Annotated in this window: 76 protein-coding genes; 40 read left to right on the top strand and 36 right to left on the bottom strand. The window is 71.9% G+C overall.

Annotated elements, in window-relative coordinates:
• The coding region (locus AB0M46_RS22915; RefSeq protein WP_363338981.1) for a ParB N-terminal domain-containing protein at positions 1-670 on the bottom strand (670 nt) is incomplete at its 3' end.
• Between the two features lie 250 nt (positions 671-920).
• Between AB0M46_RS22915 and AB0M46_RS22910 the strand changes: the two genes are divergently transcribed.
• The 7 genes from AB0M46_RS22910 to AB0M46_RS22880 all read left to right on the top strand — a co-directional run bounded on the left by AB0M46_RS22910 (position 921) and on the right by AB0M46_RS22880 (position 6,916).
• Positions 921-1,940 (top strand): ParB/RepB/Spo0J family partition protein, encoded by a 1,020-nt coding sequence (locus AB0M46_RS22910; RefSeq protein WP_363338980.1) that lies wholly within the window; start codon positions 921-923, stop codon positions 1,938-1,940.
• Between the two features lie 114 nt (positions 1,941-2,054).
• The gene (locus AB0M46_RS22905; protein WP_363338979.1) at positions 2,055-3,518 is read left to right on the top strand and encodes an amino acid adenylation domain-containing protein; all 1,464 of its coding nucleotides are present in this window, start codon (positions 2,055-2,057) and stop codon (positions 3,516-3,518) included.
• Positions 3,519-3,629: 111 nt separating this feature from the next.
• On the top strand, positions 3,630-5,027 hold the full coding sequence (locus tag AB0M46_RS22900) for a condensation domain-containing protein (RefSeq protein WP_363338978.1): 1,398 nt from the start codon (positions 3,630-3,632) through the stop codon (positions 5,025-5,027).
• Entirely contained in the window at positions 5,024-5,416 is a 393-nt protein-coding gene (locus tag AB0M46_RS22895) for a hypothetical protein (RefSeq protein ID WP_363338977.1), read from the top strand. Before AB0M46_RS22900 ends, AB0M46_RS22895 begins: the two co-directional genes overlap by 4 nt.
• A 15-nt stretch (positions 5,417-5,431) precedes the next feature.
• The gene (locus tag AB0M46_RS22890; protein WP_363338976.1) at positions 5,432-5,560 is read left to right on the top strand and encodes a hypothetical protein; all 129 of its coding nucleotides are present in this window, start codon (positions 5,432-5,434) and stop codon (positions 5,558-5,560) included.
• Positions 5,557-6,498: a transglutaminase domain-containing protein gene (locus AB0M46_RS22885; RefSeq protein ID WP_363338975.1), complete on the top strand. Its 942-nt coding sequence runs from the start codon at positions 5,557-5,559 to the stop codon at positions 6,496-6,498. Before AB0M46_RS22890 ends, AB0M46_RS22885 begins: the two co-directional genes overlap by 4 nt.
• A 133-nt stretch (positions 6,499-6,631) precedes the next feature.
• Positions 6,632-6,916 (top strand): acyl carrier protein, encoded by a 285-nt coding sequence (locus AB0M46_RS22880; protein WP_363338974.1) that lies wholly within the window; start codon positions 6,632-6,634, stop codon positions 6,914-6,916.
• A 19-nt stretch (positions 6,917-6,935) separates the two neighbouring features.
• Here AB0M46_RS22880 and AB0M46_RS22875 read toward each other — a convergent pair whose 3' ends face one another.
• Entirely contained in the window at positions 6,936-7,208 is a 273-nt protein-coding gene (locus AB0M46_RS22875; RefSeq protein ID WP_363338973.1) for a phosphopantetheine-binding protein, read from the bottom strand.
• A gap of 73 nt (positions 7,209-7,281) precedes the next feature.
• On the opposite strand from AB0M46_RS22875, the gene AB0M46_RS22870 reads away from it, so the two are divergent.
• On the top strand, positions 7,282-8,727 hold the full coding sequence (locus AB0M46_RS22870) for a long-chain fatty acid--CoA ligase (protein ID WP_363338972.1): 1,446 nt from the start codon (positions 7,282-7,284) through the stop codon (positions 8,725-8,727).
• A 5-nt stretch (positions 8,728-8,732) separates the two neighbouring features.
• Positions 8,733-9,473, top strand: a complete 741-nt coding sequence (locus tag AB0M46_RS22865; RefSeq protein WP_363338971.1) for an SDR family oxidoreductase — start codon at positions 8,733-8,735, stop codon at positions 9,471-9,473.
• Between the two features lie 49 nt (positions 9,474-9,522).
• Here AB0M46_RS22865 and AB0M46_RS22860 read toward each other — a convergent pair whose 3' ends face one another.
• The 4 genes from AB0M46_RS22860 to AB0M46_RS22845 are packed head-to-tail and all read right to left on the bottom strand — an operon-like array spanning position 9,523 to position 13,733.
• Entirely contained in the window at positions 9,523-10,506 is a 984-nt protein-coding gene (locus AB0M46_RS22860) for a transglutaminase domain-containing protein (RefSeq protein WP_363338970.1), read from the bottom strand.
• Entirely contained in the window at positions 10,496-10,756 is a 261-nt protein-coding gene (locus AB0M46_RS22855) for a phosphopantetheine-binding protein (protein WP_363338969.1), read from the bottom strand. The genes AB0M46_RS22860 and AB0M46_RS22855 overlap by 11 nt, the downstream gene beginning before the upstream one ends.
• Positions 10,753-12,795 (bottom strand): 2-oxo acid dehydrogenase subunit E2, encoded by a 2,043-nt coding sequence (locus AB0M46_RS22850; protein WP_363338968.1) that lies wholly within the window; start codon positions 12,793-12,795, stop codon positions 10,753-10,755. Before AB0M46_RS22850 ends, AB0M46_RS22855 begins: the two co-directional genes overlap by 4 nt.
• A complete protein-coding gene (locus AB0M46_RS22845; RefSeq protein ID WP_363338967.1) occupies positions 12,792-13,733 on the bottom strand; it encodes a thiamine pyrophosphate-dependent dehydrogenase E1 component subunit alpha in 942 nt (313 codons plus the stop codon). Before AB0M46_RS22845 ends, AB0M46_RS22850 begins: the two co-directional genes overlap by 4 nt.
• Positions 13,734-14,049: 316 nt before the next feature.
• Between AB0M46_RS22845 and AB0M46_RS22840 the strand changes: the two genes are divergently transcribed.
• Together AB0M46_RS22840 and AB0M46_RS22835 are read left to right on the top strand one after the other, a co-directional pair.
• On the top strand, positions 14,050-14,565 hold the full coding sequence (locus AB0M46_RS22840; protein WP_363338966.1) for an NUDIX domain-containing protein: 516 nt from the start codon (positions 14,050-14,052) through the stop codon (positions 14,563-14,565).
• Positions 14,566-14,656: 91 nt separating this feature from the next.
• Positions 14,657-15,994 carry a hypothetical protein gene (locus tag AB0M46_RS22835; RefSeq protein ID WP_363338965.1) on the top strand — a complete coding sequence of 446 codons (1,338 nt, stop codon included), beginning with the start codon at positions 14,657-14,659 and terminating at the stop codon, positions 15,992-15,994.
• A 66-nt stretch (positions 15,995-16,060) separates the two neighbouring features.
• Here the strand turns inward: AB0M46_RS22835 and AB0M46_RS22830 are convergent, their stop codons facing one another.
• The 3 genes from AB0M46_RS22830 to AB0M46_RS22820 all read right to left on the bottom strand — a co-directional run bounded on the left by AB0M46_RS22830 (position 16,061) and on the right by AB0M46_RS22820 (position 18,904).
• Positions 16,061-17,140, bottom strand: coding sequence for an NDP-sugar synthase (locus AB0M46_RS22830; protein WP_363338964.1), 1,080 nt, complete (start codon positions 17,138-17,140; stop codon positions 16,061-16,063).
• 56 nt (positions 17,141-17,196) lie between these two features.
• Positions 17,197-18,393 (bottom strand): NAD-dependent epimerase/dehydratase family protein, encoded by a 1,197-nt coding sequence (locus tag AB0M46_RS22825; RefSeq protein WP_363338963.1) that lies wholly within the window; start codon positions 18,391-18,393, stop codon positions 17,197-17,199.
• Between the two features lie 172 nt (positions 18,394-18,565).
• On the bottom strand, positions 18,566-18,904 hold the full coding sequence (locus AB0M46_RS22820; RefSeq protein ID WP_363338962.1) for a metalloregulator ArsR/SmtB family transcription factor: 339 nt from the start codon (positions 18,902-18,904) through the stop codon (positions 18,566-18,568).
• A gap of 44 nt (positions 18,905-18,948) precedes the next feature.
• On the opposite strand from AB0M46_RS22820, the gene AB0M46_RS22815 reads away from it, so the two are divergent.
• The gene (locus AB0M46_RS22815) at positions 18,949-20,379 is read left to right on the top strand and encodes a serine hydrolase domain-containing protein (protein WP_363338961.1); all 1,431 of its coding nucleotides are present in this window, start codon (positions 18,949-18,951) and stop codon (positions 20,377-20,379) included.
• A 33-nt stretch (positions 20,380-20,412) separates the two neighbouring features.
• Here the strand turns inward: AB0M46_RS22815 and AB0M46_RS22810 are convergent, their stop codons facing one another.
• Genes AB0M46_RS22810 through AB0M46_RS22800 form a run of 3 tightly spaced genes read right to left on the bottom strand, consistent with a single transcriptional unit; the run spans position 20,413 to position 23,370 of the window.
• Positions 20,413-21,657 carry a cytochrome P450 gene (locus AB0M46_RS22810; protein WP_363338960.1) on the bottom strand — a complete coding sequence of 415 codons (1,245 nt, stop codon included), beginning with the start codon at positions 21,655-21,657 and terminating at the stop codon, positions 20,413-20,415.
• On the bottom strand, positions 21,654-23,066 hold the full coding sequence (locus AB0M46_RS22805) for a class I adenylate-forming enzyme family protein (RefSeq protein WP_363338959.1): 1,413 nt from the start codon (positions 23,064-23,066) through the stop codon (positions 21,654-21,656). The genes AB0M46_RS22810 and AB0M46_RS22805 overlap by 4 nt, the downstream gene beginning before the upstream one ends.
• 46 nt (positions 23,067-23,112) lie before the next feature.
• A complete protein-coding gene (locus AB0M46_RS22800) occupies positions 23,113-23,370 on the bottom strand; it encodes an acyl carrier protein (protein ID WP_363338958.1) in 258 nt (85 codons plus the stop codon).
• A 221-nt stretch (positions 23,371-23,591) separates the two neighbouring features.
• Here AB0M46_RS22800 and AB0M46_RS22795 point away from each other — a divergent pair, with 221 nt between their 5' ends.
• The 9 genes from AB0M46_RS22795 (at position 23,592) to AB0M46_RS22755 (ending at position 34,063) form a co-directional block, all read left to right on the top strand.
• The gene (locus AB0M46_RS22795) at positions 23,592-24,350 is read left to right on the top strand and encodes an alpha/beta hydrolase (protein ID WP_363338957.1); all 759 of its coding nucleotides are present in this window, start codon (positions 23,592-23,594) and stop codon (positions 24,348-24,350) included.
• Positions 24,347-25,015: an alpha/beta hydrolase gene (locus AB0M46_RS22790; RefSeq protein WP_363338956.1), complete on the top strand. Its 669-nt coding sequence runs from the start codon at positions 24,347-24,349 to the stop codon at positions 25,013-25,015. The genes AB0M46_RS22795 and AB0M46_RS22790 overlap by 4 nt, the downstream gene beginning before the upstream one ends.
• Positions 25,016-25,018: 3 nt before the next feature.
• Positions 25,019-26,155: an acyl-CoA dehydrogenase family protein gene (locus AB0M46_RS22785; RefSeq protein WP_363338955.1), complete on the top strand. Its 1,137-nt coding sequence runs from the start codon at positions 25,019-25,021 to the stop codon at positions 26,153-26,155.
• A complete protein-coding gene (locus AB0M46_RS22780) occupies positions 26,155-26,424 on the top strand; it encodes an acyl carrier protein (protein ID WP_363338954.1) in 270 nt (89 codons plus the stop codon). Before AB0M46_RS22785 ends, AB0M46_RS22780 begins: the two co-directional genes overlap by 1 nt.
• Positions 26,421-27,932 carry an amino acid adenylation domain-containing protein gene (locus AB0M46_RS22775; RefSeq protein ID WP_363338953.1) on the top strand — a complete coding sequence of 504 codons (1,512 nt, stop codon included), beginning with the start codon at positions 26,421-26,423 and terminating at the stop codon, positions 27,930-27,932. The genes AB0M46_RS22780 and AB0M46_RS22775 overlap by 4 nt, the downstream gene beginning before the upstream one ends.
• Entirely contained in the window at positions 27,922-29,313 is a 1,392-nt protein-coding gene (locus tag AB0M46_RS22770; protein WP_363338952.1) for an AMP-binding protein, read from the top strand. Before AB0M46_RS22775 ends, AB0M46_RS22770 begins: the two co-directional genes overlap by 11 nt.
• Positions 29,314-29,363: 50 nt before the next feature.
• Positions 29,364-31,220 carry an ABC transporter ATP-binding protein gene (locus tag AB0M46_RS22765; RefSeq protein WP_363338951.1) on the top strand — a complete coding sequence of 619 codons (1,857 nt, stop codon included), beginning with the start codon at positions 29,364-29,366 and terminating at the stop codon, positions 31,218-31,220.
• Positions 31,217-33,016: an ABC transporter ATP-binding protein gene (locus AB0M46_RS22760; RefSeq protein WP_363338950.1), complete on the top strand. Its 1,800-nt coding sequence runs from the start codon at positions 31,217-31,219 to the stop codon at positions 33,014-33,016. Before AB0M46_RS22765 ends, AB0M46_RS22760 begins: the two co-directional genes overlap by 4 nt.
• A gap of 117 nt (positions 33,017-33,133) precedes the next feature.
• Positions 33,134-34,063, top strand: a complete 930-nt coding sequence (locus tag AB0M46_RS22755; RefSeq protein ID WP_363338949.1) for a hypothetical protein — start codon at positions 33,134-33,136, stop codon at positions 34,061-34,063.
• Between the two features lie 58 nt (positions 34,064-34,121).
• Here the strand turns inward: AB0M46_RS22755 and AB0M46_RS22750 are convergent, their stop codons facing one another.
• The 10 genes from AB0M46_RS22750 to AB0M46_RS22705 all read right to left on the bottom strand — a co-directional run bounded on the left by AB0M46_RS22750 (position 34,122) and on the right by AB0M46_RS22705 (position 43,654).
• A complete protein-coding gene (locus tag AB0M46_RS22750; protein WP_363338948.1) occupies positions 34,122-34,826 on the bottom strand; it encodes an HAD-IA family hydrolase in 705 nt (234 codons plus the stop codon).
• Positions 34,823-35,530, bottom strand: a complete 708-nt coding sequence (locus AB0M46_RS22745) for a hypothetical protein (RefSeq protein WP_363338947.1) — start codon at positions 35,528-35,530, stop codon at positions 34,823-34,825. Before AB0M46_RS22745 ends, AB0M46_RS22750 begins: the two co-directional genes overlap by 4 nt.
• Positions 35,531-35,539: 9 nt before the next feature.
• Positions 35,540-36,655: a radical SAM protein gene (locus tag AB0M46_RS22740; RefSeq protein WP_363338946.1), complete on the bottom strand. Its 1,116-nt coding sequence runs from the start codon at positions 36,653-36,655 to the stop codon at positions 35,540-35,542.
• Positions 36,648-37,877 (bottom strand): glycosyltransferase, encoded by a 1,230-nt coding sequence (locus AB0M46_RS22735; protein ID WP_363338945.1) that lies wholly within the window; start codon positions 37,875-37,877, stop codon positions 36,648-36,650. Before AB0M46_RS22735 ends, AB0M46_RS22740 begins: the two co-directional genes overlap by 8 nt.
• Entirely contained in the window at positions 37,874-38,242 is a 369-nt protein-coding gene (locus AB0M46_RS22730; protein WP_363338944.1) for an AraC family ligand binding domain-containing protein, read from the bottom strand. The genes AB0M46_RS22735 and AB0M46_RS22730 overlap by 4 nt, the downstream gene beginning before the upstream one ends.
• A 4-nt stretch (positions 38,243-38,246) precedes the next feature.
• Positions 38,247-38,990, bottom strand: a complete 744-nt coding sequence (locus AB0M46_RS22725) for an SDR family oxidoreductase (protein WP_363338943.1) — start codon at positions 38,988-38,990, stop codon at positions 38,247-38,249.
• Positions 38,987-40,627 carry a thiamine pyrophosphate-binding protein gene (locus AB0M46_RS22720; RefSeq protein WP_363338942.1) on the bottom strand — a complete coding sequence of 547 codons (1,641 nt, stop codon included), beginning with the start codon at positions 40,625-40,627 and terminating at the stop codon, positions 38,987-38,989. Before AB0M46_RS22720 ends, AB0M46_RS22725 begins: the two co-directional genes overlap by 4 nt.
• A gap of 62 nt (positions 40,628-40,689) precedes the next feature.
• On the bottom strand, positions 40,690-41,712 hold the full coding sequence (locus tag AB0M46_RS22715; RefSeq protein WP_363338941.1) for a glycosyltransferase family A protein: 1,023 nt from the start codon (positions 41,710-41,712) through the stop codon (positions 40,690-40,692).
• Positions 41,709-42,767, bottom strand: coding sequence for a histidinol-phosphate transaminase (locus AB0M46_RS22710; RefSeq protein WP_363338940.1), 1,059 nt, complete (start codon positions 42,765-42,767; stop codon positions 41,709-41,711). Before AB0M46_RS22710 ends, AB0M46_RS22715 begins: the two co-directional genes overlap by 4 nt.
• A 101-nt stretch (positions 42,768-42,868) precedes the next feature.
• The gene (locus tag AB0M46_RS22705; protein WP_363338939.1) at positions 42,869-43,654 is read right to left on the bottom strand and encodes a PIG-L family deacetylase; all 786 of its coding nucleotides are present in this window, start codon (positions 43,652-43,654) and stop codon (positions 42,869-42,871) included.
• A 423-nt stretch (positions 43,655-44,077) separates the two neighbouring features.
• Between AB0M46_RS22705 and AB0M46_RS22700 the strand changes: the two genes are divergently transcribed.
• Positions 44,078-44,500 (top strand): ArsR family transcriptional regulator, encoded by a 423-nt coding sequence (locus AB0M46_RS22700; RefSeq protein WP_363338938.1) that lies wholly within the window; start codon positions 44,078-44,080, stop codon positions 44,498-44,500.
• 260 nt (positions 44,501-44,760) lie between these two features.
• Here AB0M46_RS22700 and AB0M46_RS22695 read toward each other — a convergent pair whose 3' ends face one another.
• Positions 44,761-46,032: a D-alanyl-D-alanine carboxypeptidase gene (locus AB0M46_RS22695; protein WP_363338937.1), complete on the bottom strand. Its 1,272-nt coding sequence runs from the start codon at positions 46,030-46,032 to the stop codon at positions 44,761-44,763.
• Positions 46,033-46,511: 479 nt separating this feature from the next.
• On the opposite strand from AB0M46_RS22695, the gene AB0M46_RS22690 reads away from it, so the two are divergent.
• From AB0M46_RS22690 to AB0M46_RS22680, 3 genes are all read left to right on the top strand, one after another.
• Positions 46,512-47,465, top strand: coding sequence for an ABC transporter ATP-binding protein (locus AB0M46_RS22690; protein ID WP_363338936.1), 954 nt, complete (start codon positions 46,512-46,514; stop codon positions 47,463-47,465).
• On the top strand, positions 47,462-48,829 hold the full coding sequence (locus AB0M46_RS22685) for an ABC transporter permease (RefSeq protein ID WP_363338935.1): 1,368 nt from the start codon (positions 47,462-47,464) through the stop codon (positions 48,827-48,829). Before AB0M46_RS22690 ends, AB0M46_RS22685 begins: the two co-directional genes overlap by 4 nt.
• 79 nt (positions 48,830-48,908) lie before the next feature.
• On the top strand, positions 48,909-51,596 hold the full coding sequence (locus AB0M46_RS22680) for an alkaline phosphatase family protein (RefSeq protein ID WP_363338934.1): 2,688 nt from the start codon (positions 48,909-48,911) through the stop codon (positions 51,594-51,596).
• 147 nt (positions 51,597-51,743) lie between these two features.
• Here the strand turns inward: AB0M46_RS22680 and AB0M46_RS22675 are convergent, their stop codons facing one another.
• Positions 51,744-53,186: an MFS transporter gene (locus tag AB0M46_RS22675; protein ID WP_363338933.1), complete on the bottom strand. Its 1,443-nt coding sequence runs from the start codon at positions 53,184-53,186 to the stop codon at positions 51,744-51,746.
• A 116-nt stretch (positions 53,187-53,302) separates the two neighbouring features.
• Here AB0M46_RS22675 and AB0M46_RS22670 point away from each other — a divergent pair, with 116 nt between their 5' ends.
• Positions 53,303-54,232, top strand: coding sequence for a helix-turn-helix transcriptional regulator (locus tag AB0M46_RS22670; RefSeq protein WP_363338932.1), 930 nt, complete (start codon positions 53,303-53,305; stop codon positions 54,230-54,232).
• Between the two features lie 24 nt (positions 54,233-54,256).
• Here the strand turns inward: AB0M46_RS22670 and AB0M46_RS22665 are convergent, their stop codons facing one another.
• The gene (locus AB0M46_RS22665; RefSeq protein ID WP_363338931.1) at positions 54,257-55,036 is read right to left on the bottom strand and encodes an NAD(P)H-dependent oxidoreductase; all 780 of its coding nucleotides are present in this window, start codon (positions 55,034-55,036) and stop codon (positions 54,257-54,259) included.
• 143 nt (positions 55,037-55,179) lie between these two features.
• Here AB0M46_RS22665 and AB0M46_RS22660 point away from each other — a divergent pair, with 143 nt between their 5' ends.
• Positions 55,180-56,028 (top strand): helix-turn-helix transcriptional regulator, encoded by an 849-nt coding sequence (locus AB0M46_RS22660; RefSeq protein WP_363338930.1) that lies wholly within the window; start codon positions 55,180-55,182, stop codon positions 56,026-56,028.
• Positions 56,029-56,046: 18 nt separating this feature from the next.
• On the opposite strand, the gene AB0M46_RS22655 is transcribed toward AB0M46_RS22660, so the two are convergent.
• The 4 genes from AB0M46_RS22655 to AB0M46_RS22640 all read right to left on the bottom strand — a co-directional run bounded on the left by AB0M46_RS22655 (position 56,047) and on the right by AB0M46_RS22640 (position 61,364).
• Positions 56,047-57,057, bottom strand: a complete 1,011-nt coding sequence (locus tag AB0M46_RS22655; RefSeq protein ID WP_363338929.1) for a hypothetical protein — start codon at positions 57,055-57,057, stop codon at positions 56,047-56,049.
• Between the two features lie 76 nt (positions 57,058-57,133).
• On the bottom strand, positions 57,134-59,857 hold the full coding sequence (gene mgtA / locus AB0M46_RS22650) for a magnesium-translocating P-type ATPase (protein WP_363338928.1): 2,724 nt from the start codon (positions 59,855-59,857) through the stop codon (positions 57,134-57,136).
• Complete coding sequence (locus tag AB0M46_RS22645) at positions 59,841-60,194, bottom strand: metalloregulator ArsR/SmtB family transcription factor (RefSeq protein ID WP_363338927.1); 354 nt, start codon at positions 60,192-60,194, stop codon at positions 59,841-59,843. The genes mgtA and AB0M46_RS22645 overlap by 17 nt, the downstream gene beginning before the upstream one ends.
• 162 nt (positions 60,195-60,356) lie before the next feature.
• Positions 60,357-61,364 carry an undecaprenyl-diphosphate phosphatase gene (locus tag AB0M46_RS22640; protein WP_363338926.1) on the bottom strand — a complete coding sequence of 336 codons (1,008 nt, stop codon included), beginning with the start codon at positions 61,362-61,364 and terminating at the stop codon, positions 60,357-60,359.
• Between AB0M46_RS22640 and AB0M46_RS22635 the strand changes: the two genes are divergently transcribed.
• Complete coding sequence (locus AB0M46_RS22635) at positions 61,326-62,930, top strand: LCP family protein (RefSeq protein ID WP_363338925.1); 1,605 nt, start codon at positions 61,326-61,328, stop codon at positions 62,928-62,930. The genes AB0M46_RS22640 and AB0M46_RS22635 overlap by 39 nt on opposite strands.
• Before the next feature lie 139 nt (positions 62,931-63,069).
• On the opposite strand, the gene AB0M46_RS22630 is transcribed toward AB0M46_RS22635, so the two are convergent.
• Genes AB0M46_RS22630 through AB0M46_RS22620 form a run of 3 tightly spaced genes read right to left on the bottom strand, consistent with a single transcriptional unit; the run spans position 63,070 to position 65,842 of the window.
• Positions 63,070-64,074, bottom strand: a complete 1,005-nt coding sequence (locus AB0M46_RS22630; protein ID WP_363338924.1) for a transporter substrate-binding domain-containing protein — start codon at positions 64,072-64,074, stop codon at positions 63,070-63,072.
• A gap of 20 nt (positions 64,075-64,094) precedes the next feature.
• Positions 64,095-64,856: an amino acid ABC transporter ATP-binding protein gene (locus tag AB0M46_RS22625; RefSeq protein WP_363338923.1), complete on the bottom strand. Its 762-nt coding sequence runs from the start codon at positions 64,854-64,856 to the stop codon at positions 64,095-64,097.
• Positions 64,856-65,842 carry an amino acid ABC transporter permease gene (locus AB0M46_RS22620; RefSeq protein ID WP_363338922.1) on the bottom strand — a complete coding sequence of 329 codons (987 nt, stop codon included), beginning with the start codon at positions 65,840-65,842 and terminating at the stop codon, positions 64,856-64,858. Before AB0M46_RS22620 ends, AB0M46_RS22625 begins: the two co-directional genes overlap by 1 nt.
• Before the next feature lie 140 nt (positions 65,843-65,982).
• Between AB0M46_RS22620 and AB0M46_RS22615 the strand changes: the two genes are divergently transcribed.
• Entirely contained in the window at positions 65,983-66,654 is a 672-nt protein-coding gene (locus AB0M46_RS22615; protein ID WP_363338921.1) for a GNAT family N-acetyltransferase, read from the top strand.
• Between the two features lie 21 nt (positions 66,655-66,675).
• Here the strand turns inward: AB0M46_RS22615 and AB0M46_RS22610 are convergent, their stop codons facing one another.
• A complete protein-coding gene (locus AB0M46_RS22610) occupies positions 66,676-68,601 on the bottom strand; it encodes a HAMP domain-containing protein (RefSeq protein WP_363338920.1) in 1,926 nt (641 codons plus the stop codon).
• Positions 68,602-68,701: 100 nt separating this feature from the next.
• A complete protein-coding gene (locus tag AB0M46_RS22605) occupies positions 68,702-69,058 on the bottom strand; it encodes a hypothetical protein (protein ID WP_363338919.1) in 357 nt (118 codons plus the stop codon).
• Positions 69,059-69,143: 85 nt separating this feature from the next.
• On the opposite strand from AB0M46_RS22605, the gene AB0M46_RS22600 reads away from it, so the two are divergent.
• The 3 genes from AB0M46_RS22600 (at position 69,144) to AB0M46_RS22590 (ending at position 70,903) form a co-directional block, all read left to right on the top strand.
• Positions 69,144-69,710 carry an ATP-binding protein gene (locus tag AB0M46_RS22600; RefSeq protein ID WP_363338918.1) on the top strand — a complete coding sequence of 189 codons (567 nt, stop codon included), beginning with the start codon at positions 69,144-69,146 and terminating at the stop codon, positions 69,708-69,710.
• A 135-nt stretch (positions 69,711-69,845) separates the two neighbouring features.
• Complete coding sequence (locus tag AB0M46_RS22595; RefSeq protein ID WP_363338917.1) at positions 69,846-70,064, top strand: hypothetical protein; 219 nt, start codon at positions 69,846-69,848, stop codon at positions 70,062-70,064.
• Positions 70,065-70,102: 38 nt separating this feature from the next.
• Entirely contained in the window at positions 70,103-70,903 is an 801-nt protein-coding gene (locus tag AB0M46_RS22590; protein ID WP_363338916.1) for an XRE family transcriptional regulator, read from the top strand.
• A 650-nt stretch (positions 70,904-71,553) separates the two neighbouring features.
• Here the strand turns inward: AB0M46_RS22590 and aceB are convergent.
• Both aceB and aceA read right to left on the bottom strand, forming a co-directional pair.
• Positions 71,554-73,128, bottom strand: a complete 1,575-nt coding sequence (gene aceB / locus AB0M46_RS22585) for a malate synthase A (protein ID WP_363338915.1) — start codon at positions 73,126-73,128, stop codon at positions 71,554-71,556.
• Entirely contained in the window at positions 73,128-74,396 is a 1,269-nt protein-coding gene (gene aceA, locus AB0M46_RS22580) for an isocitrate lyase (protein ID WP_363338914.1), read from the bottom strand. The genes aceB and aceA overlap by 1 nt, the downstream gene beginning before the upstream one ends.
• Positions 74,397-74,553: 157 nt before the next feature.
• Here aceA and AB0M46_RS22575 point away from each other — a divergent pair, with 157 nt between their 5' ends.
• The 8 genes from AB0M46_RS22575 to AB0M46_RS22540 all read left to right on the top strand — a co-directional run.
• Entirely contained in the window at positions 74,554-75,933 is a 1,380-nt protein-coding gene (locus AB0M46_RS22575; protein ID WP_363338913.1) for a short-chain fatty acyl-CoA regulator family protein, read from the top strand.
• A 120-nt stretch (positions 75,934-76,053) separates the two neighbouring features.
• Positions 76,054-77,706 carry a methyl-accepting chemotaxis protein gene (locus tag AB0M46_RS22570; protein ID WP_363338912.1) on the top strand — a complete coding sequence of 551 codons (1,653 nt, stop codon included), beginning with the start codon at positions 76,054-76,056 and terminating at the stop codon, positions 77,704-77,706.
• 54 nt (positions 77,707-77,760) lie between these two features.
• A complete protein-coding gene (locus tag AB0M46_RS22565) occupies positions 77,761-78,234 on the top strand; it encodes a chemotaxis protein CheX (RefSeq protein WP_363338911.1) in 474 nt (157 codons plus the stop codon).
• Positions 78,235-78,409: 175 nt separating this feature from the next.
• Positions 78,410-79,432, top strand: a complete 1,023-nt coding sequence (locus tag AB0M46_RS22560; RefSeq protein ID WP_363338910.1) for a chemotaxis protein CheB — start codon at positions 78,410-78,412, stop codon at positions 79,430-79,432.
• The gene (locus AB0M46_RS22555; protein WP_363338909.1) at positions 79,429-80,169 is read left to right on the top strand and encodes an STAS domain-containing protein; all 741 of its coding nucleotides are present in this window, start codon (positions 79,429-79,431) and stop codon (positions 80,167-80,169) included. Before AB0M46_RS22560 ends, AB0M46_RS22555 begins: the two co-directional genes overlap by 4 nt.
• 9 nt (positions 80,170-80,178) lie before the next feature.
• Positions 80,179-81,993, top strand: a complete 1,815-nt coding sequence (locus tag AB0M46_RS22550) for a CheR family methyltransferase (RefSeq protein ID WP_363338908.1) — start codon at positions 80,179-80,181, stop codon at positions 81,991-81,993.
• 46 nt (positions 81,994-82,039) lie between these two features.
• The gene (locus AB0M46_RS22545; protein ID WP_363338906.1) at positions 82,040-83,170 is read left to right on the top strand and encodes a SigB/SigF/SigG family RNA polymerase sigma factor; all 1,131 of its coding nucleotides are present in this window, start codon (positions 82,040-82,042) and stop codon (positions 83,168-83,170) included.
• Between the two features lie 31 nt (positions 83,171-83,201).
• A partial coding sequence (locus AB0M46_RS22540; protein WP_363338904.1) for a glycosyltransferase family 9 protein occupies positions 83,202-83,845 on the top strand: 644 nt, incomplete at its 3' end.

Genomic DNA, 83,845 nt, shown 5'->3' with positions numbered 1-83,845 from the left:
CGGGCGGCGCCGCCGCGCTCGCCGGCCCGGCCGGCGCCTCGAGGCGCCGGCGGACCTCGCGCACGGTGCTCGGCGAGACGCCGGCGACGCGGGCGATCTCGCGCAGGGAGCCGGCGGGATCGGCCTCGATCGCGGCCAGCACCCGGCGGCGGCCGGCGACCGGGTCCACGGCCCGGACGCGCCCGTCGCGGCCCAGCCGGGCGGCCGGTGGCGTGCCGTCCTCAGCGGCGGCGGCCCTCAGCCGCTTGACGGTCTTGGCCGCCAGGCCGCTCGCCGCCGCGATCGCCCGGTCCGACCAGTGCGGATGGTCGGCCGCGATGCGTACCGCGGCGGCCTCCCGGTCGGCGTAGGCCAGCGGCAGGCCGTGCGTGACGTTGGCGCGGACCGCCTCGACGAATGCGTCCTCGGCGGTGCCGTCGAAGAAGCACACGTCGATGTGCTCGTGCCCGCGCAGGACGGCCGCCCGCAGCCGGTGATGCCCGTCGATGATCTGCATGGTCTGGCGGTGCACCAGCACCGGCGGCAGCACCTGCTCAGACTCGGCCAGCAGCCGCACGTGCTCGTCCGCCTCGCCGAGCAGCCTCGGCGAGCAACCCGGCATCAGCTCGGTCACGGGCATCCGCGCGTGCGCCGTCAACTCGGCGGGGCGGGTCCGGTCGGCACTCGTCATGTGGCTCCTCGCGACGGTCAAGCCCGCCCGCGGCGCCCCGCGGGCGAGGACTGGAGGTGGTCGGCAACCGGGAACCGGTCGGCTTGCGGCCCGGATCAATTGCAACCACGCGACCAATGATGCGCAACCTTTGCAAGGAAAAGTTCACCGCTTGCAGTTGATCGAAAGATCTACATACGCTCAAGGGGCTGCCCCGCCCATCTGGTGGGTGGGCCGCATGCGAACGCATCACACGGGGGGATCCATCAGCATGCGCGAAAACGAAACAGCACTAGATCCATTTCCCGTCGCCGATGCCGTGGACGGCATCGAGCGCTTACCCGTCGTCGACCTCGATGACGGCGACTCGCCCCGCGTCAACGGGATCGACGAACGCCACGCCGAGCTCCTCGCCGCCAGCGGCGCCGCATTGCCTCCGATCGTCGTCGACCGCCGCACCAGGCGCATCGTCGACGGCCATCACCGGCTCCGGGCGGCCGTCCTGCGCGGCCAGGACCACATCGACGCCCGCCTCATCGACGCACCGCCGGACCTGCTCTTCATGCTCGCGGTGCGGGCGAACATCACCCACGGTTTGCCGTTGTCCTACGCCGACCGGCGGGCCGCCGCCGTCCGCATCGTCCGCTCCCATCCCCATTGGTCCGACCGGGCCATCGCCCAGGCGTCCGGGCTGTCGGCCCGCACCATCGCCACCCTGCGCGACCCGGCGCAGCCCCGCGGCCAGCGCATCGGGCTCGACGGCCGCCGCCGCGACGGCGACGTGGCCGAACGCCGTGTACGCGCCGCCGAGGCGCTGCAGGTCAACCCGGCCGCCACGCTGCACGAGGTCGCCGCGACCGTCGGCCTCTCGCCGGCGACCGTCCACGACGTGCGACGCCGGCTCGAACAGCGCATCGACGTGGTCCCGGACGGCCTGCGCGCCGCGGAGCGCCCCAAGCCCGCGACGCCGCTGCGTGAGCCGGCCGACTGGGCGTCTCGGCGGACCGTCCCGGCCACCGCCGGCGCCGAGCGTCAGGCGCTGCTCGACGGGCTCAAACGCGACCCGACGTTGCGGTACACCGAGTCCGGCCGCGCCTTGCTGCGCCTGTTCATCGCCGCCACCGCCGCGCCGGCCCGCTGCGGTGACTTCGCCGCCGAGTTCGCGGCCAAACTGCGCGACGAGGCGCCCGTCGAGTGCCGGGAGGCGGTGGCGCGGCTGGCCTGGGCGCAGGCGCACGACTGGCTGATGCTCGCCGAGCACCTCGAGCGTCGCGCGGCGACCAGTGCGTGACCGCATCCGGCGTGTTCGACTGCGGACATCCGCGGTTGACAAGGCCGGATGCGCACCGCCGTCGTTCCGGCTCGCCCCTCGAGCCCCATGAGCCCCACAGCCAGGAGGCACGACGTGACCCTCATCGACCTCTTCCGCGCCGGCCTCGATGCCGGACCGGACCGCACGGCGTTGATCGCCGGCAACGTGCGGCTCACCTTCGCGCAGCTCGACGAGCAGGCCCGGACGCTGGCCCAACGCCTTCGCCAACACCCCGCTGGCCCGCCACAGCGCGTCGGCGTGCTGGCCGGCCCGTCCCCCACCGCCTTCGTCGGCCTGCTCGCCGCGATGTACGCCGGCGCCGCCGCGGTGCCGCTCAACCCCGCGTTCCCGGCCCGGCGCACGGCGGCGATGATCGAGGCGGCCGGAGTCCGGGTGGTCATCGCCGACGACCGGCACGCCGCGCTCGCCGGGGGCTGTGACGTGGAGCCCCCGGCGCAGCCGCGAGGGGCCGGCGCGATCGATGCTCCGACTCCACTGGCGCCGGAGGCGGAGGCCTACGTCATGTTCACCTCGGGCTCGACCGGCCGCCCGAAGGGCGTGCCGATCAGCCACGCGAATGCGCGGCACTTCTTCGCATGGGCGACCGCCCGCTACCCGATGTCCCCGGACGATGTCGTCGCGCAGACGTTCGATCCGACGTTCGACCTGTTCCTCTTCGCGATGTTCACCGCCTGGCCGGCCGGCGCCGCCGTCTGCTGTGTGCCGCCCCAGCGGCTCGGCCGCCTCCCGGCGCTGATCGATCGGCACCGGATCTCGGTCTGGTTCTCGGTGCCGAGCACCATCCGCGTGCTGCACCGGCTCGGGCTGCTGGGCGAGGGCAGCCTGGCCGGCATCGGCACCAGCCTGTTCTGCGGCGAGGCCCTGACCGACGAGGCGGCGCGGTTGTGGCGGCGGGCCGCGCCGAACGGCCCGCTGGACAACCTGTACGGGCCGACGGAACTGACGATCGCGTGCACGGTGCACCGATACGGTTCGCAGGCGGCGGCGACGCCCAACGGCGTCGTCCCGATCGGCGTGCCGTTCCCCGGGCTGCGCCACCTCCTGCTGCCGGGAACGGGGGACGAGGGCGAGCTCTGCGTCACCGGCCCGCAGATGTTCCGCGGGTACCTCGATTCCGCCGACGACGAGGGCCGGTTCGCGTCGGCCGAGGGGCGGCGGTGGTACCGCACCGGCGACCTGGTCCGCCGGATGCCCGACGGAACCCTGGCCTACCTCGGCCGATTGGACAGCACCATCAAGGTTCGCGGGTATCGCGTGGAACTGCTGGAGATCGAGCACGCGCTACGGGCGCTACCCGAGGTCGAGGACTGCGCCGTGGTCGCCGTCGAGCGCGACGGCGACACCACCCTGGCCGCGGAGTACGTCGGCCTGCCGGCCCCCGCCGCCGTGCTGATGCGGGCCTTGGCCGAGACGCTGCCGGACTACATGGTCCCGCAGCGGCTGGAGCACGTCGACGCCCTGCCGCTGAACGCCAACGGCAAGATCGACCGTGGTGCCGTCCGCGCCCGGGCAGCGCTGGAACCGAGCCGGTCCTGAGCGCGGGGCCGCTTTCTTGCGCCGCATCGGCCCAGTGCCTAGCGTACGCACGTCGACGTCGATCGCTACGCAACACGTTGATTCCGGACGGGGGCTGAGACGTTGGCGGACATGACAACGATCCATTGCCGGCAGGACCCGGCGCGGCGCGCTCCCCTGATGTGGGCGCAGCTCGCGGAGTGGCGGGCCATTCACGCCTGTGCACCGGGAGACCCGCGCTTCACCCTGTCCCGCGTCTGGCCGGTCGGCCGTCCACGCACGATCGAGTCCACAATGGACATCATACGCCGTCTCGTGTGCCGTCACGAAAGCCTCCGCACGCGCTATGTCGCCGATGCCGGGCCGCAGCCGGACCAGGTCGTGGCCGCCGAGGTCGAGGTACCGCTCGCCATCGAGCGCTTCCTGGACCCTCCCACCCGGGAGGCCATCGACGCCGCGGTGCGCCTCGTCCACGAGTCGCCGTTCGACATCTCGCGGGACGTGCCGCTGAGGCTGCGGTTCCTGGTCCACGACGACGCCGTCGTCCACGTCGTCGTCGCAGCCAGCCACATCGCCGTCGACGACTGGAGCTTCGAGGTGCTGCGCCGCGAGTTCTACGCGCTGCTCGACGGCACCGTCGACCTTCCCGAGCCGCTGCAGCCGGCCGACCGGGTCGCATTCGAACGCTCGCCCCGCGGGCGGTCGGTCCATGAGCGCACCCTCGACTACTGGAGCGGGTCGCTCGGCGTGGCCGACGAGGCGCTGTTGCGTCCGCAGCCGGGGCTCGCTGCCCACACCGTGGACTGCGTCGCGATCGACTCCGTGGCGCTGGCCCGCGCCGCCTACGCGATCGCCCAGCGGGAGAACGTCACGCCGTCGATCGTGGTGCTCGCCGCGACCTCCCTGCTGCTCGGCGTGGCCACGGACAGTCGCCATTGCTTCATGCGCATGATCTACGCCACCCGCCATCGCCGCGGCACCGACACGTTGGTGGCGGCGTTCAACCAGGAGGCGCCCTACTTCGTGCCGTTGACGGCGACCACGTTCGCCGGCTTCGTGCACGCGGCCGGCACCGCCGCGCTCAGCGGCTTCCTGCGCAGCGAGTGCGACTGCGACGAACTGGGTCACCGGGTCGAGGAAACGTTGCGGGTCCGCGGCATCCCGCCCGGCGGGTACTGCTTCTACAACGACGTCCGGTTCATGCCCGGACGCGCGGACGACGCCACGCTCGCGGCGCCGGCCGGCCCGGCCCGTGCGGCGCTCGCCGAGACCGTGACCCACATCCTGCCGTCCTACGTGCTGGCGGACGCGATGTTCTTCCTCGGCGTCCTGCAACTGGGCAAGGTTGCGACGCTCACCCTGAGCAAGGACCGCCGATTCCTTCCGCAGGTGAGCGCGAAGCGGTTCCTGCTGGCCGTCGAGGCCCTGCTGGTGCGCGCCTGCGAGGCGGACCTGCCGCTCACCGACGTCGCCGCCCTCCTCGTCGACGTCCGAAGCGCGACCGCCGTCGGCGGGGAGTTCGAGCGGTGAGCCCCGTGCTGTACTGCCTCGCAACCGACGACGAGACCGCGGCGGTGTACGAGTCGTGGCGCGGGCTGGCCCAGCTCGACGTCGAGCTCGTCGTGGACCGGCGGCCGCCGACGGAACCGGTGCCGGCACTCGCGGCCCGGGTGGCGGCGACCGTCGACGGGCGCGACCACGTGCTGCTCGCGTCGGGCGCCGCCGCCGAACTCCTGGTCCGGACCCTGCCTGAGGTGCGGACCGTGCCCCGGTTCCGCCGGGTGTTCCTGCTGGATGCGGCGGTTCCGCACGAGGCACCGCCCGACGGCACGCATTGGCCGATCAGCGCGATCTGCGCGACCGGCGGCACGCCGGCGACGCCGTCCGCGGTGGCCGGCTGGCGGCGCTACGCCGACTAGTCCTTCAGCCTGCAGGTGTTCGACGACGGCCCCGACTTCCTCCGCAGCCGCCGCGCCGAGATCATCGAGAGCATCCATCACGACCTCGGTATCCGGCAGGACCAGGCGCTGCGCCCGGACGACGCGACGGTGTTGTTCCGGTGAGCGCGACGAGGAACGGGTCTGCGGCGGCGGCGAGCGACACGGTCGAGCAGATCGTCGATCGGCTGCGACGCATCCCCCTGCAGGCCCGGCGGTTCTGGGTGTCATCCGACCGGGCGCACGCCGCGTACCGCATCGACGGCGAACTGCTGTCGTCCGCGATCGGCGCCGGCCTGCCGCACGTGCCCGGCCCCGACGGCCCGCTGTTCGACGCCGACGACCTGACGAACCTGTCGCTGCGCCTGCGGCTGCGCTCCCCCATGCGCGCGGCGATGCGGTACTGGGACCGCATCCTGAACCGGCCGGCCGGGGATCGGCGCGAGTTCCTGGTCGACTACCTCGCCAGGTGCCCGCTGCCGGGCCACGGCGGCGACTGCGAGATGACGTGCGGCACCCCGGACGGCGTGGTGGCGGTGCCGTGGAGCGCGGCCGAGTTCGACCGGCCCCTGGTGACGACGGCCGTGACGCTGCACAACGACTGGCCCGACCTCCCGCCGGGACTGGTCGAGCTGATCGGCGAGCTGGCCGATGTCGAGTTCTACCGGCTGCCCCGCCTGATGAAGGCGGACATCGGCTTCATGCTCGAGCAGCGGATCGGCGACTGCCTGGGCTTCGCCCGGTTCCTCACCGATCGGGGCAACCGCCGCGGCCTGCGCATGCGGTGCGTCTTCGGCCTGATCGTGTCGCCGCCGTACTCGGCGCAGCATTTCTGGGCCGAGGTGGACGTAGCCGGCCGGTGGGTTCCGGTCGATCCGGGGCTGCTGCGCGGTCTGGCCGTGTGGGGCGTGCTCGATCCCGGTTGGCCGGAGCACCGCTCGCCCGGGGCGATCCTCGCGGGCCTTTCGGACCGCAACGGCATCGTGGTTTCCGACCACGGCGTGCCGGTGCCGCCGCAGGTGGTGGCGTTCCGCACGCGCGTGACAGCGGCTACGGCAGAGTAGGAGAGGAGAGCCAGGTGCTCCGATATCGGCTGTTCATAGAGGGCGCCGCGCGGCCCGCGGACGACGCCCCGCACGGCGTGCAGCGGCTTGCCGAAGTGCGGTCGGCCGGCGCGCGACCCGAGGGTGGTCGGCCGTGACCCGGCCCGCGGCGGCAAGCTGGCCCGCGGAGTTCGAAGAGATGATCCGGCGGCAGTGCCGCCTCCTGGAGCCGGGCGAGCCGATCGACCCCGACACGTCGCTCGCGCTGCTCGGCATCGACTCCGTGCAGATCTTGATGCTCATCGTCGAAATCGAGGAGACGTTTCTGGTGGAGATACCGGAGACGATGCTGACCGGTGAGTACTTCGCCACGCCGCGTTCGATCTGGTCGGTCCTGGAGTCCCTGGGCGTCGAAGCAGAGGATGGCGAGGCGGCCTGAGCCGAGGCCCGCCGGCGGCTCAGCCGGCGGGGTTCGCTTCCACGAGCGTGGGGTCGATCGAGCAGAGCAGCTCCCAGACGGCCCGCAGCGTGGCAAACGAATCCGGGGTCAGCCGCTCGAGCGGAATCTCCACCCCGAACTCGTCCTCGATCAGCGCGATCAATTCGGCCGATCCGAGGGAATCGACGCCGAGTTGCACCAATGACACGTCAGGGTCGATATTGGCTGTAGCCGATTCCAAACGGCCGTGCATCCGAAGCACCGACTCGAACTGCGCGGACCAAATCGCCATGCTTCACGCTCCGCTTTCTTCGACTGGGCCCGTTCGGCGCCGTCACCTGGCCAACGCGGCGAAGCGTAACACGATGAACGGCGCCGCGACGACGCCGCGTATGTGCATTGACCGACGCCCGGGAGGGCGTGAGAAATTAGCAGAGATGGACCAAAGTATGAATGCGGTGACGGGCGCCGACATGGCGGTACCGCTCCGGAAAACGCTGCGCGAATACGCCGACAGGCCGGCCTTCGTGTACGCCGGCCAACAGCACACCTATCGCGAACTGCTGTCCATGGCGGACGAGTGGACGGCCTACCTCGACGCCGAGTCGGTGGGTGCCGGAGCCGTCACGATGCTGGAGGGCGTCAGCTCGCCGCACACCTGCGCCGCGCTGCTCGCGCTGATCGAGCGCCAGGCGATCATCGTGCCGAGAACCCCGTCGAGCGTCGCGGCCGACGCCGAGCTCACCATCGCCGAGGTCGAGGTCGTCCTCGGCGCGGCCGGATCGGGGCGGCGGACGTGCCGCCGCACCGGCCAGTCCGCGCGCAACGAGCTGTACGCGCGGCTGCGCGCCGCGGGCAGCCCCGGCCTGGTCCTGTTCAGCTCGGGCACGACCGGACGGAGCAAGGCGAGCGTGCTGGACTTCGCGAAGCTGCTCGCACGACACCGCCCGGGCGCCGCGGAGGGTCGCCGGGTGCTGCAGTTCCCGCACTTCGACCACATCGGCGGGATCAACACGCTGTTGCGCACCCTGGCCGGCGGCGGGACCGTGGTGACCGTCCCGGAGCGGACCCCGGACACCGTGTTCGGCGCGATCGCCGCGCACGGCGTGCAGGTGCTGCCGACGACCCCCACGTTCTTGAAGATGGCGCTGCTGACCGGCGCGGACCGCCGGTATCCCACCGACACGTTGGAACTGATCACCTACGGTGCCGAGCCGATGCCGCAGCACACGCTGGAACTGCTCCGCGCCGCGCTTCCGGCGGTGCGCCTCAAACAGATCTACGGACTGTCGGAACTGGGCATTCTGCCCACGAAGTCGCGCGCCGACGGCAGCCGATGGATGAAGCTCGGTACCGCGGGATTCGCGCACCGAATTGTCGACGGGATTCTCTGGATAAAGTCCGACACGGCGATGCTCGGGTACCTCAACGCGTCCGCGGAATTCGACGACGAGGGGTACTTCAACACGCAGGACATGGTGGAGATCGACGGGGAGTACATCCGCATCCTCGGCCGTCGTTCGGAAATCATCAACGTCGGCGGCGAGAAGGTGTACCCGTCCGAGGTGGAGAACGTCGTCCTGGAGGTGCCGAACGTCTGTGACGTGACGGTCACCGGTCACCCGAGTCCGATCCTCGGCATGGTCGTGAAGGCGACGGTCCGGCTGGAGCGCGACGAGGACGAGCACAGCGTGCGACTGCGCGTCCGGGAGCACTGCCGCAACCGGCTGGCGGCGTTCAAGGTGCCCGCGCTGATGCACGTGTCCCACGAACCGATGCACACGGCACGGTTCAAGAAGGCCAGGGGGTAACACCGGTGACGGGTCCGGGTGACGGCAAGGTGGCAGTGGTCAGCGGCGGCAGCCGGAGCCTGGGGCGTGCCGTGGTCGAGCGACTGCTGCGCGACGACTGGTGCGTCGCCACGTTCAGCCGCTCCAGCAACGAGTTCATCGAGTCGATCCGCGACCTGCCGCGCGTGTCCTGGCGGGCGCTGGAACTCGCCGACACGGAAGGGGCCGGTGAGTTCGTCGGCGGGGTCGTGCGCCACTTCGGACGGGTGGACGCCCTGGTGAACAACGCCGCAGTCGGACACGAGGGACCGCTGCTCACCGTGCCGGTGCCGGACATCTCCCGGGTGATCGGGGTGAACCTCGTCGGCCCGATCGCCCTGGCCCGGGCGTGCGCGAGGGCCATGCTGCGCAACGGCCCGGCCGGCGGCTCGATCGTCAACGTCTCGTCCATCAACGCGGTCCGCGGGTTCGCCGGGGTGTCCGTCTACGCCGCGGCCAAGGCCGGACTCGACGGGTTCACCCGCAGCGCGGCCCGGGAGCTCGGCCCGCGCAACATCAGGGTCAACTCGGTTGCGCCCGGGTACTTTGACAGCGACATGACCGCCGGTATGAGCGAGCAGGCCCGCGCGAAGGTGCACCGGCGCACGCCGCTCGGACGGTTGGCCACCGCCGCCGAGGTGGCCGAATCCGTGTGCTTCATGCTCTCGCCGGCGGCATCCTTCGTCACCGGCCAGGTCATCGTGGTCGACGGCGGCAGCACCGTGTGAGCCACGTCCACGTCGCGTTGCCGTCGTCCGGCGTACCGGCTCGGCGGCGTCACTGCCCGACGAGCCGGTGCGTCTGCCCGCTGGGCCCGCAGGACGGATCCGGGACGACTTCGGCCCGGTAGCTGGCTTCCACGACCTTGCCGTTGTGCCTGACCGACACGTCCCACCACTCCACGGCGCGCCGCCACAACGCCGCTCCCGGCGACCGGTAGGGCGCCCACTGCGCAGGGTCCAACGCCCGCCACTCGACCATCGCCTTCATCAACAGCGGTTCGATCGGCACCCAGACGTCGTCGACCAGCACCTCGGGCCAGTAGTGCTTCAGCGCGAACGGGGGCGCGAGCATGAGCCCGAACGACTGCCGGATCGGCACACCGCGCTCGGCGCCACATTTGACCAACAGCTTCGTGGCGGCCTCGCAGTCGCCCAGGCCGGTGCGGCGGACGAATGCGATGTCGTCCAGGACGTGGCCGAGCTTCCAGGGCAGGCGGACGAACGTCACGCCGCAGAGCTCGTCGATGATCTCACGGGCCGACTCCGGCAGGTCCGGCCACTCGGTGGGGCACTCGACCCGCACATGGGCGATCGGCCGCTCCGACGCCGACCGCTCGACGCGCACCTGTTGCCGGCCGCCGGGAAGTACCAGGGAGTACTCGCAGTCGCCGGGGTGACCCGGGTCCGGACACGCCGCCCGGAATTCGACCAGGTACCCGGCCGGCGCCGGCGCCTGCACACGCTTGAGCGTCGCCGGCCAGAACCGGCGCAGGCTCATGGTCGCCGCACCCCGGCCGAGGAAGAGCTCGACGTTGATCAGATCGGTGCGCTCGAACAGCTCTGTCCCCTCCTGTTCTTCGCACAGACCACGGGCCCGCACCCGATCCAGGAACCGGACACCGACCGGATACAGCCGAGACGCCTCCTCAACGGTCACGTCGAAGCTTCGTGCGTCGTTGGGGACGGACGTCAACCGGGTCAGCAGTTCCTCGACGATGTGTTCGTCGGCCGCGCCCGGCTTGGCACGCTCATCCGTCATGTCGAATCAGCCGCGACACGACGGACCACAGCGAGTCGGCGCTGTAGAACGCCGCGGTGGTCACGTCCTCCTCCGGAAAGGTGAAGTCGAACGCGTTCTCCAGACTGGCCATGAGCGCGATCATCCCCATCGAATCGAGACCGAGGCTGCCCAGCGGTGTGTGGCTGGTGAAGGCCCCGGGATCGGTGACGTCAGGCAGGTGGAACAGGACGACGTCCTCGAATGCCTTCGGCGGCTCGACAGTGCTCAACTGCTTCCCTTCTCTGCGGCCGACACCGACTCCAGGTCATCGCGCAGCACCGTGAGGAATCGAGCTGCCTGGCGTCCGTTGACGACCCGATGGTCGTAGGTCAGGCCGAGGTAGAAGAACTCATGGGTTTCGACCTGCTGGTCTGCGGTCAACCGGAGCTCCTGCTGCGTCGCGCCGAGCGACAGCGCGCAGATCTGGCCCGGGTAGACGATGGGTTGAGCCGTGACCACACCCAGGTCCGTGTGCAGGGACAGCGTGAGTGCCGCCGCCCCGAGGTCGGATTCGAGCATGGTCCCCCGCGCGGCGCGAACGCGCAGGCGCATGAGTTCGGTCGCGATCTCGTGCACGGACCGGTTCTCGGCCGCGCGGATCACCGGTACGTACAGGCCGTGGCCGACATCGACGGTCACCCCGATGTCGGCGTGGTCGAAGCGCTCAAGCGTGAGGTTCTCCTCGTACAGCGTCGCGAACAGGTCGGGAAAGGCCTCCCGCCGGCCGGCCACCGTCTTGACCACGACCTCCGGCAGGCCGATCGACGCCTGAGCGCTTTCGCTGATGGTGTTCAGATAGTGCCGTACCGCCGTCGCCGAAACCTTGACGAGGACGAATGCGGCGGGAATGGTCGCGTGGGAACGGGAAACCGCACGGGCGACCGCGCGCTGATGCGCCGACAGCTGGATCCGTCCGCCGGGGGCGTCCGCACCGACCGCCGGGGACGCTTGCTCGCCTCCAGCCGGTCGTTCCCGGCGGGCCGCGGCAGCGGGCGACGGACCGGCATCGCCGACGGCCGCGGCGGCGGTCGTTGTCACGCGGCCGACGACATCTCCCGGATGCAGCACCGAACCGGGCGGCAACAGCCACGAGAGCCGGCCGGACTCCTCGACCACCAGGTCGGTGACCGCCTTCGAGGTTTCGATCGTCGCGACGCTGTCGCCGGCGCTCACCTCACTGCCGTCGGGGACCAGCCACTCCAGCAGCACGTAGCTGTCGTCGTTGGCGTTGAGCGTGGGCACGACCAGCTCGCCCATGGATGGGGCCTCCGTCAGGCTCGCGTAGATGGTGGCGTCCTGGATCAGCAGCGCACGCTCCAGGTGCATCGCGGCCGGAATGACCTCGCATGGCGGCTGGAGCAACCGGATCGGCGCTCGCAGCCGGCCCCACAACCGCTCGTACGCCAGCCGTGCGAGATCGCTGCCCCAGCCTCCGCCGGCGACCGAGTCCTCCGCCACGATCACCTCCGGCGCCTGGGCGAGCATGGGCAGCACCGGGTCGAGGTCAAGGGGGAACAGCCGGAGGGGAACCAGGAGCTCGCTCACGATCCCCTTGTCGTGCAGCGCATCGCGCATGGCCTTCAGCGTTCGCGGCACCAGGCCACCCGGCGCGATGACCAGCCGTTGCGGCGCGCCGGCACCGCCGGGACGCACGCGCATCCAGTTGCCGGCCGGGTCCACCGGCGACACCCGGAAGACGTCGTCGACCCGCTCCTGCCGCAGGACCGGGCGGGTGTACAGGATCTTGTCCTCGAAGAAGACGGCGGGCTCACCCGCCGAGAACACCTCCTCGTACGCCGCTCGCGGATCGTGCAGTTGCGACAGCTCGTACAGGCGCAGATGCGGTACGCCGAGCAGGTGCTTCTGCAGGCTCTGGCTGTGCGTCGGGCCGTATCCCCGGTTGCCGCCGACGGGGCAGCGCACGACCACCCGCATCGGGTTGCGCCGCCCGTACATCGAGACGGACTTGCTGATGAAGTTGACGATCGGGTCGACGCACAGGGTGAGGAAGTCGCCGAACATCACCTCGACGATGACCTGGTCACCACAGAGCGCGAGCCCGCCCGCCACCCCGACGATGCCACCCTCGCTGATGGGCGTGCTCAGGACCCGGTCCGGGTAGCGCGTGGACAGCCCCCGGGTCACGCCGAACGCCCCGCCGGACGGATCGGCGATGTCCTCGCCGAGCAGCACGAGCCGCCGGTGGGCCGCGAACATGTCGTGCAGCGTCGCGTTGAGGGCCTCGGCCATGCGCGCTTGGGAGCTCATCGGGCTGCCCGCGCACCGACGAGCGGCCGGGACAGGACGTCACGGGTCACGTCCGCGACGATCCGCCGGGCCGACGCGTCGAGCCGTTGAAACCGCTCGGGATCCCGGCGTGCGTGCTGCTCGTACCAGTCCCGCTCCCGCAGCAGCGCCACGGCGGCCGGATCGCGCGCGTCGTCGCCCTTGCTGTGCGGTCCAAGCCGGATCGTGTCGAACTCCACGACAACGGGGCCACCGCCGTCACGGGTCCGGCGGATCGGGGCCTCCAACTGCGCCCGGATCGCCTGGACGTCGCAGCCCTCGACGTACTCGTACCGCACCCCGAACGCGGCGGCTCGCCCCCGGATGCTGCCGGCCATCGCGCTGCGGGTCGGCGTCGTCTGCGCGATGTGGTTGTTCTCCACGACCACCACCAGCGGCGCCTGCCACAGCTGCGCCATGTTCAACGCCTCGTAGACCACGCCCTGCCCCCAGGTTCCGTCGCCGATGTACGCGACGGCGAGCACGGGCCGGCCGGTGGACTTCATGTGCAGCGCCACGCCGAGCGCCGCCGGCACACTCTCCCCCTGCACCCCGGTGGAGCAGAAGCCGGGCCGAAAGATGTGCTGGCTGCCGCCCCGCCCGGCGCACACTGCGCCCTCCCGCCCGGTGATCTCGGCCAGCAGTCCCGCGGCGTCATCGAACTGCGCGAGATAGTGGCCGTGCCCGCGGTGGTTGCTGAAGACGAAGGCGGGCGCGATCAGCGACATGAGGGCGACCGGAATGTACTCCTGACCGAGACAGGTATGGGTCGTGCCGGAGATCTCCCCGCGCGTGAACAAGGCGAGCAGGTTGAGCTCAAAGTGCCGTATCAGCAGCATCCGGGCGAGATCCGCGTCGGAGACGCCGCCCCACTGCGTGCTCGTTGCGGAGGTCGTAACCCCGACCGAAGAGCCGTTCACACACCTTCCTTTCCCGAATACCCGCAGGACCGCCGGCCGACGGCGCCGGTGGCCGGCACGGCGGCCAAGGGGCGTCGGGGGTCGCCATCATCTCGGGACCGCGCCGCGCGGCTGCGGGCAGCGGATGCGGGTCGGTGCGACGGCTCGATCAGACCACCAGCGTCCGGCCGTCGCAAGCTGCCGTGTACGTCGATCGCATTGCCCGCCGCCGTTGCCGCCTTCAACCGCGGAAAAGCCGCAGTCGTACACCCCGGGCCTCCACGATGCTTACAATCTCGTCCATGGGGATCGCTGTTGCGCGTGGAATGGTCGTCCGGTGATTCCTGAGTTCGTCGCCCGGCTGCGGCAGTCGATCGGGCCCGACGAGTTGCTGTGGCTGCCCGGCGTCAACGCGGTCGTCTTCGATGACGCCGGTCGCGTGCTGCTGCAGCAGAAGTCCGCGGACCGCGAGTGGTCGATCCTGAGCGGGATCCTCGACCCGGGCGAGAACCCCGCCGACGGGCTGTGCCGCGAGATCTGGGAGGAGACCGGCGTCGTCGCGACCGTCGACCGGCTGGTCAGCATCACCGTCTCTCCCGTTCGGGCCCATCGCAACGGCGACCGGGCCCAGTATCTGGAGCTGACGTTCCGGTGCACCGCGGTGGACGGGGTGGCCCGGGTGAACGACGACGAATCCGACGCGGTCGCCTGGTTCGCCGTGGACGACCTGCCCACGATGGAATCGCTCGCCCACAAGAAGATCGCCCTGGCCGCCGGGAACGACCCGGTGCCCTGGTTCGAGCCGTCAGCGTGGATGCCCGTCCTGGCCGACGACCGGGCGGCGCATCGCTGACCCGCCGAACCGCGTGCGGCCACATTGACAGTCGGCGCTGCCGTCGGCACGCTGCGATCTGGCCGGCGGATCCCACCAGGGAGGTTGTGGCATGGGCGAGCATCGCCTAGCGGTACTCATCTTCACCAACGAGGGCTTCCGCCAGGTCGACGGCGGCGTGGCGCGGGTCGTTCAGGACATCCTGGACCTGCGCGCCGAAGCGGCACCGATCGCGCACGCGAAGGGTGCGAGGGTCCGATGGCACGTCGCCGAGCGCGCCTCGAGCGCCGGCTACGAGGGTGACCGCTGGGCGAACTCCGGCTACGACTCCGACCGCTGGGCGCACGCCGAACAGCGCTGGCTGCGCGACGGCGACGTGCGGTACCACCGGATGGCCGACCCCCGGGCACATCTGTGGGAGATGGACCACTTTGAGCACTGCGTCGCCCTGGGCGCCGCCGGCGGGCAGGTCATGCTGAGCGTGGCGGAGGAGGCCGACTCCGTCCTGGTGATCTCCGGCATGAGCATGTTCGCCATGGCGGCCCGGTTCGTGGTGCGCGCCGCCGACCAGTTCCAGATTCCGGCGACGTATGTCCACCTGACCCACAACCCGGTCCTCAACGCCGGCGGCGACGCCGAGCTCCCGGAGACGTATGCCGACTCCGTGCTGGGCCACCTGGCCCGCCACGACGAGCGGGTGACGATCGGCTGGGAATCGGAGTGGATGCGCGATCAGTACCAGCAGGTCTACGGCATCCCCGACCACAAGACCCTGTTCGCGTACAACGGCATCCCCCTCGATGCGCCGAAGTTCGACCGCATCGATCCGGCCGAGGTCGAGGCGATCCTGCGGTCGCTGGGGGTGCCGCTGGACCGCGATCTCGTGATCAGCTGGGGGCGCGGCATCCGGGAGAAGGGCTTCGAGCTGTTCCTCGACGCCGCGAAGGAGGTCCCGGAGGTGTTTCCGGTCGTGCTGAACCGGCGGTCCTATCCCGCGCTGCAGGAGCACCACCGGTCGCTGGGCTCGCCGGGACTGCTGCTGTCCGGCCAGGACGACCGGGTGCTCGCCGCGTTCTGCCAGTGGCCGCGCACCCTCGCGGCCGCGTTCCTCTCCGAGCGCGAGTCGGCGTCCACCACCGGCAACGAGGCGACCCTGATGAACGGGGGCGCCGGGCTGGTCGTGGTCGGCGTACCGGCCGGGGTCTATCCGGAGCTGATCGACGACGGCGTGGACGGGGTCATGGCCGACGAGCGCACGGCTGGCGCGGTCGCCGAGGCGCTGCGTTCGGTCGTCGCGATGCGGCCCGCCGAGCGGGTCCGGATGAGCGCCGCCGCGCTGGAGCGCACCCGCCGCACGCGCGACTACCGGACCAACTGGCTGCGGTCGTTCACCGAGATGGTCGACCGCCACTTCACCGTGATCGGCCGGCCCGCCGAGCCGCGAGCCTAGCGCGGCCGCGTCGTCCGGATCATCGGCGGTTCGCCGGCCCGGTGAGACACCACGGGGCCGCGCCGCTCAGTCGAGGCACTCCGCGAAGCGGACAGCGCCGTCGCCGAGCACCGCGTCCTGCCAGACCCGCAAGCCGTGGCGCAGCTCGTTACCCGCCCCGAGGGACGCGTTGTCGCCGACCACCACACCATCGAGTACGCAGTCCGCGCCGATGACCGCGTCGACGCCGACGATGCTGTGGCGAACGTGCGTGCCGGCACCGATACGGGCGCCGGCGCGCACGATGCTCCCGAAGACCGACGCGCCCGGTTCGACACGGGCGTGCTCGCCGATCACGGTGCCACCACCCAGTTCCGCACCGTGGGTGACCGCACCGGGCATCAGCCTGAAGTTCCCCGCAGCACCGCCGACCGGCGAGCGCATCACGCCGAGCACCACGTCGGCCGACGCGCGGACCAGCGACTCGGGCCGCCCCAGATCCGCCCAGTACCCGCCGCAGGCGTACCCGTGCAGATGCGCGCCGTCGGCCAGCAGCCGCGGAAACACCTCGCGCTCGGTCGAGACCGGACGGTCGCGGGGAATGCCGTCGATGACATCGCGCCGGAACAGGTAGACGGCGCCGTTGACGAACTTTCCGGCGTGGTCCTCCTCGGCCGGCTTCTCCACGAAACCCCGCACCCGGCCGCTGTCGTCGACGGTCACGCTGCCGAACTGTCTCGGGTCGGGCACCTCGATCAGCGGCAACGACACGTCGGCCCGGGCCGCGGTGTGCGCCTCGGCAAAACCGCGCAGATCCAACGCGGTCAAGATGTCGCCGTTGACGACCAGTACCGACTCGCCGGCGCCGGTCAGCGCCTGGGCCGCGTGCCGCACCGCGCCGGCAGTCCCGAGCGGCTCCGGCTCGAACCGGTGCTCCACCCGGATCCCGCTGCGGTCACCCAGATACGCACCGAAAACCTCCGCCCGGTACGACGTGGCGAGCACGACGTGTTCAATACCCGCCGCCTGCACCTGCGCGAGCTGATGCGCCAGAATCGGCACCCCGCCCACCGGCAGCAGCGGCTTGGGGGTCCGCAGCGTCAACGGCCGCAGCCGGGTACCCGCCCCGCCGACCAGGATGATCGCTTCGGCGACGCGATGTCCCATGCCGGCCGCCCGAACCGGTGGATGGAGACCGTGCGGAGCGTCGCGGCCCGGAAGGCTCACAGCGGCTCGCCGGCGCATTGCGCTCGCCCGTCGAGCTGGATGAGGTCGGGGTTGGCGCTGGCCCGGAATCGTTGGGCGATGCCGACCGCCTCCTGCCAGATTCCGTCGCGAAGCAGCGTCGGGGCGAATCCCAGGGCGGCGAAGCTGTCGTTGGCGACGGCGAGGGAGTTGCGGGCGTCCTCGACCCTGGGGTTGTCCACAAAGGAAACCTCCGCTCCCGTCTGCGTGGCGACCATGGTCGCGACGTCCACGACACGCAGGCATTCGGCCACCTGGTTCCGGATCCGGGCCCGCTGCCCGGGCGCCGGCGGGTTCTCCAGGGCGAGATTGACGCAGTGCACGGCATCCGGGAGGTGGATGAACGCGCGCGTCTGCTCGCCGGTGCCGTACACGGTCAGGGAGTGCCCCATCGCGGCCTGCACGAGGAAGCGGTTGACCACGGTACCGAAGATCGAATCGTAGTCGAACCGGTTGATCAGCACGTCGCTCAGGCTGGTCAGCCGGGTCTGGCTTCCCCAGACCACGCCTTGGTGCAGGTCGGTGATGCGCATGCGGTCGTGCCGGGCGTAGAACTCGAACAGTTGCGCGTCAAGGCATTTGCTCAGGTGGTAGACGGAAACCGGCTCGAAAGGATGCAGGATCTCCACCTCCCGGTCCGGGTGCGCGGACGCCGGCACCCTGACGGTCAGGTACCCCTCCGGCATGGTCCAGTCCTTTGAGGAGTAGCCGTACACACCGACCGAACCGATGTGCACGATGTGCACCGGCAGTCCTGACTGGCTGATCGCCGACAACAGGTTCTGGGTGGCCATCACGTTGTTGCGCACGCTGTAGTTGCGGTGCGCGGGCGTCAGCATGGAGTACGGCGCGGAGCGTTGCTCGGCGAGGTGCACGACCGCGTCCGGTCGATACTCCTCGAGCAGGCCGACCAGGCCGTCGAAGCCGATGGATGCGTCCAGGTCGACGAAATCGATCGACCGGCCCGACAACGCGCGCCACGCCGCCAGCCGGGCGTCGGGGCCGTGGATCGGAGTCAGGGAGGAGGTGCCCAGATCGGCATCGATTTTCCGCCGGCTGAGGTTGTCCGCAATGATGACACGACGTCCTCGATCTGACTGATCCAGGGCGACAGGCCAGCCGCAGAAGCCGTCCCCGCCGAGAATCAAGACTGTCTGAGGCTCTGTACGAGGCATGCGCGATTCCTTTGGACTTGGAGAGTGCAACACAGGGACGCCGCGGCACGCAGCGCCGCCAACGGGCCCAGCCAGTCCTTGCCGAGCAGTTCGAGACCTGGGGTTCAGGGACGGGGGTGTGCGACCGCTCCCCCGGTGTTACCGAACGCCGTTGACGTGTGTGGTCAGATCGCTAGCCGGCCTCGGCCGCGGAACGCTCGGCGAAGGCCAGCATCTCGCTCACCATCCGGCGCAGGTGCGGGTCGGGCAGCGAGTAGACGACGCGGCCGTCCGCCTTGTACGACGTGATGAGCCGGGCCAGGCGCAGCCGGGACAGCTGCTGGCTCACGATGGCCGCCTCGAGACCGACGTGCGCGGTGAGCTCGTTGCGTTCCGCGTCTCCCTGCGCCAGTGCGTGCAGCAGCGTGAGCCGCGTATGATCCGTCAGCAGGCGAAGCGTCTCGGCCGCCGCCGCGACATGTTCCGCCGCCGGTCGGCGAGCACCGGTCGAGCGGTTGTCTTGGACATCCACGATCCGAACGTAGCATGAGAATCCGCGCCTGTTGATTGGTCACGATGACGCCAAACCCTTTGCCAGCAAGCTCACCCGCGCAGCAGGGCGTCGCCGCAGCCGGCCTGCAGTCCTTTTTGGACACCGTCGGGAAAGCGCCCGGCATCGAACTGCACGGCCTGGTCGTGCTGCGCCACGGCCACGTCATCGTCGACGCGGCCTGGCATCCGTATCGCCGGGATCGGGTACATCAGCTCTATTCGCTCAGCAAGAGCTTCACCGGCGCCGCCGCCGGACTCGCCGTCGCCGAGGGGCTGCTCGACCTCGACGCCCCGGTCGTCTCGTACTGCCCGGAGTTCGCCGCCGACGTCGCCGACGGCGGCAGCCGGTCGATCCTGGTGCGGCACCTCGCCTCGATGACCACCGGGCATACCGGCGACACCTGGACCCGGGCGGTCGTCACCGATCCCGCCGAACCGGTCCGCGGCTTCCTGCTGCAGCCGCCGCAGCGGCCGCCGGGGTCGGCGTTCAGCTACCAGCAGGCCGCGTCGTACGTGCTCGCGGCGCTGGTCCAGCGGGCCACCGGCGGCCCGCTCACCGACTATCTGCGGCCCCGGCTGTTCGACCCGCTCGGCATCGAGGACGCCCGCTGGGAGCGGTACGCCGGCCGCGACCTCGGCTTCAGCGGGCTCTATCTGACCACCGGCGCGGTGGCCCGCCTCGGCCAGCTCCACCTGCGACGCGGACGGTGGGGTGAGCGCACGCTGCTGCCGCCGGAGTGGGTGGACGAGGCGGCGCGGACACAGGCCAGGACGTCGGGCAACGGTCCGGACTGGCAGCGCGGCTACGGCTTCCAGTTCTGGCAGTCGCGGTTCGGCTACCGCGGCGACGGCACCTACGGCCAGTTCTGTCTCGTGCTGCCCGAGCAGGACGCCGTCGTGGCGATCACCGCGGGCGCCACCGACATGCAGGGCTTGCTGGACGCGGTCTGGGCGCATCTGCTGCCCGCCTTCGCGCCGCGGTCGCTTGACGCCGGCGCCGACGACGCCCTCGGCGCACGCCTGGCCACGCTGGAGCTTCCGCTCCCCCCGACCGCCGGCGCCCCCTGCCCGGCGCCCGAGTCGTGGGCGGACGCCACGTTCACCGCGGCCGGGCGGGTCTGTCAACCACAGCCGTCGCTGCGGCGGGTCACGGTCACGGCGCAGGGCGACGGCTGGCGGGTCACGCTTGCCGAGCCGTCGTCACGCCTGGATCTCACGCTCGGCGGAGGCGGCTGGACCACGATCGAGGCCGACGCGGCGAGCCGGACACCTCCGTGCGCGGTGAGCGGAGGCTGGACCGGCCCGGAGACGCTCGCCTTCGACGTCGTGTTCCTGGAGACTCCGCATCGGCTGGCCGTCACGTGCTCGCTGCGCAACCGCACCTTCCAGGCGCACTGGCACACGCCGCCCCTGGGCACCGGTCTGCTCCGCGACCTGCGGGCCCCCGACACCTGAAGGCCCTCCGATCCCGTTGCCGGTCGCTGCGCGTCAGCCCTTCAGGTGCACCGGAAACTCGGTGTAGCCGCGGATCTTCCGGTTGATCAGCCGCACCGGCTCGCCGGCCGGGGCGATGCCCGGATAGCGCCCGTAGATCCGGGGAAAGGCGGACTGGCCGACGGTCCGGGCCAGGTATTGTCCGACGCACGCGTGGAAGCCGTTCCCGAAGGAGGCGACCCGTCGCGTCCGGGGGCGGTGGATGTCGAAGACATCCGGCTCGGCGAAGTGCACCGGATCGCGGTTGGCCGCGCCCACCACGGCGGTGACCTCCATCTCCGCAGGCAGCGCCAAACCGTTGATGGTCGCGTTCGGGCCGGTGATCCGGCCGACCGTCTGGATCGGTGTGTCGAACCGCAGCACCTCCTCCACGAGGTCGTCGGTGAGCCCGGGGTCGTCGATGAACGCGCGCGCCTGTTCGGGGAAGCGGAACAGCGCGTCGAGCCCGTTGGTGAGCAGACTCAACGTCGGCTGAACCCCCGCGACCAGCAGCAGGATCAGCATCTGCAGCAACTCGTCCTCGGCGAGCGCGTCGCCGTCCTCCCGCGGCCCCACCAGTGTCGAGATGACATCGTCCTGCGGCTCGCGCCGCCGTTCGGCGATCAGCTCCGTGAGGTACGGCGTCAGCTCGTTGGCGGCCCGGTCGGCGGTCTCGAAGTCGGCGAGGGTGGTGTTCAGGTTGATCAGTGCCGTCATGCCGATCGCCGGGCCGATCAGCCAGCGCCACTTGCTCCGGGGCGCGCCGATGAACGAGGCGATGACGGCCATGGCCAGCGCCCGGGCCAGCTTGTGGAAGTCGTAGCCGCCGCCGTCACTGCGATATGGCTCGATGTCGTTGAGGTGCTCGTCCACCAGCGCATCCACCTGCAGCCGGAACAGCTTGACGCGGGCCGGGCTGAAGACACCGCTGACCTGGCGCCGGAGCCGGGTGTGGTCGGGCGGATTCCGAAAGATCATGGAGCTGCCGAAGGTGCGCAGCGCGCTGTGCTCGCGCCAGTTCGGCATGTACTTGTCGCGCAGGTCGAAGTCGTCGGCCGGGAAGGCCGGGTCCCGCAGGACCTGCAGGCAGTCGTCGTACCGGGTGAGCACGATGCTGCCGTACTCGCTGAAGTGCATCGGGCTGAGCCGGCGCAGCTCGTGGTACCGCGGGTACGGGTCGAGGATGCCCACGGGCTCGCCCAGCTCACGGAGAATTCGGGCCGCCTCCCGATGGGCGTTGTCGGTGGACGAGTAGGTCATGAAGGCTCCCCCGCGTGCGATGACTCGGTTTCCCGGAACGTCCGGTACAGCTCGCCCCGGCGCACCTTGCCCATCTTGGTGCGCGGAATCGCGGCGACGGAAAGGACGTGGTCGGGCGGATAGGCGCAATCTGGTGTACGCAGTTCCGCGGTCAGCCGCGCAATCTGCCGGTCGACCGGATCGCCAACGACAAACAGCGCGATCTCGTCCCACATTCCCGGGCTCGGAATACCGACCACGGCCAATTCGCCGGCATTCGGGACCAGCCCGTGATAATGGTCCTCAATGGCCTGCGGGGCCCGGCGTCCGCTCTGCAGGAATAGCAGTTCCTTGGAGCGGCCGACCAGGTGGATCTCGCCGCTCGCGTGCACGAAACCCCGGTCGCCGGTGTCCACCCAGCCATCGTCGAGGAAGGTCCGCTCCGGCACCCGCGCCGGCGGGAAGTAGGACATCGCGGGCAGGTCGCTACGGCGGATCTGGATATCGCCCTCGGCGCCGTCCGGCACCGGTCCGCCCAGCTCGTCCACGATCCGGACCTCGGTGCCCGGCAAGGGCCGGCCGATCGAGTTGGGCGTGCGCGGGTCGAACACCTTCAACGTCAGTGCGGAGCCGGACTCGGTCAACCCGTACAGGCAGGCCAGCCGGGCCGCCGGGAATGTGTCGACCGTCGTCTGCGCGATCCGGGTCGGGACAGAGCCGCCGACCGTCTTGATCGTGCGCACCTGCCGGGCCCACTCCACTGGGACGACGTCGCGGTGCTGTAGCAGCGCGGTCAGCGAGTGCGGGGTCAGGTGCAGCTCCACGGCGCCCCGCCGCGCCGACTCCGCGATCAGCCCTTCGGGCGTTGGCGCCCACACGCTGGTCACGGCGCGGGCGAGGTGGTGCAGGAAGACGCCGTGCACGCCGGCCGACGCCGACCAGGGCACCCCTCCCTGCCCCACCACCGCCGGCCGGGCGCCGCGACGCGGGAGGGGCAGCGCGTCGGCCCACTGCCGGTGCGTCGACAGCACGGGTTTCCACGATCCGGTCGTGCCGGAGGTGAACACGACGTCGAGCACGTCGTCGTCCGCAAACTCGGACCGCTCCAGCGGGCCCCCGTCGACAAGCCCGCCGTCCCGGCCGACGACCAGCTCCGGGCCGAGGGCGGCGGCGGGCTCGAAGTCCCTCTCGGGCACCAGGACCGGGACCGCGCCGGCCCAGACGGCTCCCAGGTAGAGGCGCGCGAACTCGCCGAGCGAGAGGTCTGCGCACTCGACGACGATCAGGGCGTTGCGGCGCACTCCCTGTTCGCGCAGCCCGCCGGCCGCGGCCTGGGCGGCGGCGCGCAGGCCGGCGGCGGTGATCGGGGGCTGCCCGGGCTCGCAGATCAGGGCCAGGTCAGCAAACCGCTCGGCAATCTGGTCGAGCACCGCCGGAATGGTCGACGGTCGCGCAGGCATCGCCATGTCGACCAGCTCAGCCGGCGGCCGGGGCGGCCGAGCGCGCGTCGAAACACCGGTCGGCGATATCCGTCACGGTCTCCGCCTCGAAGAACCAGATGATGGGCGGCACGAAACCGTCGCGCTCGACGATCACGTTGACCAGCACCGCGGCGGTCAGGGAGTCGCCGCCGGCGTCGACGAAGTTGTCGGTCGGCTCGACCGGTTCCTCGAGCACCTCACTCACCAGCGCCCTGAAGCCTTCCCGGTAGGCGGCACGCCCGTCGTCGGTCATGCGGATTTCCTTCCCCCATGGCTGCCTGTGGCGCAGCGAAAACGCCGATTTGGGCGGACCGTATCGGCACTTCTTGCCGAGTGTCAATGTCGCAAGTGGACAGTGCCCAAACACCGTTGACACCTCGCGCCGCAGCTCGTTACCGTCGCCCCGCACTGGCCGCATCGGATAGGACTTGCATGGATGCTCGCGCGTATTTCCTCGAACACCAAGGAGAGCGCATGTTTGTGAGCGTCGCCGTGCCGGAAGAAGACAATGGTGGCGCCGTCATCGTCTGCCCGTCGTTGATGACCGATGCGCTCGCCGGTTATCGCGCCGAGGTACTGCTCGCCCGATCGCTCGCCGCAAAGGGGCACGCGGCCATTCGGATGCACTACCGCGGCACCGGGCACAGCGACGGCGACGGCGCCGTCACGTTCGACAGCATGGTGGACGACGCGATCCGCGCGGCGGACGAGGTCGCGCGGCACGGCCGGCCCGTGGCCTTCGTCGGCTCGCGGCTCGGAGCGTTGGTCGCGGCCGCCGCGGCGGGCCGCCGTGGGGCGAGGGCCCTGGCGATGTGGGAGCCGGCGACCGAGGCGGAGCTCTACTTCCGCGAGTCGGTCCGCGGTCGGCTGATGCGGGAGACCGTGCAGCGCAACCGGACCAAGGTCACCGCGCGCGGCCTGTTCGCCGAGCTGGCCGGCGGCGCGACCATCGACGTGCTCGGCTATCCGCTGACCCCGCAGCTGTACGAGAGCTTCGCCGGCCGCACCCTTGCCGCCCTGCTGGACGCCACCAGGTGCCCCGCGTTGGCGGTGCACTTCGGCCGGTCGCAGGCGCATCAGGAGGCCCTGGCCAACCTCGCGGCGAGCCACGGCCTCGAGGTCGACGCCGTACCGGCGGCCATCGACTGGTGGCTGCTGGACAACGGCCGCCTGCCGCCGGAGGCGCTGATCGAGCACACGTCGGGCTGGCTGGCCGAGCAGGTGGGGCGATGACCGCCCGCGAGCTGCCGATGTTCCTGGACGCCGGTACCCACCAGACCTTCGCCGTGGTGACCGAACCGGAGTCGCCGGCGGGAACCGGGGTGGTCCTGCTGGCCGGTGCCGGGATCGCCGCGGTCGGCAATGCCCGGCTGTGGGTCGGCCTGTCCCGCGAGCTGGGTGCCCGCGGCCATTGGGTGGTGCGCCTCGACCACCGCGGCGCGGGCGAAAGCACCGGCGAGGTGGGCGATCTCGACCTGACCGAGCCGTTCACCGCCGACGCTCTGGCCGCCGCCGGCTGGCTCGCCGGGCGGACGCCCGACGGCATCGCGCTGGTCGGCGAGTGCTTCGGCGCCCGCACCGCGCTCGACTGCGTCGGCGCACTCGGCCGCCCGCGCGGGATGGTGCTGCTGTTTCCGCCGGTGGCGATGGGCGCGCGCGACGAGGCCGGTCGACGGGATCTGCGGGACAAGCTCGACCGGGCGATATCCGCCGGCGTCCCGCTGGCGGCGGTCTACGGCGCGGACGACGTGGACCGGCCCGAGTTCGAGGAGCTCGTCAAGGGCCGGGTCCCGGTCGCGGTGGAGCCCGGGAAGCTGCACGGGATCGCCAGCATCGAGGCGCGCGACGGCGTTCGCCGGCACATCATGAGCGCCCTGCACCGATTCGGCCTGGGGTAGCGGATGGACTTCGGATGGAGTGCCGAGCAGCGCGAGCTGCGCGACGTGGTTGACCGCTTCGCCGGGCGCGAGCTGGGCGGCGTCCCCGGCGATGCGGCCGAGTTCCCGGCGAAGCTGTGGAAGCGCTGCGCCGCCGCCGGCATTCAGGGCCTTGCGCTGCCCGAGCCGTACGGCGGCAGCGCGGCCGATGCGCGCACCACCGCGCTGGCCATGGAGACGCTCGGCCGGCATTGCCGCGACTACGGCCTGCTCTTCTCGCTCGGCGCACAGATGTGGGCGGTCCAGCACCCGATCGCCCGGTTCGGCACCGAGGAGCAGAAGCGGCGGTACCTCCCGTCGCTGTGCGACGGATCGCTCGTCGGTGCCCACGCGATGACCGAGCCCGGTTCCGGGTCCGACGCGTTCGGCCTGACCAGCACCGCCGGGCGCACCGAAGACGGTTGGGTGCTGGACGGCACCAAGTCCTTCGTGACCAACGCACCGGTGGCATCGCTGTTCCTCGTCTTCGCCACCACCGACCGCGCGCGCGGCGCCACCGCGATCTCTGCGTTCCTGGTGCCCCGCAACACACCGGGGCTGACCGTCGGGCGACCGGTGGCGAAGATGGGCCTCGCCACCTCGCCGATGGCCGACGTGGCCCTGTCCGGGTGCCGGGTCGGCAACGACGCGATGCTCGGCCGTCCGGGGCACGGCCTTGCCATCTTCCTGTCCGCCATGGCATGGGAGCGGACACTGATCCTCGCGCCGGCCCTCGGCACCATGCAGCGACAGCTCGACCAATGCGTGGACTTCGCCCGGCAGCGGCGGCAGTTCGGCCGGCCGATCGCGTCGTTCCAGGCGGTCTCGCACCGCATCGTGGAGATGCGGCAACGCCTCGAATCGGCCCGGCTCGCCCTGTACCGGGCGGCGTGGGCGCTGGACACCGGCGACCGGTCGACCGCCGACGGCGCGCTGGCCAAGCTGGCCGTCAGCGAGGCCTTCGTGGCGTCGAGCCTGGACGCGATCCAGGTGCACGGCGGCGCCGGCTACCTGGTCGACGTGGGCCTGGAGCGGACCTTGCGGGACGCGGTGGCCGGCCGGATCTACTCCGGCACTTCCGAACTGCTCATGAACATGATCGCCAACAAGATGGGCTTGTGATGCCGCAACTCGACTCGGCCGACGTCATGGCGACCATTCGCGACCACCTGCTGCAGACGGGCCACTGGGCCGACCCGCCCGCCGATCTCGCGCCCGACTATCCCCTGCTCGACTCCGGGGTGCTCGACTCCCTGGGGCTGATGCGGCTGGTCGCCCACATCGAGGAGCGGTTCCCGATCCGCATCGACGACGTGGACATCCTGCCGGAGAACTTCGAGGACCTGGCGTCGATCGTCCGGCTGGTGCACGAGAAGGCGCTGGTCGAGTGAGCGGGTACCTGCTGCACCACTACGTCGAGGCGGCGACGCGGCGGCATCCCGCGTCGGTCGCGGTCTTGGCGGGCGGGGCCTCCTGGACCTACGAGCAGCTCAACGCGCGCGCCAACCAGATCGCCCACGGGCTCCGCGACCGTGGCGTGCGCCGCGGCGATCGGGTGGGCGTCCTCGCGGCCAAGTCGCCGGAGACGATCGCCGCGCTGCACGGCGTGCTCAAGTCGGGCGCGGCCTACGTCGCGCTCGACGCGAACGCGCCGGCCGAGCGGCTCCGACGGATCGCCGCCGACGCGGGCCTGGCGGCGGTGCTCACCGACAGCCTTGGCGCAACCGGGCTCGGCGTCCCCGAGATGTCCGTCGACCGCGGCTTGTCGGGCTTTCCCACCGACGACCCGGGCATCGCGCTCATCGACAGCGACCTCGCCTACGTCCTCTACACGTCCGGCTCGACCGGCGCTCCCAAGGGCGTGATGCTGACCCACCGCAACGCCACCGCGTTCGTGCAGTGGGCGGCCGGCGAGTTCGGCCTCACCGCGCGGGACCGGCTTTCCAGCCACGCGCCGCTGCACTTCGATCTGTCGATCCTCGACATCTTCGGCTCGGCGTGCGCCGCGGCGTCGGTGGTCGTGATCCCCGCGAAGGCGGCGGCCTTCCCGGTACGCCTGGCCGACCTGATCGACCGGCACGGCATCACCGTGTGGTACTCGGTTCCGTCGGTGCTCGCCGGCATCGCCACTCGCGCTGCGCTGCGGCCCGGCGCGCTGCCCACGCTGCGCACCGTGCTCTTCGCCGGCGAGGTGTTTCCGGTCGGCCAGCTTCGGACGCTGATGGCGCTGCTGCCGCACGCCCGCTTCGCCAACCTCTACGGACCCACGGAGACCAACGTCTGCACCTGGCACGAGGTCGCCGAGCCGCCGGCGGACGGCTGCCGCCGGATCCCGATCGGCCGGGCCATCGACAACACCGAGGTGTGGGCGGTCGGCGCGGACGGCCGCCGGGCCGGCCCCGGCGAGACCGGCGAGCTGTATGTGCGCGGCGCGACCGTGATGCGCGGCTACTGGAACGATCCCGGGCTCACCGCCGAGCGGCTGGTGCGGCAGGGCACGGGCCTCATGCCGGACGAGGTCGCGTACCGCACCGGCGACCTGGTGGAGGTGGCCGCCGACGGCGGGTTCACGTTCGTCGGCCGCCGCGACAACCAGATCAAGCGGCGTGGCTACCGCATCGAGCTGGGCGACATCGAGGCCGCGCTCGCCGCAGTGCCGTCGGTGGCCGAGAGCGCGGTGGTGGCGGTGCCGGACGCCACCGGCGGGGTCGAGATCGAGGCGTACGCCGTGTTGGACGCCGGCGGCGAACCGGCCGGCCTGCTGCCCGCGCTGCGCGAGATGCTCCCGGCCTACATGCTCCCGGACCGCCTCCGGACCGTCGATCACCTGCCGCGGACGTCGACCGGCAAGGTCGACCGGCAGGCGCTCGCGCCGCGCGGCACCGGCAGTGCTCGCTGAGGCGCTGGCCGGGCCGGCTTGCCTGGTCATGGCGGCCGCGGGCCGCGCCTGGTCGATGCCGGAGCTGGCCGACCGGGCCGCGGGGATCGCGCGGGCGCTGCGGCCCCGGCTCGGCGACGGGCCGCGCCGGCTCTGGCTCGCCACGACCGCAGCGGACGAGCTGCTCGCCACGGTGCTCGCCGTCGCCGGCACGCACTCCTGCGTCCTGGTCGACCCGGACCTCACGCCATACGAGTACGACACGCTCGCCGCGGCCGCCCCGCCGGCGGCCGTGCTCGCCGGTCCTGCCCGCAGCCCGGTGCAGACCTGGGCGCAGCGACGCGCCGGATCGGCCCCCGGTGGCGTCGTCCCGGCGCCCGGTCTCGGGCTCTTCACCTCCGGCACCACCGGCCGGCCCACCCTGGTCGAGCTGACGGTCGAGCAGGTCGTCGCGGCGGCACGTGGCGTGGCGGGCCGGCTGCGGCTCGGCCCCGGCGACACCGGGCTCGCCCTGAACGAGCTCAACCACACGCTCGGCTTCGTCACGACGCTCCTGGCGCCCCTGCTGGCCGGCGGTCGCACGGTCGTCCGCGGCCTGCACGAGCCGGGCCCGCTCGGCGTGGTGACCGCGACGTACCGGCCGACCTGGTGCGCCTCGTCGCCGACGTTGTTCCGCCGACTCCTGCGCCTGGCGGACACGGGCGGGCTCGCCATGCCCGGAATCCGGCTGCTGCGGGCCAGCTCGGCGCCGCTCACCCCGGTCCTGCAGCAGCGGCTCGGCGAGCGGTTCGGTGCGCCGGTGCTCAACGCGTACGCGATGACCGAGGCGCCCGGTGAGATCGCCTCCCAGCCATTGCCGCCGGCGGCGAGCCGGCCCGGCACCGTGGGCTGGCCGACGCTGTGCGAGGTGTCCGTGCGCGACGCCGCCGGGCGGGAGCTGACCGGCGCCACCGGCGAGATCTGGGTGCGCGGACCGACCGTCGCGCACGACGCCCGTGGGCCGGACGGCTGGCTGCGCACCGGCGACCTCGGCATCCGCGACGCCGGCGGCGAGCTGAACCTGATCGGCCGCAGCGACGATGTCATCAACTACGGCGGCAAGAAGTTCGCGCCGCAGGAGGTCGAGGCAGTCGCCGAGCTGCACCCGGCCGTCGTGGAGGCCGTCGCCTTCCCGGTGCACGACGACTCGCTCGGTGAGAAGGTCGGCTTGGCCGTTGTGCTCGGCGCCGACGTCAGCCGGCGCGAGCTGCGGGCGCACCTGCTCGGTCACCTCTCCCCCGGCAAGATCCCGCAGATGATCCGCAGCGTCCCGGCGATCCCGGCCAATCGGCGCGGGAAGGTCCTGCGCCGGCGCATGGCACAGCTGCTCGCGGCCCTTCCCGACACCCGTGAGCTGCCCTGATCGGGGCCGCTCGCCTTGCCGCATCCGTTGCTGCGCAATACATTCCAGCCGTGAAGACCTTCCGCTCGGCGGTTGCCGACCGGCTCCTGCTCCTGCGTAGCCTCCGCGATGCGGGCATGCCGCTGATGCTCGGCGCCGGGCTCATCGTCATCATCCAGGCCCTGCTGCCGCCGGCGACGGCGGTAGCGATGGCCGCGCTGGTGGGCCGCTTCACCGGGCAGTCCACATTGCACGGGTTCGCTGCCGGTGCCGCGCTCCCGCTCGCGTTCTTCGGCGCCGTACTGCTGGCCGGGCACATGCTCGACACGTTCGTGATGCCGCTGCTCCTCCTCATGAAGGCACGGATCGACGGCGCTCACCGGGCGCGGGTGGCGCAGTGCGTGCTCGCGACACCGGCCATCGCCCCGGTCGAGGACAGCCGCGTGCAGGACCTGATCCGGCTGGCCGCGGCCGACCCCGCCACCTGGACCGAGCGGACGCCCGGCGACGGGGCGCTGGCCCAGTTCATCCTGCTCACCCGTTACTTGTCGGTGCTGGTGAGCGCCGCCGTCCTGGCGGCGTACGCGCTCTGGATCGTGCCGGTCCTGCTCGTGCCGTCGCTGCTGGGTCGCGGGATGCGGCGCCGGCAGTGGCTGCGGCTCAGCCGGCTCTGGGCGGACGGGGTCACCGACGGGCGGCGCGCCGAATACTGGCGGGAGCTCGCCACCACCCTGGCCGGCGCCAAAGAGGCACGCGTCTTCGGCTTCACCGACGTCGCGGTCGGCCGGATGGAGCACCACGTCGAGGCCCGCTTCACGCCGATCTGGCGGCTCACGCTGACCTTGCTGCGCACCCAGTGGATCAGCTTCCTGCTGGTCGCGGTGCCGCTGGCCGTCGTCTACTCCGCGACCGTGCTCGGCGTGGTCGGCGACGGGCGCAGCCTCGCGCTCGCGACCGCGGTCCTCGCCGCGGGCTGGTCGGTCTTCTCCATGATCGGCGGCATGCAGGACGCCTTCGACATCGAAGGCGTCCGGCCCGTGCTGCACGCCCACCGCGACCTGCGTGCCGCACTCGCCCCACACCGCGAGCACGGCTCGCGCGCACTCCCCGCGGATGGGGCGTCGCCGCCGGTCGTGGAGTTCCACGGGGTCTCGTTCCGCTACCCGGGTGGCCCGCGGCCGGTGCTGCAGGACCTCGACCTTCGGATCGTTCCGGGCGAGCTGCTGGCCATCGTGGGGCTCAACGGCGCCGGCAAGACCACGCTCACCAAGCTGCTCGCCGGCCTCTACGAGCCCACCGCCGGCCGCATCACGGTCAACGGCGCCGACCTGCGCGAGCTCGACCCGGCCGCCTGGCGCCGCCACCTGTCGGTCGTCTTCCAGGACTTCGTGAAGTACGAGCTGTCCGTGACCGACAACGTCTACTTAGGACGGAGCGGGCCGCCGCATGACCCCGCTGCGCTGGCCCGGGCCGCCGACGAGTCGGGCCTCACCGACCTGGTGGAGCGCCTCCCGGCGGCGTGGGACACGTACCTCGCGCGCTCGCGCGAGGGCGGCGTCGACCTCTCCGGCGGCCAGTGGCAGCAGGTGGCGCTGGCCCGCGCCCTGTACGCCACGCACGCCGGCGCTTCGCTGCTCGTCCTCGACGAACCCACCGCGCACCTCGACGTGCGCACCGAGTTCGAGGTCTTCGGCCGGCTCGCCGGCCGGGCCGGCGACAACACCGTCGTGCTCATCTCGCACCGGCTGTCGACCGTGCGGCAGGCCGACCGGATCGTGGTGCTCGACGGCGGCCGGGTGGCCGAGTCCGGCTCGCACGACGAGCTGATGAGCCTCGGCGGCCTGTACGCCGACATGTTCGCCCTGCAGGCCGAGCGCTTCGCGAACGGGTACGACGACCGCATCGACAACGAGGTGGTGCCACGATGAGGCGCTATGTGACGCTCTGGATCAGCCTGATGCGGCTGAGCTGGCGCCGGCACCCGGCCCTGACCGGGCTGGCCCTCGGCTCCCTGCTGCTCGACCTCGCCACCTTCGCGGCGGTCGGCCTCACCCTGCGGGCGGCCGTCGACAGCGCCTCGTCCGGCGCGGCCACGGCCGCGGTCGCCGGAGCGGCCGGGCTGGCCGTGTGCTACGGGATCACCACCCTGCTCGGGATCGTGACGCACAACGTGCGCGCGCAGGTGGCCGAGCGGGTCAGCCTGCTCGAGCTCGACCCCGAGTTCGTGCGCCTGGTCAACCGGATCGAGACGATCGAGCATCTGGAGCGCACCGACTTCCTCGACCGGATCACCGTGCTACGCAACGGCTCCGGCGGCATCGTCGACTCGGCCTGGGGCGCGGTCGAGACCGTGCTCGGCGTCTGCCGGCTGATGGTGACGCTGCTGCTGCTCGGCACGGTCGATCCGTGGCTGCTGATGCTGCTCGTCTTCGCGGTGGCCCCGCTCTGGTTCGACCAGCGCTCGAGCGGGCCGACGAGCCGGGCCGAGACCGCCGCGGCCGAGTCGGTGCGGCTGCAACGCCACCTGTTCACGCTGGCCACGACCGCCTCCGCGGGCAAGGAGATCCGCATCGCCGGCGCCGGGGCGGAGCTGATCCGCCGGCAGCGCGCGGCGTGGGACGACGCTGCACGGGTGCGGTTCCGGGCGCAGTGCGTGGCCGCGGCATGGCGGGCCTGCGGCTGGATCGTCTACACCGCAGGATTCGTGGCCGGCCTGCTGCTGGTGGTGCGGCGCACCGCGGCCGGGCAGGGGACGCCGGGCGACATCGCGCTGGCCATCACCGTCGCCGCCAGCCTGCGCATCGCCGTCCAGCAGACGCTGAACCGCGCCACCGGTGTCGTCGCGTACCGCCGTCTGCTCGACCCGTACCTGTGGCTGCGCGACTATGCCGCCGAGCACACGCCCGCCGGCGAGGGAGCGCCGGCGCCGGACCGGCTCGCGGACGGGATCGTGCTCGACCGGCTGACCTTCACCTATCCGGGCACCGATCGGCCGGCGTTGCGGGACGTCAGCGTCCGGATTCCGGCCGGCACGTTGGTGGCCGTCGTCGGCGAGTACGGCTCCGGCAAGAGCACCCTGGTGAAGCTGCTGTGCAAGTTCTACCAACCGGACTCGGGGGCGATCCGGGTCGACGGCGTCGATCTGCGGCACATCGGGACGGCGAGCTGGCGGCGACGGATCAGCGCGGCCTTCCAGGACTTCGGACGCTACGAGACAACGCTGCGGGACGTGGTGGGCCTCGGCGACCCGCACCGGCTGGACGACACCGAAGCGATCGGCCGGGCCGTCACCGACGCCGACCTGGACGCCGTGGTGGCCGGGTTGCCGGACGGCCTCGACACGCCGGTGGGCGAACAGTTCGGCGGCGTCAATCTCTCCGAGGGACAGTGGCAGAAGACCGCGCTGGCCCGCGCCTGCCTGCGCGACGGGCCGGTGCTGTTCGTCCTCGACGAGCCGACGGCCTCCCTGGACGCACCCAGCGAACACGCGATCTTCCAGCGCTACATGACCCGCGCACGGCAGCTGGCGGCGAGCACCGGCGCGGTTACGGTGATCGTCTCGCATCGATTCTCGACGGTGTCCGGCGCGGACATGATCATGGTGTTGCGCGACGGCGCACTGGTGGAGTGGGGTTCGCACGATTCGCTGCTCGGCGCCGACGGCCTGTACGCCAACCTGTACGGCATCCAGGCGACGGCGTACGACGCGAGCCCCCGCGGCTGACGGGACACGCCGGGCCACAGCGCGCGTCATCGCGTACGTTCGGGACGCTTCAACAGCGGATAGCAGCACTTGAACACCCCGGCGGGCGGCAGCCGCGGGCGAGGAACGGGGAAACGCATGGCGGTAACCGACGATCCCGCGCCGGACCAGTGGCGCATCGGGGTGGAGCGGACCCGCGCGGTCCCCGCGCAGCTGAAGAGCTTCAACCAGACCGACGCCGATGCCGCCCGGACACACGGCATGACGGCCGCGTGCCTCGACCGCCTCACGGACCTGGGGCTGGACCACCACCGCGAGGGCCGCGAACGGCTCTTCGACGACCGCGATCTCGCCAACATCGCCCTGCTGCTCGGCCTGCCCACGCCGCTGCGGCGGACCATGAGCTCGTGGTCGCAGACGCTGCTGCACAAGGCCGAGGGCACAACCACCCGCCGGTCCGTGCAGCTGCTGGCCAAGTGCCCGGAGCCCGGGCATGCCGGGGCCTGCGAATACGAGCTGAATCCGGCGATCGGCCGGTGCAGCGTGCCGGGCTCGTTGCACGAGCGGCAGGCCGGCCGGTACACGTTCCAGATCGAGACGCCGAATGCGGATCACTTCCTGGGCCCGGAGCACGGCGAGTTCGTTGCGCGCATGTCCGCCATGGAGTTCCATTTCATTCCGCCCGCGCTCACGCACGACCTCGACTTCGCCACCGCGACCGGGCTGGCCGACTGCCGGCTGGGCGCCCTGCTGGCCCGGCAGGTCGCCACCGCACTCGGCTTCGAGGTCCGCCCCCGCAACGGCTACTTCCTCGCCGGGCCGTACATGCTCTGGCACAACTGGATCGAGATCCTGGACGGAGACTGGTTCGCCGTCGACCCGTTCTGGCTCACCACCCTGGCCCGCTGGCAGGTGCCAGGCATCGAGGCGTGGCCGACGGTGCGCTCCCCGCAGCCGCTGCTCTGGCAGCCGGCCGACGAGCAGGACGGCCGTGACTTCTACTACCTGCTCAGCCACAACGGCGCGCCGATGCGGCCGGCGATGATGTCGGCGCCGTGCCGGAGCTGACCGCTGGAACACAACGCCGGCAGCTCCGGCGGCGCCAGGCCCTGACGCCGCGACACGGTCATCGCAGGTCACCATCGGGACGCTGCGGCCGGTCGGCGAGCAGCGACGTGAGGACGACACCGTCCAGGCCGGTACGCACCTCGTCGGCGAGGCTGAAATCGAGGCCGGCGGTGAGTGGCCCGGGCACCGCGAGGCAGCGCAGGCCGGCCGCGCGGGCGGCCCGGACGCCGTGCGGGCTGTCCTCGATCGCCAGGCACCGGTTCGCGGTCAGGCGCAGGCGGCGCAGCGCGTCGCGGTATCCGTCCGGCGCCGGTTTCCGGCGGGCGACGTCCTCGCGACACAGCACGAGGTCGAACTGGCCGGCCACATCGAGCCGGCGCAGATGCGCAAGCACCCAGGCCCGGCTCGAGGAGCTGACGACCGCAGTGGCGATGCCCATCCGGCGCGCGTCGGCCAGCAGCTCGCGCACTCCCGGGCGTGCCTCTAGCAGGCCGGCCCGTTCCAGGTTGCGCGCGCTGATCCGCGCGGCCGCCGCCTCCGGCGCGAAGCCCGGAGCGCCGCCGGCGGCCGCCACCGCGGCCGCGACCCGCGCCGCGAGCGGGCTGGGCGGATCGAGAAAGCTGAGCTTGCGGTAGGCGGCGAGGTCGGCCACGATGCCGAGGCCGCGCAGCTCCACGCACCAGGCTTCCCAGAGGCTCGTCTCGGTGTCGACCAGCACGCCGTCGAAGTCGAACAACAGCGCGTCGGGTCGTCCGGGGGTCACCAGCGTGGCCCTCGCCAACCGCCTTGGGCGACCACCGCGGCGCTCAACGCCACCAGCGGCGCGAGATCGTCGCCGAGGAAGGGCCGCAGCAGGCCGGTCTGCTGGAGAAACGGCCGCCCGAGCAGCGTCCCGAAGAGCAGGTCGGCCAGGAAGAAGACGGTGACCTCGCGGATCGGCCGGAGCCGGAGTGTCTCCTCGGCCTCGACCGGCACGCCGGGGAAGTCGTGCCGGATCCCGACGACCCCTTCCGCGGTGGCGATCAGGACCCGAACCTCGGTCCGGATGGTGGCCGGGAGAGCGGCGAGCACGGCCCGCACGGTGTTGCCGGACATCAGCACGTCGTCCAGCACGCACACCCGTGCCTCGCGGTGCAGGCCGGCGCCGTCGGCGCCGGAGATGGCCACGCCCTGCGTGCGTCCGTCGGCGCCGTGTTGCCGCGCGGTGCGCATGCGCAGCACGCGCCCGCCGGCCGGCGCCCGCGCCCACAGCCGGTCGGGCCGCGTGCCCACCAGCACGTGGACATCCGCCGCGGTGCCGGCCGCCCGCGCCCACATCTGTTCCAGGGCCGGGAAACCGATGTAGTGCAGGTGGGCCGGGACGGTCGCCGCGAGCCGGCCGGCCTCATCCGCCACGAGCGCCTCGAGCGCGGCCTCGTCCGCGCACGACCCGAGCAGTGGGAGGTCGTTGACCAGGTGCAGTTCCACCGGGGCGGCTCAGCGGGGGCCCGGTGCCGGAGACAGGTTGAGCCGGTAGCGTTCCAACGCCGGCTCGAAGACGTCCTCGAAGTCGACGTTGCGGTGCTGATAGCAGGCGAAGCAGCCGTGGAAGTCGGGTCGGTCGGCCCGGTCCGGTGCGGCGTGCCAGCGGCGCAGTTCCTGCCAGCGCGGGCCGTTCCAGATCTCGCCGAGGTCGTCGGCGGCCAGGTCTCCCATGCTGTAGTGCTGCATGATCGGCCCGATCAGGTGGTCGCAGTAGCCGACGCTCCCGTCGTATCCGACCGTGAGGTACGACCAGGGGTGGATGCAGGCGGGCGCGTTCTTGCGCACGCCCACGCACCGGCCCAGGCTGGTGCCGGCGAACAGCTCGACGCCCAGTTCGTCGGCCACCGTCCGGGTCGCCTCCACAGCGGCGTCCACCCGATCGGCCAGGCCGTCGAGACCGGCCGGATCGCCGGGCCGCACCGTCACCTCGTTGAGCACGATCTGCCGGACACCGACATCCGCGGCGTAGCGCACCAGGTCCGGCAGATGGTCCAGGGTCGAACGCTGCATCGTGGTGATCATCCGCAGCGAGTCGGCCGGCGCGTTCACTTCGGCGAACCGGGCCACCATCAGGCGCAGGTTCTCGGTGATCAGGGAGAGCCGAGCGCCGCTGCGCACCTCGTCGAGCACCGCCTGGTCGGCCGCGTCCAGCGAGACATCCACCAGGGCGCCGACCTCGACCAGCAGGTCGAGCGTGGCCGGCCGGCGCAGTGACATGTTGGTGACCACCCGGCAGCGCGCCTGGTACGAGGCGATCCGGCAGATGATCTCGTCGATGTCGGTCACCAGCAGGCTCTCGCCCCAGCCCCGGATGTCGACGACCTCCGCGGTCGGGAACAGCGCGGCGGCGACCTGGTCCAGGATTCCCCGGTCCATCTCGCGCTCGCGGTAGCCGATCTGCCGGGACCGGCACATCGGGCAGCGCAGATTGCAGCCCTGCGTCAGCTCCACCATCACGAACCGGGGCCGGCTGCGCAGGGTGAGCGCTTGCGCCCGGCTCTCGGCGAGGTTGAGGCGGCCGTTCTCCTCCTTCAGGCGGCGATAGTCCACCGTGGTGTCGTCAGGCATCTCGCTGTCCCTCCGTCGCAGTGCGGTAAACCTCCAGGTGCCGATCGATCGGCCGATCGGGCTGGAAGGCGTGCATCCAGGCGGCGCCCTCGTGTCCCATCCGCTGGCACAGCTTCCGGTCGGCGAGGCTGCGCATCGCGGCAGCGAGCTGCGGCACGGAGCCGGGCTCGACCATCAGGCCGGTGCGTCCGTCGATGACAGAGTCCGGCAGCGCGCCGATCCGGGAGGCGATCACCGGCAGGCCCGCCGCGTACGCCTCCAGCACCACGAAGCCGAAGGTCTCGACCCAGGTGGACGGGCAGAGCAGCGCGTCGGCCCGGCGATACAGCTCGTGCCGCTGCGCGCCCTCGGCGGGCCCGTGGAAGGTGACCCGGGGGTCGGCGGCGGCGAAGTCGGCCACCGTCGGCGTGAGGACGCCGTCGCCGGCGATGTCCAGCAACACGTCCAGCTCGGGCATCCCGCGCAGGGCCGCGATCAGCTGCTGTACGCCTTTGTAATTGTCGAGCCGGCCGACGAACAGCAGTCGTACCGGTCCGGCCCGCTCCTCGGCGGCGCGGCGAGCCGCGGCCTCGCGCGGATCGCCCCATTCCAGCGGGATGAAGTGCGGCACGATCGTCGACGGCACGCCGTGGAAGTAGTCGTCCCCCAGGTAGGCGTCGAGCGCGAACCGCGACGGCGCCACCACGTGCCGCACGCCGGTCGACAGCCGCCGATGCCACCACTTGAATCCGCTCACCGGCCACGGGCGCCGGCTGTGGATCTTGTCGGCCGTGTCGGCGCGCTGATAGGCGTTGAAGTTCCACAGCGAGAACAGCTCGTGCACGGTCTGCACCACCGGCACCCGGTGCCGGCGCAGCACGCCCAGCACGGTTGGGGTGAGTCGGCGCAGCATCTGCACGTGGCAGAGGTCCGGCTGGAACTGCCGGACGACCGCCTCCACCCGGCGGGTGACGAACGGGTTCTGGATGGCCAGGGTCTGGTTCACCAGATAGCGCGGGCCGTCCGGCACGGTCTTCGGCAGCGCCGGCGGCCGCACCCGGAAGACCTCTACGCCGTCGATCCGCTCCTGCGCGTCGGTCTCGCCCTGGCACAGCACGGCCACGGTCCGGCCCTCGTCGGCCAGCGCCTTGGCCAGGTGCCGGGTGTGCGTCTGCGTGCCGCCGACCGTCCCGTCCACGTAGTTGCCGTTGACGAGGAGGATCCGCTGCGGTTCGGCGTTCACCGGGCGGTCTCGGCGCCGTCGGCGGCGAACGCGAAGGCCGGCTCGAGGATCTCCCGATCGGTGTCCAGCAGCTCCTGCGGCCAGTGCCAGTGCCCGAGCTCCAGCTCCCCGTCGAGGCAGCGGAACGCGTGCGGGCAGCCGGGCGCCATGATGAACAGGTCGCCCGGGCCGATCGTCTGGTGGTGTCCGGCGATCGTGATGTACCCGTGCCCCCGGCGGATCAGGGTCAGCTGGCCCATGGTGCCGTGCCGGACCAGCGGGTGCGGGCTGTCGGCGGTCAGCACCTGACTGCCCTCGCCGAGCCGGTCGAACATGTCGAGCAGGGCGGGCAGCACCGCGTCGTCGATACGTACGTACTGGAACATCGGGTCACTCCATCGTCAGGGTTCCACAGACGTTGACGGCCTGACCGTTCACCGCACGGCCGGCAGCGGTGCCGAGCCAGAGCACCACGTCGGCGACCTCGGCCGCCGTGAGCAGCCGGCCGAGCCCGGTGCGCCCGGCCATGCCCTGCTGGTACGCACCGGGGTCCAGACCGTGCCGGCGGGACAGCTCGCTGCGGCCCTCCCGGGCGGATCCGGTGTCCACGGCGCCCGGGCAGACGCAGTTGGCGTGGATGCCCGCGCCGGCGCACTCGGCCGCCAGGCTTTGCGTGTAGGCGATCAGCCCCGCCTTGGCCGCGCTGTAGGTCGGCAGGTACGCGACCCCGGTCCGCCCCGCGGTGGACGCGACGTTGACGATCGCGCCGCCGCCGGCTGCCCGCATCCCCGGGAGGACCGCGGCGCACAGCAGCATCGGCGCGGTCAGGTTGAGCGTCACGTCCCGGCCGACCCGCTCCGCGTCGAGATCGGCGGCGGCGACCGGCCTTGCCCCGCCGGCGTTGTTCACCAGCAGGGCCGCGGCCCGGCCACGCTCGTCGAGGCGGCGCCGCACCGCCGCCGCGGCCAGGGCGGCGTCGTCCGGATCGGACAGATCGTGCCGTACGAACTCGGCCCCGGCCGGCTCGGTCAGCCCGACCACGAGGCACTCGTAGCCGGCCTCGCGCAGCCGGTGCAGCACGGCGGCGCCGATGCCGCTGGAGGCGCCGGTGAGCACGGCGATCGGCGCCGTCACGCCGGCACGTCCTCGATCCAGGCCCGCATGCTCGCCGGGACCTCGTCGGCCCGGCAGCGCACCTCGACACCGACGGTGCCCGCAAGGGCGAGCGCCTCGCGGAACACCGGCTCCACCTGGTCGGGCCGTTCCACCAGGAGGTGCCGAACGCCCAGCGCACCCATCCAGCGGCCGAAGTCGATTTCCGGGATGTCGGTGGCGAGCGTGTCCCCGTTGAAGTCCTGCTGCTGGCCGAGCCGTACCCGCGCGTGCGAGGCGTTGTTGAAGACCACGGTCAGCAGGTTGAGCCCGTGCTCGGCGGCGACCGACAGCTCGGCGCCGTGCATGAGCATCGAGCCGTCGCCGGTGATGCAGACCGTGCGGCCGGCCGGGCGGGCGAACGCCATGCCGACGGCGGCGCCGATCGCCCAGCCCATCGCGCCGATGCCGCAATTGAGCTGCAGGCCGCCGGCGAGCGGCGCGCGGTGCAGCGAGATGGTGTCCAGCCAGTGGTTCCCGGCGTCCGGCACCACGACGGTGTCGTCGGGCAGCAGCGCGGACAGCCGGGCGACCGCGCCGGACATCGACGCTGCCCCGTCGAACTCCGCGCCCAGCGCCGCGGACGCGCGCCGGCCGCGGTCCTGGAACCTGGCGACGAGTTCCGCAGCCGGTCCGGCGACCCGCTCGCCGCGTTCCCGGCGCGCGGCGTCGGCCAGCGCCGGCGCGACCCGGGTCAGGTCGCCGTGCAGCGCGATGTCGGGCGTCGCGCGCAGCCCCAGCTGGTCGGCGTCGACGTCGGCGCGGATCAGGGTCGCCCCGGCGAGCAGCGGCTGCAGCGGCGTCGCGTAGAACGCGGAAAGGCTGGCGCCGAGCACCGCGACGACGTCCGGCCGGTACTCCTGGACGGCGGCCACGATGTCTGAGCGCTGGCCGGGCCCGAGGTGTCCGAGCAGCAGCGGGTGCGTCGCCGGCAGGCAGGAAACGGCCTTCGTGGTCGTCACCACCGCAGCGCCCGTGGCCTCGGCCAGCCGCCCCACGTCGGCGCCCACCCCGGCCCGGGAGGCGCCCCAGCCGGCAAGCACCAGCGGCCGCTCGGCCCGGCCGAGCGCGGCCGCCGCGTCAGCGAACGGCCCGTCCAGGACGGCGGCGGTGACGACGGGTCCGGGCGCGGGCGCGGGTGCGCCGTCCGTGGCCGCGGGCACCGGGATGTCCTGCTGCTGCAGGTCGATCGGGATGCTGAGGTGGACCGGACCGGGGCGGCCGGACAGTGCCAGGCCGATCGCGGCATCGATCAGGAAGGCCGCGTTCGCCGGATCGATGATCTCGATGGACTTCTTGGTGATCGGCGAGAACAGCGCGGCCGGCGATACCGCCCGGTCCAGGATGTACGACTCGAGGAACGCGCCACGGCCGTACGTGGCGGTGGGGGCCTGGCCGGTGATCACCAGCAGCGGCACCGAGTCCCGGTAGGCGCAGGCCACGCCGGTGACGCAGTTGGTCATGCCGGGACCGATCGTGGCCAGCACGACGCCGAGCTTGCCGGACAGCCGGCTGTACCCGTCCGCCATGAAACCTGCACCCGACTCGTGCCGCGCGAGCACGATCTGCGGCGCCTTCGTGAAGGTCTGCCACACCGGCATGACGAAGTATCCGGGCACCCGAAGGCGAACTTCACGCCCATGGCACACAGCCGCTGATGGAGGTACTCGCTGAGCATCATCTACGCCACCTCAGTTCCGCAGGACAGTTCCTCGCGAATGCCGGTGAACCGGCCGTACAGGGTGATCTGTCGGTAGGCCTCGCGCGCCTCAGCGACAAGGTCGCGCAGGGCGAGCAGCGGGTACCGGGGGCGTCGGGCCGCGGACCAGCGCGACTCGAGGCGGCGCGCGTGGCGCAGCAGGCCGGCGACGTCCACGTCGGACGGGAACCACAGCTCTCCGGTCGTGGTCGCGGCGACGCCCACGGGCATGGTGTCCTCGATCGCCGGGTGCAGGCGCACGAAGCTGACCGCGGACCGGCCCAGCTCGACCGACTGCCGCAGCACCGCCGCGGGCGACAGCACCTTCAGGTGGTACGCCTTGACGTCGGCCAGCGCGAACTCGACCCCCGCACCGGCCGCCCGCACCGCGAACTCGACGTCCTCGTAGCCGTAGCGCGGAAACTCCGCGTCGAAGCCGCCGATCCGCTCGAAGGCCTCGCGGGAGATGGCGAATCCGCACGAGACGAAGTGCCGGAAGCCGAGCGGGCCGAGCCGCCGCTGACGCCGGAAGGCCCGGAAGTACGCCGCGACGTCCAGCAGGTGGGTGCCGAGCGAGCGCGGGGCGCCGGGCGGGAACACCACGTCGGCCATCACGATCGTGCCCGGCCGCATCCGGGAGGCGTTCAGCAGTGCCGCCACCGCGCCCGGGGTGAACTCCACGTCGGAGTCGGCGAACAGCAGCGTCCGGCCCCGGGCCAGCGCCGCGCCCACGTTGCGGCTGAGCCCGCGGTTGGCGACCGGGAGGCCGGCGTACCGCACCGGGAACGGCAGCCCGGCGGCCTCCAGCCAGCGCTGGTTGGAGCGGGTGGGGTTGTCGACCACCACCACCTCGACCCGCCCGGCGGCCAGGTCCTGCGCCGCGATCGAGGCGAGCAACCGGCCGAGCTGGCGCCGCCGGGCGCGCACCGGCACCACGATGGACGCCTCGGGCGGTCGGGTGCCGCCGTGGTCGCCGAAGGTGCGGGCCTCCGTGATCGCGGTCACGAGCGGTTGCCCATATGTCGAGGTACCGCACCCGCGCTGTCCGGCCGCCGGCCCGTCCGGGCCGCCAGCTCACCGAGGGCGTCGGCGACGCGGCGCATGTCGTCCGGCCGGCCGGCCGCGATCCGGACGTGCTGCGGGAAGCCGAGCGCGGTGCCGCCGCGGATCCGGATGCGCCGGCGGGCCAGGGCGTCCGTCACCAGCTCGGCCGGCAGCGGGGTGTGCACCAGGGCGAAGTTGGCGGCGGTCGGCCCGGCGCTGGCCCACTGCGTGCCGTCGAGCGCGGATCGGAAGTCGTCCAGCACCGATCGGGTGGCGACGCGCACCCGGTCGGCGAAGACCCCGTCGCGCAGGCTCGCCTCGGCGGCCGCGAGGGCGACCCGGTTGACGTTGAAGACCAGCACGTTCTTCAGCCGACGCAGATGCTCGGCCAGCGCCGGGGTGGTGATCGCGTAGCCGCACCGCAGACCGGCCAGGCCGTGTAGCTTGGAGAACGTCCGGAGCACCACCAGCGGCGCGCCGTCGCGGACATGCGGCACCGCGGAACGGGTCTGCGCCGAGGTGGCGAACTCGATGTAGGCCTCGTCCAGCACCAGGGAGGCGCCGGCCGCGGCCACGGCGTGCACGATCGCGTCCACGTCCGGCGGTCGCAGGGCGGTGCCGGTCGGGTTGTGCGGGTTGCAGAGGTAGACGACCGCGCCCGGCCGCACCGAGGCAATGACCGCGTCGACGTCGATGCGGCCATCGCGCAGCGCAACGGTGCACAGCGGCGCGTTGGCGGCTGCGACGGCGTGCGCGTGACCGGCGTACGTGTTGGCGGTGACCACACCACCGCAGTCCGGATCCACCAGCGACAGCGCCGAGAGCAGCAGCAGTTCGTCGATGCCGTTGCCGAGCACCACCTGCCCGGCGGCCACCCCGTGCGCGGCGGCGATCGCGCCGGCCAGGGCCTCGCCGCGTGGATCCGGATACCGGTCCAGGTCGGCGACCGCGGCCTCGGCGGCGTGGCGCGCAGCCGGGCTGCATCCGAAGCTGCTTTCGCTGAGGCTCAGCCGCACCCAGCCCGGCTCGTCGCGGTAGTGGTCACCCCCGGTGAACGGCGGCAGGGGTCGGCCCGGGTGATAGGGCGTCGCGGCGGTGGTCGGCGACGAAATCGGAATCAGCCCCTCTCGGTTCCGCGGGATGACGGCACCGGCTCGGCGGCGAGCGCCGCGGCCGGCCACATCGGTTCGGCCGTGCCCAGCAGCGTGCGGCGGCCGGCGGCGTGGGCGAGCATGGAGTCGCCCCAGTGCGGGTCGTCCGGCCACAGACCGCGCACTTGCGAGCCGTAGTGGGCGACGGCCGCGAGCTTGCTTCGCAGATGCCGGTCGGTGGTTCGGACGGCGTCGGTGACCTCCGCCGCTGGAGGCGCGGTGCCGTACGCGTACGGGATGTCCTCCCACAGGGTCAGCGACGGGCCGCACACGCGCTGGGCGGCCGCACGGACGAGCCGATGGTCAACATGCCCGCCCACCGCGGCACAGGTCCACACCTCGGTGGGCGCAAGCGTGTCGAGCAGATCGCCCAGGTGCCGCTCGATCGCCGCGCACAGGTCGGGCTCTGCGGGCCAGCCGGGGATGCTCGCCGCGCCGGGGCGGTCGTACGGCCAACGGTCACCGACGCGCCGGTAGAGGCAGTCGACCAGCGGCAGGTGGCGGTGCTCGGCGCGCAGCAGGGCGGTCGCCGCCCTGTCCTCGGCCCGCCGGGTGGCGACCGCGTCGTCATCCGTGAGACCGCAGTGCCGGTGGAACGCCCGGCCGGCCGGTGACCGGGAATCCGGCGGGTCGCCGGCCAGGACGGTGCAGACCACGACCCGGTGGCCGGCCTCCACGGCGGCCAGGATCGACGCTCCTACCGAGAACACCGCATCGTCCAGATGCGGCGACAGGGCCAGAATCACCGGCATCCAATTCCCCCGTGAGCGCCTCAGAAATAGGCTTCGCCTCGGACCCACAGGCCCGGGCAACACCTCCGTGTCCGGTCGGCCGTGGCGACCCGGCCGTTCAATGTCTACGGCTCCACGGCAGCCCGCGCAACGCCATGACGCGCGCGGTCGGGGCCGCGTTCGGAGCCCAAGGCCGCGGCGCCGGTCCGACCGGACCCGAAATACAACCGCGGAGATCCGCACTTGCCCACCGTCAGCGATCGCCTATGGTGTGAAAGGGCGGCGCCGCACCGGCCGCGGCCACGATGCTGTCTTCGTCGCGCCACCTCAGCGGCGAGCGGGCCGCCGGCGCCGATGTTTGCCGTCCGGGCCGGCGCGATCGGCCACTGTGGACAATAGTGGTCAGCCGTCGCCGTCCTCGGCGGGCCAGACCGCCTGCCGCACGTGCCGGTCGGCAAGCAGCTGCAGGCGGTCGACCTGGTGCAGGTCGCCGGGACGCGCATCGTCTCCGGCATCGTGGAGCACCGCTACCGGGCCGCCCACGTCGGCCTGCGACTCAGCCACGACCTGTTCCGCTCGCCGGCGCAGCGCAGTCAGGTGGCCCAGGCGGTCGCCGCCACGTTCGACACCTTCCGGGACACCTTCCTGGCGCATGTCGGGGCGGGCCGGGTCGGCTTCGACGAGAAGTCCGCCGACGCCGGCACCGCGCCGATCGTCAGCGCCATCGACACGCGCATGCCGGCCGCCCGGGCGGCGGAGTTCCGGGCCCGCCTGCAGGCGCTGCTGGAGGAGTTCGACGACGAGCCGACCGCGGATGCCACGGTGCCGGTCGAGCTGCTGTGCGTCTTCAGCACGCCGAACGCCTGACGCCCGCGACGCCGGACGAGCCGGCCACCCGCCGCGACGGGCACCTCCCGCCGGTCGAGATCAGCGCCCCACCGACAGCACCGCCGCCCTTCTTCCACGGGACCAACCAGGCGGTCGCCCGCGGAAGCGTTGCGGGGAAGGACAGAGGCGGACTCGCGTGCTCGAAGCAACAATGCAGGGCCCTAGATCACGTGCTCGAGCGTCGGCGCGTAGGGCCGCAAGAGCCGGGTGCCGCGACGGCTCGTCGCGGCACCCGGTGCTCACACGTGCGTGATTCTCTCCCACCGGCTGGGCGGCTTGAGCGTGTGCGTGGCCTGCAGGGCGGCGGTCACGACCGTGTCCGAGGCGGTGAGCTTGAGCGCGCCGACGCCGGCGCCCGCCGCGATGCGGCCCCGCACGCTGCCCACCGTCTCGATCCGGTAGGTCAGGCCGGGCCAGCCGAGCACGTTCACGTCGCCGCTCGGGGCGAGCGTCGTGCTCCTGCCCATCGGGCCACGGACGGTCGCTACCACGTCGCCGGCGCCCACGACCCGGTACTGGTGCAGCAGGCCACTGCTGGCCTGGATCAGGCGACGGCTGGCCTCGAAGGCGTCGCTCATGTTCGGGCCGGGTGCGAGCACGGCGCCGATGACCTTGAACCGGTGCCCTTCCGCGGAGATCTCGGCCGCGAAGAGCAGGCAGCCGCCGGCCTCGTCGGTGGAGCCGGTCTTGATGCCGATGATCCCGTCCTGGTACAGCTGCGTGTTGACGTTGCTGACCTGCCCGACGACGGGGAGCGCGGCCTGCGGCATCGCCACGATCTGGGCGAACACCGGCATCTGCATCGCCAGCCGGCCCAGGATGACCTGGTCGGCGGCGGTGCTGACGGTGGCCGCTTCGAGTCCGGACGGGTCGGTGTAGTGCGTGTTCGCCATCCCGAGCTGGGCCGCGGCCTGGTTCATCTTGGTCACGAACGCGGCGTTGTCACCGGCGTCCCACCGGGCGAGGATGCGGGCGATGTTGTTGGCCGAGGGCAGGAGCAGTCCCACGAGCGCCTGTCGCTCGGTGAGCGTCTCGCCGGCCACCACCCGGACCAGCGACTCGCCGGAGGCGAGCTGGGACGGGTAGGCGGCGGCCTCCTCGGCCGAGACGGTCAGCGTGGGGCCGTCCTCGTCCAGGCGCAGGGGATGGTCCCGCAGGATGAGGTACGCGGTCATCACCTTGGCGACGCTGGCGATCGGCACGGGTCGTGAACCGCCGAAGGTGCCCACCCGGCCGATTCCGTCGATCTCGACCGCCGCCTGCCCGGCCTTCGGCCACGGCAACACCGGCGCGGCGCCCGGGATCGTGTACGTCTGCGGGACGGTCTGCACGATCTGCGGCGCCGGCACCGACCGGGCCAGCCCGAACGTGACGAATCCGCCGGCGGTCAGCACCACGGCCGCCGCGGCCACAGACAGCCACAGCACTCGACGACGAGCCGGCGGCGGTGCGACCACCGGCTCCTGTTCCACACTGGTCTCGGTATTGGTCTCGGTACTGGTCTCGGTCAACCCGACCCTCCACGGCCCATCGCTCAACGAAGCCGCGGCGCGAACGCGGCATTGCGCGCGCTACCCGGTCCGACCGCTGGCTAACGTCCGAACCCAGCCTCGACTCCCGGCCGTCCGGAAGCTGGCGCCAGCCGGCCGCTCAGGCCGAGCGGGGTCGGCACACAGCGTGCCCATGTAGTCACAATCCGTTGGCGACAGCGATTGTCGGCATCGCACTGTGAGATGTACCGCAACCCTGTAATGCAATAGCGGCCCGCCCCGCTGTTTATCTGGGGAATGGTGCGCAAATCGGCGCCATGAATGCGCCAGAACAGGCCGCCACCAGCGAAGACTCCGAATCGTCAAAGCGCTTCCGGAGTACCGGCGTTGCGAATCCAATTTCGGCTGTCTCTTGTTTCAAAAACGTTCAACCAGCCGACCCTGATTGCGTTGATTGACGTCCCTAGGTTCCCTTCGCGGGCAACGAAAGAAGGTTTTCCATGGGCAAACTCCTCGCAGTCCGGGCTCGCAGGATCACCAAGTGTTTCGGCGAAGTCGTCGCGCTCGACGGCATCGATCTGGACGTGGCGCAGGGGCGGATTCACGGCCTCGTCGGACCGAACGGCGCCGGCAAGACGACCCTGCTCGGGCTCCTGCTGGGCCTGGCCGTCGCCGACAGCGGCCGCCTCGAGATCCTGGGTACGCCGGTCGGGCGGGGCGTCGCCGCTCCCGACGGTGTCGCCGGCTTCGTGGACGGACCCGGCCTCTACCCCTCGCTCACCGCCAGGCAGAACCTCGCCGCGCTGGCCGCTCTGCGCGGCCGCGACGCGCGGACGGCGGGGATCGACGACGTGCTCGACCAGGTCGGGCTCAGCGATGTCGCCGACGACCGGGCCAACGGCTTCTCCCTCGGCATGCGGCAGCGGCTCGGGCTCGCCGCCGCCCTGCTCACCAGACCCCGGCTGCTCGTGCTCGACGAACCCTCCAACGGCCTCGACCCGGCCGGCAAGCGGCACGTGCACCGGGTCCTCACCCGGCTGGCCGCGCAAGGCACCAGCGTCGTGCTCTCCAGCCACCGCATGGACGACCTCGAGGCGCTGTGCTCCGAGGTCACCATCCTCGCCACCGGACGGGTCGTCTTCTCCGGCCCGCTGAGCAAGCTGGCCGCCGAGAACCGCGACCTCGACTACCGGCTGATCACCTCCGACCCCCAGGCCGCCCGCCGGCTGGCGGGCGACACCGCCGGGATCCGCGTCGCCGGCGACGACGGGGCACAGCAGGACGGCGAGGTGCTCGTCGTGCGCGCGCTGGTGCCCGCCCTCGACGAACTGGTGGCGCGGCTCGTGCACGCGGGCATCGGGGTGCGCGAGCTCGCACCCGTGGTGTCGCCGCTCGAGGCCGCGTTCCTGGCCCTCACCGAGGCCCTCACCGAGCAGCAGGAGGCCGAACAATGACCGCGACCGTCGCCCTCGACGACGTCGACAAGGGCACCGGTGCTCGCCCCGTCTCGGTGGCGCGCGGCTACCGCTTCGAGCTGGTCAAGCTGGTTTCGCAATGGCGGATCCGGCTGCTGGTCCTCGCCTGCTGGATCGCGCCGGCGCTCTTCGTCGCCGCGGTGAGCCAGCAGAGCACGCTGCCCGTCGACACCCTCTTCGGTCGCTGGATGCACGCCACGGGGTGGGCCGGGCCGCTGGTGGTGCTCGGTTTCGCGGGCACCTGGGCGCTCCCGCTGCTGACCTCGGTGGTCGCCGGCGACGTGTTCGCCTCCGAGGACCGGCTCGGCACCTGGCGCCACCTGCTCGTGGCGGTCCGATCGCCGCGGCGGATCTTCGCGGCGAAGGCACTGGCCAGCCTCACCGTCATCCTGCTCCTCGTGGCCGGGCTGGCCTGTTCCAGCGCGGCCGGCGGGCTCGCGGCGGTCGGCAACCTGCCGCTGGTCGGCCTCGACGGGCACCTGCTGACGCCGGCGGACGCCGCCGGGAAGGTCCTGCTCGCCTGGGTCTGCGTGCTCGCCCCGACCCTGGCGCTCGCCGCGATCGGACTGCTCGGGTCGGTCGCGCTGGGGCGGTCCCCGATGGGACTGCTGCTGCCCGCGCTCGTCGCGCTCGTGATGCAGCTCGCCCAGATGCTGCCGCTGCCCGTCGCCGTGCGCCTCGCCCTGCCCGGCTACGCCTTCATCGCCTGGAACGGCCTGTTCACCGGCCCGGCACAGCTCGGCCCGCTCCTGATCGGCATCGTGGTCAGCCTGGCGTGGGCCGCGACCGCGACGGCGCTGGCGTACCTGCTCTTCCTGCGGCGCGACTTCACCAACCCGAGTTACGACGGCTCGGGGCGCCGCGCGGTCACCGCCGGAGCCCTGCCGCTCGCCGGGCTGCTCGCCGTGACGGTCGCGGTCGTCGCCTGGGCGACCCCGGCCACGGGCTCCGGGATCGAGCAGGACAAGGTGCAGCGCTCGGTCGCCACGGCGTTCGCCCACCTGTACCGCATCCAGACCAAGCAGCTCAACCGGCCCGACGTCACCGAAGCGCAGCTGCGGGTGACGGCGGCGTGCACCAAGGGCGGCGGCAAGATCGCCGCCGAGGGGCCGGGCAACGACTGGCGTTGCACCGTCTCGTGGCATCTCCCCGACGTCGAGGCCACCGGGACCGCCATCTACCAACTCGACGTCACCGCAGACGGGCGGTTCGTCGCTGACGGCGACGGACCGAAGGAAGTGAACGGCTACTTCCTGGTGCGCACCCCTACCGGGGACGCACCGAACCCGCTCTGGCAGTTCGACGGCAACGTCGAACTGCTCCACACCACCCGGAAGGGATAGCTCAATGCAAGTAACACGCCGTCGTCGGCGTGTCGAGAAGGACCCCCTAGGCCTTCTCGGTCGACGCATCATCCGCCGGATGCCGCTCGTCACGGCAGGCACCACCGCCGTTGCCGTCGTCGCCACCGGCACCGGCATCGGGTTCGCCCAGACGCACCAGTTCGGCACCGACCAGGTCGGGCAGCTCACCGACCAGGGCCTGGTCGTGTCCGCCAACCAGTACGTCAACCCGATCGGCGAGCGCCTCGTCATCAACAACGGCAAGATCATGTCGTCCTCGGTCAGCCCGGACGGCACCCACCTCGCGGCCTCGGTCACCGACGGTGGGATGGCGCTCGCCATCGTGGATCTCAAGAACTGGAAGGTACAGCAGCTCGTCGGCAACAGCGCGGCGGCGAACCTGCGCATCAGCGGCAACGACGTGGGCCAGGAAGGCCCCACGTACTCGCCCGACGGTTCGCAGCTGTGGCTGGGCCAGGCCGACGGCTACCGCAAGTTCACCGTGAACCCGGACGGCAGCCTCGCCAACCCGACGTTCATCAATATCGCGGCGAACGGGTCCAAGCGCGCACTGGTGGGCGAGGCGGTGTTCTCCCCCGACGGCTCCACCGTGTACTCGGCCGTCAACGGCCAGAACCGCGTCGTCGCCATCGACACGGCGACCGGGACCATCAAGCAGAGCTGGGCCGTGGGCAACGCCCCGCGTGACCTGATCATGGTCGGCGGGAAGCTCTACGTCAGCAACGAAGGCGGGCGTCCGGCGAAGCCGGGCGAGCCGACGATCAACTCGTACGGCACCCAGGTGCTGGCCGACCAGGTGACCGCCGCCACCCTCAGCGGCACGGTCAGCGTCATCGACCCGGCGAACCCGGCGGCGGCCGTCGCGAGCATCGACGTCGGCCTGCACCCGACCGCTCTGTACGCCAAGAACGGGGCGCTGTTCGTCACCAACACGGCCACCAACGACGTGTCGGTCATCGACACGGCGAGCGACAAGGTGGTCCAGACCATCGCGACCCAGCCGTGGCCGGAGGCCTCGGTGGGCTACGAGCCCGACGCGGTGACGCTCACCGACGACGGTCACCTGCTGGTGACGCTCGGCCGCGCCAACGCGGTCGCCGTCTACCGGTACAAGACCCCGCTGGAGCCGGTCAGCTACGTCGGCCTGCTCCCGACGGACTACTTCCCCGCGGAGATCGCCACCGTCGGCAACGACGTCGTGGTCTCCAACACCCGCGGTATCGACGCCCGCCGCCCCACCAACGCCGCCGGGCACGGCACCCACGACACGACGTCGAGCCTGCAGCGGTTCAAGCTGCCCAGCGACGGCGTCATCAAGTCCGAGACCGGCAAGGTCTTCACCCAGAACGGCTGGCACGGCGGCTCGGTCACGCTGACCGAGGGCAACACCAACAAGAAGCCGGTGCCGGTCCCGCTGAAGCTCGGCGAGCCCTCGACGATCAAGCACGTCTTCCTGATCGTCAAGGAGAACCGGACCTACGACCAGGTCTTCGGTGACATCCCGCAGGGCAACGGCGACCCGGCGCTGGCCCAGTTCGGCGAGAACGTGACGCCGAACCAGCACGCGCTGGCCAAGCAGTTCGGGTTGTACGACAACACGTACGACATCGGCACGAACTCCGCCGAGGGTCACAACTGGCTGATGCAGGCCGACAACCCCGAGTACACCGAGTCCTCGGCCGGTGAGTACCTGCGCAGCTACGACACCGAGGACGACGCGCTCGGCCACCAGACCACCGGCTTCATCTGGACCGGTGCGCAGGCGGCCGGCAAGACCGTGCGCAACTTCGGTGAGTTCCACCAGTTCCTGACCAAGCCGGCCGGCGCGACCTGGCAGAACCTGTACTGCGACGCCAAGAACATGGCGGCGACCGGGCAGGACACCGCCTACCGCCTCGTGTCGTCGTCGCCGATCCCGTCGCTCAACAGCGTGTCGGTGCCCGGCTTCCCGAAGTACGACCTCAACGTCCCGGACGTCTACCGGTACGAGATCTGGAATCGTGACTTCGAGCAGAACGGCCCGGCCAACCTGAACATGTTCTGGCTGTCCAGCGACCACACCGGCGGTCCGGCGAACGCGGCCGCTCAGGTCGCCGACAACGACCTCGCGGTCGGCAAGATCGTCGACAAGATCTCGCACAGCCCGTACTGGAAGGACTCGGCGATCTTCGTCGTCGAGGACGACTCCCAGGCCGGCCTCGACCATGTCGACGGCCACCGTGCCCCGATCCAGATCATCAGCCCCTGGGCCAGGCACGGCGTCGTCGACAGCCACTACTACTCGCAGATCACGATGATCCGGACCATCGAGCAGATCCTCGGGATCAAGCCGATGAACCAGAAGGACAGCGCGGCCAGCCCGATGCGTGGGGCGTTCACCCAGAACGCTGACCTCACACCGTTCACCGTGGTGCCCAACCGGACCTCGCTGACCGCGGGTCTGAAGACCCTGCCCGCCTGCGGCGCGGACGTTCCCGCGGCGCAGAACCCCATCGCCGCCGCCGCGCCACTGGCGACGGTACCGGCGGACAAGCAGGCGGTCGCGGCGACGTGGGACAACTGGAAGTCGCAGCAGCGGCTCACCGGCCCCGACGCCAGGGCCGACTTCGCGAACCCCGCGCAGATGAACCACCTCACGTGGTACGAGGCGCACGACTGGACCCAGCCGTACCCGGGCGAGGACACGATCGTCGCGCCGGAGGACGTGCCGGGTGCCTACATCCCGTCGCCGGAGTCCGACGGCTGACGTAGGGTGATCTGACACAGGGGCCCCTGGCCGGCGTGACCCGCTGGCCAGGGGCTCTGCCGTTCCCGGCTGACCCGCCCTCCTGAAGCGCAGAGCGGGCCTCCCCGCGCAGGCCCAATCGGGCGGGGAGGCCCGCATCCACGTCGGTCATGCCGTCGGGGTGTGGCCGGGGGCCGGCTTCGGCGTGCGCAGGAACACCGCGATCAGCGCCGCCGTCACCAGGCACAGCGCGGCGTTGACCGCGATCGTGGTACGCAGGGCCGTCAGCGTGCTGGCCACGGTCTCGTCACCCAGCGAGTGCAGCGTGGCAGCGACGATCGCCGACATGATCGGGATGCCCATCGTGATGCCGATCTGCTGACTCATCGTCGCCAGGCCCGTGGCCAGGCCCTGCTCGCGGTCGGGCAGGCCGGAGGTCGTGGTCACCATGAACCCGACGATGGCCACCAGGTTGGCCACGCCGCCGACGAACGTGGCGGCGAGCAGCAGCGGCATCCAGGTCGCCGAGTCGCCCAGCGCGAGCAGGGCAAGTGTGGCCACGGACTGCACCAGGAAGCCCGCGACGAGGGCGCGGACGCTGCCGAGGCGGCCGATGACCTTCGGGCCGAGCATGCCGCCGATGACCGTGCCGGCGCCGAGTACCGCGAACGACAGTCCGGCGGCCAGCGGCGAGAAGCCGAGCACCTTCTGCAGGTACAGCGTGAGCAGGAAGACGAGCGAGGTCTCGGTGGCGAACGCCAGCAGGCCGGCGACGTTGCCCCAGCCGACGGTGCGCCGGCGCATGATGTCCACCGGCACCAGCGGCGCCTCAACCCGCCGCTCCACCTGCCAGAAGATCGCCAGCAGCGCGATGCCGGCCACGATGAACCCCAGGGCCGGCGGATGCGTCCACGAGCGCTGGCCGGCGGTGGTCAGCCCGTAGACGATCGCGAGCAGGCCGAGGGTGACCGTGATCGCGCCCGGCAGGTCGAGGCGGGGCCGGTTGTCCGGACGGCTCTCGGCGAGCACCAGTGGCGCCACGAGCAGCACCGCCACGGCCACCGCGACGTTGACGAAGAACGCCCAGCGCCAGGAGAGCAGGTCCGTGAGCAGGCCGCCGAGGATCGCTCCGGTGGTGAAGCCGGCCGCCATCAGCGCGCCGTTGAGACCCAGGGCCCGCTCCCGGCGCGGCCCTTCCGGGAAGGAGGTCGTGAGCAGCGACAGCGCGGCCGGCGTGACCGCGGCGGTCGCCAGGCCCTGCGCCACCCGCGCGGCCAGCAGCAGCACCGGCTCGTGGGCCAGGCCGCCGGCCAGCGACGACACGCCGAGCAGGGCGATGCCGCCGAGGAAGATCCGGCGCCGGCCGAACAGGTCGGCGATGCGGCCGAACAGCAGCGTGAAGCCGGCCGCGCACAGCGCGAACGCGGTCGCGATCCACTGCAGGTTGCTCAGCGAGAAGCCGACCTCGGCGCCGATCGCGGGCAGGGCGACGTTGAGGATCGAGAAGTCCACCGCGAGGGTGAAGCTGGCGGTGAGCAGGACGGTGAGCGAAAGCCGCTCACGCGTGCTCGTCGCCGCGGCGGCGGGTCGATCCATGTAGGTAGTGGTCATGAGAGCACCGTCGCGCTTGGGTGCGCGCCCAACCAGCCCACTGGCGAGCCTGGTCTGGTGCTGCCTGGTACTGACAAGGACAGGCAGAGCCACGTGAGGCGGAGCAATATTGACGCATGCGGAGTGATCACGGGGGCCGAACCGAGCTCGGCGACTTCCTGCGTACCCGACGGGCCCGAATCCGCCCGGAGGACGTCGGCCTGGTGTCGTACGGGCCACGTCGCGTGCCCGGCCTGCGGCGCGAGGAGCTGGCGCAGCTCGCCGGCGTGAGCGCGGTGTACTACACCCGGCTCGAGCAGGGACAGAGCACCAACGCGTCCGAGTCGGTGATCGAGTCGATCGCGCGGGCCTTGACCCTGACCGACGACGAGCGGCTCTACCTGCACGAACTGACCCGCCCACGCCCGGCGAAGAAGCGCCGGGCGGCCCGGCCGGACACGGCCCGGCCCGGCATCCGGCGACTGGTCGACGCGATGGGCGACGTGCCCGCGATCGTGCTGGGCCGGCGCAGCGAGGTGCTGGCGTGGAACGACCTCGGTCACCGGCTCATCGCCGGGCACTGCGACCGGACCTCGCCGGACCGCCCGGCAGACCGGCCAAACCTGACCCGGATGCTCTTCCTCGACCCGCACACGCGGGAGCTCTACCGGCGGTGGGACGAGGAGGCGAGCCGGTCGGTGGCGTCGCTGCGCGTGGTTGCCGGACGTTTCCCCGACGACGAGCCGCTGACCGCGCTGATCGGCGAGCTGACCGTGAAGAGCGGCGAGTTCGCCGCGCTGTGGGCCCGCCACCCGGTGCAGAGCTGCCTGAGCGGAACGAAGTACCTGTACCACCCCGAGGTCGGCGAGTGCGAGTTCGACTTCGAGGTGCTGCACCTGTCCGACGACTCCGGCCAGCGCCTGCTGACCTACACAGTCCACCCCGGCTCGCCGTCGGACTCAGCGTTGCGGCTGCTCAAGACTGAGCCGTGGCGCTCCACGGCGACGCCCAGCCGGCAGCGGCCGGAGGAGCGCGAGGGCAGCTCCTTCAGCCGCGCCACGCGCTGACCGCGAACGCGCCCGGGCCGGTGGCTAACCCCGCACGTGCAGGCTGAAACCTCTGCGGCCCGGACCTTCCAGGCCCTCCTTCAACCGCAGCGACGGGATCTCGTAGTCACCGAAGTTCTGGCGCCGGAACGCGATCGGCTCGGTCGTCTCCAGCGACAGCAGCCGCTCCCGCCACGCCTTCGCGACGTCGTCGAAGTCGTCGCCGGTGATCCGGTCGGAGCCGTACAGCACGAACGGTGGCAGCACCTCCACGCCCGGGTAGTACAGGATTCCGTGGTGGATCGGGAACAGCACGTCCTCGATCGGGCCGTTGATCCCGCGATCGGTGTAGTGGGACTCCGGGCCGCCGACGGTCACCGACAGCATCGCCCGCCGGCCCTGCAGCGTCCCCTCGCCGAACCGCTCGCCGTAGCGGGTCTCGTCGTGCACGCCGACGCCGTACGCGAAATGGAGGGAGAACACGCGGTCGACCCAGCCTTTGAGGATCGCCGGCATGGTGTACCACCACAGCGGGAACTGGAAGATCACCGTGTCGGCCCACAGCAGCTTCGCCTGCTCGGCCGCCACGTCGGGGGTGAGCGCGCCGGCGTCGTACGCCCGGCCCGAGCTCGCCGGCACCCGCAGCGGGTCGGTGGCGTGCCCGCCGAAGTCCGCCAGGTCCACCACGGCCTTCCAGCGCATCGCGTAGAGATCACTCACCCGCACCTCGTGCCCGGCGGCCTCGAGCGTGGACACGGCGAGGTCTTTCAGCGAGCCGTTCAGCGAGCGCGGCTCGGGGTGGGCGTAGACGATGAGCGTCTTCATGGCTGTTCCCTTCAACACGGTGGGTCGCCATCGATGCTCGGGGAGCCGGGGCCACGTCGTTCAGGGGCGCTTCGGCCATCGGACCGGACTTCCTGGTACCGGCAGGACCACCTTCACCGGCTCGAACGGAGCCATACTGAGGCATGGACGATCTTGCGGGCTTCCTGCGCACCCGCCGCTCCCGGGTCGACCCGTCCGTCGTCGGCATCCCCGCCGACACCCGCCGCCGCGTCGAGGGGCTGCGCCGCGAAGAGGTCGCCCACCTGTCGGGGGTCAGCGTCGACTATTACGTACGTCTGGAGCAGGGCCGGGCCACCCAGCCCTCCGAGCAGGTCCTCGACGCGCTGGCCCGGGTCCTCGGGCTCGACGAGACCGAGCGCGGGCATCTGTACCGGCTCGCCCGGCAGCGCCGCCGCCGCGCGAAGGCACCGAGCGGGCAACTGCGCCCGGAGCTCCGCCGCGTGCTCGACCTGGTCACCGACGCGCCCGCCGTGATCGTGGATCACCGGCTGGACGTGGCCGCCGGCAACCGCCTCGCCGGGCTCCTCTACGGCCGTCAGATGCCGGGGTTCAACACCGCCCGGCACATCTTCCTCGATGAGGCGGAGCGCGGCCTGTACGCCGACTGGGAGCACTGCACCCTCGACGTGGTGGGCCACCTCCGCCTGGCGGCCGGGAAGTACCCCGACGACCCGGGCCTGGCCACACTCATCGGCGAGCTGGCGATGGGCAGCCAGCGCTTCCGCCGCCTCTGGGCCCGCGCGGACGTGCGCGCCCGCACCCACGGATCGAAGGTCTACCGGCATCCGCTGGTCGGCCTGCTGGAGCTGCACCAGGAGAACTTCGCGCTGCCCGACGCGTCGGGCATGGAACTGCTGGTGCTCTCCGCGCCACCCGGAAGCCCCGCCGAGGACGGCCTGCGGCTGCTCAACGCGCTCGGTAGCGACAAGCCGTCCCCGGCGAATGGCCTGCCGATGACCCACCTGTCGTGAGCCGCAGGGCAGCAGGTGCTATTCGATACAGGGTTGCGGGCCGACCGTCGACGTGACGTTGTAATGCTCGTCAATGGTTACCAGCGTATTGCCCGACCAGTGCTGATGCGCACAGGTGTCCTCGGTCGACACGGCACCGTACGTCCAGGTGTTGTCGACAAACCGATTGTTCCGGATGGTCCAGTCCGGCCCCGAGTGCCACCAGGCGTCGACGATGTACGCTCCACCACCCATCAGGTTGTCGGTGGCCGTCACGTCGCTCAGGGCGGGGTCCGTGAGGTTGAGCATGTTGGTGGTCGGCACCTTGCGACCATCGAACGTGTTGTGGACCACCGTCAGGCCGACGCAGGGAACGCCCCCGCACACCGCTTGGACCCCATCGGAGTGGCTGCCGTCCGGCGGGGCGAGGGACGGAGGGTTATAGCAGTTTTCGACATAGGAATCGTAGATCTTGACGTTGCCGGGAGGGCCGAAACGGAAACCGTCGTCATGACCCCGGGAACGGACACGGACGGCCACATAGTTCGAGTCGTTGACGGCCGGCTGGCCGATGCAGCCGCTGGCCGGGCCGATCGTGGTGTCGGTGACGGTAAACGACCAACGTTGCGAGCCCTGATCGTTGTAGATCGTGCCGTCGATCTCAGAATTCTGGATCACCACGTTGTTGGCGCGGATAAAGACATTGCCAGTAATATGTTTGGCATTGACTACCTGGCCGGTGGTAGCGGCGGTGAAGTCGCCTTTGATGGTGGTCAGGACGGTGCCTTGAGGAACGCCGGTGCAGGCAGGCGTCGGGTATCTTGGCAGAGCACACGGGCCCGACGGGGGCGCACCTCCGACCGCGGGTCCGGGCGGAACGCCGGACGGGGACAACGGACTTCGTGGCCCGGCTGACGGCAGGTCCCGGGCAGCGTCCACCCTGGCAGCCGCAAGGTAGCTGGGCGCCTTCGCGATGAGGAATGCACAGCCGCCGAGCACAACGGCCGCGATCGCCCCGCCAGCAACTCTCCTGATGCGGGAACCGGTCATGAGCACCCCATCGCCACGCGACCTGCCGCCATTTGCGTCACAACGCAAATATAAACCCGCCCCCGATCGGCCCGGTTTACAACCAAGTCCGGAACACCCGCTGGTACAGGCGCTTGGCGGCCAGAAGGGCGGACGCGTAGACGGTGAGGATGCCGGCCAGCCAAAGGTAGTAGACGGCCGGCGGCGGCGACAGGCCCACGGCCGTGCCCAGCGGGGTGGCTACGAGGGCGAGGCTGAGCAGGAGCACCACGGCACTGGTGACCATGACCGGTCGCGCCGCCCACGACCAGCCGGAGATGCTGCCGCGGCCGCGGAGCAGGTGCACGGCGAGGATCTGGGTGAACAGGTTCTCCACGAACCAGGCCGCATGGAACAGCACCTGGCCGGCGGGGCTGACCTCGGCGCCCACGACGTGGTGCAGCACGGCGAACGTGACCAGGTCGGCCAGGCTGTTGATCGCGCCGAAGCACAGCACGAAGCGGCTCAGGTCCCGGGTGTTGAAGGTGCGAGGCCGCTGCCGCGCCGCCGGGTCGGTGTGGTCGAAGGCCAGGGACATCTGGGACAGGTCGAACAGCAGGTTCTGCAGCAGGATCTGTAGCGGCAGCATCGGCAGGAACGGGAGAAATGCGCCGGCGGCGACCACGGAGCAGACGTTGCCGACGTTGGACGAGACGGTGATCTTCACGTACTTGACGATGTTGGCGAAGGCGTGCCGGCCCGCCGACACCGCGTCGGTCAACGCCCCCAGGTCCTTGCCCGTCAGCAGGACCTCGCTGGATTGCCGCGCGATGTCCACGGCGTTCTCGACGCTCGCGCCGACGTCGGCGGCGTGCAGGGCGGGCGCGTCGTTGACGCCGTCGCCGACGTATCCGACGGTGTGCCCGGCCCGGCGCAGCGCGCTCACGATGCGGGCCTTCTGCCGCGCGTCGACCCGGGCGAACAGGGTGGTCCGCCGGGCGAGTGCCGCCAGCACCGGCTCGTCCAGCGCATCGATCTCGTATCCGCAGATCGGCACGCCCGGGTCGAGGCCGGCATCCTGGCAGATGCGCGCCGCGACCAGGGGGTGGTCGCCGGTGAGCACCTTGATCCGGACACCGTGCCCGGCCAGCGCGGAGAATGCCGCCGCGGTGCCGGGTTTGGCCTCGTCGAGCAGCCCGACGTAGCCGATCAGGGTCAGCGCGGTCTCGTCGGCGGGGCACAACGGCCGGCCGGTGGCCCTGCGGGTCTTGACCGCGACCGCGAGGGCGCGGACGCCGTCGGCGTGGAGCCGGTCGGCGAGCGCGTGCAGCCGTTGCCGTTGCCCGGCGTCGAGGGCCACGTCCCGGCCGTCGATGCGGGCATGGGTACAGCAGGCCAGCACGTGCTCGGCGGCGCCCTTGGTGATGAGCAGTTCCCGATCCCACTGCCCGGCCGTGCGCAGCACGACGGTGGCGCGGCGGCGGGCGCCGTCGAAGCCCAGCACCTGCCGGGCGGTGTATGCCTCCGCCGTGATGCCGGACTGCGGGGCGTGCTCGATCAGCGCCTCGTCGATCGCGTCGGCGATGGGTGCGTCCGCGTGCTGGAGTCCGAAGCAGGCGTTGAGGTGGGCGAGGCGAAGTGGCTCGGCGTCGGGCCGGCCGAGCGGGTCGAGGTGACACGCCACGGTGAGGCGGTCGACGGTGAGGGTGCCGGTCTTGTCGACGCACAGCACGTCCATCGCGCCCAGGTTGTGGACCGCCGGCAGCCGCTTCACCACGATGCCGCCCGCGCGCAGCGCGGACTGCGCGCGCACCAGCACGGTGGTGACGACCACGGGCAGCATCCCCGGCACGAGGCCGACCGCGCAGGCGACCGCGAACAGGCACGCCTGCAGCCAGGTGTCGTGCGAGAACGCGGTGACGGCCAGCACCGCCGCAACGGTGGCGAGCATCAACCGGATGAGGGTGACGGAGACGCCCGTGACGCCGCGTTCGAACGTGGTCCGCCCGCGCCGGTCCGGCAGGTGGTCGTGGCTCATGCCGAAGTAGGTTCCGGCACCCGTGGCGACGACCACCGCGGTCGCGCTCCCGCCGACCACCGTCGCGCCGAGCAGGCACAGCCGGGGATGCTCGAGCAGCGTGACGCTGGCGCCCGGGTCGAAGCCGGAGTCGTCCACGGCGCCGGCGGACGCGGTCAGCGTGGCGTGTTTGGTCACCGGAAGCGACTCTCCGGTGAGCAACGCCTGGCTGACCGCCAGGCCGTCGCAACGCAGCAGCAGGAGGTCGGCCGGCACGCTGTCGCCGCCCGCCAGCCGTACCACATCGCCCGGAACCAACTGGTCGGTCGGCACCTCCCGGGCGATCGGCGCCGCGCCGGGGCGGGCCCGCCGCAGCACGGTCGCCGTCGTGGCCGCCACACCCCCCAGGGCAGCCGCGGCGCGGTCCGCGCCATACTCCTGACGGGCCCGCAGCGCGCAGCTGATCGCCGCCAGGGTGCCGATCAGCGCGATCCCGGGGATGTCGCCGGTCAGTGCCGACACGATGCCCAGCACGACCAGGACCACCACGAACGGGTCGCGCACTGCCCGCATCAGGTGCGCCAGCGGGCCCCGCGCCGGCGTCGACGGCAGCGCGTTGTCGCCGTCGCGGGCGAGGCGTTCCTGGGCCTCCCGCTCGTCCAGGCCCTGCAGCGACGAGTCGAGCTCGCGCAGGGCCTGCAACGGCGCCATCCCGGCGAACCGCCGCAGCGGGGCGAACCGCGGGTCGAGGCCGGCCCGGCCGGGTGGGTCCGGCGGGCCGGCCGTCGCCTCCGCTGGGCTGAACGGGTCAGCCGCCGAGGCCATGCTGTGCTCCCTGGTGCGCCGCCGGGCCGCGCAGATGCGCGACCATCTCCCGGACGACCGCGACCAGGTGGGGATCGTTGATCAGGTACAACTGCCGGCGACCCTCCCGCCGGGCCTGGACCAGCCCTGCCAGCCGGAGCTTGGCCAGATGCTGGCTGACCACCTGTACCGTGGCCCCGACCTCGTCGGCGAGGGTGCTGACATCGCGTTCACCCGCGGCCAGCAGCCAGACGATGTGCAGCCGCACCGTGGCCGCGAGGATGCCGAACGTCGCCGCCGCCGACTGCAGCACCTCCGCCGAGATGTCCGTGGACTGTCCGCCGCGCGGGTTCGACACCTCCGACCTCCCCGGTCAACTCGCAAGTCCATACAGGCTACGGCCCCGCCGCCGCAGCGATGACACCGAACCGAAGTTGCACACGTCAACGTAGCGTCACGGTCACGACCTGTCAGCTCGACTCCTGCGTGAGGGCGGGGACCTGGTCGGCGCCGGGGTGGTTCAGGTGGTGAACGTCAGCCAGCCGAGGCTGGCCATGCCGGCGGCGACGCAGTAGATGGCAAACGGGGTCAGCGTGCGGGTTTCGAAGTAGCGGGTCAGGAACCGCAGTGACAGATACGCGGCGATGCCGGCGACGAGGCTGCCGGCCAGGACCTGGCCGAGGATGGCATGGCCGGCGGGACTGGCGAGTTCGGGGAGCTTGAGCAGGCCGGCGGCGGTGATCACGGGGGTGGCGAGGAGAAAGGCGAATCGGGCGGTGTCTTCATGGGACAGCCCGCGGATCAGGCCGGCGGCCATGGTGGAGCCCGAGCGGCTGATGCCGGGGCACAGCGCGAGGATCTGTGCGGCGCCGATCGCGGTGGCCTCGCCCCAGCCCAGGCGGGAGAGTCGCTGGTCGGATGCGAGCGCCGCCCGGGCGTCGCCGCCATGGGCGGACACACCTGCCTCGGCGCCGGTGTAGCCGGCGGCGGTGTAGACCTGGCTGCGCCCGCCCTGGCCGTGGTGCGCGGGCGGGCCGACCGGGACCGGCTGGGGCGTAGGCGTGGCGCTGGCCTCGCCACGGCCGGCACGCAGCCGTTCCACGACGAACAGCACGAGGCCGTTGAGCGTGAGGAACAGCGCGACGGGCAGCGGTTTGCCCAGCGTGGTGCGGAAGGCGTGCTCGAGGGCGATGCCGGCCAGTCCCACCGGGATGGTGGCGATGATGAGCAACCAGGCGAGGCGCTGGTCCGCGGTGGTGATGCTCCGGCTGCGCACGGATGTGCACAGGCCGACAATGATGCGGGTCCAGTCCCGGCGGAAGAAGACCACCAGTGCGATCGCGGTGGCCACGTGTACAGCGACGAGGAATGTCAGGTAGGGCGAGTCCTGGGCCGACATGTCCAGGTTGCGTGCCCACGACCCGCCGAGCAGCGCGGGTATGAGAATGCTGTGGCCCAGGCTGGAGACCGGGAACAGTTCGGTGACGCCTTGCAGCGCGCCGATGAGGATGGCTTGCAGGTAGGTCATGTCGGTGGCCTTCCAGGCGTCAGGGCCGGGGTAATCGCGGGCTGGATGGATGTCTCAAGCCGCCTGGACCTGCGGGGGTACCCGTGCCGGCGCGGCCGGGTGAACACAGCAACCACGCCACTCCTTTCTGTCACGGGTGGCCGGGTGCCACCGAAGCCGAACCGGCTCGACGCCACGATCGTATACTTGCGCAAAATCGCAACTGTGATGAGATGGTCAGCGGTGGCCCCACCATCCAGGGAAGGACTGCGCCCCGATGAATGCTCCGAATCCCTCAGGTCCCGACCGGCGGCCGTCCGCGCCGCTGGGGCGGGTCCTCGGCGCCGTGGTGATGGCGCCGCCGGCCTGTGCCGCGCCCTTCGGGGTCGGAGTGCCGCGATGACGAAGCGGCCGGCGAACGGGCGGCGTGGGCGGCGGGGCAAGGCACCGTTGTGGGCCCGGTTGTCGCTGTTTGCCGGCGCGGTACTGGTACTGCTCGGCGGTGGCTCACTGATCGTGGGCAAGGTGATGCTGGACCACTACAGCAGCCAGATCGTCCACGACGGTGGTCTCGGCGACGCCGCCGCCGGCGCCTCGATCGATGGGCCGATCAACCTGTTGCTGGTCGGGATCGACGAGCGGATCGACAACCCGGCGATGGGCGCTCGCTCGGATTCGATCATCATCGCGCACGTGCCCGCTTCGCACGATACGGTGTTCCTGGTCTCGATCCCGCGTGATACCCGGGTGCGGATACCGAAGAACCCGACGACGAAGTACCCCGGCGGCACCGACAAGGTCAACGCGGCGTTCCAGTTCGGCTTCCAGAACGGTGGCGGCCGCGCCGGTGGTTTGGCACTCCTGGCCGAGACGGTGAGCGGCCTGGCCGGCGGCCTGAAGTTCAACGGCGCGGCGATCGTGAACTTCGACGGGTTCAAGGGCCTGGTGAAGGCGATCGGCGGGGTGCACATGTGCGTCGACGAGCGCACCATCTCGATCCACACCGGATGGAACACCAAGACCGGCGAGGAAGGGGTTCCGTACTACTTCAACACCGACGGCATCCCGACCGGGTTGAAACCGAACATGCGACCGCAGGTGTACGAGGTCGGCTGCCGCGACTTCGCCGCCTGGGAAGCCCTGGACTACGTCCGGCAGCGCGACAAGCTGGCCAACAACGACGGCGACTACGGCCGGCAACGGCACCAGCAGCAGTTCATCAAGGCGATGCTGACCAAAGCGACGAGCGCCGGCGTGATCACCAACCCGGTCAAGCTCAACGAGGTGCTGGAGTCGGTCGGGCAGGCGGTGTCGTTCTACAACAACAACGTGTCGCTCGCCAACTGGCTGTTCACCTTGAAGGGCATCAAGCCCGACAACATGGTCACGCTGAAGGTCAACAACGGCCAGTACCACTCGCAGACCATCAACGGACAGTCGTTCGAGACCCTCGACGACACCGCCTTGGCCCTGCTGACCGCGATCGCCCAGGACCGCGTCGGCGCGTTCGTCGCCGAACATCCGGACATGGTCAGCAACGACGCCGCCCACCCCGCCGAGAAGCCATCGACGACACCCACCCGCTGACCCGGACCGGGCCCGGTGTGCCCGGCCTGGTCCACCACTTCCGCCACGCAATGGTCCAACGACTTGGCGACGGTGATCGAAAACGATCACCGTCGCCAACCCGGCCCGCGGCCGCGACGAGCCGACCGCTGCGCGGCCCTTACTTGTTGGACTTCGGCAGGCCGGGCGGGTTCACCTCGGACTTGGCGACCGCCTCGGTTTCGAGGTTGTAGGCGGCCAGCCACTGCCCGTACTGACCGTTCTGGATCAGGTAGTTGATGGCGTCGGCCACCGCCTTGATCAGGCCGTTGTCCTTCTTCGTGGTGGCGGCGATCAGGCCCTGCAGGGTCTCGCCGGCGCCGGAGTAGACGCCGGCGTTGCGCACGGCGTCGGGCGTGCCCTGGGTCCGGCTGATCTGGAAGGCGATCGCGGGGTTCGGGGAGAAGTACGCGTCGATCTGGCCCGAGACGAGGGCCTTGAAGGTGCTGGGGGTGTCGGCGAAGTACTTGATGTCGATGGTCTTGCCTTCGGCCTTGAGCTTCTCCTGCCAGGCGACCAGGATCTTCTCCTGGTTGGTGCCGGCGCCGACGGCGACCTTCAGCCCGGCCAGGTGCTCGTAGTTCTTGTCGAAGGTCCAGGTGTTGGTGGCCTTGACGGCGAAGCCGAGGTTGTCCTGGCGGTAGGAGGCGAAGTCGTACTTCTCCTTGCGCTGCTCGGTGTCGGTGATGTTGGAGAAGCCGAGTTCGTTCTTGCCCGACTCGATGCCGACGAAGAGGTTGTCCCACGTGTCGTTGCTGAACTCGGGCTTCAGGCCGAGGACCGCGGCGACGAGCCGGGCGAGGTCGGGCTCGGCACCGGTGATGGTCTTGTCGTCGTCGCCGACGAAGGCCAGCGGCGGGAAGCCGGTCGGCAGGGCGCCGATGCCGATGCTGAGCTTGCCGTCGGCCTTGATGGCGTCCGGTACCTCGGCCGCGATGCTCGCCTGCTTCTCGACCTTCAGGTCGGTCGGCTTGCCGATGCCCTTGGCCTGGGCGGCGATGCTCACCGTGCCGGAGGCGCCGGAGCCGGTGTCCGCGCTGGCCTGGTCGTCCTTGGCGCACGCGGCGAGCCCGGTGAGGAGCGCGAGGGCGAGCGCCGCGGCCGCGACTGGTCTGCGGGTTGACATTGATCTCTCCTTGAAGGATTTCAGAGTACTTTGGAAAGGAACTCGCGCGTGCGCGTCTGTTGTGGACGGTCGAGCACCTCGGCCGGCGGGCCCTGCTCGACGATCACGCCTTCGTCGATGAAGACGACGGTGTCGGCGACCTCGCGGGCGAAGCCGATCTCGTGGGTGACGACCACCAGGGTGGTGCCGGTGTCGGCGAGCTGCCGGATCACCGAGAGCACCTCGCCCACCAGTTCGGGGTCGAGCGCGGAGGTCGGCTCGTCGAACAGCAGCAGGTCGGGCTCCAGCGCCAGGGCGCGGGCGATGGCGACCCGCTGCTGCTGGCCGCCCGAGAGCTGGCGTGGATAAGCACCGCCGCGGTCGCCGAGGCCGACCTTGGCCAGCAGCTCGATCGCGCGGGCCCGGGCGGCGGCCCGGTCCAGCCGCTTGTGCGCGATCAGCGGCTCGGCGACGTTGTCCTGCGAGGTCAGGTTCGGGAAGAGGTTGAAGCTCTGGGCCACGAAGCCGATGCGGGTGCGCTGCCGACGCACCGCGCGCGGGGACAGCTCGTGCAGGTGGGTGCCGCGGACCTCGACGCCGATGAGCTCGCCGTGCACGGCGACGTAGCCGAGGTCGGGTCGCTCGAGGTGGTTGATCGTGCGCAGCAGCGTGGACTTGCCCGAGCCGGAGGGCCCGAGGACGGCCACCACGTCGCCGGTCTTGACGGTGAGGTCGACGCCCCTGAGCACCTCCCGCGTCCCGAAGGACTTGTGGACGTTGCGGATCTCCAGCGCGGTGCCCATCAGAAGCCCCTCCGGGTGAGGCGGACGCCGGCCAGCCGGGCCCACGAGTCGACGGTGAGGCGCCGCAGCCGTTGGACCGGCGTGGGAGGCAGGGCGTGGACGCTGCCGCGGGCGAAGTACCGCTCGACGTAGAACTGCACGATCGACAGCACCGCGGTGAGCAGGAGGTACCAGGCCGCGCCGACGATGAGGATCGGCACCAGCGACTCGGGGTGGCGCGACTCGAGCACGAACACGGCGCCGAACAGGTCGAGCAGGGAGACGTAGTACACGAGCGAGCTGGCCTTGATCAGGCCGATGAGCTGGTTGCCGTACGCCGGGACGATCGAGCGCAGCGCCTGGGGCAGCACGACCCTGCGTAGCTGCCTGGCCTTGGACAGCCCGAGCGCGTTGGCCGCCTCGATCTGGCCGTGCTCGACCGACAGGACGCCGCCGCGGATCACCTCGGCCGCGTACGCCGCCTCGTTGAGGCCCAGCGCGATGACGCCGATGGCCAGCGGGGTCAGGGCGCTGGTCTGCACCTCGGCGAAGACCGGGCCCCACGGGATGCCGACGCCGAGGCGCGGATAGAAGTACGAGAAGTTGAAGGTGATGATCAGCAGCAGCGGCAGCGGCAGCGCCCGGAAGAACCAGACGTAGGCCCAGGCCAGGCCGGCGATCAGCGGGTTGGTCGACAGCCGGCCGAGCGCGACGATCACCCCGAGGACCAGCCCGACGACCGCGCTCAGCCCGACGACCTGCAGGGTCACCACGACGCCGTCGAGGATCGACTCGCGCGTGAAGAACGGCCAGAACTTGTGCCACTCGTAGTGACTGTTGGTGAAGATGCCGACCACGAACTGCGCCAGCACCACCAAGACGATCGCGCTGACGAGCCAGCGCCACGGGCGCAGCCGCGGCGTGACGCGACGCTGCGCGATCTGCGGGTCGACGCCGGGGACGGACCCGGTCTCGGGCGGCTTCTGCAGGGTCATCGGCTCGCTCATGCGAGTGGCTCCATCGGGAAGGGGACGGCTCGGGATCAGGCACGGCCTGCCTACTGGGCAACTTAGGGATGCCCGAGGTAAGTTGTCAATCCCGATCGGATAACTAGTAATTAACATCCACCGAGTCGATTGGCGCTCCCGTGCTCGACAACCCTGCCTGGCATTCGCTCAACGGCCCGCACGCGCGCTTCGCGCAGGCGCACGGCGAGGCCCGCCGCTACCACCCAGACGTGTCGGTCTTCGTCGGCCTGCCCGACGAGCGCGACGCGCAGGTCTGGCGCGACCTCGCGGTCCTCGTCGGCCCGGCGACCGAGGTGCCGCTCACCGGCGCCGCGGTCGCTCCCCCGGCCGGCTGGACGCCCGTCCTGCTCGGCCAGGGCGTGCAGATGGTCGACGACGGCGTCGACGCCCGGCCCGACGAGGAGGCCGTGGTCCTCGGCGCCGCGGACGCGGACGAGATGAGCGAGCTGGTCGCACAGACCCGCCCCGGCCCGTGGCGGACGCGGACGTTCGAGCTCGGGACGTACCTCGGCATCCGCCGCGACGGAAGGCTGGTGGCGATGGCCGGCGAGCGGCTGCGCCCGCCGGGGTGGACCGAGATCAGCGCGGTGTGCACCGACGCCGGCCATCGGGGACAGGGGCTGGCCGGCCGGCTCGTGCGCGCGGTCGCCCACAACATCCGCGCCCGCGGCGACCAGGTGCTGCTGCACACGGCCGCGAGCAACACCGGCGCCATCCGGCTCTACGAGAGGCTCGGCTTCCGGGTCCGCCGCGAGACCACCTTCGCGATCTACCGCACCCCCGCGGGGTGAGTCCGTCCGGCTCGCGGGCGCTCAGGTGAGGCGGGCCGTCGCGGCCGCGAGAGGTACGGAGTCCAGGGGCAGCTCGGCCTCCACGCGCGTGCCGCCGCCCGGCGGGCTGGTGACGACGAGCGAACCGCCGAGGGCGTGCACGCGGTCGGCGAGGCTGAGCAGCCCCGAGCCCCGCTCCGGGTCGGCACCGCCCGCGCCGTCGTCGGACACCGACAGGCGCACCGCGCGGTCGCTGTCCGCCGCCTCGATCCGCACGAACGTGGCGTCGGCGTGCTTGGCCGCGTTGTCCAGCGTTTCCACGGCGATGTAGTAGGCGGCCACCTCCACCGGCTCCGGCAGCCGCCGGCTCAGGTCCAGCTCCACTTGTGCCGGCACGCCACTGCGGCGGGCGAGCGTCTTGAGCGCCGCCCCCAGGCCGCGGTCGGTCAGGATCGCCGGGTGGATGCCGCGGGACATCTCGCGCAGCTGGTCGAGCACCTCGCCCAGGCGTTCGGTGGCGCTCGCCACGCCCTGGCGCACGTGCGGCAGGTCCGGCGGGACCCCCTCCTGCGCCGCGCCCAGGCCGATGTGGACCGCGATGAGCTGCTGCTGGATGGCGTCGTGCAGGTGGCGTTCGATCCGCCGGCGGACCTGGTCGGCCGCGACCACGACGCGCGCCCGGGACGCGGCGAGGTCGGCGCGAGTTTGCGCGTTGGCGATGGTGGTGGCGACGAGCTCGGTGTAGTCGGCGACACGCTCTTCGGCCTCGGCCGCCAGCGGCTGCTCGCCGTGAACGGTCGCGGTCACCACGCCCCACAGGCGACCCTCGACGATGATCGGCGCGCCGACCGCGGCCCGGACGTTGTGCTCGCGCATCCGCGCGGCGAGCGGGCCGGCCGCCTCGGCGTAGTCGTCCATCCGGGCCGGCCGGCCGGTGCGGTACACCCGGGCCGAGACGCTGTCGCCGTCCAGCGGCAACCGGGCGCCGACCTGCGCGGGGATGCCCTCCGCGGCCCACGCGGCGAGCACGGTGCCCTCGCCGTCGTCGAAGCGCACGATGTGCGCGCCGTCGGTGCCGACGAGCCGTCCGAGCTCGACGACGACCGCGTCCAGCGCCTCGGCCGGCGAGGCACCCTGGGCGATGCGGGTAGCGACGCGCCGCAGCGCGGCCTGCGTGCGGCCGTAGCGCACCAGCTGCGCGACGCTGCGCTGCATCGAGCCGCCCATGGCGTTGAAGGCGCGGGCGAGCCGGCCGATCTCACCGGCCCCGCCCTCCGGCACGCGCGCCTCCAGCCGCCCCTGCGCCATCTCGCCGGCCGCGCCCGCGGCCCGCCGCAGCGGCCGGACCACCGCCCGTTCGAGATAGCCCACGAGGCACACGCCGACGAGCACCGACGCGACGATGCCGGTGACGGCCGCGACCCTCATCACCTGGACCAGCGCGTCGGCCCGCTGGTCACGCGCCTCGGCGAGCCGCTCGTCGCTGGCCGCGAGGTCGTCGAGCTCGTCGTGCAGCAGGGCGATCCTGCGGTCGCCGTCGCGCAGGGCCGCGGGCCCGGACGTGCCGGGGCTGCCGGCCTGCGCCGCGCGCAGCGCCGGGAGCGCATGGTCCTGGACGTACGAGTGGGTGTCCAGGCTCAGCCGCCGGGCCCGTTCGGCCTGCCGGGGGTCCTGGCCCGACCGCTGGAGCGCGTCGATGCGGTCGGCGAGCCGGTCCTGCTGAGCCGACCAGGAGCCGAGCAGTCCCGCGTCGTGGGTGACCAGGTAGCCCCGCTCCGTGCGGTCGAGGTCCAGCAGCTGGTACTCCGCCCGCACGACGTCGGCGCGCACCTGGGCGGCCCGGGCCGCGGCCCGGTCGGCCTGGCGCCGCTCGGCGACCGCGGCGAGCACGACCGCGGCCACCCCCGCCATGAGCAGTGCGTACAGCGCGCACCAGACGGCCGTCCGCGCAACCAGTCCCAAACGCATCGTCCCCCGCTTCCCCATCTGGCGCCCACTATGAGTGCCGGTGACGTTTTGCCCACTGCGCGCGACGCTTCATCCTCGGCCTCCGCGCCAGGGATGAACCTCAGCTCGGCGGGTACTGCGCCTCGGGCTGCGGCTTACCACCGCCCGTGGCGGCCGCGGGCTGGGCGGGGAGGGAGCCGCCGGCGTGGCGCTTGATGATCAGGGCGGCGCCGATGACGAACATCAGGGTGCCGACGCCGATGGAGCCATATCGGTACAGGTGGTCCCGCGACTTCTCCTCCTCGTAGCTGCGGGTGGTCGAGTTGCCCTTGCTGATCTCGACGCAGCTGTCACCCGGCTTCATGGTCTGGCCGCCGCACATCACCTTGTTGCTGTCGAAGCCGAAGATGCCGATCAGGACGAGGATGACACCCAGGACGGTCCCGCCGTACCGGTTGGCGAAGAGTCTGCCGATCATGGCGTGAGACTGTATCGACGATGCGCCATTCGTGCCGCCCCGGAGCGGCCGTCACGCAAAGCCTGCTGGGAGGTGTTCACCGGCCGTGACTGATGTTGTTCAGAGTGATGGCGGCGTGCCGAACGGGCTCATCGTGCTGATCGGACCACCCGCCTCGGGCAAATCCTCGTTCACCCGCGCCTGGATTGAACGCGGTCAGCTAGATCCGGATGGTCACATTTCCTGTGACGCCATCCGCAACGAGCTGTTCGGGGACCGCGTCGATGTTGTTGATGATCCCGCAGTATTCGATGAGATGGATCGACGTGTCGCGGCTCGACTGGAAGCGGCCCTGGCCGTCGTCGTCGACGCCACGAACGTTATGCCCCATGCGCGGGCCAGGATGATCGCCTGGGCCAGACAGCATGGTCGCCCGGTAACAGCGTTGCGGTTCCGGGTGGCCGCCGAAACCCTGGTCCAGCGCAACTCGCAACGCCTCGGTCACGCGCGCGTGCCCCTCGACGAGGTTCTTCGCTCAGCGGCGGCTGCGGCGCGACATACCGACCGTGTCCAGCTTGCCGATGAGGGCATCAGCGTCGTCGTCGACGTGCCCGGCGAGGCCGACGGACTGAGCTCGGCTCAAGCCGCAGCGATGATCCGGATCACGGCGTAAGAGCCCTTGCCGTGGTGGCGTCGAGGTAACGCCGATGCGGGGTCGGTCCGCGGGCGCTGGGCAGCGTGCAGCACGAAAGTGCGCGCTCGCGGTACGCCTCGGCCCGCAGCGGTGGTCATTGCGGCAGAAGGCACGGTGAGCGGCAGCAGCGCGGTCGCGCTGGTCAGCGCGGTGGCGATCCTGGGCGCGGTCGTGTGGTTCGACCGGCACGTCCTGGCCGACCTCGCCGGGACCAGCGACCGCGACCTGCGCTACTTCGGCCGCAACATGTGGGCGCTCATCATCGTGCTGTCGTTCCCCATCGGCCCGATGATGTACCTCCTCTACGGCAAGGGCCCCGGCCGCCTGCGCTGACGGGCGCACGAAGGACGCACGCGCCGTACTGTGGGGCGGTGACGAGACTGCCCGGGTTCGACGTGCTGCTGGCGCGGTTGCTCGAGGTGCGCGGCGGCGACATCGGCGACGTCGCGCACCGGGCCGGTATCGCCACGGCCGGTCTGACCGCGGTGCTCGGCGGCGGCGCGCCGGACCCGGCACTGCTGCGCCGGCTCGCGCCCGCCCTCGGGCTGCACCGCAGCGACCTATTCCTCATCGCCGGCCTGCCCGTGCCGGGAGACCTCGAGCGGCTGGATCCCGGGGCGTCGGGCGAGGTCGACGGGCTGGCGTGGTCGCTGATCTACCTGCCCCGAGCCATCGCGGAGCTGCGGCGGCTCATCGAGTCCCTGCCGCAGGAGCCCCGGCCGCAGCCGACGGCACCGACGCCCGCGTATCACCGTTACCCGGACGACGCCGTCGGTGGCCTTGTCGTACGCCTGCTGCACAACCGCAACCTCAACTGGCTCGGCGCGGCCAAGATGCTGTTCGGCCTGGGCGGCGGGCCTGTGCTGTCGGCCTCGACGATCGGCGTGATCGGCCAGGGCCGCAAGGCGCTGACACCGCAACTGCTGGCCGGGTTCGCCGCCGTCCTCGACCTCTCCCGCCGCGACCTGAGCGCGCTCACCGGCATCAACCTGACGGGCGTCGACACAGGCGCGCACCCGGACGCCGGCGAGGCGGTCGCGCTCATCTGGAGCGCCCGCCGCCTCACCGCCGAGCAGCTGCGCCAGGTCCGTGCGCGGGCCCACGAGATCCGGCACGAGCGCGCCGATGAGCTCGCGCCGGGATTTCGGTGCAGCTGCCAACGAGCCGGCTAAGGTCTGTATCGAAGTTCGGTTGTCATGCCGGGCTTGTTCAACAGCCCGGCGCCATGGAGCGCGACCAAAGCCGCGGCAGTGATGCGGGCGCGGGTGTGCCCGGCTTTGGTGCGGGCAGCGCCGTCGGCAGCGGCCCGCCCCCGTAGCCGCCGGTAGGTGCCGGTCAGGGTGTCGTGCCGGTAGGCGCGAGCCGGTATCCCGGCCGTGCTGGCCACCCGCGGTCCGGCGGGCATGGTGACCTGCTCCGGTGGGAGCCCGGCGGTGCGGCGGCGGTCGGCGCGGCGCTGCTGGCGCGATGAGAGCCGGTACTGGCCGGGGTTGGCGGCGGACCGAGGTGCAGACCCCCATGTTCATCGCGGCGGTCACCGGCGGCTCCGGCATCCTCGCCGCGGTCCTCGCGGCCGTCATCGTCCGTCGCGTCTCGGCCTGGCAGGACGTCAGGCCGTCGGCGTGAGCGCGGGATTCCCGGGTGGCCGGGCCACCCGGGTGAGCGCGGCCGCAGGCCAGCCGACCGGCAGCGCGGAGGCAGCAATCCGCGGCAGCGGCCAGGCGTGGCTGATGGCATCGCGACTTCCCGTCCAGGACCGCCAGCTTTCGGCCGCCGCCGCGCCGGCACCGGGATCGCCGGTGCCGAGCCCGGCCAAGCACTGCTACGCCGAGGGGCCCATATGCCGGGCGTAGGCGTCCGTGGTGAAGAACATCGGCAGGTCCTCCTCCAGCGCGGTGCGCTCGAAGACGCCGGCCGCCGCCACCGCGCGGGCGCGCTCCTCGGCCTCGCGCCCGTCGACCAGGGCGGCCAGGGCCTCGGCCAGCAGGGATCGGACGAGCTGCTCGGTGACGCAGCCGCCCTCGGCCAGCGGGGTGCGGTGGTGCAGCCACTGCCACACCTGGCAGCGGGCGATCTCGGCGGTGGCCGCGTCCTCCATGAGGTTGTGCAGCGCCACGGCGCCGGTGCCGCCGAGCCAGGCGTCGATGTACCGCAGCGCCACCTCGACGTTGGCGCGCAGGCCGGCGGTGGTGACCCGGCCCGGGGTCTTGTCGACCGCGAGCAGGTCGGTGACGGTCACGTCGACGTCGTCGCGGCGGCGGTCGAGCTGGTTGGAGCGCTCGCCCAGCACCGGGTCGAACGCCTCCAGGCAGGCCGCGACCAGGCCCGGGTGCGCCACCCAGGAGCCGTCGAAGCCGTCGCCCGCCTCGCGGCGCTTGTCGGCGAAGACGCGCTGGAAGGCGGCCGCGTTGACGTCCGGGTCGCGGCTCGGGATGAACGCGGCCATGCCGCCGATGGCGTGGGCGCCGCGCCGGTGGCACGTGGCGACCAGCAGCTCGCTGTAGGCGCGCATGAACGGCACCGCCATGGTGACGTCGGCCCGGTCGGGCAGCACGAAGTCCGACCACTGACCGAAGTTCTTGATGATGGAGAAGATGTAGTCCCAGCGGCCGGCGTTGAGGCCGGCGGAGTGCTCGCGCAGCTCGTAGAGGATCTCCTCCATCTCGAAGGCGGCGGTGATCGTCTCGATGAGGACCGTGGCGCGGATGGTGCCCCGCGGCAGCCCGAGGTACTGCTGCGCGAACACGAAGATGTCGTTCCACAGCCGCGCCTCGCGATGGTCCTCCAGCTTCGGCAGGTAGAAGTAGGGCCGCTCCCGGCCGGCGCAGTGGTACAGGTAGAGGCCGAAGTCGACGAACGTGGCCGGGACCGGGCGGCCGTCGATCGCGATCCACTTCTCCACCAGGTGCCAGCCGCGCGGGCGCACGACGACGGTGGCCGGGTGCTCGCCGATGGCGTAGCGCTTGCCGCGCTCGTCGGTGAAGTCGATCCGCCGCTCGCGGGCGTCGATCAGACTGAGCTGGCCGCCGATGATGTTGTCCCAGGTCGGGGCGGTGGCGTCCTCGAAGTCGGCCATCCACACCCGGGCGCCGGAGTTCAGCGCGTTGATGGTCATGCGCCGCTCGGGCGGCCCGGTGATCTCGACCCGCCGGTCGACGAGGCCGGGCGCGGGCTCGGCCACGCGCCAGTTCGGGTCGGCCCGCACGTGCGCGGTCTCCGGCCGGAAGTCCGGCAGCTGGCCGGTGGCGAAGCGGGCCCGCCGGGCGCGGCGCGTGTCGAGCAGGGCGACCCGATGGGCGGCGAATTGGTCGTCGAGGGCGACCAGGAAGTCCAGCGCACCGTCGGTGAGGACCTCGTCGAAACGATCCTGCACAGGACCGATGATGTTGTACCGCATCAGAACTGCTCCGTTTCCGTTGAGCCGCGCAGCGCGGTGGTCTCGGCGGCGGGGTTGAGCACGGTGCTGATGAGGTCGAAGTACCCGGTGCCGACCTCCCGCTGGTGCTTGACCGCCGTGTAGCCGTCCGCCTCGGCGGCGAACTCCCGCTCCTGCAGCGCCACGTAGGCGGGCATGCCCTCGGCGGCGTACCCGCGGGCGAGGTCGTACATCGAGTAGTTGAGGGCGTGGAAGCCGGCCAGGGTGATGAACTGGAACTTGTAGCCCATGTGGCCGAGCTCGCGCTGGAACTTCGCGATGGTCGTCTCGTCGAGGTGCTTGCGCCAGTTGAACGACGGCGAGCAGTTGTAGGCGAGCATCTGGTCGGGGTACCGATGCTTGATCGCCTCGGCGAAGGACCGCGCCACCTCGAGGTCCGGCGTGCTGGTCTCCATCCACAGCAGGTCGGAGGCCGGGGCGTAGGCCAGGCCGCGGGCGATGCAGGCCTCGACGCCGTTGCGGAAGCGGTAGAAGCCCTCGGCGGTGCGCTCGCCGGTGACGAAGGGCCGGTCGCGCTCGTCCACGTCGGTGGTGAGCAGCGTGGCGGCCTGGGCGTCGGTGCGGGCCACGACGATCGTCGGCACGCCGGCCACGTCGGCGGCGAGGCGGGCCGCCTGCAGGGTGCGCACGTGCTGGCCGGTCGGGATGAGCACCTTGCCGCCGAGGTGGCCGCACTTCTTCTCCGACGCCAGCTGGTCCTCCCAGTGCACGCCCGCCGCGCCGGCCACGATCATCGCGGTCATGAGCTCGTAGGCGTTGAGCACGCCGCCGAAGCCGGCCTCGGCATCGGCCACGATCGGGGCCAGCCAGCCGGGGCCGGGCTCGCCGGTCTCGGCGGTGGTGATCTGCGCGGCCCGCAGCAGGGCGTTGTTGATCCGGCGCACGACGGCGGGCACCGAGTTGGCCGGGTACAGGCTCTGGTCCGGGTAGGTGTGCCCGGCGAGGTTGGCGTCGGCCGCCACCTGCCAGCCGGACAGGTAGATGGCCTTGAGCCCGGCCCGGACCATCTGCACGGCCTGGTTGCCGGTGAGGGCACCGAGCGCGTGGATGTAGTCCTCGTCGTGCAGCAGCTGCCACAGCCGCTGCGCACCGTGCCGGGCGAGGGTGTGCTCCTCCTGGATCGCGCCGCGCAGCCGCACCACGTCCTCCGGCCGGTAGCTGCGCTGCACCCCGCGCCAGCGCGGGTCGGTGTCCCATTCCTGCCGCAACCGCTCAACTGCGTCCTGCATGGTGTGCCCCCTCAATTTTTCCCGGTGCCAGGTTTCAACCGTCACACGGGCATCCGGGCCGGTCGAGGGACGGAAACAGCCAATTCCTGCGAAGTTTCCGGCCGTTTTTGCTAAGTTGCGAAAGAGGCGATTGACAGTCGTGTTATAGCTATAAGTGATGGCCAAGATATTCTCCGGCGCACGGCTACGGCGGCTGCGCGACGACCGCGGGCTGAGCCAGACCGACCTGGCTCGGCACCTTGGCATCTCGGCCAGCTACCTCAACCAGATCGAGCACGACGTGCGGCCGCTGACCGCCCAGGTGCTCATCCGGGTCACCGAGCTGTTCGGCGTCGACCCGGCCGTCTTCGCCCCGCACGAGACCCCGCAGCTGGTCGCCGGGCTGCGCGAGGCGCTGGCCGGGGCCGGCCCGGGCGACCTCACCGAGCTCGCCTCCCGGTTGCCGGAGGTCGCGGAGGCGGTGATCGACCTGCACCGCCGCTACCGCCAGGTGGCCGATCAGCTCACCGAGCTCGTCGGGGACCGCGGCCAGCCCGGGCGCAGCCCGCACGACCAGGTCACCGAGTTCTTCTACCGGCGGCAGAACTACGTGCCCCAGCTCGACGAGGCGGCCGAGGCGCTCGCCGCCCGGATGGGGCTGCGCCGCGGCGAGGTCCGCGCCGCGCTGCAGGACCGGCTGGCCCAGCGCCACGACGTGCGGGTCGTGCTCCAGGACGCCGCGTCCCTCGCCGGGGAGCTGCACCGCTTCCGCCCGCACACCCGCACCCTGCACCTGTCCACGTCGCTGCGGGCGGGTCAGGAGGCGATGCGGATGGCGGCGCAGCTGGCGCTGCTGGAGTACGCGGACGTGATCGACGAGATCGTCGAGGAGGAGCGCCTCGAGGACGTGCAGACCCAGATCCTCACCCGCGTGGGGCTGGCCAACTACTTCGCCGCCGCGCTGATCCTGCCGTACGAGGAGTTCCTGGCCGCCGCCGAGGAGCGCCGCTACGACATCGACCTGCTGACCGAGCACTTCGCGATGGGCTGGGAGACGGTCTGCCACCGGCTCAGCACGCTGCAGCGGCCGCGGTCCCGGGGCGTGCCGTTCTCCTTCGTGCGGGTCGACCGGGCCGGCAACATGTCCAAGCGCCAGTCCGCGACGGGCTTCCCGTTCTCGCGCACCGGCGGCACGTGTCCATTGTGGAACGTCTACGAGGCGTTCAGCGCCCCCGGCCGCGCGGTCACCCAGGTCGCGGCGATGCCCGACGGGCAGCGGTACCTGTGGGTCGCCCGCACCGTGACCCGCCATCACGGCGGCTACGGCCAGCCCGGCAAGACCTACGCGATCGCCCTCGGCTGCGAGATCAAGCACGCCGGCCGGCTGGTCTACTCGACCGGCATGGATCTGCACGACGCCGCGGCCGCGATGCCGATCGGCCCCGGCTGCAAGACCTGCGAGCGGGCCACCTGCCCGCAGCGGGCGGCCGCCCCGATCAGCGGCCGGCTGGACCTCGACGAGAACCGCAGCACCTTCATCCCGTACCCGCTCGCCTGAGCCGGGCCGGCGCGGCCCCGGGTAAAGGGCCGGAAAACGGTTCCCGCCGCCGCTCAAGGTCGAGTCCCGCCCGCCGATAGGAAGCGGTGAAGGCTGCCTATCTGGGATAGAGGGATCGTGATGGCGCGGCAGGTGGATGTCGAGGTCACCGTACAACGGGGAGGCCTCACTGCGCTCGTGGCGGACCGCGGGGTGATCACGAAGACGTTCCTCGTGGTCCTGCTCATCGCGATCGTCGCGGCCGTGATCGGGGTGCTGTCCTTGAGCCGGATGTCGAAGCTCAACGCGGACCTGGCCGAGATGAAGCAGCGGCACCTCGACAGCGCGGTGGAGGTCACCAAGCTGCGCGCCGGCCTGCAGGACATGTACCGCAACTCGCTGATGTTCGCCCTGTACAACGCCAGCGGCGTCAAGACCGAGGCGCAGAAGTCCCGGCAGGCGGTCACGGCGGCCGACAGCGACGCCGACGCCGCGGCGGCCGCCTACCGGACCCTGGCCGCAGGCTCGTCCGTCCGGCTGGCCGCCATCGACCGGATCACCGCCTCCCTGGACCAGTACCGCGCGCTGCGCAACGTGGTGCTCTTCCTGGAGGCCCCGCCGGCCGGCTTCGCCCTGCCCGCCCAGGACCAGATCGTGGCGACCTCGACCGGCTACGAGGACAAGACCAACGCGGCGCTCGACGACCTCCAGGCGCTGGAGGCGAAGGAGGCGGCCGCCTCCATCGCGGACGCCACCGACCAGTACCACAACGCCCGGACGCTCATCGCCGCGCTGCTCATCGGCGGCCTCGTGCTGGCCCTGCTGGCCGGCGCCTGGGTGGCCCGGATCCTGCGCCGCCAGCTCAGCAGCGTGTCCACCGCGCTGCGGGCGCTGGCCGGCGCCGACCTCACCGTGCCGGCCGAGGTGTACGCCCGCGACGAGCTCGGGGCGATGGCGGCCGCGGTCAACGACGCCCGGGCCGGCCTGCGCGGCACCGTCACCGCCATCACCGGCGGCTCGCAGACCCTCGGCGCCAGCTCGAAGCAGCTCACCGTGGTCACCGGGCGCATCGCGGCCAACGCGCAGGAGGCGGCCCGCCAGGCCGAGGTGGCCGCGGGCGCGGCCGGCGCCGTGTCGCACAACGTGCAGACGGTGGCCTCCGGCGCCGACGCCATGGGCTCGTCGATCCGCGAGATCGCCCGCAACGCCGGCGACGCCGCCCGGGTGGCCGGCGAGGCCGTCGGCGTGGCCCAGGCGACCAACGACACGGTGTCGAAGCTCGGCGCGTCGTCGGAGGAGATCGGCAACGTCGTCAAGGTCATCACGTCGATCGCCGAACAGACCAACCTCCTCGCCCTCAACGCGACCATCGAGGCGGCCCGCGCGGGCGAGTCCGGCAAGGGCTTCGCCGTGGTCGCCAACGAGGTCAAGGAGCTGGCCCAGGAGACGGCCCGGGCGACCGGGGACATCTCGCGCCGGGTCGAGGCGATCCAGGCCGACACCGGCAACGCCGTGGCCGCGATCGGTGAGATCAGCCGGATCATCGCGACCATCAACGACTACCAGCACACCATCGCCGCCGCGGTGGAGGAGCAGAACGCGACCACCAACGAGATGACCCGCAGCGTCGGCGACGCGGCCTCGGGGGCCGGGGACATCGCGGGCAACATCGCCGCCGTCGCCCACGCCACTCAGGCCACGACGGCCACGCTGAGCGAGGCGGACGCGACCGTCACGCAGCTGTCCCAACTGGCCGAGCAGCTACAGCGGGAAGTCGCCCGGTTCCGTCTCTAGGAATGAGACTCCCTGATGAGCGCTGTGGCAAGGGCACGAGGAATCGGAATCCTGATGGAAGACCCGAACGAGCCGCCCATCACGCCCGAGCAGCTGCACGGCATCATCTGGCAGGTGTGGACGGCGTACCTGGGCAGCAGCCCCACCAGTGCCGCCGTCGCCGACGCGCCGCACACCGACGCCGAGATCACGGCGAGCGTGTGCATCGCGGGCGCCTGGCTGGGCCACGTCGTGCTGCGCAGCGGCCTCGCCGCCGCGGCCGCCATCGCCGCCGCCATGCTCGACCTCGACCCCACCCGCGTGAAGCCCGACGACATCCAGGACGCCACCGGCGAGCTGATGAACATCACCGCCGGCAACCTGAAGAGCCTGCTCCCCCATCCCAGCCACCTGGCCTTGCCCCAGGTGGTGGTCGGCCGGGCGGAGATCCTGTGGCCCGGCACGCAACTGCTCGCCCGGGCGGCGGTGGGCTGGAACGAGCACCGCGTCACCATCGAGATCCTGCACGGCGAGGCCCCGCGCCGCTGAGCCATCGCGCCGCCGGCCGTCTGTCCAGAATGGACGTACCTCGGGGGGCGAGCCCGCTTCGGCAACGGCGCCTGTTTGAAGCGGCCGAGCGGCGGGTAGTCGCTCGCGTATCCCGCTGCGATCGGCGGCGCGGGCAAACCTAGTGACGGTGATGAACGGCGCAACGGCAACGAACGTGACCGACCCGAGGGGACTCGTCGTGGTGGGGGCCTCCGCGGGCGGGGTCGAGGCTCTGCGCGCCTTCGCCGGCGGGCTGCCGGCCGGGTTCGAGGCCGGCGTCTGCGTCGTGCTGCACATCCCCCGCCGCTGCGCGAGCGCGCTGGCGCCGATCCTGCGCCGCTCGGGGCCGCTCCCCGCGGTACAGGCGACGGACGGCATGGCGATCGGCCGGGCCCGCATCCACGTCGCGCCGCCCAACGCCCACCTGCTGGTGAACGCCGGCCGGCTGCGGCTGTCGCACGGCCCGGCCGAGAACGGGCACCGCCCGGCCGTCGACCCGCTCTTCCGCTCGGCGGCGCGCTGGTGGGGCGCCGAGGCGATCGGGGTCGTACTGTCGGGCAACCGCGACGACGGGGCCTACGGGCTGGCCGAGATCGCCCGGCAGGGCGGCACCGCGCTGGTCCAGGACCCGGATGAGGCGCTCTACCCCTCGATGCCACGCCACGCCGCCGCCCGGGCCGCCCGGGCCCGGGCCGTGCCGGCCGCCGGGATGGGCCCGGCGCTCACCGGACTGCTCGCCGGCCTGCCGGTCGCGAGCCCTCGCCGCCCGGCGGCCCAGGTTACGCTCGACCCGGAGGAAGCCATGGCGGCGATGGAAGACGTCACCACCGACGAGATCGGCGATGCGCCGCCGGCCGGCTTCGGCTGCCCGACCTGCCACGGCGCGCTCTTCGAACTGCCCGGGCCCGGGCACCGGTTCCGCTGCCGGGTCGGGCACGCCTGGTCGGCCGCGGGGCTGCTCGACGAGCTCGGCGCGTCGCTGGAGGGCGCCCTGTGGATGGCGCTGCGCAGCCTCGAGGAGAAGGCCGCCCTCAACCACCGCATGGCCGAGTCGGCGCTCGGCCGCGGCGACGGCCACAGCGCGGAGCGCTTCGGCGAGACGGCCCGCGACTCGCAGGAGGCGGGCCGCTCGATCCGCCGGCTGATCGCGCGGTTCGGCGCACTGGAGGACGGCGACCGGGTGGACGAGCCGCGATGAGCACCGAGGAGCTGAGCTGCGTGCACGAGCCGGACCTGCCGGTCGCGCTGCTGCGCGCGGCCGGGCCGCTGACCTACAGCACGGTGCCCGACCTGCGGCGGGCCGCGCAGAAGGCGATCACCGACCAGCCGGACCTGCTGCTGATCGACGTGGCCGGGGTGCGGGCCGTCGACGACATCACGCTGACCGCGTTCCCGATGCTGGCCCGGCAGGGCGCCGAGGCCGGCACCGACGTCATGCTCATCGGCCCGGGCCCGGTGCTGGCCGAGCAGCTGGAGCGGCTCGGCGTCGCCCGGCAGGTGCCGGTGTTCGGCACGGCCGCGCAGGCCCTCGCCGAGCACGCACGGCGGCCCGGCCCGCTGCGGATGGAGGCGACGCTGCCCCCCGAGCCGGGCTCGACGGCGGCCGCCCGGGACCTCGTCGACCGGGCCTGCGCCCAGTGGCGGGTGCCGCACCTGGCCGACACCGCGGCCCTGATCGTGACCGAGTTCGTCGCGAACGCGCTGCAGTACGCCGGGACGCCGATGCGCGTCAGCGTCGCCCTGCGCCGCCGGCACCTGCACATCGCGGTGCGCGACGGCAGCCTGCGGCCGGTGCGCCGGTCCGACGGCGACGATGACGACGAGCCCGGGCGCGGGCTGCTGATCGTCGAGGGCGTCTCCGCGGCCTGGGGCAGCATGCAGACCGCGGCAGGAAAGGTGGTTTGGGCGACGCTTCGGCTGCCGCCCGGACGGTAGCGTGTTGCGGTGACCGAGACGGATGCGGAGTTCGAGGCCCTCCTGGCGTACCTCAAGGAGACCCGCGGCTTCGACTTCACCGGCTACAAACGGTCGAGCCTGATGCGCCGCGTCGATCGCCGCCTGGCCGCCGTGGCGCCGGCCGGCTACGGCGAGTACCTGGACTACCTGCAGGTCCACCCGGACGAGTTCCCCGCCCTGTTCAACACCATACTGATCAACGTCACCGGGTTCTTCCGCGACCCCGACGCCTGGGCCACGCTGACCCGCGACGTGCTGCCCCGGCTGCTGTCCCGGCGCGACGGGCCGCTGCGGGTGTGGAGCGCCGGGTGCGCCTCCGGCGAGGAGGCCTACTCGCTGGCCATCGTGCTGGCCGAGGCGCTCGGGGCCGAGCGGTTCCGGGAGCGGGTCAAGATCTACGCCACCGACGTCGACGACGAGGCCCTCGCCCACGCCCGGCAGGCCACCTACACCGCCCGCGAGGTCGAGCACGTCGACCCGGACCTGCTCGGCCGGTACTTCGAGCCGGTCGGCCCGCGGTACACCTTCCGCAAAGACCTCCGCCGGTCGGTCATCTTCGGGCGCAACGATCTGGTCCAGGACGCGCCCATCGGCCGGATCGACCTGCTCGCCTGCCGCAACACCCTGATGTACTTCAACGCCGAGACCCAGGCCCGCATCGTCTCGCGGTTGCACTTCGCGCTGGCCCCGGGCGGCGTGCTGTTCCTGGGCAAGGCCGAGATGCTGCTGCGCCACGCGGCCCTGTTCGAGCCGCTCGACCTGCGGCGGCGGATCTTCCAGCGGGCCACCCAGCCGACGGCCGACGGCCTGCCCACCGCGGGTCCGGCCGCCGCCGCGCCCCAGGTCCAGCCGGCCGGCCTGGACCGGCTGCGCACCGAGGCGTTCCTGGCCAGCCCGGTGGCCCAGGTGGTGGTCGCCGCCGACGGCGTCATGGCGCTGGCCAACCGGCAGGCCGAGGCGCTCTTCGGGCTGGTCCCGCGCGACGCCGGCCGGGCCTTCCGGGAGCTCGACCTGTCGTACCGGCCGGTGGAGCTGCGCGGCCTGATCGAGCAGGCGACGAACGAGCGGCGCATCGCCCACGTCGACGGCGTGGCCCTCAAGCTGCGGCCGGAGCAGGAGGTGTACCTCGACATCCAGGTCATCCCGCTGGCCGACGCCGCCGGCGTGGTGATCGTCTTCCTGGACGTCACCGCGTCGCGCCGGCTGCGCGAGGAGCTCGAGGTGGCCAACCGGCAGCTGGAGACCGCGTACGAGGAGCTGCAGTCCACCAACGAGGAGCTCGAGACGACCAACGAGGAACTGCAGTCCACGGTCGAGGAGCTGGAGACCACGAACGAGGAGCTGCAGTCGACCAACGAGGAGCTCGAGACGATGAACGAGGAGCTGCAGTCGACCAACGACGAGCTCCAGTCGATCAACGACGAGCTGCGCGAGCGCACCGCCGAGCTCAACAGCACCAACGCGTTCATGACCGCGATCCTCGCCAGCCTGGAGGCGGGGGTCGTGGTGCTGGACCGGGAGATGCAGATTCTCGTGTGGAACCGCTGTGCCGAGGACCTGTGGGGACTGCGCTCGGACGAGGCGGTCGGCCGGCACTTCCTCAACATCGACATCGGCCTGTCCACCGCCCGGCTGCACCCGGGCATCCGCGACGTGCTCACCGGCCGGTCGCAGCACGAGGAGGCCGAGCAGGAGGCCGTGAACCGCCGGGGGCGCACCGTCTCCCTGCGGGTCGTCTGCACCCCCCTGACCAGCGAGTCGGCCGGGATCGTGGGCGCCATCCTGGTCATGCAGCACGCTTGAGCGTGCGGTCCGCGCCGGCGGGGTCTAGCCTGGCGGAGGGGGCCGCATGGATTTCACGCTGACGGTTTCGCACCGGCCGGATGAGGAGCTCGTCGAGCTGGCCGGCGTCCTGGACTACTCCTCGGCACCCCACCTGCGCCGCGTCGTGTTCGAGGCCTTCGACGACGGCGTCCGCGACCTCTCCCTCGACGTCGCCGGGCTGCGGCTGCTCGACGGCGCGGGGATCAACGCCCTCACCTACCTCCAGCGCCGGGCCGGGGAGCGCGGCGTGACGCTGCGGGTCGCCGCCGCCGGCGGCCTCGTGCAGCGGACGCTGGAGATCGCCGGCGTCGCCAAGGCGCTGCGGACCCACGAGGAGCTCGACTGGCCCGAGGCCGAGCGGGACCGGGCCGCCGTCGACCTCCACGCCGTGCCGCCCGGCCACCGGCACTGGCCGGACGACATCGCCGAGCGCCTGCACCACATGCACGCGCTCGCCCCGGACGACCCGGCCCGCGCGCGGGTCCGCGACGAGATCATCGAGCACTGCCTGCCGGCCACCGAGCGCATCGCCCGCCGCTACGGCGGGGCCGGCGAGTCCTTCCCCGATCTCGCCCAGGTCGCCGCGCTCGCCCTGGTCAAGGCGGTCGACGGCTACGACGGCACCCGCGGCGTCGAGTTCGGCTTCTACGCCACCCCGACCATCGTCGGCGAGCTCAAGCGGCACTTCCGGGACCGCACGGCCGGCATCCGGCTGCCCCGGCGGCTGCAGGAGCTGCGGCTGGCGATGAACCGGGCCCGCGATCCGCTCGCCCAGCGGCTGGGCCGCTCCCCCACCGCGGCCGACCTCGCCGCGGACCTCGGCGTCGACGAGGAGCAGATCCTCGAGGTGCTGGGCGCCGCCCAGAAGTTCCGGCCGCTCTCGCTGGACGGGCCGGCCGCCGGCCCGGAGGACGGCGTCACCCTCGCCGATACGATCGGGGACGAGGACCCGGGCTTCGACGCGCTGGACTACCACGAGTCGCTGCGGGTGCTCCTCAGCCAGCTGCCCGAGCGCGAGCAACGGATCGTGTCGCTGCGCTTCTACGGCAACCTGTCCCAGTCGGACATCGCCGATCGGGTGGGACTGTCGCAGATGCACGTGTCCCGGCTGCTGCGCCACGCGCTGGACTTCCTGCGCCGGCGGCTGTCGGAGTAGACGGCTCGCACAGGGGTAGCTCCCACCGGACATGAGCATGCCGGTCCTGCTGGTCCTGCGCGCCCCCGGCGTGGGCAACCTCGCCACGGGCGTCCCGGCGCTGCGGGCGCTGCGGGGGGCCTACCCGGGGCACCGGCTGGTCCTCGCCGTGCCGGAATGGCTCGCCCCGCTGGCCGCGCTGACCGGCACGGTCGACGAGGTGCTGCCGTGCACCGGCCTCGAGGACCCACTGCCGCCGCTGGGCCCGGACGTCGCGGTAAACCTGCACGGCCGGGGTCCGCGGTCGCACCGCCTGCTGTGGACCACCCGCCCGGCCCGCCTGCTGTCCTTCGGTCCCGGCGGCCCGCAGTGGCGCGACGACGAGCACGAGGTCCTGCGGTGGTGCCGGTTGCTGCGGTGGTACGGCCTGAGCTGCGACCCCGCCGATCTCGCCCTCGAGCGCCCGCCGACCGGCCGCCCCGGCGCCACGCTGGTGCACCCGGGCGCCGGGTCCGGCCGGCGCCGCTGGCCGCCGGAGCGCTTCGCCGCCGTCGCCAACGCCCTGGCCGCCGAGGGGCACGACGTCCTCGTCACCGGCTCCGCCGACGAGGCCCCGCTGGCCCGCCGGGTCGCCGGCCTGGCCGGCCTGCCGCCGGGGTCCGCGCTCGCCGGCCGCACCGGCCTGGCCGAGCTGGC

The sequence above is a fragment of the Dactylosporangium sp. NPDC051485 genome (assembly GCF_040682015.1).
Classification (GTDB): Bacteria; Actinomycetota; Actinomycetes; order Mycobacteriales; family Micromonosporaceae; genus Dactylosporangium.
Note: the sequence above shows the minus strand (reverse complement) of the source record. Positions and strands in the feature narration are given on the sequence as shown.

Bases quoted from the DNA above. Each gene is read 5' to 3' on its own strand.
- AB0M46_RS22910 (WP_363338980.1), top strand. From the start codon at position 921: ATGCGCGAAAACGAAACAGCACTAGATCCATTTCCCGTCGCCGATGCC.
- AB0M46_RS22900 (WP_363338978.1), top strand. From the start codon at position 3,630: ATGACAACGATCCATTGCCGGCAGGACCCGGCGCGGCGCGCTCCCCTG.
- AB0M46_RS22875 (WP_363338973.1), bottom strand. From the start codon at position 7,208: ATGGCGATTTGGTCCGCGCAGTTCGAGTCGGTGCTTCGGATGCACGGC.
- AB0M46_RS22870 (WP_363338972.1), top strand. From the start codon at position 7,282: ATGAACGGCGCCGCGACGACGCCGCGTATGTGCATTGACCGACGCCCG.
- AB0M46_RS22860 (WP_363338970.1), bottom strand. From the start codon at position 10,506: ATGACGGATGAGCGTGCCAAGCCGGGCGCGGCCGACGAACACATCGTC.
- AB0M46_RS22850 (WP_363338968.1), bottom strand. From the start codon at position 12,795: ATGAGCTCCCAAGCGCGCATGGCCGAGGCCCTCAACGCGACGCTGCAC.
- AB0M46_RS22835 (WP_363338965.1), top strand. From the start codon at position 14,657: ATGGGCGAGCATCGCCTAGCGGTACTCATCTTCACCAACGAGGGCTTC.
- AB0M46_RS22830 (WP_363338964.1), bottom strand. From the start codon at position 17,140: ATGGGACATCGCGTCGCCGAAGCGATCATCCTGGTCGGCGGGGCGGGT.
- AB0M46_RS22825 (WP_363338963.1), bottom strand. From the start codon at position 18,393: ATGCCTCGTACAGAGCCTCAGACAGTCTTGATTCTCGGCGGGGACGGC.
- AB0M46_RS22815 (WP_363338961.1), top strand. From the start codon at position 18,949: ATGACGCCAAACCCTTTGCCAGCAAGCTCACCCGCGCAGCAGGGCGTC.
- AB0M46_RS22810 (WP_363338960.1), bottom strand. From the start codon at position 21,657: ATGACCTACTCGTCCACCGACAACGCCCATCGGGAGGCGGCCCGAATT.
- AB0M46_RS22800 (WP_363338958.1), bottom strand. From the start codon at position 23,370: ATGACCGACGACGGGCGTGCCGCCTACCGGGAAGGCTTCAGGGCGCTG.
- AB0M46_RS22795 (WP_363338957.1), top strand. From the start codon at position 23,592: ATGTTTGTGAGCGTCGCCGTGCCGGAAGAAGACAATGGTGGCGCCGTC.
- AB0M46_RS22790 (WP_363338956.1), top strand. From the start codon at position 24,347: ATGACCGCCCGCGAGCTGCCGATGTTCCTGGACGCCGGTACCCACCAG.
- AB0M46_RS22785 (WP_363338955.1), top strand. From the start codon at position 25,019: ATGGACTTCGGATGGAGTGCCGAGCAGCGCGAGCTGCGCGACGTGGTT.
- AB0M46_RS22780 (WP_363338954.1), top strand. From the start codon at position 26,155: ATGCCGCAACTCGACTCGGCCGACGTCATGGCGACCATTCGCGACCAC.
- AB0M46_RS22760 (WP_363338950.1), top strand. From the start codon at position 31,217: ATGAGGCGCTATGTGACGCTCTGGATCAGCCTGATGCGGCTGAGCTGG.
- AB0M46_RS22755 (WP_363338949.1), top strand. From the start codon at position 33,134: ATGGCGGTAACCGACGATCCCGCGCCGGACCAGTGGCGCATCGGGGTG.
- AB0M46_RS22740 (WP_363338946.1), bottom strand. From the start codon at position 36,655: ATGCCTGACGACACCACGGTGGACTATCGCCGCCTGAAGGAGGAGAAC.
- AB0M46_RS22730 (WP_363338944.1), bottom strand. From the start codon at position 38,242: ATGTTCCAGTACGTACGTATCGACGACGCGGTGCTGCCCGCCCTGCTC.
- AB0M46_RS22705 (WP_363338939.1), bottom strand. From the start codon at position 43,654: ATGCCGGTGATTCTGGCCCTGTCGCCGCATCTGGACGATGCGGTGTTC.
- AB0M46_RS22690 (WP_363338936.1), top strand. From the start codon at position 46,512: ATGGGCAAACTCCTCGCAGTCCGGGCTCGCAGGATCACCAAGTGTTTC.
- AB0M46_RS22685 (WP_363338935.1), top strand. From the start codon at position 47,462: ATGACCGCGACCGTCGCCCTCGACGACGTCGACAAGGGCACCGGTGCT.
- AB0M46_RS22680 (WP_363338934.1), top strand. From the start codon at position 48,909: ATGCCGCTCGTCACGGCAGGCACCACCGCCGTTGCCGTCGTCGCCACC.
- AB0M46_RS22675 (WP_363338933.1), bottom strand. From the start codon at position 53,186: ATGACCACTACCTACATGGATCGACCCGCCGCCGCGGCGACGAGCACG.
- AB0M46_RS22670 (WP_363338932.1), top strand. From the start codon at position 53,303: ATGCGGAGTGATCACGGGGGCCGAACCGAGCTCGGCGACTTCCTGCGT.
- AB0M46_RS22665 (WP_363338931.1), bottom strand. From the start codon at position 55,036: ATGAAGACGCTCATCGTCTACGCCCACCCCGAGCCGCGCTCGCTGAAC.
- AB0M46_RS22660 (WP_363338930.1), top strand. From the start codon at position 55,180: ATGGACGATCTTGCGGGCTTCCTGCGCACCCGCCGCTCCCGGGTCGAC.
- AB0M46_RS22655 (WP_363338929.1), bottom strand. From the start codon at position 57,057: ATGACCGGTTCCCGCATCAGGAGAGTTGCTGGCGGGGCGATCGCGGCC.
- mgtA (WP_363338928.1), bottom strand. From the start codon at position 59,857: ATGGCCTCGGCGGCTGACCCGTTCAGCCCAGCGGAGGCGACGGCCGGC.
- AB0M46_RS22640 (WP_363338926.1), bottom strand. From the start codon at position 61,364: ATGACCTACCTGCAAGCCATCCTCATCGGCGCGCTGCAAGGCGTCACC.
- AB0M46_RS22630 (WP_363338924.1), bottom strand. From the start codon at position 64,074: ATGTCAACCCGCAGACCAGTCGCGGCCGCGGCGCTCGCCCTCGCGCTC.
- AB0M46_RS22625 (WP_363338923.1), bottom strand. From the start codon at position 64,856: ATGGGCACCGCGCTGGAGATCCGCAACGTCCACAAGTCCTTCGGGACG.
- AB0M46_RS22620 (WP_363338922.1), bottom strand. From the start codon at position 65,842: ATGAGCGAGCCGATGACCCTGCAGAAGCCGCCCGAGACCGGGTCCGTC.
- AB0M46_RS22610 (WP_363338920.1), bottom strand. From the start codon at position 68,601: ATGCGTTTGGGACTGGTTGCGCGGACGGCCGTCTGGTGCGCGCTGTAC.
- AB0M46_RS22605 (WP_363338919.1), bottom strand. From the start codon at position 69,058: ATGATCGGCAGACTCTTCGCCAACCGGTACGGCGGGACCGTCCTGGGT.
- aceB (WP_363338915.1), bottom strand. From the start codon at position 73,128: ATGCGGTACAACATCATCGGTCCTGTGCAGGATCGTTTCGACGAGGTC.
- aceA (WP_363338914.1), bottom strand. From the start codon at position 74,396: ATGCAGGACGCAGTTGAGCGGTTGCGGCAGGAATGGGACACCGACCCG.
- AB0M46_RS22575 (WP_363338913.1), top strand. From the start codon at position 74,554: ATGGCCAAGATATTCTCCGGCGCACGGCTACGGCGGCTGCGCGACGAC.
- AB0M46_RS22570 (WP_363338912.1), top strand. From the start codon at position 76,054: ATGGCGCGGCAGGTGGATGTCGAGGTCACCGTACAACGGGGAGGCCTC.
- AB0M46_RS22565 (WP_363338911.1), top strand. From the start codon at position 77,761: ATGGAAGACCCGAACGAGCCGCCCATCACGCCCGAGCAGCTGCACGGC.
- AB0M46_RS22555 (WP_363338909.1), top strand. From the start codon at position 79,429: ATGAGCACCGAGGAGCTGAGCTGCGTGCACGAGCCGGACCTGCCGGTC.
- AB0M46_RS22545 (WP_363338906.1), top strand. From the start codon at position 82,040: ATGGATTTCACGCTGACGGTTTCGCACCGGCCGGATGAGGAGCTCGTC.